This is a genomic window from Iodobacter fluviatilis (genome assembly GCF_004194535.1).
Lineage (GTDB): Bacteria > Pseudomonadota > Gammaproteobacteria > Burkholderiales > Chitinibacteraceae > Iodobacter > Iodobacter fluviatilis_A.
Genome location: NZ_CP025781.1, coordinates 2,879,530 through 2,994,872, shown reverse-complemented (window position 1 = coordinate 2,994,872; position 115,343 = coordinate 2,879,530). Strand labels below are relative to the sequence as shown.

Here is a 115,343-nt window from a genome sequence, read left to right as displayed (position 1 = left end):
CTTGGATACTGACTCAGGTAGATGAGTTGTTTTACGGCGGCGCGGCGCATACCGCCTCCCGTGTGCAAGTCATGCACGCGATGCGGCGCTTTATTGAGGCAGAAATGGCACAGGGCTTGCCGATACGCTTAATGACCCGACATATTCTGGGATTATTTCAGCATCAGCCGGGCGCTAGAACTTGGCGACGGGTGTTGTCTGATTCCAAATTACTTAAAGATGCTGACTTCCAGCTGATTGAAAACGCTTTACGTGAAGTAACTAAAGGCCATTCTTAACATGAAACAAGCGGCCCTAATTTTTGCATTGCTTGCCCCTCCCGTATTTGCCACCGAGGTTACCCTACTTGCAGCGATGGGCAGCAAGGGCATTTTGCTAATCAATGGGCAAAAAAAGACCTTAACTGTGGGGCAGCAAATTGGTGAAGTAAAGTTGGTAACGCTTAGCAACGAGCAAGCTGTAGTTAGTATTGCAGGCCGCCAACGTCAGCTATTACTTGGGCAAGGCTATATCGCCAGCAGGAACAGTGTGGCCGATACCGCTGGGGGCCTCACGCTGAGCCCGGATGCGCAAGGCCATTATTTTGCCGATATTGCCGTGCGTGGCATTAGCCAGCGCGGCATTATTGATACCGGTGCCAGCCTTTTATCTATGCCGCGTAATCTGGCCAGCAAAATGGGTGTGGATTATAAGCAAGGTGCCGAAGCCCGCGCGCTAACGGCCAATGGCACGATTAAATCCTGGCAGGTCACGATTGCGCAGATTCGTATCGGCTCCCTACTACTTAATAATGTGCAGGCCAGCGTGCGCGATCAGGACAATGGGCCTTTATTAATTGGCAATAGTGTTTTGAATCGCTTTCAAATGAAGCGCGAGCAAGAGCTGCTTATCTTACAAAAAAAGAATTACCAATGATGAAACGCATCGTTTTAGCCAGCAATAACGCCGGTAAGGTGAAAGAATTTAACCGCCTATTTGCCGCGCTAGATATCCAGATTGTTCCACAGGGCGAGCTGGGCGTGGCCGAGTGCGAAGAGCCGCACCACACTTTTATTGAAAACGCCTTAGAAAAAGCCCGCCACGCCAGCCGGATTACCGGCCTGCCAGCGCTAGCCGATGATTCAGGCCTTTGCGTGCATGCTCTGGGCGGCGCACCAGGGGTTTACTCGGCCCGCTTTGCGGGTGAGCCAAAATCGGATGCGCGCAATAATCAAAAATTGCTCGAGAGCCTTGCCGGGCAAGCGGATCGCAGCGCTTATTACTATGCCGCGCTGGTGCTGGTGCGCCATGCGGATGACCCGCAGCCGCTGATTAGCGATGGTATTTGCTGCGGTGAAATCCTTGAAACTAGCCGAGGTGAGGGAGGTTTTGGCTATGATCCGCTGTTTTTGCTGCCGCAGTTTGGAAAAACAGCAGCAGAAATCAGCGCAGACGAAAAAAGCCAAATATCGCATCGTGGCAAAGCTTTGCGTGAATTGATCGCTAAATTGCAGGAAACAGGCTTATGAGCACGGCTGTAAATCAAGGCGAAACCCGCTGGGCCACATGGCTAAGAGGCGATGAATCGGTGGTGTCTTGCACCGAAAAAGTAAAAGTCATGAATGAAAATTTGGACGAGCTAAAACAAATGGCTCAGGATTTACTAGAAGACGGGCTGCTGATGGAGGTATCAGAAGCCCAGATTAAAGCCGTGCTGCACCGGCTGGTGGATGAACTGCATAACCCGTATCAGAAATAATAATTTGAAACCCAAAGTTCTGTAGACACAGAGAAAGGGAAGAACACAGAGCACATTGAGAAAAGCTGCCTTGCCTATTCACGTAGGGCGGGTGCAAACCGCGTCTTTTTTAGCATTGCTCGCGGGTTTCACCCGCCCTACAGATGATGCAATACCTAAGGTTTTTCTCTGTGTGCTCTGTGTTCTCATTTATCTCTGTGTCTACAGACCTTTTACTTTATAAAGCCCGCAATACCCATAAGAAGTGAACACCATGCAATCGATTTCCATGCCCATCGGCAAAGCTAACTGGGCGCTTTCTGCCTTACCGCCTTTGGCGTTGTATATTCACTTTCCCTGGTGCATTAAAAAATGCCCCTACTGTGATTTCAACTCGCACGCGCAAAAAGGCGCGCTGCCAGAGCAGCCGTATATTGCTGCCCTGCTGGCCGATTTAGAATCCTGTTTGCCGCTGATGTGGGGCAGGCCGATTAGCAGTATTTTTATGGGCGGCGGCACACCAAGCCTGTTTTCTGCGGAGGCGATTAATCAATTGCTGGAAGGGATTCGGGCCAGAGTGCGTTTGCACCCCGATGCCGAGATCACGCTAGAAGCCAATCCGGGCACCTTTGAGAGCGAAAAATTTGCCGGCTACCGCGCCGCAGGCATTACGCGCTTATCTATTGGTATTCAAAGCTTTAATGCCGAGCACCTTCAAGCGCTAGGCCGTGTGCACGATGATAAAGAAGCGCATCGCGCCATCGAGATTGCCCATCAGCATTTTGATAATTTCAATCTCGATATTATGTATGCCCTGCCCAAGCAAACGCTGGCCGAAGCGCTGCTAGATATTCGTACCGCCATTGCTTGTAAATCCACGCATCTTTCGGCCTACCACCTGACTTTAGAGCCTAATACCCTGTTCCACCGCTACCCGCCTGCCTTGCCAGATGAAGATTGCAGCGCCGATATGTCGGATGCGATTGAAGCAGAGCTGGCCGCCGCTGGCTTTGCGCATTACGAAACCAGCGCCTTTGCCCAGCCTAAGCGCCAGGCTAAGCACAATTTAAATTACTGGCAGTTTGGCGATTACCTAGGAATTGGCGCGGGTGCACACGCCAAAATCAGCTTCCCAGATAAAATTATTCGGCAGATGCGCTATAAGCAGCCGACTGAATATTTGCAAAAAATGGCTTCTGGCTCTGCGGTGCAAACGGAAGAGCAAATTACTTTAGAGCAACTGCCGTTTGAATTTATGCTCAACGCCCTGCGCCTGACTGGCGGCTTTGATTTAAGCCTGTTTGAAGAGCGCACCGGCTTACCGCTAACTAAAGCGATTCACCAGATTGAAAAAGCCGTTGCAGATGGATTACTCGAGCGCCAGCTTAATCATATCCAGCCCACTTTACGTGGGCAGCGGTTTTTAAATACGCTGCTAGAGCGGTTTTTGCCTTAAAACTTGGCTCATTAACTTCCCGCTACAAAACGTCGTCACAAGCCCCCTGCCTTCAGCCGCAGGGGCTTTTTTATTTGCCATTCACTGCAGATTAACGGCAAAACCAACCACTCAACCTAAAAAAAACCCCGCTACTCGCATACTTTAGCTAACTCATTAAACGCTGATTAATATTCCATAAGAATAAAAACAAATGAAGCAAATCGACTAAGGCAAACGAGGCGGATATGCGAAACCCACACGGATTTACCCTGATTGAAATTATGGTCACTATTGCAATCGTCGGCATTTTAGCCGCGATCGCCATTCCTCAATACTCCGACTATGTGACCCGCAGCCGCTTGGTAGAGGCACAAAGCAAGCTCAGTGATACTCGAGTGCGGCTAGAACAGTTTTTTATAAACAACAGAACCTATGTTGGCTTCACCTGCACACAGGCCGCAATTGGGAATGAAAACTTTGGCATCACGTGCACCACGCAAACAGCCAATACCTTTACGATCACCGCAACAGGCACCAATAAAATGACTGGCTTTAGCTTCACGCTGGATGATCTTAACCAAAAAACTTCGGCAATTACGGCTGCAGGCTGGTCTAGCCCTTCTCCCAATAATTGCTGGGTCAGCAAAAAACCGAATATCTGTTAGGCGAGCCTGCAAAATGAACGACTCCCCACAAAAACACCATGGTTTTACCCTGATAGAAGTCATGATTGTGCTTGTTATCTTTGGCTTACTGGCAGCGATTGCCATGCCCGGGTTTCAAGCCTGGGTTCGCAGCGCTAAATTGCGCAGCTTTGCCGAATCTTTTCAAACCGCAGTTCAGACAGCCAGAGCCGAATCCATTAATCGCAATGCCTATATTGAGCTTGTTTTAACCAATAGTGCGGTTGGGGCAGATGCTGCCAGAAATTCAAATGCTGTAACGGTCAGCGCAACAGGCACGGCCTGGCTGATCCGCGAATGCACAACCTGCGCCAATATCGCAACCGCAGCGACTGCAGCAGAAACCTACCCCTTTATTGGTGGAAAAGTGCTGGCAGAAGGCGGCAGCAGTAATCCCCCTGCACTCAATGCCAGCGCCGGATTAATCCGCTTTGATGGCTTAGGTAGGGCTAATGCAGCATTTAACTTAATTGTGGCCGATGCCGCAGCCCAAGCAACCCCTGCAGATTGCAGCCTTGCAGGCGCCGGGCCGGTGACCGATCCGGCCAGAGTTTGTGTCGTTTTAGACCGGGGGGGAAACGCCAGAATGTGTCTGCCCGATGCACCGGCAACCCACCCCAGTTCTTGTGCTAGGAGCTAGAAGCCATGATTTATAAGCATTCTCGCACTAAGCAAGGCGGCTCCATGCTGCTGGAAGCCATGGTAGGCATCACGATATTTTCATTTGGCGTGTTGTCTATTCTGGCCCTGCAAGGCAACGCCATGCGGCATGTATCCAGCACCTCTTCGCGTACATCTGCCATGCAATTAATGCAAAGAATTGATGGCCTGATGAGAGTTAATCCACGCACCGCCAATTTAGATAGTTTCCGTATGACCAGTTGCACATCTGCCGCAGCAACCTCCACCGCAGGAATTTGGTCCAGAGCGGTTGCCGCGCAACTGCCTGGCGCCACCTGCACCATAGCCATTGATAACGATAACGCAGCTGGGCGCACGATCAGATGCTTTCGCCGCGCCACGGTTACCATTGCCTGGCCGGTACGGCGTGGCGATCTAACCGGTGCCAATGGCGTTACAGACAGCAGCGGCGGGCAAATGAATGTCGCCACCAATGTGGCTGATATCCAGACGGTGTGGAGCGACACCCCCAACGGCACTCTGTGCAATAACTAAAGAGACATGCTATGCGCCAGTCCAGCGGTTTTGGTTTAGTGGAACTCATGGTTTCAGTGGTTGTTGCACTGGTTTCAATGATTTCTATCTATCAAATTTTTGGTGTAAATGAGGCCTACCGGCGCAACAGCATGGGCGGCTCAGGCGCGCAAATCAATGGTGGAATTGCCGTGATGCAGATACAAAAAGATGCAGAACGATCCGGCATGGGCATTGGGGATGTGGGCGCACTCAACTGCAATGTAGTTTCCAGAGTAGCCGCTCTGAATAATGTTCCGCTAATCCCTGTTTTAATCCAGAGCGCGGGCACATCTGACAGCCTTACATTTCTATATGGCGCAAGCATAACAGGCGGAGGGCAGGTGGCCCAGCTGGCAGATATTGAGCACGGCAATGCCGATACTCAATTTGCCAATGTTTTAGGCGGGCAAAGCATGGCAGTCAATGATCTGGTGATTGCATGGCAATCGGGGCTGGCCAATTGCCCGGTGTTTCAGGTGACCTGCACCAATGCCACGCCGTGCGCCGGCACACCCGCTTCAACCGATGGTTTTGCCATTGGCAACGCAGCCAATACCTGGAACTCTGCCACAGTTAATTCACCCTTCCCAACCGCTTTAAGCAAAATCACCCGCTTATATAATTTTGGCCAGCTCACCCGGCGCACTTACTGTGTTTATCTTAGTGGCAACAGCAATGGTTGCGCGGGAGCCGGTACCCAAATCCACGGCTCACTGCTAAGCGCGGATGCGCTGGATGCAGCAGCTGCAGCCGATGGCACATGGCAAGTTGTGACAGAAAATGTGATTCAAATGAAAGCCGAATACGGTTTAGATACCAATGTGGATGGCGACACGATCCCAAACAACGTTGATACCTGGCAAAAAGCAGCCCCGGCCCAATGGCCTCAGGTATTAGCCGTCCGCTTTGCCGTACTGGTACGCGCCAGTAACCCGCAAAAACCCAACCGAGCTGGCACCTGCGTTAACGACAGTACTAATAACTACACCGCCGCCACGCCCAGTGATGCGTTTACCCTCACCACTGCGGCCTACTACTTAGGCTGGTCTGGCGCTGATGTTTTTACCCAGCCCACCAATGCCGACTGGCAATGCTACCGCTACAGCGTGCATGAAACCGTAGTGCCGCTGCGCAATCAGATTTTGCTCAATCAACCCACCTCCACTCTCTAAGGAAGACGATAGCATGAGCACGCCGCGTATTCCTGCCCGGAGCCACCAGCAAGGTCTGGTGCTGTTTATCTCTTTGATTGTGCTGGTGATTATGACCCTGGCGGGTATTGCCATGATCAGATCCATCACTACCAGCACCCAGGTTGCCAATAATCTGTCGCTGCGCCAAGGCACTACAGCCGCTGCCGATGTGGCTCTGGAAACAGCACGCCAATGGCTGATTGCCATCTCCGGCACATCCCCCGCCACATTAAATGCGGATTCTGCAGCCAATGGCTATAGCGCCACCAACACCGTCAGCCCGATTAACCCAAATGACGGCACGCAGTGGCGCACAGGCAGCAACTGGGTTTGGGTGGCCACCACGTGCGCCCCCAGGCCCTGCACGCCCGCCGCCATGCCACAAGCCACCAGTACCGCCACAGTCACCAACGCAAATGGCTTTAGTGCTTCTTATTTAATTCAGCGCAGTTGCAGCAACGCTGCTGCCCCCTCGCTGGTGATTGATACCGTTGCGGCTACGGGCAACCCTTGCAATCTGGTAAAAGCCTGCCCAAATTGCCTGAAAGAAAAAACATCGTTTAATGTGAATTACCTGATTACGGTAAGAATTCAAGGCCCTAAAAACACCGTCAGTTTTTATCAAGCATCTCTTTATTAAGCCACGTAACAAGTTTCACCCGGCACTCAAGCCGTTTTTATTAAGGACCAAGCATTATGAAACTCAATCTGTTTACCCTAGGATGGCTTGGCCTTAGTGTCAGCACCTTGGCAGCACAAACTACAGATAAGCCGCTGTCAACCTTAACCACCGGCGATATAAAGCCTAATATTATGTTTACAATTGATGATTCCGGCTCGATGGCCTGGACGCATATGCCAGATAGCGTGGCCAATTGGCGTACCAGAGTGGGTTATCACAATTCCTATTGCAATGGGGTGTATTACAACCCCGCCACAACTTACCTTCCCCCAAAAAATGCGGATGGAACAAGTAAACCGGATGCCAGCTATACCGCGGCCTGGTATGACGGATTTAATACAGGCACCTCGGGCGGGCCCAATAACTTCAGTACATATAATTTATCAAACAACTTTTTTTCTTATGACAATGTAACTGGCGGTGCTTACGCACCACAACAAACAGCCTTTTATTGGACTTATTCCACCAGCACACCATCAGATTCGGAGTGCAATACCTCGCTGCCATCGTCAACTAACACGCTTACGACTGGCTCGTGGACAAAAACAAAAATCCCCAGTGATGGCAGTGCAGCATCGGTGGCTGCACGGCAAAACTTTGCCAACTGGTTTAGTTACTATCGCACCCGCATTTTAATGATGAAATCCAGTGCAGGGCTTGCTTTCTCTGATATGGATAGCCGTTATCGGATTGGTTTCTCACGGATTGGGCGGCTATCTGCAAATAACTTTGCCAGCTCAGGCTTTCTGAATATCCTCGATTTCGATGGCACACAGAAAAGTGCTTGGTACACCATGCTTTATGGCGTGCCAGCGAGTGGTGGTACACCTTTAAAAACCGCATTACAGGCTGTGGGGGAGATTTATTCGGGCAATAAAAGCGCGGTAACCGACCCTATCCAGTTCACCTGCCAGCAAAATTTTGAAATTTTAACTACCGATGGCTACTGGAATGCCAATGGCGACTACGTTTCTGTAGGCAATCAGGACACAGGCTCCGGCGTACCAAGACCAATGCTTGACGGAGCCAATCAATCGAATAATCTAGCCGATGTGGCGATGAAATACTTTAAAACCGATTTACGCCCAAGCATGGCCAATAATGTGCCGGGTATCCCTGCTTTTGATACCGGCCCTGAAGGCAGGCAAATGATGCGTACCTATACCTTAGGCTTGGGGATGGATGGCACGCTCAATTATGTGGATGATTACGAAACCAACAGCAATGCCAGCTTAAATGATTTTGTAGGCATTAAAAACGGCACAAAAAACTGGCCAACCGTGGTTGGGGATCAATTAACCACCATTGATGATTTATGGCATGCGGGGGTGAATGGCGGAGGTAAATTCTTTAGCGCCAAAGACCCTAATGCCGTAGCCGCCAGCCTGAAAAGCGCATTGAACGATATCAGCTCTAGGCAGGGATCAGTGGGCGCGCCTGATGTATCCAACGCGTTTATGACAGCAGCGGACAATACGGTTTACAACAGCAGCTATAAAACGCGTGACTGGACCGGAGATGTAGCGGCCCGAACTGTTGATGTAAATAGCACAACCTTCACCACCACCGAGCGGTGGTCCGCTCAAGCCCTATTGGCATCCCGCTCATTAACCAGCAATCCCCGTGCTATTTATACCTGCACAGGCAGCTGCACCAGCTTCACTACTTTTGACGCTGCAAACTATGGCAGCAATGCATCCATTACGGCGGGCGTGACCAACTTAAAAACAGCAAACGCACTGAACGCAGCCCAGCAAAGTGCCATTACTGGCAGCAAACTGGTTGATTACTTGCGGGGTGATCAAAGTAATGAGCCCAGCACTTCAGCCCCTGATTTAGCCGCTACAACGGCGCTTTTTCGCCAGCGTACCAAAATTCTTGGAGCAATTATCCATGGCGGGGTGACCTATGTTAAAAAATCCGAAAAAGCCTATGCAGACTCCGGCTATGGTGCATTTTCACGGGGCAACTTAAGCCGCCGTGCCATGCTTTATTCCCCCGCCAATGACGGCATGCTGCATGCCTTTGATGCCGTAACAGGGCAGGAAATATGGGCCTTTATCCCCCCCAGTCTGCTGCCCAGCCTGTGGAAACAAGCCGACAGAAACTACGACAGCAACTTCCAGTATTTTGTAGATGGATCACCCACCATTGCCGACATTAATAATGGTAGCAGCTGGAAAACCATTCTGGTGGGCGGCTTGCGTGGCGGTGGCGGTGAGTATTACGCCCTTGATATTACCAACCCTTCGGCCACGGCGCCTGCCGCCCCTTTATGGAGTTTTAAAGACAGCCGACTCGGTAAAACATACGGTTTTCCAGTGGTGGGTAAAATAGCAGGCCAATGGAAGGTATTGCTTACAGCGGGCTATGACAATAGCGATAACAAAGGCTACCTTTTTGTCTTAAATGCCGATACCGGTACTCTGGAAAAAACCTTTAGCACCACCTGCACCGCCACCGATGGCACTTGTGGGCTATCCAAAATTGGGGCTTTATTTACCGAGCATGATGTAGATGACACCATCAAAATGGCCTACGCGGGTGATTTAGCCGGTAATTTATGGCGCTTTGATGTGGCAGGCGCGCAGGGCAATGGTGTATTAGCGGCCACCACTGGCACCAGCGCACTGCGCCAGCCCATCAGCTCTGCCCCGCTGATTAAAGAAATGCCCGCCTATAAAAACAGCAGCGGAATTCCCGCCCATTATGTGAACTTTGGAACGGGTCGTTTTTTAAATCAAAATGATATGAGCAGCAGCGATACACAAACCATTTATGGCTTATTAATAGACCCCAGTTTAGGTGCTATTGATTCAAGTTTTAATAACTTGCGCTCATCAGGATCATTAGTTGAATTGGTGATTGATAAAACCTGCGACAAAACTATTAAAGACAATCTGGGAGGAACAGTCAGCACGCTGGATGGCATTAATGGCGCAAGCTTATCTAATAACTGCCCAAATTCTGTAGCGGGTGACTTTAGTAATGGAGATGGCAATTTTGACACCATTACGTTAAAAAGAGCGGCCAATTCTGCCTTAGGCACTGATTTAACCAGCTGCAAAAACAGCACCAAAGGATGGCGGGCCAATTTACCCATTAGCAAAGAACGAATTCCTAATGACCCCTTTCCTTTTGATACCTATGGCGTATTCAGCTCAATTGTTCCTGGTGCAGATTCCTGCACACCTGGCGGGATCAGCCGCGAATACAAAATGCCGCTTAATTTAAGCAAAGACTGGTTATGCGCCAACCCTTCCACTGATGTATTTATCAGCGTAGGCAAAAATTCGGATGGCAAATTATCCGATGACCCATCACGCAGAGTTTCTATTACCACTTCTAAACTTGACAGTGTTCAAGTGAATGCAGATGGCACAGGCTCTGCCGACTCTGCAAGGCTCAATACTCAAGTAAAAGGCAAACGCTCGTCTTGGAGTGAAATTCTGCGCTAAGCCAAGCACCTCACCAGCCCCTTGCATCAGGGCCGGTGAGGTGATTTCACGTTGTGCCCATAAAAAGACCTGATTTATCAGGCCATTAGGCATGGGGAATCAACAGCAGATAAATATTTATGAGTGGTTTTTTAGCAACAAACATTAGAATTTCATGATATTTATCATGTAAAGCTCAATCTTTAATCCCCTACGCCAGCCTTTTTACCCCTGTTTTGCAGCCTAAAACATCAAATAATCGTTTGAAATTTGCAATTCAGAACCACAACTACCGTTCGTCTATAAATATTGACCGGCGATCAAAATCCATAGGCATTTTAGCCTACTGGATAAATGCTCAATTTGTAAGCATTATGCTCTCAAACACAGTAGGAGCAATAATGCGAGTTTCAGCCGGCTTTACCCTTATCGAAGTCATGATTACCGTAGCGATTATCGGTATCTTGGCATCCATCGCCATCCCAAGTTATACCGATTACGTCACCCGCAGCCGCTTAGTAGAGGCTCAAAGTAAGCTGAGCGAAACACGGGTGCAGCTTGAGCAGTTTTATATGAATAACCGCACTTATGTTGGGTTTCCATGCGACAGAAATGCACGCCCAACAGAAAGCTTCAACATCAGCTGCGGAAGCCCCATCGCAGCCGACAGCTATACCATAACCGCGACAGGCACAAATAGAGCCCTCGGCTTTACGTTTACACTTAATGATCTGAATGTTAAGCAAACCACCGCCGCCCCCGCAGGCTGGACCTTTCTTCCAGTAGATCAAAACTGCTGGGTCACTAAAAGGTCTGGCTGCTGATTATGGATTTACTTATTCCTCAACGTAATCAGCGGGGCTTTACGCTGATCGAAATCATGATCACATTAGCTATTTTTGGCATTTTATTATCTTTAGCAGGGCCGCCGTTTCAGGCTTGGGTGCGGGGCACTCAGCTTAGAACCTACGCCGAGTCATTCCAAAGTGCGGTGCAACTTGCCCGTGCCGAGGCGATTAAGCGCAATGGCTATGTAGAACTCATTCTTACGAACAATGCTGTAAATGATGCAAATAATGTAAACCCTAGTGTAGACGGCACAGCTTGGCTGATCCGTGCCTGCCCTGCCTGTGTCAATCTCACCACTGCCGCGCCAGGCTTAAGCCACTACCCATTTATTGAAGGCAAAACAGTTGCTGAAGGAAACTCGGCCCGATTTAATCTTACCGCTGATCAATCCATGATTCGCTTTGATGCACTTGGCCGGGCTAATCAATCTTTACTGCTAATTGTAAGCGCGAATAAATCGAACGTAGGCGACTGCAACATACCAGCAGCCGATAACAGCACCGTACAAAGCCCGGCAAGAGTTTGCATGCGGGTTGATACGGGCGGCAATACGCAGCTTTGCCTGCCAGACGCGCCGAAAAACAATCCAGCTAGCTGCTCGAGGTAAGCACTATGACTATTTTTCATTCCCAGCGGGGATCCATGCTGCTTGAGTGTTTGATTGGCATCAGTATTTTTTCATTTGGCATACTGGCCATCAGCGCCTTGCAAGCCAATGCCATGCGTCATTCTGTGAGCAGCAGCTCACGAACAACGGCCACGCAGTTAATCCAGAGAATAGAGGGTGAAATGCGCAGTAATGCATCGAACCTAGACAGCTTTGCCATGGCAAGAACCGAATGCAGGAGTGCAGCCCCGTCCTCTGCTGACGCTAGGAGATGGGCGGCAGCAGTAAACACAAACCTGAATAATGCCATTTGCACTGTGGCGGTTCAAAGAAATACCCCCGCTACCAGCACGCCATGCTCGAGTCAGGTAACAATCAGCATTAGCTGGCCAACCCAACGTGGTGCCCAAACTGGGGCCGTTGCAGGTAACAACCAAGGGATGAATGAAGCCACCACCGTGATGCATATCCCCACAATTTTAGAAACCAATGATCCCCTAGAAACAAGGCATGTACGCTGTGGACTATAGAATGCATCCATCATCAGGCTTTGGCCTTGTCGAAATCATGGTCGCCATTGTGATTTCACTGCTGGCTTCGCTTGCTATTTACCAGACCTTTAATACCAGTGAAGGTTTTCGCCGCTCTACCTTAGGCAATGGCAATGCTCAAAGCAGCGGCGGGATTGCCATTATGCAAATCCAGAAAGAATTGGAACGTGCAGGCTACGGTATTGGCTCAAACCGCGCACTGAACTGTAATGTGGTTTCACAAAACCCCAATTACACCAACTTCCCTCTTGTGCCTGTACGCATCACGTCTGTGCCAGGTGGCTCTGATCAGATTTCACTGATGTACAGTACCTCAGCTGCAGCGGGCATGCCTGCGATGTTTGGTGAAGGCACCACTCACACCAATAATGATGATCAGTTCGTCAATATCCTATTAGCAAGCCAGTACAGGGCGAACGATTTAGTTGTGGTATGGCCAGATCCGGGTAGGCAGGCACAAGCCAACTGCCCTTTATTTCAAGTAACTTGTACCAATGCCACATGCAGCGGTACAGGCACGCCTGCTGCAACGCCGGGTAAAGACTTTTTACTGCGCCATACAGCCAATGCGCTATGGAATGGCACTGCATTAAACCAACCTTTCCCCACATCGCTGCCGATGAACACAACTCGCCTGTTTAATTTTGGCGCAATGGTACGCCGCACCTACTGCGTGTATTTAGAAGGCAACCCCAATCAATGCCGTGGTGCGAACGATACAACGGATGGCAGCCTGATCAGCATGGATATGCCTAAAGATAGAGCCATCGATCAAAACAGCTGGACCAGCACCACAGAAAATGTCATCCAGCTCAGAGCGGAATATGGCTTTGATACCAATACAGATGGCGACAACATCCCCAATAACGTGAGTGTTTGGAACAACACAACCCCCACTAATCTCTTAGGATGGCAACAGCTGATCGCAATTCGCTATGGCGTACTGGTGCGTAGCAACTATCCAGAAAAACCTGATAGAGCAGGCAACTGCAGTACCACGGCAAGTAATGCCATATTTACATGGGCAGGTGGCGCATTCACCACGCCCACCAATGCTCAGCCCAGCAATACCAACTGGCAATGCTATCGCTACACCGTGCACGAAACCGTGGTGCCGCTGCGAAATCAGATGTTTGCCAATCAGCCTAATTTACTTAGCACGGCAGCGCCGTAAAACAGATGCCTAATATTATGAATCCCATTTATAAACGAGCATATATGCCATCTCAAGCTCTAAAAAACAGGCAAAAAGGGCTGGTGCTGCTGATTTCACTGATCGTACTGGTAGTCATGACATTAGCAGCCATTGCCCTTGTCCGATCAATGAGTGGCAGCAATCAGATAGCAAATAATCTGGCACTACGCCAAGGCACAACCGCAGCGGCTGATGTGGCGCTAGAAAAAGCGCGCTTCTGGCTGGTAGCCCAATCCTTGAATGCCCCTGGGGTGCTAAATAGTGCATCCAACGCCAATGGCTACAGCCCGATCAATACCCCAAACCCCATTGCCGGCAATGCATGGGCAGCCGGTATCAATTGGGTTTGGGCTAATCCCAATGTAGGAAACGCTCCCTTGCCGTCAACAACAATAAATAAGCCGTTCAATGCCAACGGATATGCAGCAGCCTATTTTATTCAGCGCAGCTGTGCCACCGCAGGGAAAAAAACCCCAAACCGAAGCGGTTGCGACCTGCAAAAAATGTCGCCTAATGAGCCTGAAAGTAATTCCGAATATCAAATGATTTACAAAATAACCGTGCGAATTGAAGGCCCCAAAAACACAGTCACTTTTTATCAGGCCACGTTGTTCTAAGCTATTTGAGGTAAAACCATGAAAATTATTGCACTCAGTATTCTAAGCATCAGCCTTAATAGCTGGGCAGCCCAAACGGTAGACAAACCGCTCTCTACGCTGAGCGCGGGAGATATCAAACCCAACGTTATGTTTATCATCGATGATTCAGGCTCGATGGCTTGGAGCCATATGCCAGATGATGTTGTCAATTGGCGAACTAAGGTGGGCTACCACAACGCCCTGTGTAATGGCGTGTATTACAATCCCGAAATCAACTACCTAGCCCCTAAAAATGCCAATGGCACGGATATGCCGAATGCTAGCTTTAATGCGGCTTGGGATGATGGATTTAGCCGCGGCAGCACCCAAACCTACGATCTGGCAAGGAATTTCTTTGCCTACAACTCAACAACTGGTGGCAGTAACGGCCCCAGAGAGCGCGCATTTTATTGGCAATTTACAAAAGTGGGAGTTCCATCGGCCAGCCAATGCGAAAAACAATTAAACAACGCAGGCTCTGATTGGAGAAAAGAGCAAATTCCACTCGACAGTAGCGCTCAATCTATCGCAGCACGACAAAATTTTGCCAACTGGTTTAGCTATTACCGCACCCGCATGCTGATGATGAAATCCAGTGCAGGGGCGGCATTTTCCAGCATTGGTGACCGCTTTCGCGTGGGGTTTTCCTCCATCAATAACCTCACCGCAAACAGATACGATAACACGCGTTATCTAAATATTGATAACTATGCCACCCCACAAAAAGCGGCTTGGTATTCCATGCTCTATGCTACCAATCCAGGCGGTGGCACACCGCTAAAAACCGCACTCAAAGCCGTAGGAGAAATTTATTCCGGGCAACGCCCAGCAGCGACTGTAACAGACCCCATGCAATATAGTTGCCAACAAAATTTCACTATTCTCACTACTGATGGATACTGGAACACCAGCAACAATGCCGGTATTGGCAACCAAGATAACACCAACGACATCCCCTATCCAATGAGGGATACAAACAGCGGAGAAACACTGGCAGACGTGGCCATGTATTACTTTAAAAGGGACCTCCGCTCCAACATGGCCAATAACACACCAGGGGTAGAAGCGTTTGCTAATGGCGCAGCAGGGCGTCAGCTCATGCGCACCTACACGCTGGGTATGGGTATGGATGGGCAGCTTAAAAGAAGCGACTACGAGCCACTTACTAATCAACAAGTGCCCTGGCCACGCGTGCCTGGGGATACCCTTACCACCATCGATGACTTATGGCATGCAGCAGTGAATGGTGGTGGGGAGTATTTCAGTGCTAAAGATCCCAATGCTGTAGCGGCAGGGATCTCTAAGGCGCTCAGTGCTATTGAGGCTAAAACAGCCTCTGTAGGGGCTGCCGATGTGTCCAGCTCTTTTATGAGCGAAGGGGATAACTCTATTTACTCCAGCTCGTTTAAAACCATTAGCTGGACAGGAGAAGTACAGGCACGCACCATCAACCTAGAAACCGGCGCATTAGAAGCCGTTACCTGGTTGGCAAATACAAAATTAGGGGTGTTGGGCCATGCTAACCGGAAGATTTATACCTGCACGCTTGGAGCCTGCACCAGGCTTACGGATTTCAAAGACAGCAACCCTGACCTTATCAGCGCCATGGCCGTGGGTGTTAACGCGCTAAAAACCAGCAATGGCACACTTAACTCTGCGCAACTTAACCAAAATACTGCCAGTGCTCTGATTAATTATTTACGCGGCGATACAAGCAAGGAGATCAAGCCTGATGCACAAGATCAAAACTCATTATACCGTGTGCGTACAGGCATTTTAGGCTCTGTCATTCATGGTGGTGTCAGCCATGTAAAAAAACCAAACAAAGCTTATAGCGATGCAGGCTATGCCGAATTTGTGCGTAGCAATGCAGATAGAAAGGCCATGGTTTACGCCCCTGCCAATGATGGGATGTTGCATGCCTTTGATGCCGTAACAGGTGAAGAAAAATGGGCTTTTGTTCCACCGACAGTGGCACCTCGCCTATGGAAGCTGGCAGAACGTGCGTATGCCAATGATTTCAAATACTTTGTGGATGGTGCACCCACCATTACTGACATTAAAGTCGGCAATGCCTGGAAAACCATCCTAATTGGCGGTTTGCGTGGTGGTGGCGGTGAATACTATGCACTTGATATTACCAACCCAACCACTCCAGTCCTTTTATGGACCTTTAGTGACCCACTTCTAGGACAAACCTATGGTTTTCCTGTTGTAGGGAAAGTAGGCAACACCTGGAAAGTATTACTCAGCAGCGGCTACGATAATACAGATAATAAAGGCCATATTTTTTTACTCGATGCCGCAACCGGCAGGCCAGATAAAACCTTTACCAGCAGCTGCAGCAACAATACCGGCCTGTGTGGTTTATCTAAAATTGGCGTTTTGTTTGAAAACAGAAACGTAGATGACACCATCTTAATGGCCTATGCCGGCGATTTAGCGGGCAATTTATGGCGCTTTAATCCCGAAGATGGCAGCAGTGCCTTAGTAGCACAAACAGGGACAACTCTGGCACCACAAGCCATCACCACAGCCCCTATGGTTAAAGCCACGGCATACAAAAATTCCCGTAACGAGACCATGCACTATGTGACCTTTGGCACTGGGCGTTATTTAAATCAGGCCGATATTGCCAACGGCGATACCCATACTTTTTATGGCTTATTAGTTGATCCAAGCGCCAGCGTTATAGATCCTGCTTTTACCGCCTTACGCAGCTCAACGGCACTAAACGAGCTGCAATTTGAAAAAATCGGAGACGACATCGTATTAACTCGCCAAGGCAACAGCCAAGCGCTCGATACCCCTGCAGCACTACTGGCATGCAACAACAGAACCAGGGGCTGGCGCGCCAATATGTTCATCAACAAAGAACGCCTGCCTAATGACCCCCTACCACGGGGAGAAAAAGCACGATTCGTTACCTCTGTGCCGGATGGAGCTGTATGTGAAGCGGGTGGTTTCAGCAGAGAGTATTTATTACCCCTAGAAATCAGCAGCAATTGGATGTGCTCCAATCCAACACAGGATCAGTCTATCAAAACAGGCAATGATACAAATGGAACTATGCTTGATGATCCGAAGCAAATTCCGAGCATAATCACGGAAGACATCGACGGCAACGACGTCGACCCAGGTGGCAACACAAACCCAGGACATGCTCTTCTCAGGCCTGATTTAAGAGGCCGCCGCTCTGCTTGGACAGAGATTGTGAACTAAGCATCAAACCAAATGTGGTGTGCAGCTTTTGCACACCACATTTCATTTCCAAAACAAAAACATATTTTACAAACTATAATCAAGCAGCCTTGAGCTAAAGATAAATTCAAACAAGCCCAAACCCTGATAAAAACAACGGGAAATGGGGACATGACTAAGCCTTATACCTAATTGCTTATTTACTCTAGCCTTGAGTGACAACTCATACATACCAAAGCCTAAAAAACGACAAATCCTTTCAAAAACAAAAAACCTGTTGTTCAGCAAAAAAATTAATTACAAACTACAAATAAAAATTGTGACGAACATTGCTATATTGCAATCAATGTCGTTTAATCTGCTTATATTTGGTTTAAAGCTTCAGTCTATTGGGCAAAACAGCCCTTAAAAAAAGTAAAGGAGTATGCAGTGGAACGAATCAACTTCAACGGCAAATCGGCGCGAAAAGTCGCCGGCGGATTGCTGCTATTGGCAACGATTATGTTGACAGCGTGTAATGGATCTTCTGGGGATGGAGCTGGATCCGCAGGTACGGGGCAAGGCGGCACAAATGCCAGCGGGCCGGTTTCTATCTCGGTTGGTCTTAGCCCAAATTCTTCTGTCAGCTTGGGCGCACAAACAACGGCAACTGCCACCTTACTTGATTCTAAAAAACAACCTATTGCGGACGCCTTAGTCACATTCTCCACCGATAGTAAGCAAGCCACCATGGTCCCCTCGTCGGGAAAAGTGCTGACCAATGCCAGTGGTCAGGCGGTTATTTCACTAACTGCAGCTTCAGTCGATGCCAATGGTGCAGGCAGCTTACAGGTTGATGCAGCTGGAGCATCAGGTGGCAGCCCCTTTACTGTAACGGGCATCGCCAACTACACCATTGGTAGCACCAGCATTTCACTAGAGCCAATTACTCTAGGGCAAACAACCATTGATGCTTACGCCACGACAGCGGTCAAAGTAAAAGTACTCATCAATGGCGTTGCAGCCACAACACCGCAAACGGTCACCTTCACGTCAGGTTGCGCCACATCAGGCAAAGCAAAACTAGATGGAACTGCTTTAACCATCGCGGGCGAAGCTTCTGCTACCTACACAGATGACGGTTGCACTGGCTCAGACACCATTACAGCCAGCTTAAATATTGGTAATACGGCCCCTCGCTCAGCAACATTAAATTTCAATCCACGCAAATCGAGCTCCTTAAAATTTGTATCCACCACGCCAACAGATGGCGTGATCACATTAAAAGGTTTTGGTTCTGCGGCTAGACAAGAAACGGCTCAAGTTGTTTTCCAATTAGTTGACGCGAATAACAATGGTATTCAAGGCAAAGCCATTGATTTCTCTCTCGATGTAGGGGTAGGTGGTGTTAGCTTGCAAAGCGCGAGCAGTATTACCGATAGCACAGGTAAAGCAACAGCTATTGTTTTAGCGGGTAATCAACCGACACCTGTGCGGGTAATGGCGAAATCAGATGGATTAAGCTCGCAATCTAATGGCTTATCTATTTCTACTGGCTTTCCTGATATGGATAGCTTGTCGCTCTCTGTCGATCGCCGCAATATCAATGGCTGGAGATACGATGGTGCCACTGCAACCCTCACAATGCGATTAGCCGATCACTTTAATAACCCCATTCCAGATGGCACGGTCGTCAACTTTATTACCGATGGTGGGCGTATTGGTAGCAACAATACGGGGCAGTGCCAAACCAAAGACAGCCAATGTAGCATTGTTCTAAACTCACAAAAACCACGTCCTCTTAATGGCCGCGTGCATATTGTGGCTTATGCAATTGGCGAAGAAAGCTTCGTGGATAAAAACAATAATATTATTGCGGATCAAGATGCTGAGTTAGTCGATATTAATGATTTTTCGAGTGATATTGGCGAAGCCTTTATTGATGTGAATGAAAATGGAAAATTTGATCTAGGAATTGATCAACTTGTCGATTTTAATAGCAATAGTAAATACGATGGGCCAGATGGTAAATTTAATGGCTCATTATGTTTAAGCTCTTGGAGTAAATGCTCAAGCACCAAGACTTTGCATGTATTTGCTCAAGATATCTTTATTTTCTCTAGCGATAAGCCACTGCTAGATACCATTCAAGTAGCACCAGCACTTCCTGTGACAGGTCTTCGTAAGATCGTCTTACAATGCGATCAGGCTCAACAAGAAATATTGTGGATACGTGAGTCTAATGCTCAAAATGCAATGCCAACGGGCACAGTCATTAGTTACAACACGGTGGATGCAGGAAGCATAGGGACTAAACCCACAACCATTCCTAGCTCCACTCAAGATGTCAAACTCCAAACAGGTGGAATCACCATATTTAGCCCAACTATTACGGCAAAAAAATGTAAAGATATGAAAGAAGAGGCTGTATCTCGAGGATCATGGGGAGTAAGCGTTGCTGTTCCTGACCATGGTGGTGGAACAGCATTAACAACAGACTTCACCACAAGTTTCTGCGTGTACAGAACCGATAAAACAGCAGCTGACTGCAATTAACACAGCAAATTGTTTCTGCTCAAAAAAACAGCCGCTTAATTAAGCGGCTGTTTTTCATTCCCCATCCCACAAATAAACCTTTAAATCAATTCTCCCCCCCTCTCCAAACTCCACGCCTTCGCACTGTAATAAAAAACGCTGCTCATCATCATTGCCATCTAGCCCACGTGGGCTGACTTTGCCTTGGCCATTGATCACACGCTGCCATGGCACGGGTGTGTTTTTATCATGCAGACAGCGGCCGACGAATCGGGAGTGGTTGGGGTAGCCAGCGAGCCTAGCGATCTGGCCGTAGGTAGCGACTTTGCCGTAGGGGATGCGGGTAACGACTAGGCGGATGGCGGTTGCGATGGCGCTCATAACGGACCTTTCAGCAAAATTTCTGTAGACACAGAGGGGGAAGAACACAGGGTTCACTGAGAAAAACGAGTTAATACCAACACCGAACACGTCATTCCCGAATGCTTGTATCGGGAATCCAGAGGTACTACTAGATCCCCGACAAAAACGCTCGGGGATGACAATATTGCAAGTGCCGTTGCATGACTGCATAGGCACAAAAACCCAAATCTCAAACCACAGAGGCCAGAGAGCACAGAGTTTCGCTGAGAAAAACGAGTTAATACCAACACCGAACGCGTCATTCCCGAATGCTTGTATCGGGAATCCAGAGGTGCTACTAGATCCCCGACAAAAACGCTCGGGGATGACGATATTGCAAGTGCCGTTGCATGACTGCATAGGCACAAAAACCCAAATCTCAAACCACAGAGGCCAGAGAGCACAGAGTTTCGCTGAGAAAAACGAGTTAATACCAACACCGAACACGTCATTCCCGAATGCTTGTATCGGGAATCCAGAGGTGCTACTAGATCCCCGACAAAAACGCTCGGGGATGACGATATAGCAAGTGCCGTTGCATGGCTGCATAGGCACAAAAACCCAAATCTTGAACCACGGAGGACACAGAGAGCACAGAGTTTCGCTGAGAAAAACGAGTTAATACCAACACCGAACGCGTCATTCCCGAATGCTTGTATCGGGAATCCAGAGGTGCTACTAGATCTCCGACAAAAACACTCGGGGATGACGATATTGCAAGTGCTGTTGCATGGCTGCATAGGTAAAAAAACCCAAATCTCAAACCACAGAGGCCAGAGAGCACAGAGTTTCACGGAGAAAACCCAAGCCCATTTTTACTTGGTTTTCTCCGTGCTCTCCATGCCTTTCTCTGTGTTCTCTGTGTCTACAGATTTATGGTTTTACCCCTTACGCTCAACCTGGCTTACATCACGCACGGCTCCAGTGTGGGCGGAGGTGGTCATGGCGGCGTAGGCTCTTAGCGCTGGTGAGATATAGCGTTGGCGATCAACTGGTTTCCATGCGTTTTTACCACGGGCTTCCATTTCTACTCGGCGCTCTTCCAGCGTTGCGTCATCGACGCGAAGGCGAATACTGCGCTGTGGGATGTCGATTTCAATCGTGTCGCCCTCGTGCACAAGGCCAATCAAGCCGCCATCGGCCGCTTCTGGGCTGACGTGGCCAATCGATAAGCCAGAAGTGCCGCCAGAGAAGCGCCCATCGGTTAGCAGCGCACACGCTTTGCCCAAGCCTTTGGATTTTAAATAGCTAGTTGGATAGAGCATTTCTTGCATGCCGGGGCCGCCTTTCGGGCCTTCGTAGCGAATCACCACAATATCGCCCGCTACGATTTGGTCGGCCAGAATGCTGGCAACCGCGTCGTCTTGCGATTCAAATACACGGGCGCGGCCGGTGTATTTAAGGATGGAATCATCCACACCCGCTGTTTTAACAATACAGCCAAGCGGCGCGATATTGCCTGACAACACGGCAAGGCCACCGTCGGTGCTATAAGCGTATTCTTTGCTGCGGATGCAGCCATTTTCGCGGTCTAAATCCAGCTCTGGCCAGCGCATCGATTGGCTAAACGCAATAGTCGTAGCCACGCCGCCAGGTGCTGCACTAAAGAAGCGATGCGCTTCGCTGTCTTTGGCATTAACGCTAATGTCCCACTTCGCCAACGCTTCACCCATAGTCGGCGCGTGCACTGTTTTAGCATCGGCGTGGATCAGACCCGCACGGTTTAGCTCGCCCAATAGCGCCATCACACCACCGGCACGGTGCACGTCTTCCATATGATATTTTTGCGTAGCGGGCGCGACTTTAGCCAAGCACGGCACGCCACGGGAAACGCGGTCGATATCTTGCATGGTGAAGTCGACTTCAGCCTCAAACGCAGCAGCCAGCAGGTGCAAGACGGTATTAGTCGAGCCGCCCATCGCCACATCTAAGCTCATGGCGTTTTCAAAAGCGGCCTTGGTGGCAATGCTGCGCGGCAAGACCGAATCATCATCTTGCTCGTAATAACGCTTGGCAATTTCAACAATAGTGCGGCCCGCTTGCAGGAATAATTGCTTACGATCGCCATGCGTAGCCAGCATCGAGCCATTGCCCGGCAAGGACAAGCCCAAAGCTTCGGTTAAGCAATTCATCGAATTAGCGGTAAACATGCCCGAGCAAGAGCCGCAGGTTGGGCAGGCAGAGCGCTCTACGGCGGCGACTTCTTCATCGCTGACGCTGCTGTCCGCTGCTTCAACCATGGCATCGACCAGATCTAGCTTACGCACGCCACCTTTCCAATCTACCTTGCCCGCTTCCATTGGCCCGCCGGAAACAAAAATCACCGGAACATTCAGGCGCAGCGCAGCCATCAACATGCCGGGGGTGATTTTGTCGCAATTGGAGATACACACAATCGCATCGGCACAATGGGCGTTGACCATATATTCAACCGAATCGGCGATCAAATCACGGCTGGGCAGGCTATAGAGCATGCCCGAATGCCCCATGGCAATGCCGTCATCCACGGCAATGGTGTTGAATTCTTTGGCGATACCGCCCGCTTTTTCGATTTCTCTGGCAACCAGCTGACCAAGGTTATGCAAATGCACATGGCCCGGCACAAATTGGGTAAACGAATTGGCAATGGCAATAATCGGTTTATCAAAATCACCATCTTTCATGCCAGTTGCACGCCACAGGGCGCGAGCACCAGCCATATTACGGCCATGCGTGGTAGTACGGGAGCGATAGACGGGCATTTTTATTCCTTTCTATAGAATTAAGGAAAAACTCAGAATTAGAATTACAGATTTATTTTATGCACGGCTACCGGCAAGCTTTTTTACGGCCATGCATGCTAGTGCGGGGGAGATAGACAGGCATTTTTAGATCCTTGCAGCGAAGTAATCAATCAGGAAAAAGACTTCAAATATCTGAATAGCCGTATTTATAAAGAGCACATCAACCGCTTGGGTAAAAGCAGGAAGGCTCAAAAAACGGCTGATCGACTCTGCGTAGTAAAAGTAATTTTGTCACTCCAACATGCAGGGCTGGCGGCCTAAAGGAAATATTCAGGCTAAGTACGGCTTAGTTACCCATTGTTTCGCGTTCTACGAATCAAATGTCAACCTAGCAGCCTGTCGGACTTAAGGCTGATCTACTGCGGAAAAGCCGGATTTGGCCATATATAACGCATTTTCTCGTTGAATAGCCAGCTATTCGCCTCAAAAATCCGTTCAATCTGTCTCAAACCGGACTTTCCCTCGCTACGATCGCTTAAGTCCGACAGGCTGCTCGCCTAGGGTATAATCGGCCCATTTTATCGGAAGGCTGGTTTGCATGCTAATTCATCCGCAATTTGACCCAATTGCCATCCATCTAGGCCCTGTGGGTATCCACTGGTACGGGCTGATGTATTTGATCGGTTTTATGCTGTTTTTGTTTATGGGCCGCATGCGCGCCAAACAATCAAACACATGGAAGCCAGAAGAGCTAGACGATCTTTTATTTTATGGCGTGCTAGGGGTGATTCTTGGTGGGCGGCTGGGTTATGTACTGTTTTATAAGCCAGACTTTTACTTCTCGCACCCACTGGATATCCTTAAAGTTTGGGAAGGCGGCATGGCGTTTCATGGCGGCTTTTTGGGCGTATTGGTGGCGATGTGGGTATTTGGCCGCAAAACGGGCCGCAGCTTCTTTCAAGTGACTGACTTTATTGCACCACTGGTGCCGCTGGGCTTAGCCGCTGGCCGCTTAGGTAACTTTATTAATGGCGAGCTGTGGGGCCGTGTGACGTCGCAAGATATGCCTTTTGCGATGATTTTTCCGCAGGCGCATGACGGGCTGCCGCGCCACCCTTCGCAGCTGTATCAGTTTGCCCTAGAAGGCATCGTCTTATTTGCCCTGCTTTGGTTTTATTCCGCCAAACCACGCCGTACCGGCCAAGTGTCTGCACTGTTTTTATTAGGCTACGGCGTATTTCGCTTTATCGCCGAATTTGCCCGCGAGCCCGATGATTTCCTTGGCTACTTAGCCATGCATCTTTCTATGGGGCAATTGCTTAGCCTGCCAATGATTCTGATTGGCGCGCATTTGTTTTGGTGGAGCAGCAAAAAAACACGTAATACATAACTCATATTAATTTCCCGCTACGAAATATCGTCATTCCCGCGTGCCTTTGGCGGAAATCCAGCTGCCCTGCTGGATCCCCGACAAAATCATTCGGGGATGACGGGTTTGCGTTGATGAGACCACTGGGAAGTTATTTAGCTTTTGTAGGGCGGGTGCAACCCGCCGCTTTTACGCATTTAAAACTTGGCGGGTTGCACCCGCCCTACTCAGCTCATATCAAAATATTCGAGAACACCACCATGAAGCTACGCTCCATCGCCCTTGTGGCCTCCTTATTAGCCGCTGGCTTTTGCCAGGCAGAGGAAGTATTAAGAGTCTCAGCGATTCCTGATGAATCGCCTACCGAACTACAACGCAAATTCACCCCACTGGGTAAATATCTGGAAGCCGAGCTGGGCATGAAAGTGCAATTTGTGCCGGTAACAGATTACGCCGCCGTAGTAGAAGCCCTCGCTGGCAAGCGTATTGATTTGGCTTGGCTGGGCGGCTTTACCTTTGTACAAGCCAATAAACGCGGCAAGGTTACGCCGCTGGTACAGCGTGAAGAAGACGCGCGTTTCACCAGTAAATTGATTACCGCCCGCAGCGATATCAATAGCCTGAATGATCTAAAAGGCAAAACCTTTGCCTTTGGCTCGGCGTCCAGCACCTCTGGCCACCTGATGCCGCGCTACTTTATTGAGCAAAAAGGCATCGATCCTGATAAAGATTTCAAAGGTTTGCCAGCGTATTCCGGCACCCACGATGCAACGGTGGCTTGGGTGGCTTCGGGCAAGGTAGACGCAGGTGCATTGAATGCTTCGGTTTGGGATAAATTGGTCGAGCAAAAGAAAGTAGACCCAAGCAAAGTGCGCGTGTTCTACACCACGCCACCGTTCTTTGATTACAACTGGACCATCCGCTCTGATCTGGATGCTGGCATCGCAGCCAAGCTGAAAGCGGCTTTCTTAAAGCTTGATGCTAAAAACCCAGCGCATAAAGAAGTGCTCGATCTACAACGCGCCAGCCGCTTTATCCCAACCTCCGCCGAGAATTACAAAGCGATTGAAGAATCAGCTAAGAAAGTGGATTTGATTAAGTAAGAACCTAAGGTCTGTAGACACACACCAAGCTTAAAAGCAGAGCACAGAGAAATCTTGAATGGTCATTCGTAGTGCGGGTGAAACCCGCCGTTTTTCGTGTTTAAGCAAAGCTCGGCGGGTTTCACTCGCCCTACAAAACTGCGTCATTCCCGAATGTATTTATCGGGAATCCAGTGCTACTGCTGGATCCCCGATAAAAACACTCGGGGATGACGGTTTGGAAGTTTGGTGAGAAGCACAAGCTGCTAGCAGCCTGTTGGGCATAAATGCTTTTACTCCGTGTGCTGTGTTCTTCCTGATCTCTGTGTCTACAGATTTTTTACCCTTTCAAAAAAATAAGTACACCATGTTCCAACTGCAACAGCTCTCCCTCACGCTTGGCGCTACTCGCGTTTTAAATAACATCACGCTTGCCGCCGCTCAGGGCGAACAGATTGCGCTGATTGGGCCTTCTGGCGCGGGTAAATCTTCTTTACTTAGGCTACTAGGCACTCACCATTCGCCCAATAGCGGCGAGCTGCACTTATTAGATCAAAACCCGTGGCAGTTAGAGCGTCGCCGCCTGCAGCAATTACGCAGCCGCATTGGCATGGTGTATCAAGCGCCACCACTGCCAGGCAAAAGCCGTGTGATCACGGCAGTAGCGGCAGGGCGATTAGGGCGACAATCCTTTGCTCAATCTTTACTGGCGCTGGCTTATCCGCAAGATATTGCAGGGATACGCAATGTATTAGAGCAGGTGCAGCTGGCAGATAAATTATTTGTGGCTTGCGATACCCTATCCGGCGGGCAATTACAACGGGTGGGCCTAGCACGCGTGCTGTATCAAGCGGCCGATCTTATCCTTGCCGACGAGCCGGTTTCTGCGCTCGACCCCGTATTGGCCGATAAAACACTGGCCCTACTCACATCGGCAGCACAAGCACGCAATGCCACTCTACTGACTAGCTTGCATTCGGTTGATCTAGCACTCAAATTTTTCCCGCGCATTATTGGCATTGTTCAAGGGCAAATTCAGTTTGATTTGCCGAGCCATGAAGTCAGCCCAGCCCTGCTCGATACGCTGTATGCAGGGGAAAGTAATGATCCAAGCGCCCCACCCGTGGCCAGCTTGCCTCGGGGTGCTCGATGCTAGTTCGGGAAAAAGACCCCGCTGCACGCTTGCGCCTAACGATCACCCTGATCGTTATTCTGCTATTTGCCCCCGCCTTCCAGCTCAGTGGTTTTGCGCCTTGGAAGCTATGGGAAAGCGGTACGCTTAGCCATCTATTTGTATTTTTAGGTAGCTTTTTTCCGCCAGCTCATTCTGCCGAATTTTTGCAAGAGATGGGTTTGGCCACCATACAGACATTGGCCGTGGCGACGAGCGGATCGCTACTGGCGATGCTAATTGGCTTTCCCGCCGCCCTATTTAGCACCCAAGCATTATCGATTCCGCTGCTTACCGCTGGCCGCAATCGCGCTGCCCGCTGGCTGGGTGTGCCGCTATTAAGAAGCGCCTTGGTGTTGCTGCGCGGCGTGCCAGAAATCGTTTGGGCCCTGCTGTTTGTTCGCGCCTTTGGGCTAGGTTCTACCGCCGCAGTGCTGGCGCTGGGCTTAGCCTATGGCGGCATGCTGGGGAAAGTGTATTCAGAGATTTTAGAATCGCAGCCCAAAGAAGCCGCTGCGGCACTCGCGGCCAGCGGTGCTTCGCGCTGGCAGATTTTCACCCACGCCCTGCTGCCGCAAGCCCTGCCCGAGCTGCTTTCCTACTCGGTGTATCGCTGGGAATGCGCGATTCGTGCTTCGGCGGTGATGGGCTTTGTCGGCGCTGGCGGCTTGGGGCAATTGCTTGATACTTCGATCAAGATGATGAATGGCGGCGAAGTCGGCAGCTTGCTGATCGTCTTTTTACTACTCGTTACCTGCACCGAAGCCATCAGCCAAGCCGCCCGCAAAGCGCTCGCTCATAACGTAGACAAAATGCTGCTGGTGGCAATCACTATGGTGGCTTTTTCCTGCTACTGGCTATGGAGCGATTGGCAACAGGCCTTTAGCGCCAGCAGCCAGCTTTTCGCTTATCTCTATGATTTTTTCCCTTTTGATACCAGCGCCAGTCATCTGACGCTTGTGGCGCAAGGCGCATTAGAAACGCTCGCAATTTCTGCCGTCGGCACGCTGCTGGCGCTATTTGGTGCAGCCTTGCTGGCACTACCTGCTGCTGGCCGCTGGGGGCAAGGACCCAAAACAGCAGCAAGACTCTGGCTTAATTTATTACGCGGTGTGCCCGATTTGCTCTGGGCAGCCATCATGGTGCTGGCCGTCGGCCTTGGCCCCTTTGCCGGAACCTTAGCGCTAGCGCTGCATACTTGCGGCGTGCTGGGCAGGCTATTTACCGAAACGCTAGAAAACGCCGATCCCCAACCATTTAACGCGCTAGTCTGCTCAGGCAGCAGCAGCCTCAATGCTTTTTGCTACGCCCTGATGCCACAAGTCACCGCACAATGGATTGCCTATACGCTCTACCGCTGGGAAAACAATATCCGCATGGCCACGGTTTTAGGCTTAGTGGGCGCGGGTGGCTTAGGGCAGCAGCTTTATTTCACCCTTTCTTTATTCCAGCAACAACAAGCCGCCACCATCATCATTGCCATGCTGGGGTTATCTTGGTTGGTGGAACAGCTCAGCTTGTTTTTGCGCAAAAGACTGGGGTAGCTAGTGCGTAGGGCGGGTGAAACCCGCGAGCGATGCTAAAAAATAAGCGAATTGCACTCCATACGTACTAAGCAAAATACAACAAGACCTTTTTAGTGCCTTCGGCACATTGATTTTGGAGCGGTTAGCCACCGCGGGGCCCTCCTTTCTTGCTTCGCCAAGAAACGAAGCCAAAGAAGGCGACCCCACGAAACACGAAAGCCCCTGCGCTGCGGACAATCGAGTCGGCCGCGGGCGGGATTGGCTCGTTCCTCGCTCCCTTGCCGAAACCCTGCCCCGCTTGTTCCTCGCTCCGGCGTGTTTCAAGGGGACTTTAAAAAGCCCTATGCAAAGAGCGTGGTTTCTATACTTTTTTGCCGTTTGCTAATAAAAAATAATTTGATTAGTGCGCTTGGGGTTTCACCCGCCCTACGATGATTCAATATTTGTATTGAGTATGGTAGAACCCCGATTGTTCACAACACAAAACCAAGAACCTTCTAACCGTTCCATGCTCAAACTCACTTGGATTCTTACTTCAGGAAAAACATGCCAGAACTTTTAAGTGCAGATATTGGCTGGTGGGTGCTGGCTTGGGTCTTGATGATTTCAGGACTATTGGGCACGCTGCTGCCGTTTTTACCTTCTACACCATTTATCTTTGGCGGCATGTTGCTCGCAGCGTATTTAGATCAGTTTGTGCGGGTGGGCTATGGCTGGCTAACTGTGCTGGGACTGCTGCTGATTTTATCGATGGCGCTGGATTATATTGCTGGGGCATTAGGGGCAAAAAAAGCGGGGGCTAGCCCTGCTGCGGTTTGGGGTGCAATCATTGGTGGCGTTTTAGGGATTTTTGCTGGCTTGCCCGGCCTGCTTTTAGGGCCATTTATTGGCGCTGCCGTGGGTGAATTCTGGGCTAAGCAAGATGTGATGCAAGCGGGAAAGGTAGGCATCGCCACCTTTATTGGCATGCTAGTGGGGGCAGTGGCCAAGATTGCGATCGGCTTATCTATGTTTGCCGTATTTGCTTTTGCTTGGTGGGTTTAGTAAGCCCTACATCAATAAAACCCAAATATTGAAACACGGAAACCATTGAGAACACGGGGTTTCCTCCGTGGTTTAAGGTTTGGGTTTATTTACACCCCACTAAAACCAGCGTTTAGCCCTGAAGTACAGCGTTAAGCCAAGCCCAATTACCGCCATTCCACCTAAAACCATAAAATAGCCCCATTGCCATTTTAGCTCTGGCATCACTTCAAAATTCATACCATAAATTCCGGCAATTAAAGTCAGCGGCATAAAAATCGTTGTCAGCACGGTTAAGCGGCGCATTTCAATATTCATGCGATTTGCTTGCAATGACATGTAATTGTCTTGCAAGGAGTTGACTAAATCCCGCAGCGCCTCACCACTTTCTATCATTTGCACCACATGGTCATACACATCACGCAAATAGAGCTGGGTTTCATCGCGAAAGAAATCGGCCTCGTCGCGCTGCAAAGTATTCATCACTTCACGCAATGGCCATAAGCCACGCTTCACATATTGCATAGTACGGCGCAAAGCTTGAATTTCTTGCAGTTGAGCAGGATTGGGGCCAGATGAAATGGCGTCGTCCAAATCCTCGCTACGCTCGCTAATGGCTTCAAGCACTAGAAAATAACGATCGACCAGTTTATCCAGTAGGGTATACACCAAATAATCTGAACCAAAGCGGCGTAATTGCGATTGGCTGGATTTCAGCCCTTCACGAATCTGATTAAACGTGCCGCTCGGCTTTTCTTGGAAAGTCAGTACATAGTTTTTTCCCAAAACAATGCTGACGTGCTCGCTACTGATTTCCCCAGCGTCACTAACGCTCACCAAGCGCACACAAATAAACACGTAGCCGTTAAATACCTCAACTTTCGGCCTTTGCTCGGTATTCAGGATGTCTTCTAGCACCAAGGGGTGTAAGCCAAAACGGCGGCCTACCACCTTTAATAAATCAATATTGGCCAAACCATGCAAATTAAGCCAGAGCAAAGGATGCTGGGGCTGATAGCCCTGCCCTTCTTCTAAAGAAGTAAACAGTTTTTCATAAAACTCGTCAGGCCCTTGGCCATATTCAATTAAGCTGGCTAAAGTTTGATCCGCAGCACGTGGGCCTACATATTGCATAGTCCCAGGTGCCATGCCTGCCTTGCTTGCCGTAGGAACCGTCCTTAGCTTACGACGAGTAGTTTCATGCCGATGTTTTGCCACGCGTTTACCTCCTCAGTCAGTGCATAGGCAGTTAGAGGATTAGCATCCAGCCAAGCGTGATCGACTTCTAATAAAAATTGCTTACTATTGGCTTCACAGCGCAACAGCGGTAATTCGATATTGGTGCGCGAGCGGCAAAAAATAGCCGCTAAGCGCAGCGCTAAAATCGCCGACCATTCAACTAAATCAATCACATTTTCATCCAGCTTACCTAAGCCACCGCGGTGTGCTAATACTAATCTTGCGAGCAAAGCCTGTTCGCGCTTAGAAAAGCCCGGCATATCAGCGTGCAATAAAATATATGCAGAATGCTTGTGATAGCTAGCGTGCGCAATTGAGCGCCCAACTTCGTGTAAGCCTGCAGCCATATTAAGACGATGTGCGCCTATCGCATCATCGGCCACCATCGCTGCGTAAAAGCGGCCAGCTAACTTAGCCACTCTTTCTGCTTGATAAGGATCGACATGGTAGCGGCGCTGAAACTGTTCAACCGAGCGATGACGAATATCATGCTCAGATTGCCGACCCACTAAATCGTATAAAACCCCGTCACGTAGCGCACCAAACGTCACGCCCATCCTATCTATGGCCAGCATATCAAACACCGCCATCATAATGGCGAAGCCGCCTGGCAATACGGGGCGTCGATCAGCGCGTAAGCCGTTAAGCTGTACTTTATCTACATGGCCAGCGGCCAGAATATGCTCCCGCAGCTTATCCATGCCAGCACGAGTAATGCCTAGAGCAGAGAAATCATTTAGCTCTAAAATATCGGCAATAGAACGTGCAGTACCTGATGTACCCACGGCACGCTGCCACTGCTCATGATTAAAATCAGGCACTAATGAAAGCAACATACCCCGTGCCGCAAGCTCAGCCTCAGCTAAACGCTCGCCAGTAATAATGCCATCTGGGAAAAATCGTAAGCTCCAGCTCACACAGCCCATAGGTACGCTTTCAGTGCGGAAAATCCTAAAATGGCTGCCAGTAATTAATTCGGTTGAGCCACCACCAATATCCACCACCAAACGTTTATCCCGCGTGGCAGGCAGGCTATGCGCTGCGCCAATATAAATCAGCCGCGCCTCCTCACGCCCTGCGATCACTTCAATTGGAAAACCCAAAGCGGCTTCGGCTTGCGGTAAAAAAGTACTGGCATTTTTGGCTACCCGAAAAGTATTGGTAGCTACCGCACGCACGCACTCTACAGGCAAGCCACGCAGACGCTCACCAAAGCGCGCTAGCGCTTCGATGGCCTGCTGCTGGGCCTCTGGTGTGAGGGCGCCTGCGGCATCAAGACCTGCCCCAAGCCTGACGGTTTCCTTTAGAGAATCCAAAGGGAAGAGAGCACCTTCAACCACGCGAGCGATTTGCAAGCGAAAGCTGTTAGAGCCAAGATCGACTGCGGCAATGATAGGATAATCAGGCATGTAAATACCGAGATGAGAGCATGGGCGTAACGATAACGTGCGCCCGCCTTGCTGGCAAACAGGAAAATCCCCACAAGTACAAAGGGCAAAGGCGGTTTTGACCGACTTTGCCCTTATAAAATGCAGAAAATCCAAAAAATTAGCTATGTGCTACACGATCTACTTCTTCTTGATTCTTATGGCGCACATCTTGCCCTTTTACCAAGAAAATAACCTGCTCAGCAATACTAACGGCCAAATCACCGATTCGCTCAATCGCTTTTGCAATCCATTGAATTTCTAAAGTAACAGTAATTGCGCGAGGGTCTTCCATCATTACGGTAATCAATTGACGCTGTAATGAACGATATTCATCATCCAAACGCTCATCCGCACGCTTTACATTGGTGGCCGTTACCGCATCCATGCGAGCAAAAGCATCCAGTGCTTTAGAAAGCATATCAATGGCGTGCTCAGCAATATGGTTTAATTCATTAAAACGTGGAACTTGCAATCGGCCTGATTCATAAATGTTTTTGGCACGTTTGCAAATGCGCGCGGCTTTATCGCCAATGCGCTCTAAATCTTCAACCGCTTTAATAACAGTCATCACCATGCGTAAATCGGATGCAGCAGGCTGACGACGTGCAATCATATGAATACACATGTCATCGAGCAAAACGTGCATATCGTTTACACGGTTTTCTTCTTCTAATACATGGTTGATGATGTTTAGATCGCCCGAGGCCAAAGCTTGCATTGCCTGACGCACTTGTTCTTCAACTAGGCCAGCCATGCCCATTACTTGTGAGCGAATATCTTCTAGCTCGGCATTAAATTGTTTGGAAATATGTTCAGACATTCGAGAAATTCTCCTGCAGTTTAAGCTCATCGTAAAATATCATAGTTATATGACTATTTTATTGCAACTTTCTAAAAACAGCTTAAGCGCTGGCAATGTCTTTATAGCATCATTAGATTTTAGCCGTGCGGCATTTTTAAAAAAAGCAGCAAACCATTTATATTCAAAGACTTGGCTCGCCGCCATGCGCAAGGCATATTAAATATTGACTATGCTTATTTTAATACTTGTACACCTTTGCTTGTGCCTAACAGCAGCACATCGGCGCGACGATGCGCAAATAAACCATTCGTAACCACACCCACAATTTCATTAATTTGACTTTCTAATTTATTGGCTTCGCTAATTTTCAGGCCATGCACATCTAAAATGATGTTGCCATTATCTGTAATCACTCCATCGCGATAAGCTGGGTGGCCGCCCAATTTAACCAATTGCCTCGCCACATAAGAGCGCGCCATTGGAATCACTTCTACCGGCAATGGAAACTTGCCTAGCACATCCACTAATTTGCTTTCATCGGCAATACAAATAAATTGCTCAGCCACCGCTGCGACAATTTTTTCACGCGTTAATGCAGCGCCGCCACCTTTAATCATTTGTAATTGGCGATTAATTTCATCAGCACCATCCACATATACTGGCAAACGATCCACGGTATTTAATTCAAATACAGCAATACCGTGAGATTTTAGCCGTGCAACACTTGCCTCTGATGAAGAAACAGCGCCTTGGATTCGGCCTTTCATAGTCGCCAATGCATCAATAAAATAATTAGCAGTGGAGCCAGTACCTACGCCAACAATGCAATTATCTGGCACATATTCAAGTGCTGCACGGCCAACGGCTTGTTTCAATTCATCTTGAGTCATTGTGATTTCCTTTTAAGATTTGATATTAAACAGCGATCGCCAAAGCAAATCGTCCCGCATAATATCTGTAGGATAATTAATTAACAAAAACATTGTAACCCGCTCAAACTCTAGCGCCTTGTGGCTAATCAAGGCAGCGTAGCTAGATAATGGCGGATCCCTGAAAGCAGCATTTCTACCGCAATTGCCGTTAAAATAAGCCCCATTAAACGCTCAAAAGCCGTCGTGACACGCGCCCCAGCAGCAGGCTAATTTTTTCTGAGAAAGCCAGCGTTAAGCCACAAACCAGCATGGTTAGTGCCAAAGCACCTATCCACTCCCAAAGCCTTGCCGGTTCACGCGAAACCAACAATAGTACCGTCGCCAAGGCCGATGGCCCCGCCAAAAGGGGAATCGCTAACGGCACAATAAAGGGCTCCCCCTCTGAGGTATCACCAAACACCCCCTCAGGGTGCGGAAAAACCATCCGCAACGCAATCAAAAACAAAATCACCCCACCTGCAATCCCAAGCGATGTTTCAGATAAATGCATCAACTGCAAAAACTGCTGACCAAACAGCATAAAAGTAACCAGTACACAAAAAGCAACCGACACTTCACGCAAAATCATGCGTGTGCGCCGTGCTTTGGGCACTTGTTTCATCAAAGAAACAAAAAGAGGAATACCCCCAGCGGATCTGTCACCAAGAGTAAAAGAATAAAAGCCGAAGCGAAAGATGAAGTTTCCATGGCCCAGATTCTAGCGCGTCCTAGCGCAAAAACCCATTGGGAGAATCATGATGTACCGCAGCTAGCCATTAGTCAGTCAAATGAGCATGACAATAATTGACAGACCATAGTGATTAATCATGGGCATTTAAGCTCTTGAGCTGAAAATAATCTTTCACATTTTTAAGGATGTGCATCATGGCATTAACAGATAAAGATATTGCGCTTGTTAAAGAAACCTTTGCCCTTGTACTGCCGATAGCCGACACCGCTGCTGAAATGTTTTATCAGCATTTATTTGAAATAGCCCCCGAAGTAAGACCCCTATTTAAAGGAGATATGAAAAAGCAAGGCGCCATGCTAATGAGTAGTATCAAATTGGCAGTAGACAACATCAATAATCCAGACGTGTTATTACCTGCGATACAAAAACTGGGCGAGCGCCATGCTCAATACAATGTACAAGAAGAGCATTACACCACCGTTGGCCAAGCTCTACTCTGGACATTAGAACAGGGTCTAGCCGATGCATTTACCCTCGATGTTAAAAAAGCATGGGCGGCCACTTACACCACTTTGGCCTGTGAAATGATCAAAGCCCAACAAAACGTAGTGTAATTCCCTTTACCCAAGACAACTTCGGCCACTTGGCTAAGCGCTTGCGTCGGTATTTGCTGCGCCCACTGGCTGCTGTTTTCTTATGCGATAAGAATAATCTTTAGACTATAAGTAATAATTTTTACATTGATAGATGTAGAATACTTTCTTGAAACATAGCAAAAACTTAAAAAAATATTTCAAAAAATGACGCAAGTGTTGAGAGAAACCATGATTTTCAACCCAACAACTGTTTTAAAACACAGTCTTAAGCTCAGCTATCTTGGCCTAATTTGTGCTTTAACCGCCTGCGGCGGCTCGCAAGAAGCTGAAAGTAACGCTTTTAACGATGGATCACTCGCTTCATCCAGTACTTATAAAGACCTATGCGCTTTACCACGGCATGGTATAAATCCTTACAATGGCAACCTTAGTTACCCTGATCGCCAAGGCTCACTGGATGATGAAAAGAATTGGGTAAGATCTTGGGTGGATGAAACCTATCTTTGGTATCGCGAAGTACCTAACAATCTCAATCCCAATAACTATGCCAATGCCGTTGATTATTTTGCCGATCTTAAAACATCCTCTATTACTCCTTCTGGCACTACCAAAGATCATTTTCACTTTACTGAAAACACGGAAGAAGCCAATAAACAAAGCCAATCGGGCATAGTGCTTGGCTATGGCATGGCGTTTTCTTTTATTACAAACCAGCCGCCACGTAAACTGATTGTGGCCTACACCGAGCCAAACTCCCCCGCTGCATTGGCCGGTATTCAGCGCGGTATGGAAATTGAATCTGTCGACGATGTTGATTTAACAAATAGCAATAATGTAGTTGCACTTAATTCTGGCTTATTTCCGACGATTGCCAATCAAAGCCATACCTTTATATTTAAAAACTCAAATGGCCAAAGAATATCTAAAGTATTAACTGCAGCCAATATTCAAACAACACCGGTGCAAAATGTAACAAGCTTTAGTACATCAACGGGAAAAGTAGGCTATTTAACATTTAATAGTCATAACGCTATTGCAGAAAAACAATTAATTGATGCTGTAGATAAATTAAAAAATGAGGGTGTATCAGATTTAATTTTGGATCTACGCTATAACGGCGGCGGCGCGCTTTATATTGCTGGCGAGCTAAGCTATATGATTGCTGGAGCCGCGAAAACGCAGGGCAAAACATTCTTTAAATTAAAATATAACGATAAAACACCCGTCGATCCAAATAACACTTGGACTTTCCCACAGAACTCGACTATTTCCAGTGCATTCTTGCCACGTCCATTACCCACCCTTAATTTAAAACAAGTCACCATCTTGGCAGGCAGTGGCACTTGCTCGGCCAGCGAAGCAATTATTAATGGCTTGCAAGGCGTAGATGTAAAAGTCAATTTGATTGGCGGACAAACCTGCGGTAAACCTTATGGATTTACTCCGCAAGACAATTGCGGCACCACTTATTATGCGGTGCAATTTCAAGGTGAAAATCATAAAGGCTTTGGCGACTACGCAGATGGCTTTGCACCGACATGCAAAGTAAGCGAAGATTTTAAATCGCCACTGGGAGACCAAAATGAGCGACTTATCACTGCCGCTTTAAACTACCGCAGCACAGGGCAATGCCCAGCCTACGGACAAGCGATGGGGCAATCACAGGCTGAAAGTAAGCCACTACGCCCTGCCATCCGAGAAATTATGACGCTAGAGAAAGCCAAGCGATGAAACGCCTGCTCATCTGCCTGCTATTAAGCGGCTGCCAAACTTTTGCCCAAACGCCGCTTGCCGCTGTGTTGCAAACGCCGAGCGAAGAAATCCCCCGCACCGTGGCAAAGATGCTGGGGATTTCTGAAGTAAAGCTGGCAAACAACGCCTTGATAAACGACAGCCAGCTACTCATCGAACGCTCGAAGTTGCAAGGTTTAAGCCTGGAAAAACCAGAGGTTTTTAGACTAAGCCTGATTGGAAAAAGCTGCTATTTGGAGAGGATGAGTACAAGGGAGAAGCGAGAGTTGAAAGAGGCATTGTGTAAGGTGAAGTAGGGCTTTTATACCTATACCCATCACTTAAACAAGTTTCATTAATAATAAATGGCATTTGTAGGGCGGGTGAAACACCATACGCGCTAAGCAAATTTTTTTTTCATTAGCAAACAGAGAAAAATGCATTAACCACGCTCTTTACACGGGGCTTTTTAAAGTCCCCTTGAAGCGCGCCGAAGCGAGGAACAAGCGGGCGGGGTTTTGATGCCTGTTTGAGCGAAGCGAGTTCCGCAGCCGCCGCTCGATTGTTCGCAGAGAGGGGTTTCGCGCTGGTCGGGGCGGCCTTCTTTGGCTTCGTTTCTTGGCCGTTCAAGAAAGGAAGGCCCCCGCGGTGGCTACCGCTCCAAAATCAACGTGCCGAAGGCACTCAAAAGGTCTTGTTGATTTTGCTTAGCACACATTGGATGAAACCCGCCGAGCTTTGCGATGAAATACGAAAAAAAGCGGTTGCACCCGCCCTACAGAAATAGCAGCAAATCCACGCCATAAACGTACAAAGGGGAGGGCCATGGCCCTCCCCTTTGTGCTACTCATATCAGACGCTGCTTACCAAACGCCCATAAACTCCAACATGCCTTCCGCAGCTTGGCGGCCTTCAAATACGGCACGCACTACCAAATCTGCACCACGTACTTGATCGCCACCGGCAAATACTTTGGGATTGCTGGTTTGATGTTTCAAGGCTTGTTTCTCTGGCGCAATGGTGCGGCCACGGCTGTCTACTTTAATACCCTGAGCTTCAAACCAAGACGCCGCTTCTGCTTGAAAACCAAAGGCCACGATCACGTGATCACATTCGATGATTTGCTCAGAACCTGCCACTTCAACTGCCGCTTGACGACCATTTGCGTCTGGCGCGCCCAGCTCAGTTGTAACTAGTTTTAAGCCCAAGCTACCGTCACTGTTTTGGATGATACCCACTGGCTGGCGATTCCACAAAAACTCAACGCCTTCCTCCTTAGCATTTAATACTTCACGCTTGGAGCCAGGCATATTGGCTTCGTCACGGCGGTAAGCGCAGATCACTGATTGTGCTTGCTGGCGAATCGAGGTGCGGTTGCAATCCATTGCCGTATCGCCACCGCCCAAAACCACGACGCGCTTACCGGCCATACTGATGTACTCTTCAGCCGCTGATAAGGTATCCATGCTGTTTCTGACGTTATTAATCAGAAACGGCAGTGCTTCCATTACGCCAGGCAACTCTTCACCTTCAAAGCCGCCCTTCATATATTTGTAAGCGCCCATGCCCATAAATACGGCGTCGTAATCGCTCAGCAGCTCTTCAATCGTAATATCTTTACCGATTTCGGTATTCAGGCAAAACTCGATGCCCATCCCTTCCATGATTTCACGGCGGGTTTGCATCACCGATTTTTCTAGCTTGAACTCTGGGATACCGTAGGTGAGCAGGCCGCCAATTTGCTCGTAGCGATCGAACACCACCGGCTGCACGCCATTACGAATCAGCACATCGGCGCAAGCCAAGCCTGCTGGGCCAGCCCCAATCACCGCGACTTTCTTGCTGGTTTTCACCACGCCGGACATATCCGGACGCCAGCCTTGTTTGAATGCTTCGTCGGTAATGTATTTTTCTACCGAGCCAATCGATACCGCACCAAAGCCACCTTGATTCAGCGTACAGGCCCCTTCGCACAGGCGATCTTGCGGGCAAACACGACCACAGATTTCGGGTAGCGAATTGGTTTTGTGCGATAGCTCAGCCGCTTCAAACAAACGCCCTTCATCCACCAGCTTAAGCCAATCTGGGATGTAGTTATGCACTGGGCATTCCCACTCGCAATACGGATTACCACAGCCTAGGCAACGAGCCGCTTGCTCCCCAGCATCAGGCTTATTCAGTGGTTCGTAAATTTCTTTAAATACAATCTTACGCGCGGCAGCGTCAACCTTCTCGCCCGGATTGCGCGCAACCTTCATAAACTGGAATACATCTGACATGATCTAAACCTCGGTAGTGAATCTGAGGGGGGGGGGTGAATAAGGGGCTTATGGCTTTGGGATTTAGGGAGCGGGGAATTAGGGAATCGGGAGTCGAAACCCACTCACTACTCCCAACTCACCACTCCCCTATTCTCATCAATCCTTTAAAAGATCATCCAACTTGGCCGCCTTAGGTTTCACCAACCAGAAGTTATCCTGCGCTTCATCAAAATCGGCCAGAATATCAATGGCGCGGGTCGATCCGGTCAGCTTGGCATGGTCACGCAACTTACCGCGTAAGAAGGCCCGCACTGCACCGTAAGACTCGCCATTAATCAGATTAATATCCACCAGCTCATTATTAATACGGTAAGCAAAGCGCTCTTTAGGATCGTAAACCAGCGCAAAACCACCCGTCATCCCCGCCCCAAAGTTGTAACCTGTTTCGCCCAGCACAATCACACAACCACCGGTCATGTATTCGCAGCCGTGATCGCCAATGCCTTCAACAATGGCCGTAGCCCCCGAGTTACGCACCGCAAAGCGCTCACCCGCCATGCCTGCTGCAAATAATTCGCCGCCGGTTGCGCCGTAAAGGCAGGTGTTACCCACAATCACCGCCGAGTGCGATTCAAAATCAGAGGCTTTCGGTGGATAAATCACCACGCGCCCGCCGTTCATACCCTTGCCGACGTAATCGTTGGCATCGCCTTCCAGCTCTATCGTCAAGCCCTTGGCATTCCATACGCCCAAAGATTGCCCAGCCGAGCCATGCAATTTGATATGCAGGCAATCACTCGGCAAGCCATCTGCGCCGTGTGCCTTGGCGATTTCGCCCGACAAACGTGCACCGATGGAGCGATGAATATTGCGCACTGCGTATTCAAATTTTTGCGGCGTTTGGCTCTTAATACCAGCAATGGCGTCTTTCACCATTTGTTCGGCCAGCTCACCCTTATCAAAAGATGGGTTGCGTGCTTCCACGCAGAAACGCGGTTGCGATTCTGGAATCGTGCCTTGGCTCAGCAATACGCCTAGTTTCAAGCGGCCTTGTCTTTCTGTTGCGCCCGCTGCCAGCTCTAGCATTTCGCTATGGCCGATCAGATCGGATAATTGACGCACACCCAGCGCCGCCATCCATTCACGGGTTTCTTGCGCGATAAAGGTAAAGTAATTCACCACCATTTCTGGCAGGCCAATAAAGTATTTAGAACGCAGCTTGATTTCTTGCGTCGCCACGCCGGTTGCGCAGTTGTTGAGGTGGCAAATTCTTAAGAACTTACAACCCAGCGCCACCATAGGCCCGGTACCAAAACCAAAGCTTTCTGCGCCCATCATCGCGGCTTTCACCACATCCAGACCGGTCTTTAAGCCACCATCGGCCTGCATGCGCACGCGGCCACGCAAGCCGTTGGCACGCAATACTTGCTGCGCTTCGGTCAGTCCCAGCTCAAACGGTGTACCGGCGTATTTCACCGAAGCCAAAGGCGACGCACCAGTACCACCGTCATAACCTGAAATAGTAATCAGATCAGCATAAGCCTTAGCCACACCGGCGGCAATCGTGCCCACACCCGGCTCGGCGACCAACTTCACCGACACCAGCGCATCTGGATTGACCTGTTTCAAATCAAAAATTAGCTGGGCCAAATCTTCAATCGAATAAATATCGTGATGCGGCGGTGGGGAAATCAAGGAAATCCCAGGCTTAGAGCAGCGCAGCTTAGCAATCAACGGGCTGACTTTATCCCCTGGCAACTGGCCACCTTCACCCGGTTTTGCACCCTGCGCTACCTTGATCTGCAAAACTTCGGCGTTGACCAAATAATGCGGCGTCACGCCAAAGCGGCCAGAAGCCACTTGCTTGATCTTGGACATTTTCACCGTGCCATAACGCGCCGAATCTTCACCGCCCTCGCCCGAGTTTGATCTGCCGCCCAAGCGGTTCATCCCCTCTGCCAAGGCTTCGTGCGCTTCTGGGCTGAGTGCGCCCAAGCTCATACCTGCGGAATCAAAACGCTTCAGAATCGATTCAACGGATTCGACTTCATCAATCGAAATCGCCTTGGCGGCATCTAGCTTCAAGCCCATCAAATCGCGCAACATGGCGATAGGGCGCTTGTTTACCAAATCGGCGTACTTGCGGTATTCCTTGTAATCGCCGTTTTGCACGGCTTTTTGCAGCTGCATCACCACATCAGGGTTGTAAGCGTGGTATTCCTCACCAAACACATATTTCAACAAGCCACCCTGCGCGATGGGGCGCATGGTGTTGAAAGCCAGCTTGTTGAGCTTGCCTTGGTCATCTTGGAAATCAGCAAAATTAGCGCCAGAAATCCGTGAAACCGTGCCGTTTAAGCACAGATCAACCACTTCTTCATTCACGCCAACCGCTTCAAACAATTGCGAGCCACGATAAGAAGCAACGGTTGAAATGCCCATTTTGGAGAGAATCTTCAATAGCCCTTTATTAATTCCCTTACGGAAATTATTACATGCTTTCTCTAGCGGCAAATCAAGCTGGCCGATTTCTACCAACTCTTTAATCGTTTGGTAAGCCAAATAAGGGAATACGGCCGTTGCACCATAGCCAATCAGGCAAGCAAAGTGATGCGGATCGCGCGTGGTGGCGGTTTCCACAATAATATTTGTCAGGCAACGTAAGCCTTCATTCACCAGCACATGGTGCACCGCACCCACCGCAAACAGCGCAGGAATCGGCAAGCGGCCTTTTTGAATATTTTTATCGCTTAATACCACCACCACGGTTTTTTCATCGCGCACGCTGGCCAATACATTGGCGCGCAAAGCTTCGATGGCCGCTTTTAAAGTGGTTTGGGCCGGATCAAACGTAATATCAAAGAAAGCAGGCTTGTAATCTGGACCAGTCATGGTGGTCAGCGCATCAAACTTATCTGACGACAATACCGGCGAGCGTACTTCTAAGCGGCTGGCGTTAAATTCTGTTTCTTTAAACAGATTACGCTCTGGCCCAAAACAGGTGTTTAGCGACATCACGATCGCTTCGCGGATCGGATCGATCGGCGGATTGGTCACCTGTGCAAATTGTTGGCGCAAATAATCATACGGCGAGCGCACTTTCTCGGATAACACCGCCATGGGCGTGTCATCCCCCATAGAGCCGATGGCTTCTTGGCCATCTGCGGCCAGCACGCGCAAGATTTGATCGCGCTCTTCAAAAGTCAGCTGAAATTGCTTTTGATAGGTCAGCAACTCGGCACGGCTCATCGCTTCTAGCGGAGAGTTGTCTTCTGCCAGCTCTAAATGCTGGGCGTGTTTCTTCACCCAAGCGCGGTAAGGCTGGGCGGTTTTAAGGCGATTATCAATGGTTTCGGTATCTAAGAATTCACCATTACTTAAATCGACAGCCACAATCTGGCCCGGTTTAACGCGGCCTTTCTTCACCACATCTTCAGGCTTATAGCCCCACACGCCAATCTCGGAAGCAATCGTCAGGTGGCGATCTTTGGTAATCACATAGCGCGCTGGGCGCAAGCCGTTGCGATCCAAGGCACAGCCTGCGTAACGGCCGTTAGTCCAAACGATACCGGCTGGGCCATCCCATGGCTCCATATGCATGGAGTTGTATTCGTAAAATGCACGTAAGTCGCGATCGTTGCTATCCACGTTTTGCCATGCAGGCGGCACCAGCATGCGGAAAGCACGGAACACATCCATGCCGCCCATTAGCAAGCCTTCGAGCATATTATCCATCGACATCGAATCAGAGCCATTGGTTTGAACAATCGGGCGCACCGTGTCCATATCCAAATCCTCGCTATCCATAATCGCTTCGCGGGCTTTGGCCCATAAACGATTGCCGTGCAGGGTATTAATTTCGCCGTTATGCGCCAGATAGCGGAAAGGCTGAGCCAGCTTCCACTGCGGCCAAGTATTGGTCGAAAAGCGCTGGTGATACACGGCCAGTGACGATTCAAAACGTGGATCTTTCAGATCTAAATAAAATTCTGGCAAATTATCCGGAGTCACCAAGCCCTTATAAGAAAGCACATGAGGGCTTAAGGTTGGCATATAGAAAGCCGCATCGTCAGTGTTGGCTTTTTCTGCCACGCGACGTGCTTGATACAGCTTTCTTTCGAAAACTTGGCTTGTCATTCCCTCTGGCGCATTGACAAACAGCTGGCCAATTTGCGGCAGTGTTTGTAAGGCGTACTCGCCACAGGCTTCAATATTGACCGGCACGCTGCGTACTCCAGCCACCGTCAAGCCCTGCTCTTCCATCGCAGCAAAGAGTTTTGTTAATGTTGCTTGCGCACTGTAAAAAATAATCCCTACAGCGTATTCATCGGCCACCGTAAATTGATTTTCTGCGGCCACGGCACGCAAGAAACCATCCGGTTTTCGAAATAGCAGACCACAGCCATCGCCTGATTTTCCATCAGCGGCAACAGCTCCACGGTGTGTTAGACATGCAAGAGAGCTAATTGCGGTAGAAACCAGCCAATGCGACGGCTTGTCATCCATTTGAGCAATCAGGCCGAAGCCACAGCTATCTTGTTCGAACGTCGGGCTATACAGCGTGCCCTTTAACCAGCCTTGTCGATCCATCACAAAACCCTTAGGGGAAAGCAGAAGTTTTTATATCAATTTGCGGCGAAATGGTCTTGATTCTATATGCCAAACCCAAAAGGTAGCAATGTTTTCAAGCAGGAAATCCCTTATATGCGCATACAATTTAAACGAGGGTTTTCACTTAGCACCATTACTGACTAATTTAAAAAGTTAAAAAAATTTCTAAGAAAGAAAAATCTACAGTGTCGCTTCAATGACATCAGAAAACCGCTGGCAAAACAGTAATGGCAAACTAGAATTAAGCGACCCACTTTGCCTTAAGACCGCGGAGGCTAGCCATGAAGCCACAATTCCCTTTACGCCCACTAGTACTGGCTATTTCAATAGCCTTACCGCTACTAGCCGGCAGCCCCGCCTATGCCAACCCTGAAGGGATAAAAATCATTCACGGCACGGCAGACATCCAGCAAGTGGGCAAAATGCTCACCATTAAAAACACGCCTAACGCGATTATTGAGTGGCAAAAATTCAATATTGCCAAAGACGAGGCCACTCGTTTTCAGCAGGAGTCCGCCAAAAGCACCGTGCTAAATCGGGTTAGCGGCATCGATCCATCGCAAATTCTCGGTCAGCTCAGCTCGAACGGCCGCGTTTTTCTGATTAACAAAAATGGCCTCTTGGTTGGAAAAGACGCTCGGATTGATACCGCTGGCTTTGTGGCTTCCACACTCGATATTAAGAATGATGATTTTATCAATGGCCGTTATCGCTTTAATGGCGATAGCGGAAAAATAGCCGTAGAAGGCATGATTCGCAGCCAAAATGGTGATGTTTTTCTGATCTCTCCTGATATTAAAAACAGTGGCTTAATCGAATCGAGTAATGGCAATGTAGTGCTTGCCGCAGGAAAATCAGTTGAAATTGTCAGTTTAAGCTTAGAAGGCCTACGTTTTACCTTACAAGCACCAAGCGATAGCGTCATTAATCTAGGCCAAATCAAAGGTGATGCCGTTGGCCTATTTGCGGGCACCTTAAAACACAGCGGCGAGATCCGCGCGGTGCGTGCCGAGCAAGTGGGTGGCAAGGTTTTACTGCGTGCCAGCGATAAAATCGAGACCAGCTCAGGTAGTCATATTGCTGCCAATGGTGCCGTTGGCGGACAAGTCACTCTCGACGCAGGCCCTAGCGGCACGCTACTTGCCAGTGGCCAAATCAGCGCAACGGGCCTTAAAGGTGGCGATGTACAGCTACTTGGCAAACATGTGGGACTGATCGAGCAGGCCGTCATCGACGCTAGCGGCCAGAATGCAGGTGGCAGTATTTTGCTGGGTGGGGATTATCAAGGCGGTAATCCTTTAATTTCCAACTCACAAGCCAGTTACACCAGCCCAGAAAGCACTTTGCGCGCCAACGCGATAACCGAAGGTAATGGTGGAAAAATCATTGTTTGGGCAGATAAAACCACGAGGGTAAACGGGGAGATTAGCGCCAAAGGCGGCGCGTTAGGGGGCGATGGTGGCTTGGTAGAAACATCGGGCAAAGAGTATTTGGATTTTAAAGCAAGAGTGGATACTTCGGCGGCTAAGGGCTGGAAGAGTGGAACGCTATTACTTGATCCATCAGGGATTAGTATTTGCTCAACAGTATCTGCGTGCACTTCATCGCTGACTCAATCATCTGGACTATTTGATCATAATGTGGCTGCCAGCAGTAACCTTACGACTGAGGATATAAACTCCGCACTTGCATCAAACAATGTCATTGTCCAATCAATAGGGCCAATAACATTTGATGCTGATTTAAACATTGTCACAACAGTTAGCTCTGATAAATCACTCACATTCCATGCTTATAAAGATGACACCAGTGCAACTGGTGGAGATGGAATTGACATGACGAGTAAAACCATTACCACGGCAAGCACGGGCTCATCTATTTGGACTGGTGATTTAACTTTAAAAACAGATAAACTTGGCATAAAAACAAAACAAATAACAACTAATGGAAACATTACTCTGCTTGCAAGTGATGGTACAATTTTTGTAAACGGAGATCTTACTAGCGGCACAAATAAGCAAATCAGCATCAGTGGTAAATCAGGAATCAGCCAAGGCACAGGAATAACTATATCAAGCAATATACTGAGCGTATCAACCTTATCTTCATCCTCATCAGGCACCACAGTAGACATTGGAAAATCAGCCCATTCTGTGAATAAAATAAGTAGTAACACAGACTATGCCCTTTATTTTAAAAACAACAAAGCTGTCGAAATAATTAGCCACCCTGATTTAAGCAGCAAATCAAAACTAGGTGAAAATAGTTGGATAGAAACCAATGGCAATATCAGCCAATCTTCCCCTCTTGAATTGATTGGATCTGGTTCACTCACTCTTCGTGCTACTACGGGGAATATTAATTTTAATAATGCCAACAATAAAATTGGCAGTTTAAGTGCAAAAACTGATGCTAGTGGAGCCACCATTACCATTAAAAACAATAGTGCACTTAGTTTATATAACAATATAAATAATCAAACCCAAGTTGGCCCAAGTCAAAGTGGGATGAGCACCAGCAATGGAAACATCAGCTTAGAAAACAGTGAAAATATTACATTCGGTGGTCTTGAAATAGATACAGGCACAGGTAATGTTGATTTAATTACTACTGCAGCCAGTAAAACAATTTCTATTCCAAATGGCATCAGTACAGGAAAAATAAGCGCTGCAAATATTAACCTACAAGCAGACACGATCACCTTAACTGCGGCCGCTGAAGTAGGAAGTAATTACGGCAACCTCAAAGCTGCAGGTGGCACCGTTAATCTATCCCCCACGTCCTCAAGCATTGCCACTCAATTAGGTAATAGCACTCGTAGCAAATTTGGCATTAGCCAAAGTGAATTTAACAACATTACCGCCAGTAAAATAAAAATTGGCAATAGCAGCCATGCCTTAGGGGCCGTTGATATTGCTGCGCTCGATCTCAGCTCGGGCAGCAACACCCCCATTATCGACATTTACTCTACGGGTACGATTAGCCAAAGTGACGTGATAAAAGTAAAAGGCCTCGCGGCAAGAGGAACAAGCATTACCCTCAATAATGCCAGCAATGTATTCACCGATGGTATTGCACTCAATGCCAGCAGCGACATCAATCTTGTTTACACCGGCGATCTAAATATCGGTCTCTCTGGCTATGCTGAAAGCCTTGTCAGTAGCAATGATATTAACGTCCGTACCAGCAGCAATTTGGAGATTAATAATTTTATTTCCGCCAAAAACCTCACGCTAACTTCGACTAATGGAACCATCAACCAAGGTACAGGCACAATCATTGCCACTAAATTAACCGCCACTTCATCTGGTGCATTAAGTTTAGAAAAAGACAATCAATTTGATAGCTTAATTGCCAGTAATAGCAGCGGCGATATAAAAATTAAAAACAACAAAGCATTGAGCGTTATCAGCCTAAAAAGCAATGGCAATATTGACTTAAGCAATATACGGGATACCACGCTTAATAGTGACATCAGTACAATAGGCAGCAATACCCTCACACTTAAATCTAACAACTTAACTCAGAGCAGCGGCATTATCACCACGGCTGCTTTAAATGTGAGCTCTACAGGCGCTGTAATTCTTGATAAGAACAATCTGATTAGCAAAGCGGCAATCAGCGGTAGTAATATTACGCTGAATAATAATCAGACCATTTCGCTTGGGGTTATAAATAGCGGCGTTGGCGATGTCACAATTAGTAGCAAAGGAAATATTAACTTAAGCGATACGCTGACTGCCAAAACAGCCATTCTCAGTGCCGTAGCAGGAGAGATCACTGAAGTAAGCAGTGCACGCATCATAAGTAATAATTTTACTGCAAATGCTGGCACGGGAATTACGCTAGATAAAAACAACTCAATCGATAACGCTTCACTCAAAACCAATAAAGGTAATATATTACTTACCAACAATAAAACGTTGTCTTTGGCTGAATCGAGTGGAGATCAATTCAAGCTCTCAAATACAGAAGGCCTGATACTTAGCGGAAATTTAAATGCCAGCCAAATTGATATCTCTGCCAGTAATATCAGCGACAGTGCGAATGCATCAATCACAGGTAATGCAAAGCTCACGACCACGGGTGATATTGTACTCAATAATAGCAGCCAAAACTTAGGCACTTTAACCGCATTCAGTGGCAATTTAATATTAAAAAATAAAACAGATCTTTCATTACAAGAAATAAGCACAAAAAACTTACAAATAAGCAGCGAGGGAAAGATAGCCGTCGATGGTGCATTAAACAATTCAGAGATGGCTAAATTACAAGCTGCTAGCGGAATAATAATCAACAATAAAATAAAAAGTAAAAACATCAATTTTATTGCAGATAAGTTAGCAATAGGATCGCAGGCTCAGATAGAAGGCAGTGAATTTTTTTACACCCCGCTAAGCAATAACAATGTCAAAGTATTTTTAGGCGGAAATAGTCAGTCAGATATAGGCTTTGTTTTAAATAACAGCGATTTAAGCCATATTAAATCTACCAGTATTATTATTGGCGATGCTAAAGGCAATAAAACGGGCGATGTGCTGATTAGTGGACTTTCGATTGGTGATGGAAATTTAACTTTAAACAGCACAGGTGATATTCGCCAGACAGCAGGAGGGATAATTAATGCAAAAAGCCTTAATGCGCAATCTGCCAGTATTAATCTGAGTGAAGCCAATACAGTTGATATTTTTTCTCCCAACAGCAGTGGCGATATTGTTTTTTACAACACTAAAACACTTGCCTTAGGTGCTATAAATACTGCAGGCCAGTTACAGATTAGTACCGATGGTAATCTGGGTGTAAATGATGTAATAGTTGCAAAAAATATAATTTTAAAAGCAAATAGTGGGACAATCAGCAGCCTTACAAGTGGCACACTCAACACAGATAACTTGACCGCCACAGCCGGAAAAGGAATTAAGCTAGATAATGAAAACACAATTAACCAGGCCAGTTTAAACAGTGCAGAAGGTGATATTTCGATTAATAATGCCAAGGCACTCACTTTAGGAAAAACAAGCAGTAATGCTAATTTGCGCATTAACACAAAAGGCAGCCTGACAGGTTTAGGTATAATCAACAGCAAGACACTTGATGTGAAGGCTAGCGGCGATATTACACTTGAACAAGAGAATATTTTAGATCAGGTCAGATTAATTAGCGATAATGGCAATATCAGTTTGGTCAACAACAAGGCAATGGTTTTAGAAGGAAGCAGCAATAATGGTAATATGAAAATAAATAATACGGGAAATATAAATATAAAAGGAAGCGTAAGTGGAAAACAACTACAGTTTAAAATATCAAATGGCCAACTCACTGAGGCCAGTGATGCACAGCTTGCTGCCACAAAACTCGTTGCCGATGCGGAGCTGGGAATTGCCCTAAAAAACAATAATGCTTTAGATGCTGCCGAGCTAACAAGCAAGGGTGATATCAATCTCAACAATAACAAATCAATTGAGCTAGCCAGCGTTATTAGCAATGGAAACATAAATGTAAATTCAGCAGAAACATTAAAATTAAATGATCAGCTACAAGGCAGTACTGTCAATTTAAAAGCCAACTCAATTATTGATAGTAGCGCGGCCAAAATAAAAACAAACTCGCTGCAAGCCGTTGGCCTAATACAAATTTCTTTAGACAAGGGAAATCATAGCATTTCCCAATTTTCAGCCAATAGCGGTGGCGATGTTTCATTGATTAACAATACTAATCTTACTGTGCTGGCAATCAACAGCAAGGGCAGCGTATTAATTGATAACCAAGGTACGCTCAGCGTGATTTCGCCCTTCTTTGCTGATGATACTTCTTTGCTGAGTAAAGGCGCTTTAAGGATTAACAGCGGATCATTTAAATCAACAGGCACAATAAAACTCACCAGCCGAGATACCGGTGAGATCAATGACAATATTATTCAAAACACAGACCTTATTGCCGCAGGCGATATCAAAGTAAATGCAAATGATAGTTTTATTCAAAATGCTAACTTAATTGCAGGTGCAACACAGGCCCAATTAAATTCGGGCAGTAATAATGGTGCACGGGCAGGAACACAGCGGGGAGTAAAAGGGACAACGGGTGAGATTTCTGTTGATGCGGCCGTAATTCAGGTAGCCAAAGGCGTGAAAGCGATTTCAGCTAACGGGGGGCCATCAGCTACGGTAGTGCCAGAACCATTAGCAATAATATCAGCCCTGATCAAATTCAAACCACGGGCGTTATCAATAAGATTGGAAAAAATCTTGATTCCCCTTTGCTCAATAATCTACCCACCACGGCAAGCCCTGAACAAGTTGATCAAATTGTTAAAATTATTGTTTTGCAAAATCAAGATCAGCAAAGCCATTTCCAAATTATTGGCACAGGGCAATTACCCTTTGAAGCAAAAAAACCAGAAGAGCTTGAGCCGCCTAAAGAGACCATTCGTGTTGCCGGAGAAGACGATGCCAACTGCCCTTAAGCTATTTCTTCTCACCCTTTTGCTGCAAACGCCAAGCTATGCGGCCATTGTGGCCGAAGTGGCATCAGTGCAAGGCGCGGCTTCAGCACAGGGTAAAAGTGGCGGGCTTAAGCTGATTGGTAAAGGCTCGATTTTAAATGAAGGCGATGAAATTATTACCGCGCCCAACAGCCACGCGGTGCTGAAGTTTAATGATGGCGGCCAGATTACGGTACGCCCTGATACACGTATGAAAATCGACAGCTTTGCCTTTGGCCAGGCAGGGCGCGAAGACGGCATGATTTTAGGGCTGTTTAAAGGCGGCCTGCGTGCTGTTACCGGCTTAATTTCCAAACAATCTGCTACAGCAGCCAAGATTCAAACTTCCAGCGCCACCATCGGGATTCGCGGTACTGATTTTGATGCAAGACTTTGTGCCGGCGATTGCGCGCTAGAAGCAAAGGATGCCCCCACTCAACAAAACAAGGCCGTTGAGGTGTCTGCCGCTGCACGCGTAGTTAGCCTATCGGGTAAAGCGAACGCCCGAAACAAAGAAGGCGTATTCCGTATGCTAGTGCAAGGTGGTGCGGTTTATGTAGGCGAGCGAGTTGAAACCACCGCCGATGGCGCGCTGGTATTAGCCTTTAGGGATGGGGGAAAAGTCTCTTTACGCAGCGACACACAAATGCAGATTGATCGCTTTGAGTACAAAGCCACAGCACCTGCAGAAGGCAGCTTTGGCCTCTCTTTATTTAAGGGTGGTTTACGCGCTTTAACGGGCTTAATCGGTAAAGCCAAACCCGATGCAGTGCAATACAGCACCAAAAGCGCCACGATTGGCATACGCGGTACAGGAGTCGATTTTGAATGCACGGCTGCTTGTGCAGATCCCGCCTTACCCGGCATGGATGGCTTTGGCGCTTATGTATGGGAAGGCAGCGTCACTGTTAGCCCTGTAAATGGCCCTGTTCAGCAGCTCAAGCTTGGGGAAACGGTATTGATCCGCATCTCCGGCATTTTACGCCCAGCCACACCACCAGCCGGGCTTGGCAATATGCCTGTACCACGGCCAGATACTATCCCTATTGATTTGCAACTCTTATTTGGGCAGAGCGAGGGCAGTAATGAAATGCCTGGCCTCTATGTACACGTTCGTGATGGTAATGTTAGTCTAACTGACAACAACAGCCAGCAAGTGCTATTTTTAGGGAAAGATGAAACAGGGTTTTCAAACAAAAATAACCCAATTCGCTTACGTGAGCTCCCTGGATTTATTGAGTTTGATAAAACCCCCATCGGCATGGTAAAAATTCCGCTGCGTGAAATTCTGAGCAAAAACGGTATTCCCTCCAACCTTGGCTGCAAACCGGGTGCGGTCAAATAAACAAGAGCTCCTTCACCTTATGAAATTTCGCCTTTGTTTACTCGCCAGCATAATTTCAGGCTTTGTATGGGCCGAAGAACCTCTTTTTAATGTGAGCTCCTTTAATGTGAAGGGAGAGAATCCTCTTTCTAACGATGACAGCCAACAGTTATTGCAAGCCTATTTAGGCAACAACCGCTCACTTAGTGATTTACAACAAGCTGCCAGCGCATTTGAATCTGCGTTAAGGGAGCGTGGCCATGGTTTTTTACGCGTCACCCTGCCCCCCAAGAAGTGAGCAGCACGATTACTTTGGAAGTTCTGAGCTTTAAACTCAGCAAAGTGAGCATCAAAAACAACACTTTTTTTGATGAAGAAAACCAGCGAAATAGCCTGCCTGCCCTAAAGGAAAGCAGCTCGCCTAATTTTCAGGCCATGACCACACAACTGCTTATTGCCAATGAAAACCCAGCAAAACAGACCATCCTCACCTTTAAAGAAGGCGATGCGGACAGCATTGAAGCCATTATTGATACTCAGCAGCAAAAACCATGGAGCGTTTTTGTTTCCGGCAATAATTCTGGCTCGGATGATAACGGCCGCTTACGCCTCTCCTTAGGGTTTCAATACGCTAACTTATTTAATAGCGATCAAGTAGCCACCGTTAGCTACTCCACCGCCCCCAGCCAGCCAGACAATGTAAGCCAGTATGGCGTGTTCTACCGCCTGCCTTTATACCCAATGGGTGGCAGCCTATCCGCCTACTATGCACAATCTAAAGTGGATTCTGGCAGCTTAGGCGAGGGTTTAACCATTACTGGTAAGGGTGAATCGGGCGGACTGCGCTACACCCACTACTTAGCCCCACAGGGACAATACCGCTCGCAAATTGAAGTTGCGCTAGATGATAAATTATTCCGTGGAACGGATATCTCCTCCGTAGGCCAGCTCAGCCCCGATGTACGTAGCCGGCCGCTGACTCTGGCTTATAACGGCCACTGGCAAAGCGAAGACATGGAGATCAATTTTGGGCTGGATTACACACACAATCTGCCATCAGGAGTAGGCAATGATGATGAGGCCTATCAGGCCAATCGCAAAGACGCATATAGCAACTGGCAATCATGGCACGCTAAGGCAGAAGGCCTGTATCGCTTTGCGGGCGACTGGCAAGCCAGCCTAAAACTCAACACCCAATTTTCTAATGAAGCACTGATCGCGGGTGAGCAATTTGCATTAGGTGGCAATAACTCTTTACGTGGCGTGAGTGATCGCAGCGCAACAGGGGACAGCGGTGTGCAAGGCACAATAGAAATAAGCACGCCCAAAATTTATGAAGGCTTACGCCTGCTCAGCTTTATCGATACAGGTGCCATCCACAGACGCTCTCCCGATGCCGGATCAAGCAGCCAGGAAGCGCTCAGCAGCGTGGGGCTGGGATTACGCTGGCAAATTCAGGATTGGGGGTTAATCAGCGCAGACTGGGGCTATATCATCGATGGCAGCAGCTCGCCCAAAATTGAGCGCGGCGAAAGCTTTGGGCATTTTGGATTTTATATGAAGTATTGATATGACGAGTGCTCAAACCCAAATATGCAAGCATAGAGTTTAGCTAGCAGCCTGTCGGACTTAAGCGATCGTAGCGAGGGAAAGACCGGTTTGAGACAGATTTCGCGGGTTTTTGAGGCGAATAGCTGGCTATTCAACGAGAAAATGCGTGAAATATGGCCAAATCCGGCTTTTCCGTAGTAGATCAGTCTTAAGTCCGACAGGCTGCTAGCATTGCCGCCTGGGTCTAAACACCATGACTCCTACGTATGGCTTCTTGCTGGCTTTCTTTGGCACACCTTATATTGCAAACGGCTTAAATCTGCCACGTGATCGCCTTCAGCCTCTACCACTAAAATCTCTGCAGCGATTGCGCCAAAGTCGGCTCGAAAATGCACACTGCTTTTTAAAACCAACACCTCCACCTCGCTAGGCTCTACCCCTAAATGACGGAACATCGCCTGATCGGCCGCCTGCTGCTTACGGCTACTCACTAATACTGTTAGCCCTTGGTATTGCAGGCAGGCCATAGGGCCTAAATCCATTTGGCAGCCCGCATAAAAAGGCCCTGTGGCTGCAAATTGCCCTGTGCCTAAACTGATTACCCGCCATTCTCCCAAAGCTTTTCTTCCCTGGCCAATAGCACGCGATAAAACGCCGCCAACACCCACAGCATGTGCGGCCTGAGCGGTTGCAGGATCGCAAAGTATGCCAACCACCATGGCCGACATGCCCATACTTAAGCCATCGCAAATCACTCCCGCAGCATCACTGCCTGCCCCGCCACCTGCGTTATCACAGGTGTCCGCCAAAATGATGGTTTTACCCTGCCCTGCGTATTGCTTGGCGTAGCTCAGCGCCTCCTCTACCTGCCACAACCGGCCCGCAAACTCCGGCTCGGCAGCCTGTACTTTTTGCGCCAGAATCCGAGCGGTGGCCTCTGCAAGAGAGGCGCTGTGGGCATAGGCTAGGAGGCAAGGCCCGCTATCAGCCACATCCGCCAAGGGAAACCCGGGGAAGAAACTCACACTAACTACATCCCCTGTTTCTGCCTGCTCTGCCATCCGCATCAGCCTAGCCACCGGCTGTATTAAGGAACATTGCCATGGCATAGAAATCAAAAAGGGCAGCTGCTCAAAAGCCGAATGCACCACCTCGCCTGCCAGCAGCCGCTGCAACAAACCCACCGCCCTTGCCCCAGTTTCGGCCATATCGACATGCGGATAGCTGCGATAACCGACTAGGGTGCTGGCTGAATTCACCATCAAAGGGCTGACATTGGCATGAAAATCAAGTGAGGCCACGATGGGGATTTGCTCCCCCAATAATGAGCGGGTGCGGCGCAACCATTCACCATCGCCATCGTCATAACGCTCAGTCACCAAAGCGCCGTGTAAATCTAAATACACGCCATTTACTGGCCCTGTCTGCCCTGCGGCGAGTAGCGCCGATTCAAACATCGCCCATAGCGCTTCAAACGCAGCATCCTCAACCCGCCCACTCGGGTTCGCCGAGGCCCAGAGCAGAGGCAAGACTTGCAAATGAGCCGCCTTCAGCGCGGCAACCGCCCCTGCCAAAGGCAAATTAGCCCCCGCCACAGCAGCCAAAACCGCCTCGCCCTGAGTCAGGCCAGGCCAGGCATCCGCCTCAATAAAATGAGCCAAGGTGGTTGGCATACTGGCAAAGGTATTGGTTTCATGCTGAATACCCGCTACCGCAATACGATGCATACCTGCTCCAGAGGGTGATGTTGTGGGCTTTGCCCGTATTGGCCAAACAAAAAGATCTTTTTAGTGCCTTCGGCACGTTGATTTTGGAACGGTAGCCACCGTAGGGGCGTTCTTTTCTTGAACGGCCAAGAAAAGAACCAAAGCCGCAACATCAAAAACACGAAGGCCCCTCATCTGCGGACAATCGAGCGGCGGCTGCGGAACTCGCTTCGCTCAAACAGGCATCAAAGAAACCCCGCCCGCTTGTTCCTCGCTTCGGCGTGCTTCAAGGGGAGATTTAAGCCCCCTTCCAATAGCTGCGATATGAATCCTAATTGCGGAGTTTTAAAATACTTAAAACCTTTATAACAACTCAATTCAAGCCTTGTTTTTCTCCGCGAAACTCCGTGCTCTCTTTGGCCTCCGTGGTTCAAGATTTGGGTTTGGCAACGCCCCAAACTTCTACAACAAGCCATCCAAAGCCGCCACGCAAATGCCGCGATATTGCTGCGCTGTAAACGGAATCGGGTTAGTGCCATGAGCGCCGTCGGCCACGGCTGCCTCACCGATGGTTTCCAGACAGGATTCGTTTATGCCTATGCTTTTGAGCGTATGCGGAATGCCGACTTATTCTCTGAGGCGCAGCACCCAGTCTAAGAATGCTGCAAAAGAAGGATTGGGCAGGCCCAAATAGCGGGCAGCGGCGGTGATGCGCTCGTTGATAGCGCTCTGATTGGCTTTTAAAACATAGGGCATCAGAATGGCATTGAGCATGCCGTGATGCGCATCGAAACGCGCACCCAGTGGATGCGCCAGCGCGTGCATCGCGCCAAGCCCGCGCTGAAACGCAGTTGCGCCCATGCTGGAGGCCACCAGCATTTGCATCCGTGCCTCAAGATCTGTGCCATCGGCGACAGCACGCGGCAGCCATTCGCGTACCAGTTGCATGCCTTCCAGAGCAATACCGCTGGCCATAGGGTGATAAAACGGCGAGCAATAGGCTTCAAGGCTATGGCTGAGTGCATCCATTCCCGTCGCAGCGGTCAGCTTAGCGGGCAGGCCGGTGCTAAGCACGGGGTCTAAAATCACAATCGCAGGCAGCATACGCGGGTGAAAAATAATCTTTTTAGCGTGCTCTATTTCATCGGTAATCACTGAAGCCCGGCCCACTTCAGAGCCTGTGCCTGCCGTGGTAGGAATCGCCACCAGCGGCGCCATGCCTTCGGTTTTAATCCTCAGCCAGTTGTCGCCTTCATCCACATAATCCCAAAGCGGCCCGCTCTGCCCAACCATCATCGCCACCGCTTTGGCCGCGTCCAAGGCCGATCCGCCCCCGAGCGCAATCACGCCATCAAAGCCGCCCTCCCGATAGGCTGCCACCCCATCGGCAACATTCTGCCCGGTTGGATTGCCCTTAATTTGGTGAAACAGGCCTGCGTGCAAATCAGCCCCATCCAGCAAGGTCAGCGTGCTAAGTACGGGCGATAAGGTGGCCAAGCCCGGATCGGTAATCAGTAGCGGTTTTTTAATGCCTAAAGATCGCGCCAGCTGCGGCAGATCTTTCACCCGCCCCACGCCACATTTCACATTGGTGGGGTAATTCCAATTTACGGTGTAACGGTCGAGATTCATTTAAGTATCCTGTTGAGGAATAGTGCCTTCGGCACGTTGATTTTGGTGCGGGCGTCCCGCTGGACCTTCCTTTCTTGTGTGGCCAAGAAACGAAGCCAAAGAAGGCCACCCCGGCATCTGCGCCCCGCTTCGCGGGGTTCCCTCGCTGCGGATAAACGAGTCGGCGTCAATTCAACTCGCTTCGCTCAAACACGAATTGACGAAAGCCCCGCCCCGTTTATTCCTCGCTCGGCTGGTCTCAGGGGAACTTAAGCCCCATATCAACCATCAACTTATTGCTTTAGTTTGCGTAGGTTGGGTTAGCAGCTTTATCGCGTAATCCAACATTTTTTTGCGCTTAAGTGTTGGATTACGCAGGTTTATAGCCACCTAAAGCCAGAGATCAAACACATTAGCTCAAGCTACGAGTCTTAAACTCGAAACATAAACTCAATTCGAAATGGTTTTCCTCCGTGAAACTCCATGTTCTCTGTTTCCTCCGTGGTTCAGGATTTGGGTTTACTCAATACCGTCAGATATCACATCTGCTTCAAATGAAACGACTTCGGCCTTGTCAGATAGTCATACCCCAGCACCGATAAAGTCGCTCCCCGCCCGGTTTGTTTAATGCCGGTCCAAGGCAGCGCTGGGTCTAGGTAGTCACAGCGGTTCATAAAGAAGGTGCCGCATTCCAGCTGATCACCTAGGCTGAGTGCCACGTTTTCGTCGCGGCTGAATACGGCGGAGGTCAGGCCGTAGGGGCTGTCGTTCATCAGGCGGATGGCTTCTTCGTCGTTTTTCACCGGCATGATGCCAACTACAGGCCCAAAGCATTCGTCGGCCATCAGCTGCATCTGATGATTCACGCCGGTAAAGATTCTCGGGGCCAGATAAGCGCCTTTGCCATCGTCCAGCGCAAAGCGGCGGGTATCAACGATTTGACTTGCGCCTTTGGCCAGCGCATCGGCTTCTACCGCTCGCACCGCATTGGCGGCAGACACACGCACCACGGGGCCCAGAGTGGTAGCGGCATCCAGCGGATTTCCCAAAACATATTGCTCAGTCAGCGCCAGAGCACGGTCAACAAACTCTTGGTAAATAGACTGGTGCACATAGATGCGCTGAGTGCCGCAGCAGCTTTGCCCAGAGTTAAAAAACGCACCATCCACCAGTGTGTCGACTGCATGAGCCAGATCGGCATCACTGCGTACCAGTGCCGCATCATTGCCGCCCAGCTCCAACCCCACGCCGATAAAGCGCCCTGCTGCAGCCTGCTCTACAGCAATGCCACCCGCAACCGAGCCGGTAAAGCAGACATGTTTGATTTCTTTGGCCTGAATCAGCTTTTGCGTACTGGCGTGATCGGTGTGTAAATACTGGAACACGCCAGCAGGCAAGCCTGCCGCTACAAAGGCTGCTTGGATTTGCTCGGCACACAGCGGGGTTTGCGCCGAGTGTTTTAAGATCACGGTATTGCCCGCCATCAGCGCAGGAATAATCGCGTTCACCGCAGTCAGTAATGGGTAATTCCATGGTGCCACCACCAGCACCACACCCAGCGCTTCGCGGCGGATAAAGCGGTTAAAACCCTCAATCGGCGCGGGATGGATATCGGCCAGTGCCTCAGGCGCAATCGCCATCATATGCCGCGCCCGAGTATCAAAGCCGACCACTTCATTGGGCGAATAGCGAATGGGCCGGCCAATTTGGCGGCTGATCGCCTCGGCAATAGCCTCTTTATTGGCGGAAAAAGCATCCACCGCACGGCTCAGCACAGCCATGCGCTCGACAAGCGAAACCTGCCGCCAATCCCGCTGGGCAATCTTGGCACGGCGCAAAGTGGCTGCAATATGGTGCTCATCGGCATAAGCACGCCGCGCCACTTCACTACCATCAATAGGACTAATCGTGATCAGTTCAGGCATAGCTACTCCGGGTGGATGAAAATAATTTAATGAAAAAACCCACTTTTTGAACCACGTAGGGCACAGAGAACACGGCGTTTCACGGAGAAAAACATATTTTATTTATCCTTATCTGCTAGTGTCTGTTGACGTTTCATTCACAACTGCGCTGAGCCGGAAAACGGCCAAGCACAAGGCATGTGACGAAGGCAATAACGGGTTATTTCCGAGGAGCATAACGCAGTGAATGGCCATTTTCCGGCTCAGCCCTTCGGGTTTAGCCCACTTTTGGGGCGGAACGAAGGCCTGAATGAAACGTCAACGGAGCCTAAGTAGTTCAGGTTTTAATAAGCAAATAACCATGAGAAACACAAAGGATGCAAAGAAAACGAACCATTTTTCTTGGTTTTCTCCGTGTAACTCTGTGTTCTCTGTGTTCTCTGTGGGTCAAGGTTAGGTTTTTATTCCCAAACCTGTGTCATTAGCTTTTTCAAAATCAAATAATTTCAAAATAGCGTTTTAATTCCCAGTCTGTTACATGTTTACGGAATTCTCTTTCTTCCCATTCCCGCGTAGCAACAAAGTGGTTTACAAAGGGCGTGCCAAAGAGTGCTTGGGCGGCTTCTGATGTTTTGAGGCGTTTTGCGGCATCCCCAAGCGTGTTGGGCAGATGCAGCCGATCAGGGAACGTTTGCGTATAGGCATTACCAACCACCATTTCCTCTGGCTCCCACTGATGCTCAATGCCGTAGAGACCAGCGCCAAGCGCTGCGGCAAGGGCAATATAGGGGTTGGCGTCTGCTGAGCCTATCCTTACCTCCACCCTTTGCGATTTAGCCGACCCAGGAATCAGGCGCAGTGCAGTAGTACGGTTTTCTAAGCCCCATGTGGCATCCAGCGGCGCCCAGTAGCCTGGCACCAACCGTGAGTAGCTATTCACCGTCTGGCCAAACATCGCCATAAATTCAGGTAACAGCCTTTGCACTCCAGCCAAAAAATGCCGCTGAGTTTTGCTCATATTGTGTGGCTGAGTTGGATCGTAAAAAACAGACTTGCCGGTTTTAATATCATTTAAAGATAAATGAATATGGCCACTTTGCCCTGGTAGCTCGGCCGACCATTTGGCCATAAAGGTGGCCATCAGATTATTTTGCTGCGCCAGCACCTTACAGAAAGTTTTAAATAGAAAGGCTTTGTCCCCCGCACGGCTGGCTTCATCCACGCCAATAGCGGCTTCTAATACACCTGGGCCGGTTTCGGTGTGCAGCCCTTCGATACCCATATCCATGGTTTCACACAGCTTGAGCAGTTGATGATAAAAATCAGCATTCACCGTACTACGCAAAATAGAGTAGCCAAAATAACCTGGCGTCCAAGGGGTGAGGTTTTGATAATTTTTAGCACGCACCGATTCTGGCGTTTCTTTAAACACAAAAAACTCGTACTCCAACGCCGAATACGCTAGATAGCCCATATCGGCAGCTTTTTTTACGATGCGGCTTAAAAGCTGGCGGGGGCAAATCGCTTCCGCATCGCCGCTGAATTCGCAAAGGAAAAACAACATCGGCTCACCATCGACCATTTCTAACGGCAGCTCACGGCAGCTTTCGGGAATAATATGTACCTGAGCATCAGGGTAAGCGGTGTGCCAGCCGGTGTATTCCACATTGTCGTAAAGCTGATCATTGCTATCCCAGCCCATCACCACATTACAAAAACAAAGCCCGCCTTTAAGCATGGAAAAAAACTTTTCTTTCGATATGTATTTCCCCCTCATCACGCCGTCGATATCAGACATCCCCACTTTGATATGGCTCAACCCGCTGGCTTGAACTACGGCCATTGCATCTTCTATTGTTTTCACTTCACGAGCTTGCATAGTGATCCCCTAATGCGATAAATGTATTGAGCGTGCGCGTGGGCACAAAAACGTGCCCACGCTACATCGATCTACTCCCCTACCATCACCAACATTTCATCATGCGGTGCTTCGTCTCTTGCCTTGCTGGTGGCTAGGAAATAAACATAGCCACCAACCATAAAACCAATAAAGATGGCGAAAATGGTCTGGTTAAAATAAATCATTGCAACTAAAGCAACCAAAGCTAAAATCAGCGCCACACAAGGAAAAATCGGATAAAAAGGCACGCTATAAGGGCGATCTAAATGAGGCTCGCTACGGCGTAATTTAAACAATGCGCCCATGGAGATGATGTACATCACGATCGCACCAAACACCGACATCGTGATAATCGCGGCAGTGAGCGTCATGCCTTGAAGCTGCACCACCGAATCCGCATAAATGGCCGCCACCCCAACCACGCCACCCGCCAGAATCGCCCAGTGCGGGGTTTGAAAGCGCTGATTCACTTTTGCTAGCACACTCGGTAAATAACCCGCCCGCCCCAGCGCATAAATCTGCCTTGAATAGCCCATGATGATGCCGTGAAAAGAGGCAATCAGCCCAAACAGCCCAATCCACACCAGCATATGCAGCCAGCCCGAATCGACCCCCACCACCATTTGCATCGCTTTGGGCAAAGGCTCGTTAATATTAGCCAACTGACGCCAATCCCCCACTCCGCCCGCAAACACCATCACACCAATGGCCAGCACTACTAAAGTTAAAATGCCGCTGATATAGGCACGGGGAATGGTTTTACGCGGGTCTTCTGCTTCTTCTGCCGCCATTGCAGCGCCTTCAATCGCTAAAAAGAACCAGATGGCAAAAGGAATCGCCGCAAACATGCCGCTAATTGATGCGCTGCTAAACTGATCAGCCCCCGACCAGCCGTGGGCCATAAAATTGCTCCACGCAAAGCCTGGTGCCACCACGCCCATAAACACCATCAACTCTAAAATCGCCAAAATGGTTACGCAGAGCTCAAAGGTTGCCGCAATGGTCACGCCAATCACATTCACAAACATAAACACAATATAAGCGCCCAAAGCCGCGTGTTTCGGGTCTAAGCCAGGGAACTGCACGCCTAAATAAGCGCCAATGGCCAACGCAATAGCGGGCGGGGCAAACACAAACTCAATCAGCGTGGCCATGCCGGCGATATAGCCCCCTGTGGGGCCAAATGCACGGCGGGCATAAGCAAACGGCCCGCCAGCATGGGGAATCGAGGTGGTTAACTCGGTATAGCTAAAAATAAAAGTGGTATACATGGCCGCGATGACTAGGCAAGTAATCATAAAACCCAGCGTGCCCGCTTTATCCCAGCCATAACTCCAGCCAAAATACTCACCAGAAATCACCAAACCCACCGCAATGCCCCACAGGTGGATGGTTTTCAGCGAGCGCTTTAACTCCCGTTTAACTTGCTCTGCCATGATGTTTCCTTTATTAAAAAGTTAAAGCACTCGCTTACAGAAACTAAATCACCGCTAAGAAGTAAACCGAAAGCGGAGACTGAAAGCTGAGGTGTCAGTTTATGGCGGGGAAATTCATGACGACAAGCACTATCGTTTTAGCTAATTTATTACTATTACTTACGCTTATCTTTTCTCATTGCAGCAATAGTCTTTCAAAACAGATAAAGTTACAAGTGAGCGTATAAGGGAGTTTCTACGTGTCATGCAATGGTGAGCATTGCATGCAATGATTTGCAGCTGTTTATGAGTCGCAAAAATGAGGATGGTGCAGCAAAAAAAGCAGGTGAAAGCAGTTGAATTAGCCGCTAGCAGCCTGTCGGACTTAAGCGATCGTAGCGAGGGAAAGACCGGTTTGAGACAGATTTCGCGGGTTTTTGAGGCGAATAGCTGGCTATTCAACGAGAAAATGCGTGAAATATGGCCAAATCCGGCTTTTCCGTAGTAGATCAGTCTTAAGTCCGACAGACTGCTAGATGACAATAGTGCTAGTAAAATAGCGAGAACAGCAGAAGTGGCTGAGAAAAATTCGGGGCAATGCTTGCAAAGGTGTACAAAACACCCTGCAAACAAAATCTATCTAAAGGCCCGTATTTAAAGCGGATTAAGGATAGCTATATAGACGCCAGCGCAGCTCATTTTCTTGTGCTGTGCTTAATTTAGGCTCGGAGTACGTCATGCCACTACTCGTTATAGGCGCTGCTGACGAGCGTGTCAGAACCGTGGCAGGTAAGGTTTCAACGTGCGGCTGTGGCCTAGCCTGCACGGTTGGCCCTGACTTACTGCTGACGGTAGAATGAACAACCTTAGCAGGGGCGGGATGCGCTGATACGCGGCGGCCATTGCGGCCAAAGCGATAAGGGGAGGCCTCTACAGCTGTCATCGTTAATAAAATAGTGGCTACAATTGTTAGCCTAAGGATCTTCATCGGGATTCCTTCATACTAAAACGCACATAATCTCCCACCTCTGGGGTGATGCTGCCGTTTTCTAAAACTGCAATAGCAAACAAAGGCTGTACTTGGGTAATGGTCACCGCGCTGACCAATTCTTCTGGCATACCTAAGGACATACTGCTATCCCCATTTACCGCTGCCACCACTTGATTGGTGCTTTTTACGCGGAACAACTGTAATTTATCACCCTTAGCCAATCTAGCCGTGCTACCTGCATCAAGAAAGACGCGGTTTTTTTCGACTCGGCTAATTCTGGCGGCAAACGCTTGGCAGGCTAAAGCATCATCCACACCTGCCACAATTTTGCCCAATTGCTGCTCAACCATCTGGCCAAAATCAGTGTCATAAAAACGCCGTGATCCAAACACATAATCGCTGCCTTGCATCACCTCGCCTGTGACCGAATCCGTAAAGCGCTGCTGTTTTAATAAGGCACCACTGGCACCATCAAACACATATAGATCAGCCTCAAACCGTCGAGATGAAGGCTTTACTTTCAGCCCAAGAGGAGCGATGCTTGGCAAGCTACTAGAAAGCTGCAGCATAGGAATGCTAGGACTAATCCTGCGCTCGCCGTTTTTTATATCATTCCCCCAAGCAAAGCTATAGCGCTCGCCATAAGGGCCAATATCCCGCACAACGCCCCCCACTACAAACTGAGTGCCATAGCGGCGGGCTAGCTCTCTCACTCGCTCAGGTTGCAATATGGGGTCATAAAAACCTGGCTGCAAATTAAAAGCCGCTTCATTGACCGTGCGCAGAGGCAGGTAATGATCAGAAGCTGCCAACAGCCGGCTCAGCTCTTGCTGCAAGCCATCTTGAAAATGCACAATATCATTTGCATCCGCTGGATTTTGTAGCTGGAAATGCGCCAATAATAGTTTTTTTCTGTAGGCAAAATCTGCCTGTGGGCATTGCGGATAACGCGGCGGGGCTGGCGGCGATAAAGCATGGGCTGCGGCCATGCTTTCTGCTGGAGTTGCGGTAACTGCGCTGGCGATAGGTACTTTGCTCTGCGTAGCTTCAGGTGCAGGGTCGCTCTCTATCAGTACATGATAAAAACTACCTTCACGCCATTCACGTAGCAATTTATACCGGCTTAGCTCTTGCACCGGCACGACCCGCTGCAGCTCGCTGACTCGGCCTTCCTCAACCAAACTACTGGCTTCTACTTTTGCCCCATTCCACAAAGAAGCCTGCATCAAAGCATCTTGAATCGCCTCCTGCTTAGCCATAGGAATACCGCCTACGCCAATAGCAGATAAGCCTTCAATTTCTGCTGCATAGCTATTACTCAGCAGCAAACAGCTAAGCACACTGGCTTTGATCACTAACGACCTCGCATCATATAGGGATGGTTTGAGCTAGATTCACTAGACAATTTAGACATATCCAGCTCTAAAATTGTTTCATAAGCGCCCTCTGGCAGGGCATTCATCGATACCACGCGTGCGCCACGCAAATAGGCATCAACATAGGTGCGAAAGCTATCGTTTTGCACCGATAAAGCCGCCACCGTACTATTACCCGCCAATCTAAAGCCTTGTACCGTTTCGGCCAAAGCCCGATAAGCATCCAGCTTAGAAGCGCGCATCGACATTAAGCGGCGCTGTGCCCCTGATAAACCTTCAATTTGCGGCGGAGCGCCATAGCCAGCGGCAGACACCACCTGATTACTGCCCTCATCCGCGTAAGCAGTAGCGGCGCAAGCCAGTAATGTCGCAAGCGACAGTAAAATATGTTTAATCCGCATTTTTATCCCACCTTTTAGGCTCAGCCGGTATTTAATCCAAAGCAGCGAATCCAATACCAATAGCGCTTTATTTACTTTTTACCCACCTTATTCTGACGAAAAAACAGGCTCATCTCTGGGTTATCGGCAAGTATCAGGAAAAATAAAGCGCTATTGCACGAAATACCCCATTCAGTGGTAAAAAAGCGAATGCAAGGAAGGACAAGCACTACAACCGCAGCGGCTTACACCGTCACTCAAGCATACTGAATTCTGCTCAAGCCACCTCCAAAGACTATAGCTTACGGAATACCAAATCCCATACGCCGTGGCCCAACTTGATGCCACGGTTTTCAAACTTAGTCAACGGGCGATAATCTGGGCGCTCGGCATAAGTTTCTGCAGTGTTTTGCAATGTTGGCTCATTAGAAAGCACTTCTAGCATCTGGATTGCGTAGTCTTCCCAATCGGTGGCCAAGTGCACATAGCCGCCACTTTTAATGCGTGAGCATAAAAGCTTCACCAAATCTGGCTGAATTAAACGGCGCTTATTGTGGCGTTTTTTATGCCAAGGATCAGGGAAAAAAATATGCGCCCCATAAAGACTATCGGCAGCCAGCATTTTTTCTAGCACTTCTACCGCATCGTGCTGCACGATACGCACGTTTTGTAAGCCCTGTTCACCCAATAGCTTCAGCAAGCTGCCCACGCCTGGCGTGTGAACTTCTACACCAAGGTAATCCGTTTCTGGCTTATTGCTGGCGATCTCCGCCGTGGGGCCCCCCATACCAAAACCAATTTCTAAAATCTTTGGGCCAGTGCGGGCAAAAGCCGTATTCAGATCTAAAACTTCAGCCTGATAAGGGATACAAAATTGCTCACCAAATTCTGCAATGGCCCGCTCTTGGCCGGAAGATAAATGCCCTTGACGCAGCACAAAGCTACGGATACGGCGCATGTAATTTGGGTGTTCCATTTCTCGATTCCTTGCAAACAAAAACGCCGCATCGCGCGGCGTATTTTCTAGTTAGACCTTATTTTATAACAAAACCCAAACATTGAACCACAGAGACAAAGAAACCCAAGATGGCTGTGTTCTCTTCATTTAAGCGACTTGAAAAATAGACGTCAGCTTAATTGGAAAGATTTAGCTCTTTAGCCGTTCAGGATCAAATCCTTTAACTCCGAGCTCAAAGTTTGGGTTTATTTCTTTACTTAGCAGCAATCAAGCCCGAAATCGGTGAGCTTGGGTCTGCCGTATAGAGTTTTCGTGGAATACGACCCGCTAAGAATGCATCACGCCCTGCCATAACGGCTAGCTTCATGGCACGGGCCATGAGGATTGGGTCTTTTGCACCAGCAATCGCGGTGTTCATCAAAATGCCATCGCAGCCTAATTCCATCGCAATCGCCGCATCTGATGCCGTGCCTACACCAGCATCAACCAAGACCGGCACTTTAGCCGACTCAATAATCAACCGCAGATTCCATGGGTTTAAGATGCCCATTCCAGAGCCAATTAAAGAAGCCAAAGGCATAATGGCGCAACAACCGATGTCTTCTAGCTCTTTAGCGGCAATCGGATCATCCGAGGTATAAACCATTACATCAAAACCTTCTTTAACCAATGTTTCAACTGCAATCAAAGTTTCACGCACATTTGGGTAAAGCGTATTGGCGTCACCAAGTACTTCTAGCTTAACCAACTTATGCCCATCTAATAGCTCCCGAGCTAAGCGCAAAGTACGCACGGCATCAGTGGCGTTATAACAGCCAGCGGTGTTAGGCAGGTAGGTGAATTCTGATGGCGGTAAATATTCAAGCAAGGAGGGCTGGCTAGCATCTTGACCAATGTTCACCCGACGAATCGCCACAGTAATAATCTCTGCCCCTGAGGCATCTACCGCTGCACGGGTCTGAGCAAAATCTTGGTATTTTCCTGTGCCCACAATCAAGCGTGATTGATAAGCTTGGCCTGCAATTTGAAATTGATCCGACATATAAGCCCCTTAACTCAGAATATAAACAGGTAGGAGCGAGCTTTACTCTCGCTCATTCAAGCACTAGCCAGAACTTAACCACCACCGACAGCCACCACCATTTCTAAAACATCGCCTTCGCTCAAAAGCGAGGTGGCGTGCTGACTTTTAGGGACAATTTCACCATTTTGCTCGATTGCAATCCGCTTGCCCTTGAGCTCAAGCAAGTCAATTAAATCCAACAGGGAGAGTGGAGCAGTAAATTCGCGGGCTTCGCCGTTAATTGAAATTTGCATGATGTATTTTATTTAAGATATAAAAAAATTAAACGCTTAAGCTCGCATTCTTTGAATTCGATATGCTGAAGGCAATTGGCGTAGATTTTTCATGACCTTGGCTAAGTGCGTGCGATTACTCACCTGCAAGGTAAATTGAATCTGCATATAGCGCTCAGAAAAGCCTTCCGGCTCTTGAGTGGCAACGGCGGTAATATTAGCGTCGGCATCGGCAATAGCCAATGCAATTTGCGCTAAAATGCCTCTATCATTTTGTGCCAAAATACGCACAGGCACATCGAATAGCCGATTCACATCGGCATCCCATTCCACATCAATGAGCTTTTCGCTATCAATTCGGCCATGGGCAATTTGCGGGCAATCGTGGGTATGAATCACAAGGCCCTGATCTTTTTTAACAAAGCCTAAAATAGGATCGCCAGGAATAGGGTTACAACATCGCGCGCATTGAATGGCCATGCCCTCCCCACCACGCACGGCAACGGCTGCGGGTTTGCGACCTAATGCGGCTTCATCTTGCCAACTACCGCCCAATTGCAATAAACGTTTTGCTACCACAACCGCCAAACGCTTACCTAAACCTAATTCTGCTTTAACCACTTCACGCGATTTTTCGCCATTTTCTTTTAAATAGCGATCCCACACATCATCACTGACATTTTGCAAAGGCTGATTTAAATTAGCAAAACCTTGGGCTAATAAGCGCTCACCCAGCAGTACCGATTCTTCAAAGCGCATGCCTTTTAAGAAATGCCGTATATGCGATCTAGCCTTGCCGGTGGTTACAAAAGTCAGCCAAGACGGATTTGGCCGCGCGTGTACCGCAGAAACAATCTCAACTTGATCGCCATTTTTTAAGCGAGTGCGTAATGGCACTAGTTCATGATTAATTTTTGCCGCAATACAACTATCACCAATGTCCGAATGCACAGCATAGGCAAAATCAACGCAGCTTGCCCCAGCCGGCATATTAAAAATTTTGCCCTTAGGCGTAAATACATACACTTGATCGGGAAATAGATCGACCTTGATATGTTCTAAAAACTCAACCGCATCGCCCGATTCGGCTTGAATTTCTAATAAAGATTGCAGCCATTGATGCGTTTTTTTCTGCACATCAGAAAAACCCTCATCGCCACTTTTATACATCCAATGGCTAGCCACACCTGCATCGGCAATGCGGTGCATATCGCCAGAGCGAATTTGAATCTCAATTGGTGTGCCATACGGGCCAAAGAGCGTGGTATGCAAACTTTGATAACCATTAGCTTTGGGAATCGCAATATAGTCTTTAAATTTGCCTGGAATCGGCTTAAACAAAGCGTGCAACGAACCCAGCGTGAGATAGCTGGTTGGCACGTCTTTTACAATCACTCTAAACGCATAGATATCTAGTACTTCAGAAAAGCTAAGTTGTTTTTCCTGCATTTTTCGATAAATGCTATAGAGGTTTTTTTCGCGCCCCGTTACGCTGGCTTCAATTTTAGCCGCGGCCAATTTATCTTTAATGGCATCTAAAATCTTACCCACCACTTCACGGCGATTACCGCGTGCAGCTTTTAATGCCTTAGACAATACCCCATAGCGATTTGGGTGCAAGTATTTAAAAGCTAAATCGTCTAATTCTTGATAGGCGCTATTCAGGCCAATTCTATTAGCGATTGGCGCATAGATTTCCATCGTTTCACGCGCAATACGCTTTTGCTTATCAGGACGCATCGCATCCATAGTGCGCATATTGTGTAAACGATCTGCAAGCTTAATCAGCATAACGCGTAAATCACGCGCCATCGCTAAGAGCATTTTGCGAAAATTCTCTGCCTGCGCTTCTTCTTTACTTTGGAATTCAAGCTTATCGATTTTGCTCATGCCATCGACAAGCTCGGCAACTGTTTTACCAAATTTTTCAGTGAGTTCTAGTTTGGTAACACCGCTGTCTTCCATCACATCGTGCAGCAATGCGCCTGCCAAAGCTTGGGCATCGAGTTTCCATTGGGTAAGAATGGTGGCAACAGCGAGCGGATGTGAAATATAAGGCTCGCCAGATCGGCGAGTTTGGCCACGATGCGAGGCATCGGCAAAACAAAAAGCGGCGGCCAAAAACTGCCGGTCTTCTAGCTTTAAATACGAGGTATTTAGCGATAAAAAACGATTTGCATCGGCGAACACTTCCGGAGCTGCACTCGCCAACTCTGGCAAATCTATATCCGCTAATAACATTTCCATATTCAAAGCCCAAAAAAAACAGGCCCAGCAAGCTGGGCCAGAAAAGCTTAAGAGCGCTTAATCAAGATATCTTTGCTTACCAAACCAGCGGCTACTTCACGCAGTGCAAGTACAGTTGGCTTTTCACGGCCATTGTGCTCGATCTGTGGAGTAGAACCGTTTGCAATTTGGCGCGCGCGGTAAGCTGCAGCTAAGGTCAAATCAAAACGATTTTCGATGCGGTTAAGGCAGTCGTCTACGGTAACGCGAGCCATGGCAGTGTCCCTTGTGATGGTGATTCGCAGATTCCTGCGACTAACCCTTGATTCTAGCAGAAAGCTGCCTGCTTCGTAAGGAGATTACCGAGTGAATCTGCAAACTTCATATTTAAAAGGGCTTAGCCCGCTTTTAAGCTACTGATTAGCACTTGATGACGGGTGCTTTGACGATGTAATTTCAGGCGTTCTGCCCGCACGGCACTCACGATATCGCGCACGGCTTCGTCAATGTGCTCGTTCACAATCACGTAATCAAACTCTTCTACATGGCTGATTTCTTCTTTTGCTGCCGCCATTCTGCGCTCGATCACTTCATCGCTATCTTTGCCACGATTTTTTAAGCGCTGCTCTAACACCTCAACCGAAGGCGGTAAAACAAACAACCCAACAACCTCTGGAAACAAACGACGAACTTGCGCTGCGCCCTGCCAATCGATTTCAAGCAAAATATCGCTGCCGGTATCAATAGCGTGATTGATCCATGTTTGCGAGGTACCGTAGTAATTGCCATAAACCTCAGCATGCTCAAGAAAATCACCATTTAGGATCATTTTCTCAAACACTTCACGCGCTACAAAATGATAATCCTTACCATCAACTTCACCTGGCCGTGGAGCGCGAGTGGTGAATGATACGGATAGCTGCACGTTTTGGTCTGCGGCAAGAAGCGCTGCGACCAATGTGGTTTTGCCTGCACCAGAAGGCGCAGTTACCACAAATAGATTACCTTTTGCCATCGAACAAATCCTGTAATAAAACTACACGAAGATTAGCATTAGACGGCAAATCTGGCGAGATTGCCGCATAAAACATTTAACAATAAAAACTTGGCTACCGCCAATAAATAGCAGATCAAAGCTATCTTACGACAGTTGCAAACAAATCATGATATTTTTATCAATATGGATAAATATCCAACCACAGTTGCCTTAGGTAATATGGCTCATTTACCATAATGACCAGCATAAACTATGCCTAAAAATAACATCTATCCCATCCCCTATCACGTTGTTCAAGGATCTGTATGCCGCATCTGTTCCGCTTGCTAGGATTGGCTTGTCTACTATCGGGCTGCGCAGTAGCAATTCCTAAGCCCGCAGATAGCGCACTAGCTACGGCCAGCAAGTGGAATGCCCCGCATCTATCTTCGCAACAAATCACCAATAGCTGGGCCAGCTGGCAAGATCCAACGCTAAATACTTTACTGCAACAAGCACTAGCTAGCCACCCAAGTATGGCGCAAGCTCAAGCTAAAATTAGTGAAGCCCGTGCAGAAGCCGCAGCGATTGGCGCTCATTTGTGGCCCAATATCAGTGCCACAGCTAGCTATAATCGTAACTTACATAACTTACCGAATCCAAGCTCGGCCAAGAATTTAACCAGCTTAGGCCTAGATGCCCGCTGGGAGCTGGATCTTTGGGGCGGAATTGCCGCAGCCAAACAAGGCGTTTACGCGGGCCTAGCCAGCAGCGAAAGCGCACAGCAGCTTGCCGAGGCCAGCCTAGCCGCCGAAGTCGCCAATACGCTGGTGAGCTACCGTGCTTGCCAAGGGCAAGCAAACTTAGCAGATCAAGTACTGCAATCGCAAAAACTGAGCGCTCATTTACTGCATAGTAAATTAGATGTGGGTCTAGCCAGCGTAGTAGATGCCGCCAAAGCAGATAACGAAGCCAGTGATGCTAGCTATCGCTTGGCTGAGTTAACAACGCAATGCCGTGTCACACTCAAAGCGCTGGTGGCGCTCACCGGGATGCCAGAGGCCAAGCTTGCCGAGATACTGGCAGCTGAAGCGGGGCTGATGCCTGCTCGCCCAGCCCTTGCAATTAAAAGCGTTCCCGCCGAAGTGCTGGCCGAGCGCCCTGATATCCGTATTGCTGGCTACAACCTAGATTCTGCAGCTGCCGATGTCGCCGTACGTGAAGTAGCGCGTTACCCTTCCGCCTCTTTGCTTGGCATGATCTGCGTGGGCTGCCAAATCAGCGAAGGCTTTAATATAGATAGCCGTAACTGGTCTTACGGCATCAGCTTTAATATCCCCATTTTTAATGCCGGCGAGCTGAGCGCTAAGCAAGACGCGGCTTATGCACGCTACCAGCAAGCCATCGCCAATTACCAGATACAAGTACGCCAAGCCGTGCGTGAAATAGAAGAAAACATACTGCGCTTAGACGATAGCCAGCGCAGAACCGCAGAGTTAGAACGCCAGCTCAGCTACGCCCGTGTACAGCTCAAAGCCAGCCAAGCACTCTACAAAGTGGGTAGTGCCAGCCAGCTACAAGTTGCAGAAGTAGCGCGCTATGAGCTGGCAGCCCAGACCCGTTTACTCACACTACAAAGAGAGCAAAGCGCAAATTGGATCGCCCTATATAAGGCACTGGGTGGGCACGCTTTGTAAAGAACCTAACCCCTCTAAGGCCGAAGCGCTATTTGAAACTGTGCAGTTATTTATTAACTTAGCCTCTTGGATGAATTCTCCATGCAAAAATTAAGCGCCAAAGTAAAGCAGCATCCTAAGCTGGCCATCGTGAGCGCCTGCCTGCTGCTACTGGGCTTGATCACACTGATTACCACGCCAAAAAGTATCGCCAAGCCCGCTGCCGAGGCCACTCGCGCCGCCATGACCGTTACCCTAACCCACCCCCAAACCCAAAATTGGCCAGTAATCATTAGCGCTAATGGCAGTATCGAAGCTTGGCAAGAATCAATCGTTGGCGCAGAGATTGGTGGCTATGTCTTGGCCGAAGTGCAAGCTGCAGTGGGCGATGAAGTAAAACGCGGCCAAGTCTTGGCGCAATTTTCTAGCGAAACACTCAAGCTTGAGCTCGCCCAGCAGCAAGCCGCCCTTGCCGAGGCCGATGCAGCATGGAATGAAGCACACGATAATGCCGAGCGCATTAGAAAGCTTGATAGCAATGGCGCGCTCAGCGCCCAGCAAATCCAGCAGGCGCTGCTGCAAGAAGGCGCTGCTAACGCGCGTTTAGCGGCGGCCAAAGCGCGCCTAGCCAGCCAGCAATTACGCATCAAGCAAAGTCATGTCACGGCCCCCGATGATGGCGTGATCTCATCACGCAGCGCCACCGTGGGTGCCGTAGTTCAAACGGGGCAGGAGTTATTTAAACTGGTAAGGCAAAGCCGCTTGGAATGGCGGGCCGAAGTCAGCGCCACGGAAGCCCTACACATCAAGACTGGGCAAAAAGCCCGCCTCACCCTAGCAAACGGCAAGACAATAGAAGGCGTGGTACGTAAAGCCGCCCCTACCGTCGACCCACGTACCCGCAATCTGCTGGTGTATGTCGATCTAAAAAGCCGCTCACTGGATGAAGCTAAGCCAGGTATGTTTGCCAAAGGCACGCTACAAACCGGCCAAGGCGAGGTGCTTACCCTGCCCGGCAATAGCATTGTGATGCGCGATGGCTTTGCCCATGTATTTGTGCTGGGCGCTGCTAATAAAGTGAAGATACAGCGCGTTACCTTGGGGCGACAAGATAGTAATCGCGTGGCGGTGAATGGCGTTAGCAAAGAGGCCAAAGTTATCCAAAGCGGCGCAGGATTTTTAGCCGATGGTGATGTGGTGAAAGTCGTTGCTACCCAATAATAAGACCCAAACTTTGAAACACAGAGATCAAGGGAACACGTAAAAAAGCTTGAATTAAGTTGTTTTGTAAGATTTAAGTATTTTAAAACCCAGCAATTTAGAACCGAATAAGCGGAGCGGGTAGATCGCTTGAGAGCGAGGATTTAGCCAATAGCGCCCGCCGCTGACTCGATTGTCCGCAGCGCAGGAGCTTTCGTGCTTTGAGCTTGTGGCTTGGCTTCGTTTCTTGGCCACACAAGAAAGGAAGGTCCAGCGAGACGCCCGCAGCAAAATCAATGTGCCGAAGGCACTTAAAAAGCATTGTTTTTTTAACCGTACATGGGTGTACGCCTCCCCCTAAGCCACGTCCTTAAGGATAAGTAATGAATTTTTCTGCTTGGTCGATCAGAAACCCTATTCCGGCCATTATGTTATTTGTCTTACTGTCTTTAGCTGGCGTGCTGTCTTTTCAAAGCATGAAGGTGCAAGACTTTCCTGATATTGAATTGCCGCTGGTGACGGTAACGGCAATTCAGCCAGGGGCGGCACCAGCGCAGCTAGAAACCGAAGTGGCTAGGAAACTAGAAAACTCGGTCTCTGCCTTGCAAGGGGTAAAGCACGTTTATAGCAAGATTCAGGATGGCAGCGTACTGCTGACCGTGGAATTTGCCCTAGAAAAACCCGTTAATGAAGCGGTTGATGACGTTAGAAACGCAGTCAACGGTGTGCGTGGCGAATTACCCAGCGATTTAAAAGACCCGATTATTGGCAAAGTAGAATTCTCTGGCGTACCGTTTTTAGTGTTTACCGTGGCATCTAATACCTTGGGGGAAGAGCAGCTTTCTTGGCTAGTCGATAACAAAATCAGCAAGGAAATTCGCGCCGTTTCTGGCGTAGGCAAATTTGGCCGCGTAGGTGGGATTAACCGCGAAGTGCGCGTCGAACTTGATCCAGCCCGCCTTGCCGCCTTAGGCATTTCTGCCGCCGATGTATCCAGAAGCCTGGCCCAAACTCAGCGCGATGCATCAGGCGGGCGCAGCGATTTAATCGGAAGCGAGCAAGCGATTCGCACCATAGCCACGGTGCAAAGTGCGGCAGAATTAGGGCAAATGATTCTGCCGTTAAATGATGGCCGCAGCATTCGCCTAGACCAAGTAGCCAGCATTACTGACACCACCGCCGAGCGTCGCTCGATTGCCCTGCTTGATGGCAAGCAGGTTGTAGGCTTTGAAATTAGCCGCTCACGCGGCGCCAGTGAGATTGAAGTAGCAGCAGGTATCCATGCCGCGCTGGAAAAAATCAAACAAGCTAACGCAGGCCTTGTTATTACCGAAGCTTACAATATGGCCGAGCCAGTACAGGAATCCTTCGATGGATCGATGACACTACTTTGGGAAGGAGCCTTATTGGCAGTCTTGGTGGTGTGGTGGTTTTTGCGTGACTGGCGCGCCACGCTGGTATCCGCCGCAGCGCTGCCGTTATCTATCTTGCCTGCATTTATTGGCATGGCTTACTTGGGCTTTAGCCTAAATACCGTCACCCTATTATCCCTAGCGCTGGTGGTGGGGATTTTAGTGGATGATGCGATTGTAGAAATCGAAAATATCGTCCGCCACTTGCGCATGGGCAAAACGCCGTATCAAGCCTCGATGGAGGCCGCCGACGAGATTGGTCTTGCTGTGGTTGCCACCACCTTTGCCTTAATCGCAGTGTTTTTACCAACGGCATTTATGGCTGGGATTCCAGGTAAATTCTTTAAGCAATTTGGCTGGACAGCCGCGCTAGCGGTGATGGCTTCCTTGATTGTGGCGCGCTTACTCACGCCCATGATGGCGGCGTATATTTTAAAGCCCATTAGCCATGCCCATAAAGAAGGCCGCATTATGCAGGCCTATTTAAAAATGGCCAGCTGGTGCCTGCAGCACCGCAAACTCACCGCCCTCTTCTCTTTACTGTTTTTTATTGGCTCGCTCATGCTGGTGCCACTCCTGCCAACGGGGTTTATTCCGCCCGATGATCGATCGCAAACCTTAGTTAAAATTGAGCTACCACCTGGCACCACCTTAGATGAAACCGAAGCCGTGGCAGAACGCGCGCGCAAGATACTCAGCAGTGAAAAATCCATCATCCGTATCTATACCGCTATTGGCGGCGGTGGCGCGGGGAGCGATCCGTTTGCAGCAGGTGGCATCACCGAAGTCAATAAAGCCAATCTCACCTTAACCCTGACTGAGCGCACCACAAGGGATAAAAAAACTCATATTGAATCCCGTTTGCGCGCGCTATTGCAGGATATTCCAGGTGTACGTATTGCTGTAGGCTTGGGTGGATCGGGTGAGAAATTCCAGCTGATTTTACGAGGGGACGACCCAGCGATCTTAGTGGCGGCCGCCCAAAATGTAGAACGCGATATGCGCACCCTGCAAGGCGTAGGGGCGGTCACTTCCAGTGCCAGCTTAGTACGCCCCGAAGTAAGCATCCGCCCAGATCTAGCCAGAGCTGCTGATTTAGGTGTGAGCATCGCCAGCATTTCAGACACCATTAGAGTGGCCACCGTGGGCGATTTTGATACCTCGGTGGCTAAGCTAAATTTACCCGAGCGGCAAATCCCCATCATGGTGCGCCTGCCAGATAGCACCCGCCAAGATTTAGAACAACTTAAACGGCTGAAAGTGCCCGCCAAAAGCGGTGACGTCACCCTTGGGCAAGTCGCCGAGCTCGCGCTTTCATCCGGCCCTAGCCAGATTGATCGCTACGATAGAGCCCGCAATGTGATCTTTGATATTGAGCTGAATGGCAGATCACTGGGAGACTTAAGCAATGAAGTCGATCAACTCCCCAGCTTAAAGCAATTACCAGCGGGAGTAGAGCGCGCCGCTTTTGGCGATGCAGAAGAGATGAAAAAACTGTTTGCCAGCTTTGGTATAGCCATGCTGACTGGCGTACTGTGTATTTATATGGTGCTGGTGTTGCTGTTTAAAGACTTTATGCAGCCAATCACTATTTTAGCCGCGCTGCCTTTATCTATCGGCGGGGCCTTTTTGGCGCTACTGATTGCGCAAAGCTCGTTTTCGATGCCAACGCTAATTGGGCTAATTATGCTGATGGGGATTGCCACTAAAAACTCCATCTTGCTCGTGGAATACGCCATCGTCGCCCGCCGAGAGGGAATGAGCCGTTTTGATGCACTCATGGATGCAGGCTTAAAACGCGCTCGCCCCATTGTTATGACTACCATCGCCATGGGCGCGGGGATGTTCCCCATTGCACTGGGTATTGGCGTAGACCCAAGCTTTAGATCCCCCATGGCGATTGCCGTGATCGGCGGCCTCATCACCTCCACCCTGCTTAGCCTTTTGGTGGTGCCGGTGGTGTTTACCTTTGTGGATGATTTTGTAGAGTGGCTGAAAAGGCTCAAAAAGCCTAAGGCAGGAGCGAAACCAGCAGAAAACTGAATAAACCAGTCATCCATATCGGGTTAAGCGATAAAACCGCTGATCCAGCATGCATGATTGCGAATCATAGAAAATTATAATCACTAAGGAAACCCCATGAAATACATCGCCCTGCGCGTTCGCACCGCCATGCTGGTGCATGGCTATACGGCAAAAAATCAGGAAATCGTCGAAGAATTCCATGACGAGCCTTTCTTAGAAAAATTAATCGCGATTGAGCGCATTCAATCTGTTACCGAAAAATATCTGCTGGTCAGCTCATCGCATGGCCGAATGATGTATTGGGAATACGAAGGGGATTTGGATTCGATTGCGCAAAGGCTAAATGCGGCGGGATTACTGATTGCCTGATCTTATCTAATCCTCATTTCCCCTTATTCAAACCCTGCGCCTAAGCCTGCGTGAATTGGTGAATGATGACGCGCCAGCGATCTGCAAAAGCCATGCGCTGGTTTGGCTGCGATGCCATGGCGGATCTTGCTGCAGCAAGTCAGTTGATTGAAGTTTTTGCAAACTGGCGCACCATGCCCAATCCTGGTACGCGCTGGGGCATTGAATATCAGGGGCAAATTGTTGGCAGTTGCGGACTATTTAAATGGGATAGAAATGGTAAGCACTGCCATATCGGCTACGAGCTGGCGCAAGGCCACTGGGGCCAAGGCCTGATGCGCGAAGCTTTGCTGGCGATCTTGGCTTGGGGCTTTGAGCATATGGCGCTCAATCGCATTCAGGCTCAGGTGCATCCGCAAAATACCGCGTCGATTAAATCTCTAGAGTCGCTTGGTTTTGTGCAAGAAGGCTGCTTTAGGGAAGCGGGGGTTTGGCACGGGCAGCATCATGATTTATTGCAATATGCGCTGCTCAAAAGGGACTGGTAAGGATAGAGCTCAAAATACACCCCTAACATGATCAACACACAACCGTCATCCCCGAGCGTTTTTATCGGGGATCCAGCCGCACAGCTGGATTCCCGCCAAAGACAAGCGGGAATGACGATGTTTCATGGCTAAAAATAAACCAAGGGCTAAGCATGAGAACACTCAATACGGCGGCATTAATATTAGAGCCGCAAACGGCCGACCATGCAGAGGCGATGTTTGTCGTTTTGAGTGATTCAGCCATTTATGAATTTGCAAATGCGCCACTGGCGTCTATCGATGGTTTGCACGCCCGCTTTAGTAAATTAGAAGCGAGAGCTTCCCCTGATGGCTCGGAGCAATGGCTAAATTGGGTGATTAGGCTAGCAGCCTCCCAGCAATTAGCGGGCTATGTGCAGGCGACTATCAGCGATCAACACGCTCTACTTGCTTATGAATTATCCAGCAAGCACTGGGGTAAAGGCATTGCACAAGAAGCGGTCAGTGCCGTATTACAAGAATTAGCTCAGCACTATGGTATCAAGCAATATTTTGCGATTTTAAAACGGTGCAATGTGCGCTCTAAAAAGCTGCTCGACAAATTGGGCTTTGTGCAAGCATCCGCGACTGAATTGCTCGTACTCAAGCCCGATGCCGACGAAGACGCCATATTCCGCAGCGCTTAGGAAAGTGGCTCGGATTTACCCGAGCCACACCATACCGCAGGCCAATCTTCTAATGGTATTGGGCGGCCAAAGTAATAGCCCTGAGCGCGCTGGCAGCCCAGCTCCAGTAGCCTTTGGGCCTGCTCTGCCGTTTCTACCCCTTCCGCCACCAGCGGCACATCAAAACCACCTGCTAGGCGAATAATCGCCGAGACAATGGCCTCGCTTTTATGATTATCTAAAAAGCGGCTCACAAAAGATTGATCGATTTTCAAGCAATCAAAAGCAAATTGATGCAAATAAGACATAGACGAATAACCGGTGCCAAAGTCATCAATAGCAATTTCCACCCCTAAGCTTCTGATTCGGCCAATCAGCTTAGCAATTACATTACTATCTTCAATCAAAATAGATTCAGTAATCTCTAACGTTAAATTATGCGGTGGTAAGTCAAAATCTTGTAATGTTTCCTCTAATACTTGATAGAAATCAGATTGAATTAACTGCCGGACCGATACATTGACATGTACATCAAAATCACTAGCCCAACCATTTTTTAGGCGCTCGGCAATTTGCCTACATGATTCACGCAGCACCCAATGCCCAATAGGTAGAATTAAACCCGATTCCTCTGCCAATGGAATAAACAACCCAGGAGAAACCAAACCACGCTGGCCACTTTGCCAGCGCACCAAAGCCTCTGCACCAATTACTTTACCATCACTTAGCCTCACAACGGGCTGAAAATAAACTCTAAATTCATCTTTCTCAATAGCAGCATTAAGTTCTGAAATTAAATGAATTTTTTGTGTAGATTGCTCAACCATATCAATCTGAAATATTTCATATGAACTAGCACCTTTATCCTTAGCTTTATTTAAAGCCATGCTGGCGTTTCTTAAATTTTCGATCAAATCAAGATGGTTAAAATTCGCAGAAACCACGCCAAGACTAGCACTAATCAAAACCTCATCGTATTGCAAATGAAAAGATTGAGTAAAGCTATCTAATATTCTTTGAATTAATTCAGTTAAACAGGGCTTATCAACGTCAACATCCATACAAATAACAAACTCGGTATCTGCAACACGTGCAAATAACACCGGCTCTGGCAAATATTGCTTAAGGTTATTTACAATGGCGCAAAGCAGCTCTTCACCTTGATCGTAGCCAATACTGTCATGGATGCTTCTGTAATTATCTAAGCCTATAAGCAGCAGTGCACCCCACTTTCTTGCAGGATTTTTTTTAACTAACTCTGACATTTCCTCACGAAGACCTTCACGGCTAAGCAACCCAGTGACTTGGTCATGACGAATACGATAATTAAGTTGCTCAAAAGAGCAAGCTAAAGCGCTCGACATTTCATCAAACGCATTTGCAAGTAAAGTTGTTTCTTTTAATTGCAGGCCACCTGCAATAGTAGGCTGCCACTCTTGCTTCGCTAATAACCTAGCCGTTTGCGCGGCGAGTAGAATAGGCTTGGTAATACTGGCTAATATCCTCCAGGCAGCCAATGCTGCAATTAATCCAATGCAAAGAACAATGGCCAAATTCACCATGATATCTTTCTTTAAATCACCTAATAGATCACGCTCTGGAATAAGAATAACAATTCTCCAATCCAAACCATTACCATCCGCCAATTTAAAAACTCTGCCGTATATTTTTTCTTTACCGAGGTTAAATTCAATATCTTTTATTTTTTTATCTTCAAGGAATTTTGCACTCATTCTTATCATTTCATTAGAGCTATCCTTAACCTTGAGTAAAGTAGCATTATCGTGCGTTGAAAGCTCATTTATTGTCATGTGTGGCAATGGCTTTTCAACACTGGAGTGAGATATAAATTCATTTTTATGATCAACGATATAAATAGCACCACTACCTAAATTAGGGCTAGATTTCAAATATTGATTAAAATTACTTAATTTAATATCACTTGCCACTACACCAACCATATTTTTATCATGATTAAAAAGTGGGCTACTAAATGAAATAGTGATACCTTGCACGGGGTCATAATCTTGATATGCTGAAGTCCACATAGGTTTTTTACTGCGGCTAACAGGTGCATACCAAGGTCTAGTCCTTGGATCATAAGGATTAACTTGGTGCAAAATTGAATCAGTCGACTTTAAACCAGTATAAAAATTTAAACTGCCATTCGTTCTACTATCTTTAAGCAGTAATGAAAATTTATTAGTTAATTTTTCACGGCCAACCGCAATATACTCACCATTAATAGATCCAAATGAAATCAAACTTAGGTGTTTTTGATCGGGAAATATTTTGGATAAAATATGCACAAATGGGGCTTCAAACTGTGATAAATCTTTGTCTGCGTTTGAATATTGCTCAGCCAGTAGCACCGTGGCCATTCGATTTGCTAAAGCAGGAGCACGAAGAAAAATATCTAAATCACTACGCACAGTGGCAACTTCAGCAGAAATGACTTTATTGCTCAAATTTTTGAGCATTTGTCCTTGGTTGCTCATCTGCAAAGTAATAATTGTGCCAAGCGTTAGCACCAGCATAACCATAAAGGTAACTGTAACTGCAAACTGCAGTGAAATGCGCCCACGCAGCGCAAGTTTTTCTAGTTTCAAAGCACGCCTCAACGATTCGTTTCACTACACCCGCTCATCACATATTAGTACGCAAGAGTTGTTTAGCATAAGCACCGCTAATCTTCCCACGATAGAGCAAAATTTCAATCCGCTCTATGCACCTAAGCTTACAAAAAAGGGAGCACTTGCCTTTTTTACACAATTATTGTAAGTATTTATTATTTATGAGTACTAAATATAATAACAGTCTATCTGCCAGCTCAGCATATTACTAAATTCTAATACATATTAGCAACCTACATATTTTTTTGATTAAAATAAACAATATATTAGCTATAGATTGCCGATAGATAAAATACAAATAGTGCTTGAATGTTAACTTGAGATCTTCATTACTGCTTACTTTTTTCGCCTATTTTTCAAGCTAAATTTGGCTAATTCTGATGGTGATTTTATTTGATAAATAATGGTCTTTCCAGGCAAAGTAGTATAACGCAACGCTTATCTATTCATGTAAACGACATTAACGATAGAATAAAAAAATGCCAAGCTCTTTCTCAAAAAAGGCTTGGCACTTATATTTTATTTTGATGAAAAATAGAAATGTAAAAATTACAACTTATAAAGAAAAACAAGGATCTGCCCGCTGCGCTGGCACAATCAAGTTTTCCTGATCAAATGCTCCGTTATAACTTACCTCTACAAAGCCCACCGATAAAGTATTAGGCAGCCAAAGTGGTAATCCAAGATCGCGGCGAATATGACCATTACCTGCTAGCAACACCACACCGTGTGTTTGATAAGGCTTCATCACCTTTGCCATCGCCGTATCTCGAGCGATTTGTGCCAAAGCCATGCCAGGTGATGCCCCTCCGTTTTACTGTAAAGCTAATCACTATTTTGATCATACAAGGGCGTAATCACCTTCGCATGCAACGGTTTTATATCGCTCAGCAAAGGCTACTTGCTAATGAGCAGGCCCCAAAATAGTCCACGCCTTATACAGGCGCTCATCCTGGTCCAAGATGGCCAGCATCGCATCTGCCACGTCGGCACGCGGCAGATAATTGCCAGCATCATCGCGCTGCGCTTGTACACGGTACTGCCCCGTGCCCTCTTGATGGCTCAGCCCAGCAGGCCGTGCAATCATCCATGGCAAAGCACTTTGCTTTAAATATTGCTCGGCCTCATTTTTAGCCCGAATGGCTTCCCCTAGCATGCGCTTGGTGGGTTCTGCCAACCCATCCCATTGCTCGCCACAACCTAAAGAGGTGCCTAATAACACGCGGGTAGAAGGCATACTGGCCTCTAGCGCTTGGATCACATTCAAGTTGCCTAACGCGTCTATGCGCCGACCTGCAGCATTTTTGCCGCCCAATACACTGATGACGCGCCGAGGCTGCGCCTGCCTCAGTGCAGCGATGCAATCATCCAAACTAAAGGCATCACCTTGGATTAAAGTTACGCCCAGCTCACTTAAAGCACTGCGATCACTTTCTGCCCTCACCATGGCGGCAACCTTTTCCCCACGCTTCACGCTGGCCTTGGCAAGACAAAGACCTAGCCCTCGGCTGGCACCAAAAATCAATAAATCATATGAATCGGCCACGTTTTGACTCCCTTATCGAGGGTCTGTTGACGTTTCATTCGCCATTGCGCTGAGCCGGAAAACGGCTAGGCACAAGGCATGTGACGAAGGCAATAACTGGTTATTGTCAAGGAGCATAACGCAGTGAATGGCCATTTTCCGGCTCAGCCCTTCGTGTTTAGCCCCCAAAATGGGCCAAACGCAGCCGTGAATGAAACGTCAACAGACCCTAGGTATTTTCAATTAAAAATAACAATCATCAGCATTTAAAAATTATCATACTTTTACCGCGCTGCACCACAAATAATGCAAAAATTCTTTAAAGCCAATCGCTGCTCGACCGATAGATTAGCGCTACCCTCCTCCCCTAAAAACACTTTAAACATCACCCCGCCATCAGGATGGGTACACAAAACCGAGGCCATAGCGCGGCCCATAACTGGGCGCTCTATGCGCAGCAATGGCTCCGCAATAATTCACTCATCAGTACCCATATAGGCCACTTTTCTTTGAGTTAAATCAACCAGCACACGTGCCATGCCAAGCCCCAATAATTTTTTTTATTGATCATTGTAATATCAAGCAAGCCCTAATCAATGCTTATCATAATTTAAATATTTTTTCACAAAATCATAATAAAAAATGATTAAAATCAATATCTATCTTTAATAAAAAATACAAAATTATTAATTAATTAAATTTAATCGCTCAATTAAGTCTCTATAAATTATCAAGCAATTGATTTTTAGAGCATTTTTTAATAATCATTTAATACATGACAGTTTATTTACAAACCAAGAAAGTATTTTCATAGGATCGGCAAAGACAAAAAAACATTGATAATGAGAATGACTATTGATACGATAATGTACAGCAGAGATCAGCCCTGCTTCAAAAGAGTAAGCCTATTCTGTAAGTAAACTCTGGCCCCAGCCCGCCCCCGCATTTATCAGGAATCAGTATGCAACGCAGCCGCCACGCCCTTGCGCTTACTCTTTTAGTCGCTACATTTCAGAGCGCATTTGCCACCGATACCACTTCAGCGCCTGCCGCAACACGCACCTCCGTGGTAATTACCGCCACCCGCGCTGATACAAACCCAGATGATCTGCCGCCATCGGTGAACAGCATCGACCATGCTGAGCTAGATCGTGAACTTATCGGCAATTACCGCAATTTAGCTAGGACAAGGCTAAGCGTGATGGCCACTTTGGTTTATCCAGCGTGAATGTGCGCGGCTTTAGCAGGCAACCGTGTACTGATGATGGTGGGTGGCATACGCCTGCCAGATACTTTTGGCACTTACATATACAGCGGCCGCGATCAGGTCGATTTTGCCCACTCAGCGCAATTGAAATTGCACGCGAGCCCTCTTCTACCCTCTATAGGTCTGATGCCTTGGGTGGTGTAGGTGGCCTACGAAACACGTCCCCAGCAGCAATCATGACGACACCGACAATGGCGTTTTTAAACGAGCAGCGGTCACAACTTCAAAAACTCCAAACATTGAAATTCGGAGTTAAAAAGAGTACGGATAAAGACTATTTCTAAGGGTTTTCTCCATAAAACTCAGAGCTCTCTTTCCCCTTCGTGGTTCAAGACTTTGGTTTTATCCCCTACAAGATCATCCATGATTTTCTCAACGGCCCTGCTTTAGGGCGACAAGGACCACACCATGCACGCACTATCATCCCAAGAACGCGCTGCCGTTCTTAAAGCAAATTACGATGCCCTGATGGCCGCCGAGCCTAAGCTGCGAGCCAGAGAACGGGCCACTCGCCTACAAGTATCCGAAGCCGAACTCGTTGCCGCGCAATGTGGCGTTGAAGCAAAAGCTTTAAATGGCACGCCACAAGACATATTCCTTGAGCTAGCCAGCCTTGGCGAAGTAATGGTGCTAAGCCGTAATGATTGGTGTGTGCATGAGCGCCATGGCCGCTATGAGGAAATCCACGCTAAAGGCCCAGTGGGCATGGTGCTGGGTAAAGATATCGATCTACGCATGTTTTTTTCCCACTGGAAACACGCCTTTGCCGTGACTGAAAATAGCCGACTAAGCGTGCAGTTTTTTGACGCCGAAGGCACCGCCATTCACAAGGTGTATATCACCGAAAAAAGTGACTCCGCCGCTTATGACGCGCTGGTACAAAAGCTGGCAGCAGAACAAATCCCTGCGATTCAAATCGAAGCTTATCCAGCAGACAGCACACCAACCCACTGCGAAGATCCGGCTGCTTTACGCAGCCACTGGCTGTCTTTAACCGATACGCATAGCTTTTTCCCTATGCTCAAACAACATAAAGTAACCCGCCTTGGTGCGCTCAAAGCAGCAGGTACAGATCTGGCGCAAGTTGTAGCCATTGATGCTGTAGAAACAATGCTACTGGGTGCCGCAGAGCTGCAAGTGCCCATTATGTGTTTTGTTAGCAACCGTGGCATGGTGCAAATCCACTCTGGCCCAATACAAAAACTGCTGCGCACCGGCCCTTGGTTCAATATTCTTGACCCGATGTTTAATCTGCATCTAGATACCAGTGCCATCAGCGAATGCTGGGTGGTCAGAAAGCTAACCAGCGATGGCTGGGTTACCTCGCTTGAGGTTTACACCACCACAGGCGAGTTGATGGTGCAGTTCTTTGGTGAAAGAAGGCCTGGCGTTCCAGAATTACCAGAATGGTGCAAGCTGCTGAGCAATCTGTGTGCCACTCCACTGGCAGGCTAATCTCATGAAACAATGGCTTGCCTCCACCCTACTACTGGCGCTGATCGGCCCTGCGCTGGCCGCCCCACCTAAAAAAATTGTCACGCTGGGCGGATCGCTCACCGAGATTGTTTATGCGCTGAATGAAGAACAACGCTTAGTGGCCGTTGATCAATCCAGCAGCTACCCGCCAGCCGCAGCTAAGCTGCCCAAGGTGGGCTACTACCGTGCTTTTTCGGTAGAAGGCGTATTAGCACAGAAGCCAGACTTAGTACTGGCCTCTGATCAAGCGGGCCCACCGGAAGCGCTGGCTAAACTGCAACGCAGCGGTGTGCCCGTTATCGTGCTACCCAGCGCGCCTAATTTAGCCGCGCTAGAAAAACGCATAGCGGGGATTGCCAGTGCCTTGCAAGAAGTAGAAAAAGGCAAGGTCATCAATACTCGGCTTAAACGTGAGGTGGTGCAGGCCCCAGCAAGCAACACCCGCGCTCTGCTCTTGATCAGCCGCAGCGGTAGCCCAGAAGGCGCAGGCAGTGACACCACCGCCGATGCCATTTTGAAGCTAGCAGGATTAAACAATGTGCTGACCAAACAGCAGGGCTACAAACCGCTGGCCATGGAAAGCATTGTGGCACTACAGCCCGATGTGATTGTGCTATCGAGTATGTCGATTCAAAACCTCGGCGGCATAGAAAAAGTCCTCGCCATGCCCGGCCTTGCCCAGACGCCCGCAGCCAAAAACAAGAAAATCATCGTGATGGATGACTTACTGCTACTGGGCTTTGGCATACGCCTACCAGAAGCTTTGCAGCAGTTAAAACAGGCAGCGAAGTAAGCAACGGTTGCTGATAGGTAAGTGAGCTAAAGCTTGCACTATAAAGCGCGGAAGAGCACAGAGTCCGCAGAGTAAATATTCGATTTTCTCTGTGAAACGCTGTGCTCTCTGTGTGCTACGTAGTTCAAGGCTTAGATTGAACCAATACTTTATCAGCACATATGGGCCAGCCCCCGCCCAACACACTCTTGGACTATTTATGACCGCAATCACCCATCCACACAGCAGCGTGCCTCAAATATCTAAGGGCTTATTGTGGCTGCTGGCAGGCTTGCTGCTGCTCTTGATGATGATTTCAGCCAGCAACGGCGCGGTAGCGATTCCATTTAAGGTGTTGCCGCAGCTATTATTTAGCGCCCAGACTTTTGAAACCGGCACTGAGCTGCAACTTTGGCACAGCGTATTGCTCGATCTGCGTTTGCCCCGCGTGCTATTTGCTGCGCTAGCGGGGGCGATTCTGGCATTGACGGGTGCGGCCATGCAGGCTTTATTTCGTAATCCACTGGCAGAACCCGGCTTACTCGGTGTTTCCTCAGGCGCTTCTTTAGGTGCGGTTTGCGCTATTTTATTTGGTAGCGGCAGCTTTATGGTGCTTGCCCCTGCCGCCTTTATCGGGAGCTTAATCGCCACAGCGTTAGCCTATCATCTGGGCAAGCGTTATCCGGGCATGGCAGGGCTCTTGCTAGCAGGCATCGCCATCAACGCCATTTGCGGCAGCCTGATTGGGTTGATGACTTATATGGCCAATGATGTGCAGTTAAAAAGCTTAACCTTCTGGAATATGGGCAGCTTAGCGGGTGCAAGCTGGCCGCTGCTAAGTATACTCGGCCCGCTAATGCTGATTATTTCAGCGATGGTACTGCGCCATTGGCGAGCCATGAATGCCCTGCTATTGGGTGAGCGCGAAGCGCAGCATTTAGGTTTCCCTATCAAAGCCGTGCGCCGCAAATTGGTACTGCTGACGGCGCTATTAATTGGCCCGCTGGTTGCCGCCACTGGTGGCATCGGCTTTGTCGGGCTTGTGGTGCCACATCTGGTCAGAATGATGACAGGTGCAGACCACCGCCGCTTACTCCCCGCCGCCATGCTGGGGGGAGCCATCGCGCTGGTCGCCGCAGATTGCCTTGCTAGACTCGTGGCCCAGCCCGCAGAGCTGCCGATTGGCATTGTCACCAGTCTGATTGGTGGGCCTTTCTTTCTTTGGCTTTTGATGGTGCGCAGGTAATCATGTCCAGCTTATTAAATACCCACAATCTATCTTTTAAACGCGGCAGCCAGCTCACTCTGAACGCTATTTCTTTAGAATTACGCCGAGGTGAAATCACCGCGATTCTGGGGGCAAATGGCGCAGGAAAATCCACGCTATTGTCCCTGCTGGCAGGGGAAATTACCCCCTCCCAAGGCGAGATCAGCTTACAGGGCGAAAGCATCCTGAGCATGCCCGCAGCCAAGCTTGCCCGCCAGCGCGCCATGCTGCCGCAAAACCCTAATCTAGCGTTTGATCTGGGAGTGGAAGAAGTGATCGCGATGGGGGCCTACCCCTTTGCCGAGCTGTCGCCGCAACAAGTAGCCAACTTAAGCAAACGTGTTTTGCAGCTGGCCGATATCAGCCACTTGGCTAAACGCCGCTATCCACAGCTATCCGGTGGCGAGCAGCAGCGCGTGCAGTTTTCCCGTGTCTTGCTGCAAATCCTAGCCAACCCAGATCAGCCACGCTACCTGCTACTGGACGAGCCCACCGCCAGCCTTGATCCACGCCACCAGCACGATCTACTAGCCGTAGTCAGCCGCCTCGCCCGTGAAGAAAATATTGCGGTGGCGGTGGTATTACACGATGTAAACCTTGCCGCTCGCTGGTGCAGCCACCTGCTATTGCTTAAAAACGGCAGCCAAGTTGCTTACGGCACGCCGCAGCACGTACTCACCCCTGAGCGGCTCGCCACCACCTACGGCATCGCCTCCACCGTCATCCCCCACCCACGGGATGCGGAACGGTGTTTAGTGTTGTTTGAAGGGTAAATCTTAGGGTGGGCAACGTGCCCACCACCGCCGCAAAAACACCTAAATAGCCACCATGGCTGCGTGGGCATCAAATTAAAGCTTCGCGCCAAGGCCTACACATCCATTAACAACCAATAAATAGGCTTGAACCCAACCTTATCCTTGAGTCCAGAGCAAACCCGCAGCTTTCCAACCGTTGACTTGGCCACGTTGGCCTGCAGTGTTTTTATCCCCCTCAAAGCCTTCCAAGATATTAAATGCTTGGCGATAACCATTTGCAAAAGCCAATGCCGCCGCATCGTGTGATCTAGCCCCAGTTCGGCACAAGAACATCACTACCGCATCCGGATCAACCGCCCCCTGCAAGCTAGTCAAAAAGTTGGGGTTGGTTTCCATTTTAGGGTAGGTTTTCCATTCGATCATTTCTGATTCAGGCACAACCCCTACAAACTGCCACTCTGCGTGAGTGCGCACATCCACCAGCTTTACGTTTGGCAACTCCGCCAATAAAACCACAGCCTCGGCCGGAGTCAGCGCACCTCTATAAGCCAAATTAGATGCTTCAGCCCTAGCGTAAGCGTGTTGCAAAATAGTGGTAGCGTGGCTCATGTAATCCTTCCTTTTTAAAATATGTGCCGAATTGAGCGGCTTATCGGGCTGAAGCCCCCAAAGATAGCGGTTTATTCAACCTCCCAAAAGGCTATTCGATATTTTACCTCGAAGCCACCTTGCTAGCAGCCTGTCGGACTTAAGCGATCGTAACAAGGGAAAGACCGGTTTGAGACTGATTTCGCGGGTTTTTGAGGCGAATAGCTGGCTATTCAACGAGAAAATGCGTGAAATATGGCCAAATCCGGCTTTTCCGTAGTAGATCAGTCTTAAGTCCGACAGGCTGCTAGGTCTTAGCCCTGTTTACATTTAATACACAGCTGCAAATCAAATATAAACAACAGCTAAATCCACTATTAGATATCCATACTTGATATCTAATAACTAAACACCACGCAAACTGCGGAGCCTTTAATGCGCTAAGGGTACACACCCGCCAATTTACTTTAAATATATCCTCATTCCCCACTTGAAAAGCCCTTGTTACGCCCACACTATTTAGCACTCGTTAGCCTTGAGTGCTAACAGCGTTCTGTAGTTAATTGAATGCCACTTTTTTATCTGGAGAGTGAACACCATGAAAATTCGTCCTTTGCATGACCGTGTAGTAATCAAACGCGTTGAAGCTGAAGAAAAAACTGCATCTGGCATCGTGTTGCCAGGTAACGCTGCTGAAAAGCCGGATATGGGCGAAGTAGTTGCCGTCGGTAACGGTAAGATTTTAGAAAACGGCTCAATACGCCCAATGGCTGTTAAAGCGGGCGACAAGGTTATTTTTGGTAAGTACAGCGGCCAAACCGTGAAAGTAGATGGCGACGAACTGCTAGTAATGCGTGAAGAAGACATCATGGGCGTGATCGAAGGTTAATCACGGCTTACAAGCCACCTAATTTTAGCCCTTACCTAAATATTACGGAGTTAAACAACATGGCAGCAAAAGAAGTTAAATTTGGCGATTCAGCACGCGCACGCATGGTAGCCGGTGTAAACATCCTGGCCGATGCAGTTAAAGTAACGCTGGGCCCTAAGGGCCGTAACGTGGTGCTGGAACGCAGCTACGGCGCGCCTACCATCACCAAAGACGGTGTATCGGTCGCTAAAGAAATCGAATTAAAAGACCGCTTCGAAAACATGGGCGCGCAAATGGTGAAGGAAGTTGCATCTAAGACTTCTGATATCGCTGGTGACGGTACAACCACGGCTACCGTATTGGCTCAAGCCATCGTGCAAGAAGGCATGAAATACGTAGCTGCTGGCATGAACCCAATGGATTTGAAGCGCGGTATCGACAAGGCCGTAATTGCCTTGGTTGCTGAGCTGAAAAACATTGCTAAGCCTTGCTCTACCACCAAAGAAATCGCTCAAGTTGGCTCTATCTCTGCTAACAGCGACGAAATCATCGGCGAAAAAATCGCTGCTGCGATGGAAAAAGTAGGTAAAGAAGGCGTAATTACCGTTGAAGACGGTACTGGCCTTGAAGATGAGTTGGATGTGGTTGAAGGTATGCAGTTTGACCGCGGCTACCTCTCCCCTTACTTCATCAACAACCCAGAAAAACAAATTGCCCTGCTGGACAATCCGTTTGTACTGCTTTTCGACAAGAAAATCAGCAACATCCGTGACCTGCTGCCGGTACTAGAACAAGTGGCTAAGGCTGGCCGTCCATTGTTGATTATTGCTGAAGATGTAGACGGCGAAGCGCTGGCTACCTTGGTAGTGAACAACATTCGCGGCATTCTGAAGACTGTAGCGGTTAAGGCTCCAGGCTTTGGCGATCGTCGTAAAGCCATGCTAGAAGACATCGCTACACTGACTGGCGGTACTGTGATCGCTGAAGAAGTTGGCCTGACTCTAGAAAAAGCCACACTGGCTGAACTGGGCTCTGCTAAGCGTATCGAAGTATCTAAAGAAAACACCATCATCATCGATGGCGCGGGTAATGAAGAAGGCATCAAAACACGCGTTGGCCTGATCCGTAAGCAAATCGAAGATGCAACGAGCGATTACGATCGTGAAAAACTGCAAGAACGCGTAGCTAAATTAGCTGGCGGTGTTGCAGTGATTAAGGTTGGTGCAGCCACTGAAGTTGAAATGAAAGAGAAGAAAGCCCGCGTTGAAGACGCACTGCACGCAACACGCGCAGCTGTGGAAGAAGGCATTGTGGCCGGTGGTGGTGTAGCTCTGCTACGCGCACGCTCTTCCATCGTGGATCTGAAAGGCGCTAACGTTGATCAAGATGCAGGTATCAAGATCGTACTGAAAGCCATTGAAGCACCATTGCGTCAGATCGTACAAAACGCGGGTGACGAGCCTAGCGTTGTGGTTTCTAAAGTATTGGAAGGCAAAGGTAACTTCGGTTACAACGCCGGTACTGGCGTTTACGGCGACATGGTAGAAATGGGCGTTCTTGACCCAGCTAAAGTAACCCGCTCGGCACTGCAACACGCAGCATCGATCGCTGGCCTGATGCTGACCACCGACTGCATGATTGCTGAATTGCCAAAAGAAGAAGGCGCAGGCGGCATGCCAGATATGGGCGGCATGGGTGGTATGGGCGGCATGGGCATGTAATGCCAGCTGTTTAAGCCTCAAGAAAAACGCCACTTCTTTGGAAGTGGCGTTTTTTTATGCCGCAGCTATTTTTTTAAACACCATTTTCTCTGCCAACATCAGCCGAATATCCCGCCTAGCCTCGGCGGCTACCCAACGCGCTTCAGCATCATCATCGGCGGGAGTAAGCGGCGGCACCACCACAGATTTACCATCATCCCCCATCGCCACCATAGTGAAATAACAACTATTGGTGTGCCGTTCAGTCTGGGTACGGATGTTCTCTGCCACCACCCGGATACCCACTTCCATTGAAGTACGGCCAGTGTAATTAACGCTAGCCAGAAAATGCACCAGCTCGCCCACAAACACCGGCTGCTTAAACGTCACCTGATCCACAGAAAGCGTCACCGCATAAGCCCCCGCATAGCGACTGGCACAGGCATAAGCCACCTGATCAAGCTCTTTCAGCAAAGCCCCACCATGCACCTTGCCAGAGAAATTAGCCATATCTGGCGTCATCAACACCGTCATCATCATTTGGTGCCGAGGCAGATCTAACATATCGCACTTCCTTAATAAGATTTATTACAGCATAGCGCGAGGGCGGGGAATCTCAAATACTGAGCAAGCCTGATGGGGAAGTACGAGGGCTGATGATTGAGGGAGTTGATGATTATTTGAGCGAGTGCAACTTAGATTGCAAATATGATAATGCGGGCATGGCTACTTTTAATAGAGGTTGTAAATCTTTCTGTGTAAATGCCAATGAAATTAATGGTACCCGTTTAGTCAGTTCTCTCTTTTTAAGCTAAGCCTGCTAAGCCCAATACGCATCAATTTCCATATCGCTTTTTAAATCATTTACTCAAACTCATTAAGTTATTTTTTCCACAACTCATTGAATAGGGCTTCAATCCCCTTAAAGCACGCCGAAGCGAGGAATAAGCGGATCGGGGTTTCGGAAAAGGGGTAGCGAGCGAGCAGCCTTTTTCGCCGAGCCGATTATCCGCAGTGAGGGGCTTTCGTACTGGTCGGGGCGGCTTTCTTTGCTTACTTTCTTGGCCGTTCAAGAAAGTGAGTCCCCGCGGGGATGCCGCACCAAAATTAACGTGCCGAAGGCACAGAAAAAAAACAACTATGCAGCATTGCAATAATGAAATCGTAAGTAAAAACAAGAATATTAGTTAATAAACTACCTACACTATAACTACGCAAACTTACACTAAACTTTTTTATGAAAATGTACAATATATAGCTCAGATCTATCTAGTAGCCTGCACTTCCGGTAAAAAACCGAAATTGGTTTTGTCATACACAAAGATTAAGTCGATACCTACTTGGGTTATTGCCTATTTTACGTGAGGAAATTCCAATGACTATTGTTACTGTATTCGATTTTGAGTTGCCAGATATTTGCGCAGGTGACTACTTGCTGGCAAAAGGAAAAGCCACAAAAGAATATGTTTCAGCCCATTATGGGCGTGTTATCGAAGGAACCGGGATAGACGTAGATTCAGCATTGTTGCACGATGGCGGGAGATATTCCGCCACGCTGAGCCAGCAATAATGATTGACAAAACGGGGGGCAGGTATTGCAATCCCGCAAATAGTTTCCTTAGATTATTGTAAATAACTGGGGTCAGAGTAAAGTTAAATCTGCTTACGTCAGCTATGAGCCCTTGCAGCCATGTAGGCCATGGTTAGGTTTATCAACCCGCCCTGAAATATCTCCACCAAACAAGCACTCGATTACTGCCCAGCTTGCCATGCCTGAACGCGGGTTACGCCTGCGGCTAAGCCGCCCTACTGCACTAAACTCGTAAGTCGTAATGAACTCCTAGCAGCCTGTCGGACTTCAGACTGATCTACTACGGAAAAGCCGGATTTGGCCATATTTCACGCATTTTCTCGTTGAATAGCCAGCTATTCGCCTCAAAAACCCGCGAAATCTGTCTCAAACCGGTCTTTCCCTCGCTACGATCGCTTAAGTCCGACAGGCTGCTAGGCCGTAATAAGTCTGAGCGTTTTTGCAGACAAATTACGCTGTAGAGAGCAAAGCGGTAATCCGCTTACTTTTTATGCCTACGGCACATCGATTTTGGAGCGGTTGCCACCGCGGGGGCCTTCCTTTCTTGCTTCGCCAAGAAACGAAGCCAAAGAAGGCGACCTTGGCCAGCACGACCCCCCTCACTGCGGACAATCGAGGCGGCGGCTGCGGGACTCGCTTCGCTCAAACATCCTCGCCGAAACCCCGCCCGCTTGTTCCTTGCTTCGGCGTGCTTCAAGGGGACACTAAAGCCCCGTGCAAAGAGCGCGTTTATTGCATTCCCAACTGTTTGCTAATAAAAAAACCTAGATTTCAGTTTTAAACTATTAACTCAGATATAGCCGAAGAAAAACCATACGGCTTACAACCTTACACCAAACATAAAATATGCCATTTAACTGTATAAATACCGCATAATTCGCCGCCTTGAATCGATAAGCCATACTTACGGATTTTTATATGTCTGTTATCTATCACGCCCACGTTTATTTTTTACCCGAGCAAATCATCGCCGCAGAAAAGCTGCACGCCCGGCTTCGAGCTGCATTAAGTGCTGATTGCTGGATGGGGGAATTAATTCATCGCGAAGTTGGCCCGCATACTCAGGCGATGTTTGAAATCAATTTTGATGAAAGCTTACTAAGCGAAGTCCGCGCCCTGCTTGAAGCGCAGCGTGGTGAACTATCCATATTGATCCACCCAGAGTTAAGCGACGATATAGAAGCTCACACCAATGGTGCCAACTGGCTGGGCAAAGAATTAGCTTTGAAAATCTATACCCTTTCACGAGGAGAGTAATCGTGGCCTATCTCTGTTTTCTTACCCTGTCGATTCTCTGTCCGTGACGAGCAAGTTACGCTCGCTATCCGTAAGCCTTTTCAAGTTGAAACGACGATTGAAGCGATAAGAAACGCAAACGAGTTAGGCGCCCCAGAAAGACTGATTTTTACATTGCCAAAAATCGCATTAACTCAATGAAACATGATGAGCTCTTTGGATTTTTTTCCACCAGCAATAAACACTTGGTGCAAACAACCTACCGCCGCCACTCCCGTAAACGCAAGCAGCTCATCGGAAATCACCAGCGTAGATGCTGATTCACCGAAATCGCCATAATAAAAGGCCCTTTTTTCTGAGCATTGAGCGGCTTTGCCACCAGTCAATTTGCCGCCCAGATAAGGATCATTGCACTATGCCCACAGTTCTCCTCGCGCTCTAGCAGCCTGTCGGACTTAAGACTGATCTACTACGGAAAAGCCGGACAGGCTGCTAGGGTCTATTAACCAAAAATTTTAAAAGTACGCGGAAGTGGAGTGGCTGTTTTTGGCCCAAACCATTGATTAAAAATACGCTCAGCCTCGCCGATTTTTTCCATTTCAATCAGTGTTTCATTAATCACACCCAGCAACCGTTTTTCACCTAACTTAACCGCGATCGTATAAATTTCAGTCGCATTTGCGTAAGTCGATACTTCAAACTGAGTACGATTAGACATCTTGCTTAATAAACCGGCTAAAACAGGCTCAGCATCCACCACCGCATCAATTTTCCCATCAGTTAAAGAACTGATCGCTTCAGGGCTATCCTCAAAAACAATGACTGTCGCATTAGGGTATTGTTTACGCACAAATTCTACGTATGGTGTGCCGCGTGTCACGCCAATCTTGGCATTAACCAAAGACTCTGCCGAAGGAAACTTACCTTTCTTTGATAATACTTTCACCGCAGCAACAAAATATCCATTGCTACAACTTACTTCACGCTCACGTTCAGCCGTTTTTACTAAAGTAGCAACCAAGATATCAACCTTCCCCGATTTAACGGCAGCAATGCGGTCATTCGGATCCAAATCCTGGACTAACAGTTTTACACCCAACTTCTTCGCTATCGCACCCGCAAAATCCACATCGTAACCAGACACCGTTTGGTTTTTATTTCTTTGCCCAAAAGGAGGGATATCTGCGCGCACGCCAGCAACCAAAGTCCCTCGTGCTTTAATCGTATCGAGCAAATCAGCATGAGACATCAGGCTGGTCAGCGCAAACAACATAACAAGCAAAAATTTATTCATGTTTTAAATCCTATGTGTGTCTATGTAACGCAGAGTCCAGCCAACATCACGCTGGTAGATAAACCGTCATTAATTTATATGCAATGATGTTACACAGTGCTTATCTTTTTAGTGCCTTAAGCACATTTGATTTTGGTGCGGCCCCCCGCAAGGTGCTTGCATTCTTGAACAACCAAGAAAACAAGCAAACCCCGAGCCACTGACGTAAGCACTTCACTATCCGTGGCGAGCAAGTTTCGTTCACTACTAGCAGCCTTGGTCGCCGAGGCGAGTATCCGTGAGAAAGCGGTTTCGTGCGGGGCGGGACAGCCTGCTTTATCTCCTTTCTTTGCCGCTCAAGAAAGGGCCGTCTTCACTGAAATACCACACCTAAATCAACGCATCTAAGGCGCTAAAAAGCATTATTTTTGATTCTTCTTAGCGCACATAAGGCTTTCACAGCCTCACACAAAGTACCACCATCAAAACCAAGCCCCGCCATGTGCGCCCAGCACACCACCCAATGTAGCAATCAGCCCCAAGGCCAGCAAAATATAGTGCAAGCGTTGCAATAGTCGCAAAGTACCCTGTGGATCTTGCTGGGCACGCCGATGTAGCCAACGGTGAATGACAAATGGCTCCAGCACAAACAGCATCAGGGTAAAGACAGCCCAAGTAAGGATCATCGCCCACAACCACCAACTATCTTGCAAGCGGCTCCAACTATCCGTCAGCCACAGCATCGCCACACCAGACAGCATGGCCAGCTGTGTCATCAGCTTGGCTTGATTGCCAAAACGATGCTCAAGCAGCTCAAAGGTGGCGTAATCCTGCTGATGGCGGCGCAATGCAGGCAGCAGCACCAGCGTGACAAAAGCCACACCCCCTATCCAGAGCAATACAGAGACCACATGCACGGCGCGAAGTATTGCGTAGCTATTAAGTGTCATGATCTTTGCCAGAACCAAAAAGCTGATTTTACGCGGCTTTGCAGATGCAAGCGTTGAGTCAAATTAATCTAAGGGCCAAAAAAAACGCCACCTGCACTGGGTGACGTTTTTAAAGCTGGCGAGGATTAAACCCCTGCACCATGCGCTTGTTCATCTGCATGGTAGCTCGATCGCACCATTGCGCCCACAGCGGCGTGTTTAAAGCCCAGCTCGTAAGCGAGTTTTTCAAACACTTTAAACTGATCTGGGTGCACATAGCGCAGCACCGGCAAGTGACCAGTAGCGGTAGGTTGCAGGTATTGACCGATGGTGATCATGTCTACATCGTGGGCACGCAGATCGTGCATCACTTGGATGACTTCTTCATCGGTTTCGCCTAGGCCCACCATAATGCCGGATTTGGTCCGCACGTTAGGGTACATGGCTTTGAAACGCTTTAATAAATCTAAGGAATGCTGGTAATCCGAGCCAGGGCGTGCTTGTTTATACAGGCGGGGAGCGGTTTCCAGATTGTGGTTCAACACATCCGGCAGCGCCTGCTTGAATAGATCCAGCGCAATATCCAAACGGCCACGGAAATCCGGTACCAATACTTCAACCTGAGTACTAGGCGATTGCAGGCGCGATTGAGTAATGCAATCCACAAAATGCTGTGCACCGCCATCCCTTAAATCATCGCGGTCAACCGAGGTAATCACCACGTATTTAAGCTTAAGCGCGGCGATGGTTTCGCCCAAATGCAGCGGCTCTTGCGCATCGAGCGGATTAGGGCGGCCATGACCCACATCGCAAAACGGGCAGCGACGGGTGCAGATATCGCCCATGATCATAAAGGTGGCGGTGCCTTTACCAAAGCACTCGCCAATATTAGGACAGGCGGCTTCTTCGCACACCGTGTGCAGCTTTTGGCTACGCAGAATTTGCTTGATTTCACCAAAGCGGCCATTTAAAGAGGGCGCTTGTACGCGAATCCAATCGGGCTTTTTGATGCGCTGATCAAGCTGCACAATCTTAATGGGTATGCGGGCCGTTTTGGCTTCGCCCTTGAGCTTAACGCCCACTTCTTTCGATGGCTGTTTAGTGTCTTGAGTCATGGAGGATCGCTAGCTGAGCAGGATAACCCTACTCTGTTAAGGGTTTGATTTGTTGCGTGATTTTTTCGGCAAGTTTACCGGCAATTGCCGCTGATGTCGCATCGGCCACAAAATCGGCCAATTGAGTCACCCTCATACCGGCATAGCCACAGGGATTAATCCAATCAAATGGCGTTAAATCCATATTCACATTCAGTGCTAAACCGTGAAAGCAGCAACCATTGCGAATCCGTAATCCTAGCGAGGCAATTTTTGCTTCGCCTAACTCCGGATGAACATACACGCCAGGCGCATCGACCTTGCCATAAGCAATAATGCCGTAATCAGCAAGGGTATCGATGACGCTTTGCTCGAGTTTTCTGACCAGCTCACGCACGCCAATGCCTAGGCGGCGCACATCCAGCAGCACGTAGGCCACCACTTGGCCAGGGCCGTGGTAAGTAACCTGACCGCCCCGATCAATCTGCACCACGGGGATATCCGTTGCGGCAAGCAGATGCTCGGGCTTGCCCGCTTGGCCTTGGGTATAAACCGGTGGATGCTCCACCAGCCAGATTTCATCGCTGGTTTCAGCAGTTCTGCTATCAGTAAAAGCCTGCATGGCCCGCCAAGTTGGCTCGTACTCCACCATGCCCAGCTGCTTCACAATGAGTTCAGGCACTCACATCACCATCTTCACGAGCGGATGCGCACGCAGAGCGGTATCTAGCGCATTCACTTCGTCTGCAGATTGGTAAGTGGCCGATAACGTAACTGAAATAAAACTGCCACCGCTGCTGGTGCGCACCGAAATCCATTCTTCTTTAAACGCAGTGATATGTAATACCGCCAGCTCTTTCACAGCGGCATGAAATTCTTCGTGCGGTACGTCTTTGTGGCTGATCGCTTTCATCGGCAACTCGGCCGGAAACTCAACTAGATCGGCAAGATTGGGGGCTTCCTGACTCATTTACTTATCCTTACCGAGGCGCATTGCCTCATTTTTAAACACTTGAAAATAATCGTACATCATTTGGTAAAGCGGCCCTGGCAAGCCATTTGCAACGGGCTTGCCATCTAAAGACACCACAGCCAACACTTCTTTAGAAGAGGAAGTCAGCCATATTTCATCGGCATCCAGCACTTCTTGCTGAAGGATGGCGCGCACTTCAAGCGGCATATTATGCTGCTTAGCTAACTCAATCACCAAATCATAAGTAATCCCCGTAAGCATTAGATTGCTTGGGGCGGGGCTAGTAATACGCCCTCTTTCACTATTAAGATGTTGCTGGAGGCGCCCTCTTGCAAGTAGCCGCCTCGAAAAAGAATGGTTTCAGCCACGCCTGCATCCACTGCCTGCTGCTTTAATAATACATTCGCCAGCAGTGAAATCGCCTTGATATTGCATTGCAGCCAGCGAATATCAGTAGCAGACACCGCAGCCACACCCTTTGTTACCGCCTCTTTACTTGGTGGCAATAATTCGTCGGCAAACATAAATACTGTTGGCTCGGTTGCAACTGGAAAAGCATGATTACGCGGAAAAGCAGGCCCACGGGTGACTTGCACATACACACTTTGATCGCTAAAAGGCTGCTCTTGAATCAAAGCATGAATAAAGCTCAACCATTCTGCCTCGCCATAAGGGTTGGGCATATTAATCGCCGCCAAACTTACTGCCAAGCGGCATAGATGTTCGGTCAGCCTTAGAGGGTAACGATTGTAGATAGGGATTGCTTCATAGACGCCATCACCAAACAAAAATCCGCGATCTAAAACAGAAATCTGCAAATCGGCCAACGGCGCAAAGCGGCCATTTAGAAAACCAACAAGGGGAGGGAAATCCATAAAGTATCTCCAAAAAAAACTTCAAAAAGTTCTGTAAACACAGAGGACACAAAGAACACAGAAGACGGGGGAAAGCCTTTTTAAGGATGTGATTTGAAATAAATCCCTAAGGGGCATATCAACACAGCCATCCCCGAGTGTTTTTATCGGGGATCCAGCAGCGTAGCTGGATTCCCGCCAAAGGCATGCGGGAATGACGAGTTTCGGCACGCTGGAAATGAATACGGATCGAGTACTGGCTCGTATATATCGCCCTACTCCCTACTCACCTGCTCGGTTCACCTCAGTACGCTCTGTGTTCTCACCGTTCTCTGTGCCTACAAATCTTTTAAATCAACCAAAAATAGATTTAAACCACATACGGATCGAATCCCATGCGCGGCCAAAGATATTGGCTTCAGGTACTTCTTCCAAGGCCACTACCGGCAATTCAACTAGCTGCTTACCGTTTAAACTTACCGCCAATTTACCCACATTTTGGCCGATTTTAATCGGGGCAATCAAAGGCTGGGTGCTGGTAAAGGCCATTTTCAGATTTTTAGCATCACCGCGCGGCACGGTGATAAAGCGGTCTGCTAAAAAGCCCACATTTACTTTATCTAACTGACCTTTCCAAACCGCCACATTAGAAACAGCCTGCTTGGCAGCATATAAACGCGGGGTTTCTTGGAACTGAATACCCCAGTTAAGTAATTTGCTAGATTCGCTAGCACGCACTTCATCGCTAGCTGCACCTACCACAACCGAGATCAAACGACGACCATCACGCTTAGTAGAGGCCACCAAGTTGTACCCTGCGCTGGCGGTATGGCCCGTCTTCATCCCATCTACAAAAGGATCGCGATACAGCAGCAAATTGCGGTTAGGCTGCTTGATATTGTTGTAGGCGAATTCCTTCATTGAGTAGATAGGGTAAAACTCAGGAAAGTCATGGATTATAGCCGCGGCAAGCTTAGCCAAATCGGCTACGGTCATATAGTGATCAGGATCAGGCAAGCCGGTGCTGTTTTTAAAATTAGTGCCAGTCATGCCAAGGCGCTTGGCTTCACGCGTCATCAACTGAGCAAAAACTTCTTCGCTACCGGCAATGGCTTCGGCCAAGGTAACGCAAGCATCGTTACCGCTCTGAACAATCATGCCCTTAATCAAATCATCTACAGAGGCAGGCTTTTTAGGATCAAGGAACATGCGCGAACCTTCGGTGCGCCAGCCTTTATCCGAAACGGTGAGCTGCTGATCAAGCTTTAACTTACCTTCTTTCACAAATTTAAAAGTGAGATAAGCCGTCATCAGCTTAGTTAAAGAAGCAGGCTCAACACGCGAATCTGGATCACGCCCGGCAAGTTGAATGCCGCTTTGATAATCAGTGAGTAAATAAGCCTTAGCAGCAATATCCGGCACCGGCGGTACAAAAGCCTGAGCAGAAGTTGCGATTAAGAGGGAAAAAATAATAGGTACAGAAAGACGGGAGATCATGGCGGGCGATTTCTATCGAGGCTTAGAAAAATAAGATTATAAAGGCAAGCAGCGGCTGATAACTGCCTACCTTGCAGATTATGCTTTGATCTTTCAGGTAATAATTTGCCAATCTTTGTACTGGCCATTGCGTAAGCATGGAATTCCCGTATTTCATGGCTACATGTAAGTAAGCCTAACGGTGTAAAAGTTGGCTAAAGATCAAACTCTCCTCGCCCGATATTCACAACCCGCCCACCGACCTCTACTTGACGATCCACCGTAATACTCAAACGTAAATGCGCTAATCGGCCCACTTTATGCCCTTGTATCATGGTTGCCGCAAAAGGCAGCTGCACGCCTTGCTTAAGTAAATAAGCCCCCAAATTAGCGCAGGCGGAGCCAGTACCGTTGTCTTCCATGACCTGCCCGTGCTTCGTCCAAAAATAACGGGCGACAATTTCGCCATTTTGCCAAGCCCAAACCAAGGTGCCATCACGATTGCGGCCTTGCAGCACCACATCCCTAAAAAACTGTGCTGCAGGCTGGCATGCCATAACATCATCAACCGTTTTTAAAGGCACGATCAGCTGCTCGGTGCCGCTATCTACAAATTGAGCCGGTTCGCTAAAGGCACTCAAGGGCAAACCCAGTGCTTGTGATAAATCTGATGCAAGTGGGCCAGCACGGTGTGTGGCCGGATTCGCCGTTAAGGTCGCGATATCCCCATTAAAACGTAGCGGAATAATCCCCGCTTTTAATTCTAAAGAAACCTCAGTACGCCCATCCCTAATCACCACTGCCGTACCTAAACTAGGGTGGCCAGCAAAAGCCATTTCATTGGTTGGGGTAAAGATTTTAACTTTGGCACTGGCCACTTGAGATGGGAAAACAAAGGTGGTTTCGGATAAATTAAGCTGAGTCGCCAACAATTGCATTGTGGCCTCATCCAGCCCCGTAGCATTGGTAAACACAGCAAGCTGATTACCTGCAAAAAAATCCTCAGCAAAGACATTGACTAAACAGTATGAATAAGTAGGCATAGTTCACTCTATAGTTTACAAATAACTTGCATGATTGAATGGCTAGCAGCCTGTCGGGCTTAAGCGATCGTAGCGAGGGAAAGACCGGTTTGAGACAGATTTCGCGGGTTTTTGAGGCGAATAGCTGGCTATTCAACGAGAAAATGCGTGAAATATAGCCAAATCCGGCTTTTCCGTAGTAGATCAGTCTTAAGTCCGACAGGCTGCTAGCATGCTGCATTTATTAAATAAGCAACAGCTACAGATCGGATATAAATCGGCGTAGCAGTAACGGTAAAATGGCCTTGATCCCATCGCCCACAAAACAATTGCCAACGGCTTTATCAGACATAAGGGCGAAGGTCTGTATAATGCCGCCGGACGCTTCGCAATTCGCACTTACTTGGTTCAAAGATGATTCGTAAATTGATCGGCAAAGTTTTACGCCGCCCAGGCAAACGTGTGCTTCACGCAAAACACTACGGCATTCGCCGTGACCAACTTCATTCTGGCGCACTTAAAGTGTGTGACCGTCTGCAAGATGCTGGCTTTGAAGCCTACATCGTGGGCGGCGCAATACGCGATTTGATGCTGGAAAAATCACCCAAAGATTTTGACGTTGCCACCAGCGCCACGCCAGAACAGGTGCGGCATGTGTTTCATCGCTCGCGCATTATTGGCCGCCGCTTTCGCATTGTGCATGTGCCTTTTGGTGAGGAAATCATCGAAGTCACCACCTTTCGCGGTGCCAGTGAAGCCCCTACCGATGCCTCTGGCCGCATCCTGCGTGACAACGCTTACGGCAATATTGAAGAAGACGCTTCACGACGTGATTTCACCGTCAACGCGCTTTATTACAACCCACGCAGCGAAGAAATTTTAGATTTCCACCACGGCGTGGCTGATCTAGAAAACAAACGCCTCACCATGATTGGTGATCCAGATTTGCGCTACCGCGAAGATCCGGTACGCATGCTGCGTGCTATTCGCCTGTCGGCCAAACTGGGCCTGACCATTGCGCCAGCCACAAAAACACCGATTCTAATTCACGCCAAGCTGCTGGAAAACATTCCACAAGCGCGTTTATTTGATGAAATGATGAAGTTGCTCTTATCAGGGAGCGCTTGGGCTTGCCTGATGGCGCTGCGTGAAAACGGCCTACATAAGCTGCTATTCCCGCTCTTAGATAAGCTGCTTTCCAAGCCTGAAACAAGCAAGTTTTTGCGTATCGCGCTAGAAAACACCGATCAGCGCCTACACGAAGACAAGCCAGTTTCGGCCGGATTTTTGTTTGCAGCACTGCTATGGCATGAGGTAGAAGCAGATTGGATTAAACGCCAAGCCGCAGGCGAATACCCCGTACCAGCGCTCGTTGAAGCGATGAACACCGTGGAAGACAAGGTGCAAAAACGCATGGCGATTCCGAATCGCTACGGCGCAGCCATGAAAGAAATCTGGCTATTGCAACCGCGTTTTGAGCAGCGTGTTGGCACACGCCCGTGGCGCTTGATGGAGCAGCAACGCTTTAGGGCCGCTTATGATTTCCTCATGCTGCGCGTTGAGTGTGGCATGGTGGAAAAATCACTCGGCGACTGGTGGACTCGCTTTCAAAATGCCAGCGAAGATGAGCGTGTCACCCTGATGACAGCAGCCGCCGATAACGGCAAGCCTGCAGCCAGTAGCACCGCCTCGCGTAAACGCCGCCGCCGTAAGCCGACCGCCCCTAAGGCAGAATAAAGCTTTCTAAACCAAGAAAAGCCCCAAATCTTTAATCACAGCGTTGACTCGCGTTTGTTATAAAACGCCCTATTCATCTAAACGCTGTGATGTTAGGGTCTGTTGACGTTTCATTCACGGCTGCGTTTGGCCCAGTTTTGGGGCTGAACAAGGAGAAAATTGCGATATGGTACACGTACCATCAGCGATTTTTAACGCTGTGCAGCCCCAAAAGTGTGCTAAACCCGAAGGGCTGAGCCGGAAAATGGCCATTCACTGCGTTATGCTCCTCGACAATAACCCGTTATTGCCTTCGTCACATGCCTTGTGCTTGGCCGTTTTCCGGCTCAGCGCAATGGCGAATGAAACATCAACAGACCCTAGGTTGGGGTTTAGTTTTTTACGGATATCCAATGAGTACGATCGCTTTTGTGGCTCTCGGTGCCAATCTTGGCAACCCAGTCAAACAGCTGCAAGAAGCCTTGGCCCTAATAGCCGCCTTGCCTGATAGCCAGCTGCTGCTGCAATCCAGCTTTTATAGTAGCAAAGCCGTTGGTTACACCGATCAGCCTGATTTTATCAACGCCGTCGCCCAGCTTGAAACGCGCTTAAGTGCAGCCCAACTGCTGCACTCTCTGCTAGAAATTGAAGCGCAATGCGGCCGGCAACGCACCTTTCAAGATGCGCCCCGCACGCTAGATCTAGATTTACTGCTCTATGGCGACGCCCGTATTATGCAAGATCATCTGATTGTGCCGCATCCACGCATGCATCAACGCGCCTTTGTCTTACGCCCATTATTAGAAATCGCCCCTGATATCAGCATTAGCGGTCTTGGCCCAGCGGCCGATTTTTTAGCTCTGCTTGCTGATCAACAACTTTCCGTACTTACAGAGAGTAAGCCTCTGAGGTAGACTTGCTGCATTGCGTCATCAACGCCAAACTCCCATGGACCATCTAATACCATGAAAACCACCGTTAGTACCTTGCAGAATATGAAGCAAGCTGGGCAAAAAATCACCATGCTCACTTGCTATGACGCCAGCTTTGCTACGCTTTTAGACGATGCTGGGGTAGAAATTCTGTTGGTTGGCGATTCACTCGGCAACGTTATTCAAGGGCACAGCTCTACCCTGCCTGTTAGCTTAGAAGATATGGTTTACCACACCCGCTGTGTAGCCCGTGGCAGCAAAGATGCTTTGGTTTTAGCTGACTTGCCCTTTGGTAGCTATCAAGTATCCCCTCAGCAAGCCTATGTAAGCGCCGCCAAATTGATGGCTGCGGGTGCTGAAATGGTGAAGCTTGAAGGCGGCATGATTATGGCCGAAACAGTAGATTTCTTAGCTAACCGTGGCATCCCCGTTTGCACTCATATTGGCCTACAACCGCAATCAGTCAATGTCTACGGCGGTTATAAGGTGCAAGGTAAAAGCGAATTTGATGCCGAAGTGCTCAAACGCGATGCCCTCGCCCACCAAGCCGCAGGCGCTGCGCTGGTACTGATGGAAATGGTACCTGCTCACGTTGCCCAAACCGTTACCGAGGCGTTAAGCGTGCCTACTATCGGTATTGGTGCAGGTGTGGATGTGGACGGCCAAGTACTCGTCTTGCACGACATGCTGGCCGTATACCCAGGCAAAAAAGCGCGCTTCGTGAAAAACTTTATGGCAGGCAGCCACAGCATTCAAGCCGCAGTTGAGGCCTATGTAAAAGCGGTAAAAGCCATGACCTTCCCTGCTGACGAACATAGCTTTTAATGAGGCGGTGTTTTATCTCACTGGGCGGATTTCACTCTATGAGTGCTAAGCAAAAAATGGTGAGAAATGGGTCAATGAGTGAAATCTTCCACCACAGAGAACACTGAGTTTCACTGAGTAATTAAAGCCCTGTTTGAGCTTTTCTCTGTGCTCTCATTTTGCGTTGTGGTTCAAGGTTTGGTGCCATTTCACAGACCACTGAATGTATTTGTAACTTTTTTAGCTAGCCTTAAATCTCGCGGATCTCCGCCCTAAGCGATACGCTCCGCATACAGGGCGTAGCCCCCCCGCACTCATATGCATTTTTAATACGGTTATTTATGAAAATCATCCATAGCATTGAAGAACTGCGCACTTGGCGTGCCACAGTGGGCAGCGTAGCCTTTGTGCCAACCATGGGCAATCTACACGCCGGACACATGACCTTAATTGATGCGGCGCGTGCAGAGGCTGAAAATATTGTAGTCAGCATCTTTGTGAACCGCCTGCAATTTGGTCAGGGCGAAGATTTTGAAGTCTACCCGCGCACCTTAGAGCAAGATGCAGCACTGATTGCCGCCCAAGGTGGCGTAGATGTAATCTTTGCCCCTGATGAAAAAGTACTCTACCCCAAGGTGATTCAGCAGTATCAAGTTGAGCCACCTGCGATACAAGATGAGCTATGCGGCGCATTCCGCCCAGGGCATTTCCGTGGTGTAGCCACGGTGGTGACCAAGCTCTTCAATATTGTGCAGCCTAATGTGGCGTGCTTTGGCAAAAAAGATTACCAGCAGCTGTTTGTAATTAAAAGCATGGTGGAAGACTTAAACCAAGCCGTTAAAATTGTAGCTGTCGATACAGGCCGCGCCAGCGACGGCTTAGCGCTGTCATCCAGAAACGGCTACCTTTCTGCCGAACATAAGCTAGAAGCCACGCGTATCTACTATCACCTCAGCCGTATGAAAGCCGCCATTGAAGCAGGCGATCGTGATTACGAGCGCCTCAGCGCAGAAACAACAAACGACTTGCTCGCCCGTGGCTGGGTTAACGTTGATTACGTAGAAATGCGCAACGCCCTCAGTTTGAAGCCAGCAGCGGTTAGTGATCACCAGCTCGTGATCCTTATTGCCGCCCGCCTAGGCCAGACCCGCCTGATTGATAATATTGAAATTGCACTGTAAACAGCCACGCTAAGCGCAGCTAAAAACAGCAATTTTTTAAAAGCAAGCCACGTGGCTTGCTTTTTTTTGCTTGCAAATTTCTTATCCAAGAGAAAGCAAAATGAGACTTCTTCTACTAAATTGAGAAGGATATCGACAGCCTACGCAGATCCAGCATGTCCACTTCTATATTAATTCCACAATGAAAACGGCCTTTTGGAAGCAAGACTGGGCGATCGGTTTGGCCGTGTTTTTGCTATATATGGCAACCTTACTGTTTACCTCGCTCATTTCCAGCCTAGAGCAACGTGCTTACGATGCGGGGGTGAGGCTAACGAGCCGTAATGTAGACGAGCGGATTGCAGTGATTACCATTGATCAAACCAGTATCGACAATATTGGCCGCTGGCCTTGGTCGCGGGAGATTCATGCCGAGTTGATTGATAAGCTGGCGAGCGCTGGAGCCAAGGTCATTGCCACCAGCGTGTTTTTTACTGAGCCACAGCAAGATAAAGGCCTCGTCTATATCGAAAAGCTACACCGCCTTTATAAAGAAGACGCCAGCGCCCCTGATAGCGTTACCTGGGCGGCGATGGGCTCGGTGTTTAAAGAGGCGGAGAGCAAGCTCAATGTTGATCAGCAACTTAGCCTTAGCGTTGCCCGTGCAGGTAATGTAATTTTGCCGATGCTGTTTGAGTTAGGCGAGGCCCAAGGCGAGCCGGATAAACCGCTCCTGCCCGCAGTAAAAAAATGGGAACTAGAAGCCAGCGGCAATCCCACCAACGGCTGGCCTATGTCGGCCAAGGGTGCGACGCAGCCTTTAAGTAAGCTCGCTGAAAACGCGGCAGGGATAGGTAGCGAAAACATCACGCCCGATGATGATGGCGTGGTGCGCAGTATTCCCTTAGCGGTACGCTATTTTGATCAGATCTACCCGACCTTCCCCTTAGTGACCGCGGCTAATATCCTCAATTTATCGCCTAAGCAAATCAAGCTCAGCTTGGGCGAATCCATCACGCTAGCCAATGTAAAGCTCCCTATCAGCAGCAATGCCTCATTCCGGCCTTATTTTTATCCTAGCCTCGGCGGCAAGGCAGCGTTCCCCGTTGATTCTTTTTATGATGTCAAAGCTGGTAAGATTCCGCTGGAAAAATATCGCGGAAAAATTGTGATGATAGGCGCCACGGCGCTGGGCATCGGCTCCTCTTTAGTCACGCCCATCTCGCCCTCCGAAGCACCGGTGATGATTGCAGCACATACGCTCTCTAGCCTATTGCAGCAGCACTACTATGTATCCCCCAGCTGGAATAGCCTGCTCTCACTCGGGCTTGCGCTGTGTATCACGCTATATCTTTGCCTGCTGCTGCCTAGATTAAAAGCAGGCGCGGCCGCCATTCTCACCAGTATTTTATTTTGCTTGCTGCTCATCACTCATTTTATGCTGATGACCCAATCAATGCTATGGATTCATCTCATGGGGCCAGCTAGCTTATTGCTGCTAGGACACGGCTTGCTGACAACCAAGCGCTATCTGATTAGCGAGCAAAAAGAAGAAAAATCCAGCGCAGAATCTGCTGAATCAAACCGTATGTTAGGCATGGCTTTTCAAGGTCAAGGGCAGCTCGATATGGCCTTTGAAAAGCTATCTAAAGTGCCTTTGGACGATGGCTTAATGGGCGTTTTATATAACCTAGCACTAGATTTCGAAAGAAAACGCCAGTTTAATAAGGCCGAAGCGGTTTATCAGTATATGGCTGGGCATAATCCAAAATACCGCGATCTAGAAGCCAAGTTAAAACGCGCGCATCAAATGTCAGAAACAGTTATCTTGGGTGGCTCTGGCGGCGGAGTAAATGGCAGCATGCTACTTACTGATGGCAGTATCGAAAAACCGATGTTAGGGCGTTATCAGGTAGAGAAAGAATTAGGCAAGGGCGCAATGGGAATTGTCTATCTGGGCAAAGACCCTAAGATTGGCCGAGATGTGGCGATTAAAACCATGTCGCTCTCGCAAGAGTTTGAAGCCGATCAGCTAGACGACGCAAGGCAGCGTTTTTTTAGAGAGGCCGAAACCGCAGGACGGCTTAATCACCCTAATATCGTCACCATTTTTGATGCAGGAGAAGAGCACGATCTTTGTTATATCGCCATGGAGTTTCTCAAAGGTAAAGATCTGTTAGCCTACACCAAACCTACACAACTCCTACCAATAATGGAATACTCGAGCATCGTCAGGCAAGTCGCAGAAGCCTTACAATATGCCCATGGCCAGCACGTGGTGCATAGGGATATCAAACCCGCCAATATTATGTATGAGCCAAACGAAAAAATTGTGAAAGTCACTGACTTTGGGATTGCACGCATTACCGACTCCAGCAAAACCCGCACCGGCATGGTGCTAGGCACGCCGTCTTATATGTCGCCAGAGCAATTATCGGGCAAGAAAATTGATGGTCGCTCAGATTTATTCTCACTCGGCGTGATGCTCTACCAACTCAGTACCGGCAGCCTGCCTTTTACCGGTGAATCCATGGCGGAGCTGATGTATAAAATTGCCAACGACACACCGCAAGATCCTCGGCTATTAAACCCCAAACTCCCCCCCATATTGGCCGCCATTATTATGAAAGCCTTACAAAAAGATGAAACAACCCGCTTTCAAACTGGCGCACACTTTGCGGCAGCAATGGCTAAACTAGAAGCGGGGCTAAGGGCCAGAGAAGCAAATACTTAATATTTTCCATATAGCCAATAACCATAACAGCAGCTATATGATAGCAATGGTGGCTCAGTTAAATACAGCTCTATAAACCAGAGAAGCACATGCCTAATCTCTCACAAGCATTAGAAATGGCCGGATTAACCGATGCCGGCCTAGTCCGTGACCATAATGAAGACACCATCCATTTCGATGCCGAAAAAGGTTTAGTGGTACTGGCTGATGGCATGGGCGGCTATAATGCAGGAGAAGTAGCCAGCGGTATTGCAGTAGAAATGGTCTGCCATGTTGTACACGACGCCATGCAATCCAACGCTCCATTGCATCTACAAAGGCCAGATAGCCTATGGCCAGCAGCCCACGATGTGCTGATGGCCGCTGTGCACTACGCAAATCAATCTATTTATGGTACAGCCCAAAGCCAGCCACAATGCGCTGGCATGGGTACCACTCTAATTTGCGCTTTATTTTACGACTCTAGAGTTGCCATAGCACATGTTGGTGACTCAAGGGTTTATCGTCTGCGCGCAGATGAATTTTTGCAACTGACCCGCGATCACTCCTATCTACAAGTGCAAATTGATAGTGGCTTGATTACGCGCGAAGAAGCCAAGCATTCAGAGCATAAAAACTTAGTAACACGTGCCGTGGGTATCGATAGTGGCGTGCAAGCCGAGCTACACGAATACCCCGTGCTTCCAGGTGATATTTATCTGTTTTGCTCGGATGGCCTTAGCGATATGGCCGATGATGCCGACATCGCCGATACCATCATTGCGTTTAACAATAACTTAGCGCTTAACGCTACACAATTGGTTCAACTTGCCAATGACATGGGGGTAGAGACAATATTTCCGCTATCTTAGTCAAAATTAAAGCAGAGTTTCCTGCCAGTAGCGGCCTTTGGTCAAAAATGAGCTCTTGGTTTGCTTAAAAGGAATTTTTTCGGTGCTTACAAATGATGATTTAAGCTAAATAGAATAAGTAGTATTGTGCAATCTGAACACCGTGTTGAGATTCATTTCACTTCGCACCCAGCGTGCTGCAATTCAAATAGAGATGCACGCTACTGCTTAGATTCAAATAAATAAGAGATAGAATAATGGCAAAAATAGTACTTAGCCTTGATGGAACCTTAGTTAAAGAAATTAAACTGAATCGTGAGATCTTTACGATTGGCCGTCGCCCAAATAATGACATTCAAATCGATAACCTTGCGATATCTGGTGAGCATGCCATCCTCACAATGCGGGGCAGCGAGGCCTTTATTGAAGACCTAAACAGTACCAATGGCACTAAAGTAAACAACCAAGATGTGCAACAAAAACAGCACTTAAAAGATGGCGATGAAATTCTGATTGGCAAACATATTTTGCATTTTTTCAGTGAAAAACCCTCTGAAAATACTGATTTTGAAAAAACCATGATGCTTGGACGCCCGCCTATTGCCAGCGCGCCCAAGCCAGCAGCGACCCCCAGTACGCCTCACCCCACAAAATCATCTATCGAGCCTCAAACCGAAGTCATCCATACCGCACCGAGCTTAGGCGTTATCAGAGTGATCAGTGGAGGCAATACAGGCAAAGAGCTTGTGCTCAACAAAAACCTCACTACACTCGGCAAAACCGGCGTGCAAGTGGCGGTGATTACGAGGCGCCCACAAGGCTATTTTCTGACCCACGTGGAAGGCGATCATTACCCCAGCGTGAATCAAAAAGAGATTGGCATCAAAGCATACCAACTACAGGAGGAGGACACCATTGAATTGCTTGGCACCAAAATGATGTTCTTCTACCGCACTTAACAATGAAAACCAGCATACGCAAATATCTGCCACAAGTTTTACTCGGTAGCCTGCTGCTACTGCTGGCCTTTATGCATGTGCTGGGTGCTCCACGCCTGCCCACGCTTAGCCAGATCGATGTTTATCTTTATGATGTACGTTTACGCCTAAGCATGCCAGGGGGCGTTGATCAGCGTATTGCTATTGTAGACATCGATGAAAAAAGCCTAGCAGAGCTAGGCCGGTGGCCATGGCGGCGTGATCATTTAGCTAAATTAGTGGATCAGCTGTTTGATCATTACCATATTAAAGCGCTGGGCTTTGACGTGGTCTTTGCTGAACCAGATGAAAGCTCTGGCTTGCCGGTGTTACACCGCTTAGCCCAAAATGAGCTACGCAACAATCCCGCTTTCCAAACTGAATTATCCCGCATTACTCCTGAGCTAGACACCGATGCTCGCTTCGCTAAATCACTGAGTAACCGCCCAATTGTCACTGGGTTTTATTTTAGTAATGAAGCTAAAGCGGTTTCGAGTGGCGCACTGCCCCCACCTATCCTTACCAAGATCGATCTAGCCAATGTGGCCACGCATATTTGGGGCGGCAAAACCTATGGCGGCAATCTACCCAACTTACAAGCCGCGGCTGGTCATGGTGGGCACTTTGTACCTGTGGTCGATAAAGATGGCGTAGCAAGGCGTGTGCCGCTGGTGGCTAGAATTGGCGATCAATATTATCCAGCGTTGGGGCTGGCATTAACGCGTATTGCACTTGGAAAAGAAAACTTTAACCCGATTATTGAAGAAAGCGCCGATGGCACTTTTTCGCTAGAAGCTTTTCAGCTTGGCAATAGAAACTTACCCGTCAATGAAAATGGCTGGGCGTTAATTCCATATAAGGGCCCGGAAGGGAGCTTCCCCTATGTATCGGCCACCGATGTTATTTCTGGGAAAGTCAGCCAAGGAGCACTCAAAGATCGCATCGTATTGCTAGGTACCACTGCTCCTGGTCTCAAAGACTTACGCGTCACCCCCGTGGGCGAGGCTTACGCAGGGGTAGAAGTACACGCCAATTTAATTGCCGCAATTTTGGATCAAACCCTGCCGCAGCATCCTGGCTATTTATTGGGTGCTGAGTTTTTACTCTTGCTGATTTTAGGCCCGCTACTGGTTTGGCTTTTGATTCGATTTTCGCCATTAGTTGCCAGTATCACTTGCCTGATTTTATTGCTGCTGCTTTTTGCCGGCAATGTTGCCTTGTGGCACTATGCCAATCTAGATATGCCCTTAGCTGCCTCGCTCATGCTGATCATAGGGCTCTATACCCTTAATATGGCCTACGGCTATTTCTTTGAAAGCCGCCGTAAACGCCAGCTCACCCAATTATTTGGGCAATACGTTGTGCCAGAGCTAGTTGAGCGCATGAGCGAAGATCCAGAAAAATACACGATGGTAGGCCAAAGCAAGCCGCTCTCCGTGCTATTTACCGATGTAAGAAGCTTTACCCACATCTCTGAAGGCATGCCCGCTGACGAACTAAGCCGCTTTATGAATGAGTTTTTAACCGAAATCTCCACCGTGATTCGCCATCAACACTTGGGCACCATCGATAAATACATCGGCGATTGCGTTATGGCGTTTTGGGGTGCTCCCGTGTTTGATCCTGATCATGCCAAAAATGCCGTTTTGGCCGCGCTAGAAATTCAAGTTGCAATCGATAAACTCAACCCTAAGCTTGTCGCACGAAACTGGCCTGAGATTTCCGTTGGGGTAGGAGTGAATACCGGCACGGTTACCGTAGGCGATATGGGTTCGCAATTTCGAATGAATTACACCGTGATGGGCGATGCCGTTAATTTAGCCTCAAGAATTGAAAGCCTGACCAAGTACTATGGCGTGAGTATTTTAGTCAGTGAATATACCCGCAACGCCGCCCCCGATCTGGTCTACCGAGAAGTTGATCGAGTGCGCGTACTAGGCAAAAACGATGCCGTTACCCTATACGAGCCACAAGCCTTAGCTACCGATAACACCCATGTACTCATCCTCTTTCATGAATGCCTCAAAATATACCGCAAGCAAGAATGGGATTTAGCCGAAATGCAATTGCTTAATCTGCAAAAACTAGATACCGATTGCAAGATTTACACACTATATTTACAAAGAATTCAAAACTTTAGAAAAAACCCACCACCAGCAGACTGGGATGGTATTTATAACTTCGATAGCAAATAGCATCAAAGGCTGCTTATGCAATTACGAATATTGGGATGTAGTGGCGGAATCGGCGGAGCAAACCGCACCACGTCTTTTTTGATTAATGATTCAATTTTGATTGATGCAGGCACAGGCGTAGGCGACCTAAGCTTTAGCGCCCTCACCCGAATTGAGCATGTATTTATCACCCACAGCCATCTCGATCATATTGCCTGCCTTCCTATGTTGGTTGATACCATTATGGGCAGCCGTAATGCACCAATCACGGTCTACGCCACAGAAACCACCCTCAATGTCTTAAAAAAACATATTTTCAACTGGGCAATTTGGCCAGACTTTAACAAGATTCCCAATGCCAAAGCCCCCTTTATGCGCTACTCGCTACTAGAGCTTGGGCAATCTTGCTGCATAGACCAATGCACCATTACCGCAATTCCCGCCGTCCACACCGTGCCTGCCGTGGGATATAAGCTGGATAGTGGTAAAAGCGCGGTGATTTTTAGCGGGGACTCGGTCTGTAACACAGAATTTTGGGACATCGTGAATTCCACCGAAAACCTCAGCCATTTAATTATCGAAACCGCATTTAGTAATCGCGAATACGAGCTGGCCAATGCCGCCAAACACTTTTGCCCACTGACCTTGCTAGAACAGCTCAAATTTTTAAATCGCCCCGCTCAAGTACTGGTTACCCACTTAAAACCCGCCGACTCTGAGCTCACCATGCAAGAGATTTTGCGGGATCATTCAAACATTAGCATTAGCCGCTTAGAGCAGAACCAAATCATCACTTTCTGAGTAAATCATGAGCCAAAAAGACAGTGCATTGCGCTTTATGCATGAACTACAAGCGCTGACCAATCGCATTCATGCGACGCGGCATATTGATGAAATTTTGCTCGAAATTAGCGCAGAAGTGTGTACGGTGTTTAACGCAGAACGGCTCACTATTTATGTTGCCAACGATACCGGCAATGAAATGACTTCAAGGGTTAAAACAGGTTTAGAAGGCTTTAAAGAGCTGCGAATTCCGGTCAATGATCGCAGCATAGCCGGTTTTGTTGCCAATCATAAGCAGCTAGTAAATATTCGTGATGTTTATAACTCAGAGGAACTAGCCAGCTATAGCCCTACCCTACAATTTTTGCAGGCTGTCGATAAACAAACCGGCTTTCACGCAAGAGAAATGCTCGCAGCCCCACTATTAGCGGAGCTTGATGGCACCCTCATTGGGGTAGTCCAGCTGATCAATAATAAGCAACAGCAGCCCTTTGAAGTGCAAACCGAAGAAGGAATCCGGCTGCTGTCCAAAACGCTCGCCATTGCTTTGCAACAAAGGCAGCAACAGCCTTTCCCTTTTTCTCCACAGCATAAATATGGTGGTTTAGTGGCCGCCAATGTCCTCACCCAAGCTGCGCTGCAAGTAGCCTTGCGTGAAAGCCATCGCGATAAACTCGATCTAGAAGCTCTGCTCAGCGATAAATACCAAGTCCCCCTCGCTGCACTTGGACAATCGCTGGCAGGGTATTTTGGCGTGGCGTATGAAGCCTTTAGGCCCGATAGAATCAAGTCACAAGACTTACTGAAACATATCAAACGAGAATACGCTGCAGAAAATCAATGGCTGCCTGTTGATGAAGAAAAAGCAGGTATTATTATTCTCACCACAGACCCAGAGCGCATCCGAGGCAGTCATACCGTAGCCCATGTTTTTCCCAATAAAAAAGCCATTTATCGCGTCACCACCAAAACCGAGTTCCAACAAACACTGGATTTATTTTTTGGCGAACAAAGCAGTGATCACAATATCGATACTCTGCTCTCTAATATGGTGGATGAAGAGGACGCCGAGCCTGTATCGCCCGAAGAAATCTCGGCGGCGCAAGACAATGAGCTGGTTAAACTGGTGAATCAGATTATTGTTGAAGCCTATAAAACCGGCGTATCCGATATCCATATTGAACCATCACCTGGCCAAGAAAAAACCCGTATTCGCTTTCGCCGTGATGGCTCTTTAGTGCATTACAAAGAAGTGCCTGCGTCCTACCGCAGCCCCTTAGTGACCCGCATCAAAATCATGTGCGATTTAGATATCTCAGAAAAGCGCAAGCCACAGGATGGCAAGATCAAGTTTAAAAAATACGTACCAGGCTACGATATTGAGCTGCGTGTAGCCACCATCCCCACCCAAGGCGGCGTTGAAGATGTGGTGATGCGCATTTTGGCCTCGGGTGAGCCACTGCCGCTGGATAAACTAGCGCTTTCTACCCGCACCATCACCAATTTAAAAACCGTAATTGCCAAGCCCTATGGCTTGTTTTTTGTGTGCGGGCCAACCGGCTCCGGTAAAACAACGACCTTGCACTCGATTTTAAAACACCTTAATACCCCAGACACCAAGATCTGGACTGCAGAAGATCCAGTAGAAATTACCCAAAAAGGTCTACGGCAAGTACAAGTCAATAATAAGGCGGGGCTAACTTTTGCCACCATTATGAAAGCCTTTTTACGCGCCGATCCCGACATCATAATGGTGGGAGAAATGCGCGATAAAGAAACCACCAGCACCGGTATTGAAGCCTCGCTCACTGGGCATTTGGTGCTTGCTACCCTGCACACCAATAGCGCCCCAGAATCGATTATTCGCCTACTAGATATGGGAATGGACCCCTTTAACTTTGCCGATGCGCTGCTAGGTATTTTGGCGCAACGCTTAGCAAAAAGGCTATGCAAATGCAAAGAAGCCTATATAGCAGATTCAGCAGAAATCAAGTCCATGCTGCATGAATACAGCGTAGAGCTACAGCAAACGACCGACTGGCAGAAGGACCCCGAACTCGCCTTAGAGACCGTATATAAAGACTGGATAGCCCAATTTTCTAATAAAGAAGACGCTGGCACACTAGGCCAATTTACCCTATATCGGCCCCAAGGCTGCGAGGCCTGTAATCACACTGGGTATAAAGGGCGGCTTGGCTTACACGAGCTATTAGTTGGCACAGATAACATAAAAAAACAGATCCAAGAACACGCTCGAGTCGCCGAGCTACTTGCCACCGCTTTAGAGGAAGGTATGCGTACTCTTAAACAAGATGGTATTGAGAAAGTACTGCAAGGCCTCACCGATATGGCACAGATTCGTGCCGTGTGCATCAAGTAGGTGCAAGATGTTAAGCCACGACATCCTTCACGAGCGCTTAGAAAAACTCAATGCAATTGGCATTGCATTATCTTGTGAAAATCATATCGACAAGCTAATGGAAACCATACTTATTGCCGCCAAGCACTTAGTG

The 115,343-nt window shown here is 48.5% G+C and carries 92 protein-coding genes and 1 pseudogene (2 of these 93 only partly in view); 55 read left to right on the top strand and 38 right to left on the bottom strand.

Annotated elements, in window-relative coordinates; genetic code table 11:
* The 18 genes from dusA to C1H71_RS13125 form a co-directional block, all read left to right on the top strand.
* On the top strand, positions 1–278 hold the end of the coding sequence (dusA, locus tag C1H71_RS13210) for a tRNA dihydrouridine(20/20a) synthase DusA (RefSeq protein WP_374704441.1). The gene continues 667 nt to the left of window position 1, outside the view; 278 of the gene's 945 nt are visible here — the last part of the coding sequence; its start codon lies beyond the left edge, outside the window; it ends in the stop codon at positions 276–278.
* A 1-nt stretch (position 279) separates the two neighbouring features.
* On the top strand, positions 280–915 hold the full coding sequence (locus tag C1H71_RS13205; protein WP_130106957.1) for a retropepsin-like aspartic protease family protein: 636 nt from the start codon (positions 280–282) through the stop codon (positions 913–915).
* Positions 912–1,508 (top strand): RdgB/HAM1 family non-canonical purine NTP pyrophosphatase, encoded by a 597-nt coding sequence (gene rdgB, locus C1H71_RS13200; RefSeq protein WP_130106956.1) that lies wholly within the window; start codon positions 912–914, stop codon positions 1,506–1,508. Before C1H71_RS13205 ends, rdgB begins: the two co-directional genes overlap by 4 nt.
* Positions 1,505–1,738: a hypothetical protein gene (locus tag C1H71_RS13195; RefSeq protein ID WP_130106955.1), complete on the top strand. Its 234-nt coding sequence runs from the start codon at positions 1,505–1,507 to the stop codon at positions 1,736–1,738. The genes rdgB and C1H71_RS13195 overlap by 4 nt, the downstream gene beginning before the upstream one ends.
* Before the next feature lie 253 nt (positions 1,739–1,991).
* Positions 1,992–3,173, top strand: coding sequence for a radical SAM family heme chaperone HemW (hemW, locus tag C1H71_RS13190; RefSeq protein ID WP_374704440.1), 1,182 nt, complete (start codon positions 1,992–1,994; stop codon positions 3,171–3,173).
* Between the two features lie 227 nt (positions 3,174–3,400).
* Positions 3,401–3,820 carry a type IV pilin protein gene (locus C1H71_RS13185; protein WP_130106954.1) on the top strand — a complete coding sequence of 140 codons (420 nt, stop codon included), beginning with the start codon at positions 3,401–3,403 and terminating at the stop codon, positions 3,818–3,820.
* A 13-nt stretch (positions 3,821–3,833) separates the two neighbouring features.
* Positions 3,834–4,478: a pilus assembly FimT family protein gene (locus C1H71_RS13180; RefSeq protein WP_188053733.1), complete on the top strand. Its 645-nt coding sequence runs from the start codon at positions 3,834–3,836 to the stop codon at positions 4,476–4,478.
* 5 nt (positions 4,479–4,483) lie between these two features.
* Entirely contained in the window at positions 4,484–5,014 is a 531-nt protein-coding gene (locus C1H71_RS13175; protein ID WP_130106952.1) for a type IV pilus modification PilV family protein, read from the top strand.
* Between the two features lie 11 nt (positions 5,015–5,025).
* Positions 5,026–6,207 carry a PilW family protein gene (locus C1H71_RS13170; RefSeq protein WP_130106951.1) on the top strand — a complete coding sequence of 394 codons (1,182 nt, stop codon included), beginning with the start codon at positions 5,026–5,028 and terminating at the stop codon, positions 6,205–6,207.
* 13 nt (positions 6,208–6,220) lie between these two features.
* The gene (locus C1H71_RS13165; RefSeq protein WP_130106950.1) at positions 6,221–6,868 is read left to right on the top strand and encodes a pilus assembly PilX family protein; all 648 of its coding nucleotides are present in this window, start codon (positions 6,221–6,223) and stop codon (positions 6,866–6,868) included.
* A 56-nt stretch (positions 6,869–6,924) separates the two neighbouring features.
* A complete protein-coding gene (locus C1H71_RS13160) occupies positions 6,925–10,368 on the top strand; it encodes a pilus assembly protein (RefSeq protein ID WP_130106949.1) in 3,444 nt (1,147 codons plus the stop codon).
* A gap of 380 nt (positions 10,369–10,748) precedes the next feature.
* Positions 10,749–11,171 carry a type IV pilin protein gene (locus tag C1H71_RS13155; RefSeq protein WP_188053264.1) on the top strand — a complete coding sequence of 141 codons (423 nt, stop codon included), beginning with the start codon at positions 10,749–10,751 and terminating at the stop codon, positions 11,169–11,171.
* A gap of 2 nt (positions 11,172–11,173) precedes the next feature.
* The gene (locus C1H71_RS13150; RefSeq protein WP_130106947.1) at positions 11,174–11,803 is read left to right on the top strand and encodes a GspH/FimT family pseudopilin; all 630 of its coding nucleotides are present in this window, start codon (positions 11,174–11,176) and stop codon (positions 11,801–11,803) included.
* Between the two features lie 5 nt (positions 11,804–11,808).
* On the top strand, positions 11,809–12,333 hold the full coding sequence (locus tag C1H71_RS13145; RefSeq protein WP_130106946.1) for a type IV pilus modification PilV family protein: 525 nt from the start codon (positions 11,809–11,811) through the stop codon (positions 12,331–12,333).
* A gap of 1 nt (position 12,334) precedes the next feature.
* Complete coding sequence (locus C1H71_RS13140; RefSeq protein WP_188053262.1) at positions 12,335–13,528, top strand: PilW family protein; 1,194 nt, start codon at positions 12,335–12,337, stop codon at positions 13,526–13,528.
* Positions 13,529–13,572: 44 nt separating this feature from the next.
* The gene (locus C1H71_RS13135; protein ID WP_130106944.1) at positions 13,573–14,166 is read left to right on the top strand and encodes a pilus assembly PilX family protein; all 594 of its coding nucleotides are present in this window, start codon (positions 13,573–13,575) and stop codon (positions 14,164–14,166) included.
* An 18-nt stretch (positions 14,167–14,184) separates the two neighbouring features.
* Positions 14,185–17,409, top strand: coding sequence for a pilus assembly protein (locus C1H71_RS13130; protein WP_130106943.1), 3,225 nt, complete (start codon positions 14,185–14,187; stop codon positions 17,407–17,409).
* A 408-nt stretch (positions 17,410–17,817) separates the two neighbouring features.
* A complete protein-coding gene (locus C1H71_RS13125; RefSeq protein ID WP_130106942.1) occupies positions 17,818–19,923 on the top strand; it encodes an Ig-like domain-containing protein in 2,106 nt (701 codons plus the stop codon).
* Positions 19,924–19,977: 54 nt separating this feature from the next.
* On the opposite strand, the gene C1H71_RS13120 is transcribed toward C1H71_RS13125, so the two are convergent.
* Together C1H71_RS13120 and ilvD are read right to left on the bottom strand one after the other, a co-directional pair.
* Positions 19,978–20,283, bottom strand: coding sequence for an MGMT family protein (locus C1H71_RS13120; RefSeq protein ID WP_130106941.1), 306 nt, complete (start codon positions 20,281–20,283; stop codon positions 19,978–19,980).
* A 902-nt stretch (positions 20,284–21,185) separates the two neighbouring features.
* Positions 21,186–23,045 (bottom strand): dihydroxy-acid dehydratase, encoded by a 1,860-nt coding sequence (gene ilvD, locus C1H71_RS13115; RefSeq protein ID WP_130106940.1) that lies wholly within the window; start codon positions 23,043–23,045, stop codon positions 21,186–21,188.
* A 580-nt stretch (positions 23,046–23,625) separates the two neighbouring features.
* On the opposite strand from ilvD, the gene lgt reads away from it, so the two are divergent.
* The 5 genes from lgt to C1H71_RS13090 all read left to right on the top strand — a co-directional run bounded on the left by lgt (position 23,626) and on the right by C1H71_RS13090 (position 29,219).
* Entirely contained in the window at positions 23,626–24,417 is a 792-nt protein-coding gene (gene lgt / locus C1H71_RS13110; protein ID WP_130106939.1) for a prolipoprotein diacylglyceryl transferase, read from the top strand.
* Positions 24,418–24,530: 113 nt separating this feature from the next.
* A complete protein-coding gene (locus C1H71_RS13105) occupies positions 24,531–25,499 on the top strand; it encodes a putative selenate ABC transporter substrate-binding protein (protein WP_262488290.1) in 969 nt (322 codons plus the stop codon).
* Between the two features lie 346 nt (positions 25,500–25,845).
* Positions 25,846–26,634 (top strand): phosphonate ABC transporter ATP-binding protein, encoded by a 789-nt coding sequence (locus C1H71_RS13100; RefSeq protein ID WP_130106938.1) that lies wholly within the window; start codon positions 25,846–25,848, stop codon positions 26,632–26,634.
* Complete coding sequence (phnE, locus tag C1H71_RS13095) at positions 26,628–28,193, top strand: phosphonate ABC transporter, permease protein PhnE (RefSeq protein ID WP_130106937.1); 1,566 nt, start codon at positions 26,628–26,630, stop codon at positions 28,191–28,193. Before C1H71_RS13100 ends, phnE begins: the two co-directional genes overlap by 7 nt.
* 528 nt (positions 28,194–28,721) lie before the next feature.
* Positions 28,722–29,219: a DUF456 domain-containing protein gene (locus tag C1H71_RS13090; RefSeq protein ID WP_130106936.1), complete on the top strand. Its 498-nt coding sequence runs from the start codon at positions 28,722–28,724 to the stop codon at positions 29,217–29,219.
* 99 nt (positions 29,220–29,318) lie between these two features.
* Here the strand turns inward: C1H71_RS13090 and corA are convergent, their stop codons facing one another.
* The 6 genes from corA to C1H71_RS13065 form a co-directional block, all read right to left on the bottom strand.
* Positions 29,319–30,347, bottom strand: a complete 1,029-nt coding sequence (corA, locus tag C1H71_RS13085; protein ID WP_262488289.1) for a magnesium/cobalt transporter CorA — start codon at positions 30,345–30,347, stop codon at positions 29,319–29,321.
* A gap of 29 nt (positions 30,348–30,376) precedes the next feature.
* Entirely contained in the window at positions 30,377–31,846 is a 1,470-nt protein-coding gene (ppx, locus tag C1H71_RS13080) for an exopolyphosphatase (protein WP_188053260.1), read from the bottom strand.
* Positions 31,847–31,985: 139 nt separating this feature from the next.
* Positions 31,986–32,687: a phosphate signaling complex protein PhoU gene (gene phoU / locus C1H71_RS13075; RefSeq protein ID WP_130106935.1), complete on the bottom strand. Its 702-nt coding sequence runs from the start codon at positions 32,685–32,687 to the stop codon at positions 31,986–31,988.
* A gap of 215 nt (positions 32,688–32,902) precedes the next feature.
* Positions 32,903–33,559 (bottom strand): ribose-5-phosphate isomerase RpiA, encoded by a 657-nt coding sequence (gene rpiA, locus C1H71_RS13070; protein WP_130106934.1) that lies wholly within the window; start codon positions 33,557–33,559, stop codon positions 32,903–32,905.
* A 128-nt stretch (positions 33,560–33,687) separates the two neighbouring features.
* Positions 33,688–33,765, bottom strand: a complete 78-nt coding sequence (locus tag C1H71_RS21495) for a hypothetical protein (RefSeq protein ID WP_262488457.1) — start codon at positions 33,763–33,765, stop codon at positions 33,688–33,690.
* Positions 33,765–34,202 carry a MarC family protein gene (locus C1H71_RS13065; protein WP_262488288.1) on the bottom strand — a complete coding sequence of 146 codons (438 nt, stop codon included), beginning with the start codon at positions 34,200–34,202 and terminating at the stop codon, positions 33,765–33,767. The genes C1H71_RS21495 and C1H71_RS13065 overlap by 1 nt, the downstream gene beginning before the upstream one ends.
* A gap of 263 nt (positions 34,203–34,465) precedes the next feature.
* Between C1H71_RS13065 and C1H71_RS13060 the strand changes: the two genes are divergently transcribed.
* From C1H71_RS13060 to C1H71_RS13050, 3 genes are all read left to right on the top strand, one after another.
* Positions 34,466–34,885, top strand: coding sequence for a globin family protein (locus tag C1H71_RS13060; RefSeq protein WP_130106933.1), 420 nt, complete (start codon positions 34,466–34,468; stop codon positions 34,883–34,885).
* 210 nt (positions 34,886–35,095) lie between these two features.
* Positions 35,096–36,598 carry a S41 family peptidase gene (locus C1H71_RS13055; protein WP_188053258.1) on the top strand — a complete coding sequence of 501 codons (1,503 nt, stop codon included), beginning with the start codon at positions 35,096–35,098 and terminating at the stop codon, positions 36,596–36,598.
* Positions 36,595–36,915, top strand: coding sequence for a hypothetical protein (locus C1H71_RS13050; protein ID WP_130106931.1), 321 nt, complete (start codon positions 36,595–36,597; stop codon positions 36,913–36,915). The genes C1H71_RS13055 and C1H71_RS13050 overlap by 4 nt, the downstream gene beginning before the upstream one ends.
* A 546-nt stretch (positions 36,916–37,461) precedes the next feature.
* Here the strand turns inward: C1H71_RS13050 and C1H71_RS13045 are convergent.
* The gene (locus C1H71_RS13045; protein ID WP_130106930.1) at positions 37,462–38,877 is read right to left on the bottom strand and encodes an FAD-dependent oxidoreductase; all 1,416 of its coding nucleotides are present in this window, start codon (positions 38,875–38,877) and stop codon (positions 37,462–37,464) included.
* Between the two features lie 138 nt (positions 38,878–39,015).
* Positions 39,016–43,449 carry a glutamate synthase large subunit gene (gene gltB / locus C1H71_RS13040; RefSeq protein WP_130106929.1) on the bottom strand — a complete coding sequence of 1,478 codons (4,434 nt, stop codon included), beginning with the start codon at positions 43,447–43,449 and terminating at the stop codon, positions 39,016–39,018.
* A gap of 302 nt (positions 43,450–43,751) precedes the next feature.
* On the opposite strand from gltB, the gene C1H71_RS13035 reads away from it, so the two are divergent.
* The 3 genes from C1H71_RS13035 to C1H71_RS13025 are packed head-to-tail and all read left to right on the top strand — an operon-like array spanning position 43,752 to position 52,844.
* The gene (locus tag C1H71_RS13035) at positions 43,752–51,296 is read left to right on the top strand and encodes a two-partner secretion domain-containing protein (RefSeq protein WP_130106928.1); all 7,545 of its coding nucleotides are present in this window, start codon (positions 43,752–43,754) and stop codon (positions 51,294–51,296) included.
* A 19-nt stretch (positions 51,297–51,315) separates the two neighbouring features.
* Positions 51,316–51,573 carry a POTRA domain-containing protein gene (locus C1H71_RS13030; RefSeq protein ID WP_130106927.1) on the top strand — a complete coding sequence of 86 codons (258 nt, stop codon included), beginning with the start codon at positions 51,316–51,318 and terminating at the stop codon, positions 51,571–51,573.
* Between the two features lie 14 nt (positions 51,574–51,587).
* Positions 51,588–52,844 carry a ShlB/FhaC/HecB family hemolysin secretion/activation protein gene (locus C1H71_RS13025; protein WP_130106926.1) on the top strand — a complete coding sequence of 419 codons (1,257 nt, stop codon included), beginning with the start codon at positions 51,588–51,590 and terminating at the stop codon, positions 52,842–52,844.
* A 242-nt stretch (positions 52,845–53,086) separates the two neighbouring features.
* On the opposite strand, the gene C1H71_RS13020 is transcribed toward C1H71_RS13025, so the two are convergent.
* The 14 genes from C1H71_RS13020 to gmk form a co-directional block, all read right to left on the bottom strand.
* The gene (locus tag C1H71_RS13020) at positions 53,087–54,553 is read right to left on the bottom strand and encodes a M81 family metallopeptidase (protein ID WP_130106925.1); all 1,467 of its coding nucleotides are present in this window, start codon (positions 54,551–54,553) and stop codon (positions 53,087–53,089) included.
* A 606-nt stretch (positions 54,554–55,159) separates the two neighbouring features.
* A complete protein-coding gene (locus tag C1H71_RS13015; RefSeq protein ID WP_223145866.1) occupies positions 55,160–56,164 on the bottom strand; it encodes an iron-containing alcohol dehydrogenase in 1,005 nt (334 codons plus the stop codon).
* A 518-nt stretch (positions 56,165–56,682) separates the two neighbouring features.
* Positions 56,683–58,068, bottom strand: a complete 1,386-nt coding sequence (locus tag C1H71_RS13010; protein WP_130106924.1) for an aldehyde dehydrogenase family protein — start codon at positions 58,066–58,068, stop codon at positions 56,683–56,685.
* A gap of 475 nt (positions 58,069–58,543) precedes the next feature.
* Positions 58,544–59,926 carry a glutamine synthetase family protein gene (locus C1H71_RS13005; RefSeq protein ID WP_130106923.1) on the bottom strand — a complete coding sequence of 461 codons (1,383 nt, stop codon included), beginning with the start codon at positions 59,924–59,926 and terminating at the stop codon, positions 58,544–58,546.
* Positions 59,927–59,997: 71 nt separating this feature from the next.
* A complete protein-coding gene (eat, locus tag C1H71_RS13000) occupies positions 59,998–61,383 on the bottom strand; it encodes an ethanolamine permease (protein WP_130106922.1) in 1,386 nt (461 codons plus the stop codon).
* A 643-nt stretch (positions 61,384–62,026) separates the two neighbouring features.
* Positions 62,027–62,350 (bottom strand): hypothetical protein, encoded by a 324-nt coding sequence (locus C1H71_RS12995; protein WP_130106921.1) that lies wholly within the window; start codon positions 62,348–62,350, stop codon positions 62,027–62,029.
* A complete protein-coding gene (locus C1H71_RS12990; RefSeq protein ID WP_130106920.1) occupies positions 62,347–63,708 on the bottom strand; it encodes a flagella assembly protein FlgT middle domain-containing protein in 1,362 nt (453 codons plus the stop codon). The genes C1H71_RS12995 and C1H71_RS12990 overlap by 4 nt, the downstream gene beginning before the upstream one ends.
* Complete coding sequence (locus C1H71_RS12985) at positions 63,708–64,130, bottom strand: LPP20 family lipoprotein (protein ID WP_130106919.1); 423 nt, start codon at positions 64,128–64,130, stop codon at positions 63,708–63,710. Before C1H71_RS12985 ends, C1H71_RS12990 begins: the two co-directional genes overlap by 1 nt.
* Before the next feature lie 274 nt (positions 64,131–64,404).
* A complete protein-coding gene (gene trmB / locus C1H71_RS12980; protein WP_130106918.1) occupies positions 64,405–65,085 on the bottom strand; it encodes a tRNA (guanosine(46)-N7)-methyltransferase TrmB in 681 nt (226 codons plus the stop codon).
* A 235-nt stretch (positions 65,086–65,320) separates the two neighbouring features.
* Positions 65,321–66,109: a thiazole synthase gene (locus C1H71_RS12975; protein WP_130106917.1), complete on the bottom strand. Its 789-nt coding sequence runs from the start codon at positions 66,107–66,109 to the stop codon at positions 65,321–65,323.
* 74 nt (positions 66,110–66,183) lie between these two features.
* Positions 66,184–66,384 (bottom strand): sulfur carrier protein ThiS, encoded by a 201-nt coding sequence (gene thiS / locus C1H71_RS12970; RefSeq protein ID WP_188053256.1) that lies wholly within the window; start codon positions 66,382–66,384, stop codon positions 66,184–66,186.
* A 36-nt stretch (positions 66,385–66,420) separates the two neighbouring features.
* Positions 66,421–68,610: a RelA/SpoT family protein gene (locus tag C1H71_RS12965; RefSeq protein WP_130106915.1), complete on the bottom strand. Its 2,190-nt coding sequence runs from the start codon at positions 68,608–68,610 to the stop codon at positions 66,421–66,423.
* A gap of 47 nt (positions 68,611–68,657) precedes the next feature.
* Complete coding sequence (rpoZ, locus tag C1H71_RS12960; protein WP_130106914.1) at positions 68,658–68,864, bottom strand: DNA-directed RNA polymerase subunit omega; 207 nt, start codon at positions 68,862–68,864, stop codon at positions 68,658–68,660.
* A gap of 122 nt (positions 68,865–68,986) precedes the next feature.
* Entirely contained in the window at positions 68,987–69,604 is a 618-nt protein-coding gene (gene gmk, locus C1H71_RS12955; RefSeq protein ID WP_130106913.1) for a guanylate kinase, read from the bottom strand.
* 287 nt (positions 69,605–69,891) lie between these two features.
* Here gmk and C1H71_RS12950 point away from each other — a divergent pair, with 287 nt between their 5' ends.
* From C1H71_RS12950 to C1H71_RS12925, 6 genes are all read left to right on the top strand, one after another.
* Positions 69,892–71,262, top strand: coding sequence for an efflux transporter outer membrane subunit (locus tag C1H71_RS12950; RefSeq protein WP_130106912.1), 1,371 nt, complete (start codon positions 69,892–69,894; stop codon positions 71,260–71,262).
* A gap of 81 nt (positions 71,263–71,343) precedes the next feature.
* Positions 71,344–72,462 carry an efflux RND transporter periplasmic adaptor subunit gene (locus tag C1H71_RS12945; protein WP_130106911.1) on the top strand — a complete coding sequence of 373 codons (1,119 nt, stop codon included), beginning with the start codon at positions 71,344–71,346 and terminating at the stop codon, positions 72,460–72,462.
* 362 nt (positions 72,463–72,824) lie between these two features.
* On the top strand, positions 72,825–75,896 hold the full coding sequence (locus tag C1H71_RS12940) for an efflux RND transporter permease subunit (RefSeq protein ID WP_130106910.1): 3,072 nt from the start codon (positions 72,825–72,827) through the stop codon (positions 75,894–75,896).
* Between the two features lie 96 nt (positions 75,897–75,992).
* Entirely contained in the window at positions 75,993–76,247 is a 255-nt protein-coding gene (locus C1H71_RS12935; protein WP_130106909.1) for a hypothetical protein, read from the top strand.
* 62 nt (positions 76,248–76,309) lie between these two features.
* The gene (locus C1H71_RS12930; RefSeq protein ID WP_223145865.1) at positions 76,310–76,774 is read left to right on the top strand and encodes a GNAT family N-acetyltransferase; all 465 of its coding nucleotides are present in this window, start codon (positions 76,310–76,312) and stop codon (positions 76,772–76,774) included.
* A 152-nt stretch (positions 76,775–76,926) separates the two neighbouring features.
* Positions 76,927–77,439 carry a GNAT family N-acetyltransferase gene (locus C1H71_RS12925; protein WP_130106908.1) on the top strand — a complete coding sequence of 171 codons (513 nt, stop codon included), beginning with the start codon at positions 76,927–76,929 and terminating at the stop codon, positions 77,437–77,439.
* Here C1H71_RS12925 and C1H71_RS12920 read toward each other — a convergent pair.
* From C1H71_RS12920 to C1H71_RS12910, 3 genes are all read right to left on the bottom strand, one after another.
* Positions 77,436–80,027 carry an EAL domain-containing protein gene (locus C1H71_RS12920; RefSeq protein ID WP_130106907.1) on the bottom strand — a complete coding sequence of 864 codons (2,592 nt, stop codon included), beginning with the start codon at positions 80,025–80,027 and terminating at the stop codon, positions 77,436–77,438. The two genes, C1H71_RS12925 and C1H71_RS12920, sit on opposite strands and share 4 nt — an antisense overlap.
* 580 nt (positions 80,028–80,607) lie before the next feature.
* Entirely contained in the window at positions 80,608–80,844 is a 237-nt protein-coding gene (locus C1H71_RS12915; RefSeq protein ID WP_130106906.1) for a ChaN family lipoprotein, read from the bottom strand.
* Positions 80,845–80,955: 111 nt separating this feature from the next.
* Complete coding sequence (locus tag C1H71_RS12910; protein WP_130106905.1) at positions 80,956–81,597, bottom strand: NAD(P)-dependent oxidoreductase; 642 nt, start codon at positions 81,595–81,597, stop codon at positions 80,956–80,958.
* Between the two features lie 940 nt (positions 81,598–82,537).
* Between C1H71_RS12910 and C1H71_RS12905 the strand changes: the two genes are divergently transcribed.
* The 5 genes from C1H71_RS12905 (at position 82,538) to C1H71_RS12885 (ending at position 87,131) form a co-directional block, all read left to right on the top strand.
* The gene (locus tag C1H71_RS12905) at positions 82,538–82,804 is read left to right on the top strand and encodes a hypothetical protein (RefSeq protein WP_130106904.1); all 267 of its coding nucleotides are present in this window, start codon (positions 82,538–82,540) and stop codon (positions 82,802–82,804) included.
* Positions 82,805–83,251: 447 nt separating this feature from the next.
* A complete protein-coding gene (locus C1H71_RS12900; RefSeq protein WP_130106903.1) occupies positions 83,252–84,298 on the top strand; it encodes a hemin-degrading factor in 1,047 nt (348 codons plus the stop codon).
* Between the two features lie 4 nt (positions 84,299–84,302).
* Complete coding sequence (locus tag C1H71_RS12895; protein WP_130106902.1) at positions 84,303–85,112, top strand: heme/hemin ABC transporter substrate-binding protein; 810 nt, start codon at positions 84,303–84,305, stop codon at positions 85,110–85,112.
* 199 nt (positions 85,113–85,311) lie between these two features.
* A complete protein-coding gene (locus C1H71_RS12890; RefSeq protein ID WP_130106901.1) occupies positions 85,312–86,337 on the top strand; it encodes a FecCD family ABC transporter permease in 1,026 nt (341 codons plus the stop codon).
* Positions 86,338–86,339: 2 nt separating this feature from the next.
* Positions 86,340–87,131 (top strand): heme ABC transporter ATP-binding protein, encoded by a 792-nt coding sequence (locus C1H71_RS12885; protein WP_130106900.1) that lies wholly within the window; start codon positions 86,340–86,342, stop codon positions 87,129–87,131.
* Positions 87,132–87,269: 138 nt separating this feature from the next.
* Here C1H71_RS12885 and C1H71_RS12880 read toward each other — a convergent pair whose 3' ends face one another.
* The gene (locus C1H71_RS12880; RefSeq protein ID WP_130106899.1) at positions 87,270–87,722 is read right to left on the bottom strand and encodes a rhodanese-like domain-containing protein; all 453 of its coding nucleotides are present in this window, start codon (positions 87,720–87,722) and stop codon (positions 87,270–87,272) included.
* Positions 87,723–88,299: 577 nt separating this feature from the next.
* Here C1H71_RS12880 and groES point away from each other — a divergent pair.
* Together groES and groL are read left to right on the top strand one after the other, a co-directional pair.
* Positions 88,300–88,590: a co-chaperone GroES gene (gene groES / locus C1H71_RS12875; RefSeq protein ID WP_130106898.1), complete on the top strand. Its 291-nt coding sequence runs from the start codon at positions 88,300–88,302 to the stop codon at positions 88,588–88,590.
* 59 nt (positions 88,591–88,649) lie between these two features.
* The gene (groL, locus tag C1H71_RS12870; RefSeq protein WP_130106897.1) at positions 88,650–90,293 is read left to right on the top strand and encodes a chaperonin GroEL; all 1,644 of its coding nucleotides are present in this window, start codon (positions 88,650–88,652) and stop codon (positions 90,291–90,293) included.
* 54 nt (positions 90,294–90,347) lie between these two features.
* Here the strand turns inward: groL and C1H71_RS12865 are convergent, their stop codons facing one another.
* Entirely contained in the window at positions 90,348–90,836 is a 489-nt protein-coding gene (locus C1H71_RS12865; RefSeq protein ID WP_130106896.1) for an acyl-CoA thioesterase, read from the bottom strand.
* A gap of 811 nt (positions 90,837–91,647) precedes the next feature.
* Here C1H71_RS12865 and C1H71_RS12860 point away from each other — a divergent pair.
* Complete coding sequence (locus C1H71_RS12860) at positions 91,648–91,842, top strand: hypothetical protein (protein WP_130106895.1); 195 nt, start codon at positions 91,648–91,650, stop codon at positions 91,840–91,842.
* A 939-nt stretch (positions 91,843–92,781) separates the two neighbouring features.
* Entirely contained in the window at positions 92,782–93,120 is a 339-nt protein-coding gene (locus C1H71_RS12855; RefSeq protein ID WP_130106894.1) for a DOPA 4,5-dioxygenase family protein, read from the top strand.
* 173 nt (positions 93,121–93,293) lie between these two features.
* On the opposite strand, the gene C1H71_RS12850 is transcribed toward C1H71_RS12855, so the two are convergent.
* The 9 genes and pseudogenes from C1H71_RS12850 to C1H71_RS12810 form a co-directional block, all read right to left on the bottom strand.
* Positions 93,294–93,485 carry a hypothetical protein gene (locus tag C1H71_RS12850; protein WP_130106893.1) on the bottom strand — a complete coding sequence of 64 codons (192 nt, stop codon included), beginning with the start codon at positions 93,483–93,485 and terminating at the stop codon, positions 93,294–93,296.
* 116 nt (positions 93,486–93,601) lie between these two features.
* Positions 93,602–94,393 (bottom strand): transporter substrate-binding domain-containing protein, encoded by a 792-nt coding sequence (locus C1H71_RS12845; RefSeq protein ID WP_130106892.1) that lies wholly within the window; start codon positions 94,391–94,393, stop codon positions 93,602–93,604.
* Between the two features lie 461 nt (positions 94,394–94,854).
* A complete protein-coding gene (locus C1H71_RS12840) occupies positions 94,855–95,322 on the bottom strand; it encodes a hypothetical protein (RefSeq protein ID WP_130106891.1) in 468 nt (155 codons plus the stop codon).
* A 125-nt stretch (positions 95,323–95,447) separates the two neighbouring features.
* Positions 95,448–96,416: a lipoyl synthase gene (gene lipA, locus C1H71_RS12835; RefSeq protein WP_130106890.1), complete on the bottom strand. Its 969-nt coding sequence runs from the start codon at positions 96,414–96,416 to the stop codon at positions 95,448–95,450.
* Between the two features lie 28 nt (positions 96,417–96,444).
* Positions 96,445–97,077: a lipoyl(octanoyl) transferase LipB gene (lipB, locus tag C1H71_RS12830; RefSeq protein ID WP_188053254.1), complete on the bottom strand. Its 633-nt coding sequence runs from the start codon at positions 97,075–97,077 to the stop codon at positions 96,445–96,447.
* Positions 97,078–97,365: a YbeD family protein gene (locus tag C1H71_RS12825; protein ID WP_130106889.1), complete on the bottom strand. Its 288-nt coding sequence runs from the start codon at positions 97,363–97,365 to the stop codon at positions 97,078–97,080.
* Positions 97,366–98,243: pseudogene (locus C1H71_RS12820) on the bottom strand (D-amino acid aminotransferase).
* A 333-nt stretch (positions 98,244–98,576) separates the two neighbouring features.
* Positions 98,577–99,719 carry a D-alanyl-D-alanine carboxypeptidase family protein gene (locus C1H71_RS12815; RefSeq protein ID WP_130106888.1) on the bottom strand — a complete coding sequence of 381 codons (1,143 nt, stop codon included), beginning with the start codon at positions 99,717–99,719 and terminating at the stop codon, positions 98,577–98,579.
* 194 nt (positions 99,720–99,913) lie between these two features.
* Positions 99,914–100,741, bottom strand: coding sequence for a PhzF family phenazine biosynthesis protein (locus C1H71_RS12810; protein WP_130106887.1), 828 nt, complete (start codon positions 100,739–100,741; stop codon positions 99,914–99,916).
* 393 nt (positions 100,742–101,134) lie between these two features.
* On the opposite strand from C1H71_RS12810, the gene pcnB reads away from it, so the two are divergent.
* From pcnB to C1H71_RS12755, 11 genes are all read left to right on the top strand, one after another.
* Positions 101,135–102,457 (top strand): polynucleotide adenylyltransferase PcnB, encoded by a 1,323-nt coding sequence (gene pcnB, locus C1H71_RS12805; protein WP_130106886.1) that lies wholly within the window; start codon positions 101,135–101,137, stop codon positions 102,455–102,457.
* Between the two features lie 392 nt (positions 102,458–102,849).
* On the top strand, positions 102,850–103,350 hold the full coding sequence (folK, locus tag C1H71_RS12800; protein ID WP_130106885.1) for a 2-amino-4-hydroxy-6-hydroxymethyldihydropteridine diphosphokinase: 501 nt from the start codon (positions 102,850–102,852) through the stop codon (positions 103,348–103,350).
* 51 nt (positions 103,351–103,401) lie between these two features.
* Positions 103,402–104,193 carry a 3-methyl-2-oxobutanoate hydroxymethyltransferase gene (panB, locus tag C1H71_RS12795; protein WP_130106884.1) on the top strand — a complete coding sequence of 264 codons (792 nt, stop codon included), beginning with the start codon at positions 103,402–103,404 and terminating at the stop codon, positions 104,191–104,193.
* 320 nt (positions 104,194–104,513) lie between these two features.
* Positions 104,514–105,353 (top strand): pantoate--beta-alanine ligase, encoded by an 840-nt coding sequence (gene panC / locus C1H71_RS12790; RefSeq protein WP_130106883.1) that lies wholly within the window; start codon positions 104,514–104,516, stop codon positions 105,351–105,353.
* A gap of 181 nt (positions 105,354–105,534) precedes the next feature.
* Complete coding sequence (locus C1H71_RS12785) at positions 105,535–108,066, top strand: CHASE2 domain-containing serine/threonine-protein kinase (protein WP_130106882.1); 2,532 nt, start codon at positions 105,535–105,537, stop codon at positions 108,064–108,066.
* A gap of 89 nt (positions 108,067–108,155) precedes the next feature.
* Positions 108,156–108,917: a PP2C family protein-serine/threonine phosphatase gene (locus C1H71_RS12780; protein ID WP_223145864.1), complete on the top strand. Its 762-nt coding sequence runs from the start codon at positions 108,156–108,158 to the stop codon at positions 108,915–108,917.
* A gap of 236 nt (positions 108,918–109,153) precedes the next feature.
* The gene (locus tag C1H71_RS12775) at positions 109,154–109,855 is read left to right on the top strand and encodes an FHA domain-containing protein (protein ID WP_130106881.1); all 702 of its coding nucleotides are present in this window, start codon (positions 109,154–109,156) and stop codon (positions 109,853–109,855) included.
* 2 nt (positions 109,856–109,857) lie between these two features.
* Complete coding sequence (locus tag C1H71_RS12770) at positions 109,858–112,068, top strand: CHASE2 domain-containing protein (RefSeq protein ID WP_223145863.1); 2,211 nt, start codon at positions 109,858–109,860, stop codon at positions 112,066–112,068.
* A 15-nt stretch (positions 112,069–112,083) separates the two neighbouring features.
* A complete protein-coding gene (locus C1H71_RS12765) occupies positions 112,084–112,848 on the top strand; it encodes an MBL fold metallo-hydrolase (RefSeq protein WP_130106880.1) in 765 nt (254 codons plus the stop codon).
* 7 nt (positions 112,849–112,855) lie between these two features.
* Entirely contained in the window at positions 112,856–115,210 is a 2,355-nt protein-coding gene (locus C1H71_RS12760; RefSeq protein WP_130106879.1) for a GspE/PulE family protein, read from the top strand.
* A gap of 7 nt (positions 115,211–115,217) precedes the next feature.
* A protein-coding gene (locus tag C1H71_RS12755; protein WP_130106878.1) for an HD family phosphohydrolase crosses the window boundary here: on the top strand, positions 115,218–115,343 show its 5' end (the start). Its footprint extends 1,464 nt past the window's final position; 126 of the gene's 1,590 nt are visible here — the first part of the coding sequence; the start codon lies at positions 115,218–115,220; the stop codon falls past the right edge of the window.

What these genes read in the sequence shown, in the direction of transcription:
- C1H71_RS13205 (WP_130106957.1), top strand. Translation starts at nt 280, where the DNA reads ATGAAACAAGCGGCCCTAATTTTTGCATTGCTTGCCCCTCCCGTATTT.
- rdgB (WP_130106956.1), top strand. Translation starts at nt 912, where the DNA reads ATGATGAAACGCATCGTTTTAGCCAGCAATAACGCCGGTAAGGTGAAA.
- C1H71_RS13195 (WP_130106955.1), top strand. Translation starts at nt 1,505, where the DNA reads ATGAGCACGGCTGTAAATCAAGGCGAAACCCGCTGGGCCACATGGCTA.
- hemW (WP_374704440.1), top strand. Translation starts at nt 1,992, where the DNA reads ATGCAATCGATTTCCATGCCCATCGGCAAAGCTAACTGGGCGCTTTCT.
- C1H71_RS13185 (WP_130106954.1), top strand. Translation starts at nt 3,401, where the DNA reads ATGCGAAACCCACACGGATTTACCCTGATTGAAATTATGGTCACTATT.
- C1H71_RS13180 (WP_188053733.1), top strand. Translation starts at nt 3,834, where the DNA reads ATGAACGACTCCCCACAAAAACACCATGGTTTTACCCTGATAGAAGTC.
- C1H71_RS13175 (WP_130106952.1), top strand. Translation starts at nt 4,484, where the DNA reads ATGATTTATAAGCATTCTCGCACTAAGCAAGGCGGCTCCATGCTGCTG.
- C1H71_RS13170 (WP_130106951.1), top strand. Translation starts at nt 5,026, where the DNA reads ATGCGCCAGTCCAGCGGTTTTGGTTTAGTGGAACTCATGGTTTCAGTG.
- C1H71_RS13165 (WP_130106950.1), top strand. Translation starts at nt 6,221, where the DNA reads ATGAGCACGCCGCGTATTCCTGCCCGGAGCCACCAGCAAGGTCTGGTG.
- C1H71_RS13160 (WP_130106949.1), top strand. Translation starts at nt 6,925, where the DNA reads ATGAAACTCAATCTGTTTACCCTAGGATGGCTTGGCCTTAGTGTCAGC.
- C1H71_RS13155 (WP_188053264.1), top strand. Translation starts at nt 10,749, where the DNA reads ATGCGAGTTTCAGCCGGCTTTACCCTTATCGAAGTCATGATTACCGTA.
- C1H71_RS13150 (WP_130106947.1), top strand. Translation starts at nt 11,174, where the DNA reads ATGGATTTACTTATTCCTCAACGTAATCAGCGGGGCTTTACGCTGATC.
- C1H71_RS13145 (WP_130106946.1), top strand. Translation starts at nt 11,809, where the DNA reads ATGACTATTTTTCATTCCCAGCGGGGATCCATGCTGCTTGAGTGTTTG.
- C1H71_RS13140 (WP_188053262.1), top strand. Translation starts at nt 12,335, where the DNA reads ATGCATCCATCATCAGGCTTTGGCCTTGTCGAAATCATGGTCGCCATT.
- C1H71_RS13135 (WP_130106944.1), top strand. Translation starts at nt 13,573, where the DNA reads ATGCCATCTCAAGCTCTAAAAAACAGGCAAAAAGGGCTGGTGCTGCTG.
- C1H71_RS13130 (WP_130106943.1), top strand. Translation starts at nt 14,185, where the DNA reads ATGAAAATTATTGCACTCAGTATTCTAAGCATCAGCCTTAATAGCTGG.
- C1H71_RS13120 (WP_130106941.1), bottom strand. Translation starts at nt 20,283, where the DNA reads ATGAGCGCCATCGCAACCGCCATCCGCCTAGTCGTTACCCGCATCCCC.
- ilvD (WP_130106940.1), bottom strand. Translation starts at nt 23,045, where the DNA reads ATGCCCGTCTATCGCTCCCGTACTACCACGCATGGCCGTAATATGGCT.
- lgt (WP_130106939.1), top strand. Translation starts at nt 23,626, where the DNA reads ATGCTAATTCATCCGCAATTTGACCCAATTGCCATCCATCTAGGCCCT.
- C1H71_RS13105 (WP_262488290.1), top strand. Translation starts at nt 24,531, where the DNA reads ATGAGACCACTGGGAAGTTATTTAGCTTTTGTAGGGCGGGTGCAACCC.
- C1H71_RS13100 (WP_130106938.1), top strand. Translation starts at nt 25,846, where the DNA reads ATGTTCCAACTGCAACAGCTCTCCCTCACGCTTGGCGCTACTCGCGTT.
- phnE (WP_130106937.1), top strand. Translation starts at nt 26,628, where the DNA reads ATGCTAGTTCGGGAAAAAGACCCCGCTGCACGCTTGCGCCTAACGATC.
- C1H71_RS13090 (WP_130106936.1), top strand. Translation starts at nt 28,722, where the DNA reads ATGCCAGAACTTTTAAGTGCAGATATTGGCTGGTGGGTGCTGGCTTGG.
- corA (WP_262488289.1), bottom strand. Translation starts at nt 30,347, where the DNA reads ATGGCACCTGGGACTATGCAATATGTAGGCCCACGTGCTGCGGATCAA.
- ppx (WP_188053260.1), bottom strand. Translation starts at nt 31,846, where the DNA reads ATGCCTGATTATCCTATCATTGCCGCAGTCGATCTTGGCTCTAACAGC.
- phoU (WP_130106935.1), bottom strand. Translation starts at nt 32,687, where the DNA reads ATGTCTGAACATATTTCCAAACAATTTAATGCCGAGCTAGAAGATATT.
- rpiA (WP_130106934.1), bottom strand. Translation starts at nt 33,559, where the DNA reads ATGACTCAAGATGAATTGAAACAAGCCGTTGGCCGTGCAGCACTTGAA.
- C1H71_RS21495 (WP_262488457.1), bottom strand. Translation starts at nt 33,765, where the DNA reads ATGGGGCTTATTTTAACGGCAATTGCGGTAGAAATGCTGCTTTCAGGG.
- C1H71_RS13065 (WP_262488288.1), bottom strand. Translation starts at nt 34,202, where the DNA reads ATGAAACAAGTGCCCAAAGCACGGCGCACACGCATGATTTTGCGTGAA.
- C1H71_RS13060 (WP_130106933.1), top strand. Translation starts at nt 34,466, where the DNA reads ATGGCATTAACAGATAAAGATATTGCGCTTGTTAAAGAAACCTTTGCC.
- C1H71_RS13055 (WP_188053258.1), top strand. Translation starts at nt 35,096, where the DNA reads ATGATTTTCAACCCAACAACTGTTTTAAAACACAGTCTTAAGCTCAGC.
- C1H71_RS13050 (WP_130106931.1), top strand. Translation starts at nt 36,595, where the DNA reads ATGAAACGCCTGCTCATCTGCCTGCTATTAAGCGGCTGCCAAACTTTT.
- C1H71_RS13045 (WP_130106930.1), bottom strand. Translation starts at nt 38,877, where the DNA reads ATGTCAGATGTATTCCAGTTTATGAAGGTTGCGCGCAATCCGGGCGAG.
- gltB (WP_130106929.1), bottom strand. Translation starts at nt 43,449, where the DNA reads ATGGATCGACAAGGCTGGTTAAAGGGCACGCTGTATAGCCCGACGTTC.
- C1H71_RS13035 (WP_130106928.1), top strand. Translation starts at nt 43,752, where the DNA reads ATGAAGCCACAATTCCCTTTACGCCCACTAGTACTGGCTATTTCAATA.
- C1H71_RS13030 (WP_130106927.1), top strand. Translation starts at nt 51,316, where the DNA reads ATGAAATTTCGCCTTTGTTTACTCGCCAGCATAATTTCAGGCTTTGTA.
- C1H71_RS13020 (WP_130106925.1), bottom strand. Translation starts at nt 54,553, where the DNA reads ATGCATCGTATTGCGGTAGCGGGTATTCAGCATGAAACCAATACCTTT.
- C1H71_RS13015 (WP_223145866.1), bottom strand. Translation starts at nt 56,164, where the DNA reads ATGAATCTCGACCGTTACACCGTAAATTGGAATTACCCCACCAATGTG.
- C1H71_RS13010 (WP_130106924.1), bottom strand. Translation starts at nt 58,068, where the DNA reads ATGCCTGAACTGATCACGATTAGTCCTATTGATGGTAGTGAAGTGGCG.
- C1H71_RS13005 (WP_130106923.1), bottom strand. Translation starts at nt 59,926, where the DNA reads ATGCAAGCTCGTGAAGTGAAAACAATAGAAGATGCAATGGCCGTAGTT.
- eat (WP_130106922.1), bottom strand. Translation starts at nt 61,383, where the DNA reads ATGGCAGAGCAAGTTAAACGGGAGTTAAAGCGCTCGCTGAAAACCATC.
- C1H71_RS12995 (WP_130106921.1), bottom strand. Translation starts at nt 62,350, where the DNA reads ATGAAGATCCTTAGGCTAACAATTGTAGCCACTATTTTATTAACGATG.
- C1H71_RS12985 (WP_130106919.1), bottom strand. Translation starts at nt 64,130, where the DNA reads ATGCGGATTAAACATATTTTACTGTCGCTTGCGACATTACTGGCTTGC.
- trmB (WP_130106918.1), bottom strand. Translation starts at nt 65,085, where the DNA reads ATGGAACACCCAAATTACATGCGCCGTATCCGTAGCTTTGTGCTGCGT.
- C1H71_RS12975 (WP_130106917.1), bottom strand. Translation starts at nt 66,109, where the DNA reads ATGTCGGATCAATTTCAAATTGCAGGCCAAGCTTATCAATCACGCTTG.
- thiS (WP_188053256.1), bottom strand. Translation starts at nt 66,384, where the DNA reads ATGCAAATTTCAATTAACGGCGAAGCCCGCGAATTTACTGCTCCACTC.
- C1H71_RS12965 (WP_130106915.1), bottom strand. Translation starts at nt 68,610, where the DNA reads ATGGAAATGTTATTAGCGGATATAGATTTGCCAGAGTTGGCGAGTGCA.
- rpoZ (WP_130106914.1), bottom strand. Translation starts at nt 68,864, where the DNA reads ATGGCTCGCGTTACCGTAGACGACTGCCTTAACCGCATCGAAAATCGT.
- gmk (WP_130106913.1), bottom strand. Translation starts at nt 69,604, where the DNA reads ATGGCAAAAGGTAATCTATTTGTGGTAACTGCGCCTTCTGGTGCAGGC.
- C1H71_RS12950 (WP_130106912.1), top strand. Translation starts at nt 69,892, where the DNA reads ATGCCGCATCTGTTCCGCTTGCTAGGATTGGCTTGTCTACTATCGGGC.
- C1H71_RS12945 (WP_130106911.1), top strand. Translation starts at nt 71,344, where the DNA reads ATGCAAAAATTAAGCGCCAAAGTAAAGCAGCATCCTAAGCTGGCCATC.
- C1H71_RS12940 (WP_130106910.1), top strand. Translation starts at nt 72,825, where the DNA reads ATGAATTTTTCTGCTTGGTCGATCAGAAACCCTATTCCGGCCATTATG.
- C1H71_RS12935 (WP_130106909.1), top strand. Translation starts at nt 75,993, where the DNA reads ATGAAATACATCGCCCTGCGCGTTCGCACCGCCATGCTGGTGCATGGC.
- C1H71_RS12930 (WP_223145865.1), top strand. Translation starts at nt 76,310, where the DNA reads ATGATGACGCGCCAGCGATCTGCAAAAGCCATGCGCTGGTTTGGCTGC.
- C1H71_RS12925 (WP_130106908.1), top strand. Translation starts at nt 76,927, where the DNA reads ATGAGAACACTCAATACGGCGGCATTAATATTAGAGCCGCAAACGGCC.
- C1H71_RS12915 (WP_130106906.1), bottom strand. Translation starts at nt 80,844, where the DNA reads ATGGCTTTGGCACAAATCGCTCGAGATACGGCGATGGCAAAGGTGATG.
- C1H71_RS12905 (WP_130106904.1), top strand. Translation starts at nt 82,538, where the DNA reads ATGCAACGCAGCCGCCACGCCCTTGCGCTTACTCTTTTAGTCGCTACA.
- C1H71_RS12900 (WP_130106903.1), top strand. Translation starts at nt 83,252, where the DNA reads ATGCACGCACTATCATCCCAAGAACGCGCTGCCGTTCTTAAAGCAAAT.
- C1H71_RS12895 (WP_130106902.1), top strand. Translation starts at nt 84,303, where the DNA reads ATGAAACAATGGCTTGCCTCCACCCTACTACTGGCGCTGATCGGCCCT.
- C1H71_RS12890 (WP_130106901.1), top strand. Translation starts at nt 85,312, where the DNA reads ATGACCGCAATCACCCATCCACACAGCAGCGTGCCTCAAATATCTAAG.
- C1H71_RS12885 (WP_130106900.1), top strand. Translation starts at nt 86,340, where the DNA reads ATGTCCAGCTTATTAAATACCCACAATCTATCTTTTAAACGCGGCAGC.
- C1H71_RS12880 (WP_130106899.1), bottom strand. Translation starts at nt 87,722, where the DNA reads ATGAGCCACGCTACCACTATTTTGCAACACGCTTACGCTAGGGCTGAA.
- groES (WP_130106898.1), top strand. Translation starts at nt 88,300, where the DNA reads ATGAAAATTCGTCCTTTGCATGACCGTGTAGTAATCAAACGCGTTGAA.
- groL (WP_130106897.1), top strand. Translation starts at nt 88,650, where the DNA reads ATGGCAGCAAAAGAAGTTAAATTTGGCGATTCAGCACGCGCACGCATG.
- C1H71_RS12865 (WP_130106896.1), bottom strand. Translation starts at nt 90,836, where the DNA reads ATGTTAGATCTGCCTCGGCACCAAATGATGATGACGGTGTTGATGACG.
- C1H71_RS12860 (WP_130106895.1), top strand. Translation starts at nt 91,648, where the DNA reads ATGACTATTGTTACTGTATTCGATTTTGAGTTGCCAGATATTTGCGCA.
- C1H71_RS12855 (WP_130106894.1), top strand. Translation starts at nt 92,782, where the DNA reads ATGTCTGTTATCTATCACGCCCACGTTTATTTTTTACCCGAGCAAATC.
- C1H71_RS12845 (WP_130106892.1), bottom strand. Translation starts at nt 94,393, where the DNA reads ATGAATAAATTTTTGCTTGTTATGTTGTTTGCGCTGACCAGCCTGATG.
- C1H71_RS12840 (WP_130106891.1), bottom strand. Translation starts at nt 95,322, where the DNA reads ATGACACTTAATAGCTACGCAATACTTCGCGCCGTGCATGTGGTCTCT.
- lipA (WP_130106890.1), bottom strand. Translation starts at nt 96,416, where the DNA reads ATGACTCAAGACACTAAACAGCCATCGAAAGAAGTGGGCGTTAAGCTC.
- C1H71_RS12825 (WP_130106889.1), bottom strand. Translation starts at nt 97,365, where the DNA reads ATGAGTCAGGAAGCCCCCAATCTTGCCGATCTAGTTGAGTTTCCGGCC.
- C1H71_RS12815 (WP_130106888.1), bottom strand. Translation starts at nt 99,719, where the DNA reads ATGATCTCCCGTCTTTCTGTACCTATTATTTTTTCCCTCTTAATCGCA.
- C1H71_RS12810 (WP_130106887.1), bottom strand. Translation starts at nt 100,741, where the DNA reads ATGCCTACTTATTCATACTGTTTAGTCAATGTCTTTGCTGAGGATTTT.
- pcnB (WP_130106886.1), top strand. Translation starts at nt 101,135, where the DNA reads ATGATTCGTAAATTGATCGGCAAAGTTTTACGCCGCCCAGGCAAACGT.
- folK (WP_130106885.1), top strand. Translation starts at nt 102,850, where the DNA reads ATGAGTACGATCGCTTTTGTGGCTCTCGGTGCCAATCTTGGCAACCCA.
- panB (WP_130106884.1), top strand. Translation starts at nt 103,402, where the DNA reads ATGAAAACCACCGTTAGTACCTTGCAGAATATGAAGCAAGCTGGGCAA.
- panC (WP_130106883.1), top strand. Translation starts at nt 104,514, where the DNA reads ATGAAAATCATCCATAGCATTGAAGAACTGCGCACTTGGCGTGCCACA.
- C1H71_RS12785 (WP_130106882.1), top strand. Translation starts at nt 105,535, where the DNA reads ATGAAAACGGCCTTTTGGAAGCAAGACTGGGCGATCGGTTTGGCCGTG.
- C1H71_RS12780 (WP_223145864.1), top strand. Translation starts at nt 108,156, where the DNA reads ATGCCTAATCTCTCACAAGCATTAGAAATGGCCGGATTAACCGATGCC.
- C1H71_RS12775 (WP_130106881.1), top strand. Translation starts at nt 109,154, where the DNA reads ATGGCAAAAATAGTACTTAGCCTTGATGGAACCTTAGTTAAAGAAATT.
- C1H71_RS12770 (WP_223145863.1), top strand. Translation starts at nt 109,858, where the DNA reads ATGAAAACCAGCATACGCAAATATCTGCCACAAGTTTTACTCGGTAGC.
- C1H71_RS12765 (WP_130106880.1), top strand. Translation starts at nt 112,084, where the DNA reads ATGCAATTACGAATATTGGGATGTAGTGGCGGAATCGGCGGAGCAAAC.
- C1H71_RS12760 (WP_130106879.1), top strand. Translation starts at nt 112,856, where the DNA reads ATGAGCCAAAAAGACAGTGCATTGCGCTTTATGCATGAACTACAAGCG.